Here is a 113,580-nt window from a genome sequence, read left to right on the forward strand (position 1 = left end):
CCGGTGAGGCCGACGACCGCCGCCGAGGACACCGCCAGCGCGCGTCGCGCGGTCCACCGCATAGCCACCCCCGGGTCGGGACCGTCGGCCGGACGGCCGTTCAGGTCTTGGGAAAAATACCCAGTTCACTCATTGGCGGACCACCGGCACCACTGACCTGTTCCGGTCGTCTTGCGTATCAGGGGAGTTAGGCGTGTATCGCGCCCGTGAAGACGGCGGTCCGGTGCTTGGCGTCGAACGCGACCTTGAGCGTCACGGACTTGTAGCCGCTGGCCGGGAGGTCGAACGCGTAGGACGCGCTCTTCTTCGCGCCGGGGGCGACGGTCCCGTAGAAGTCGTTGAGGTTGGCGTAGGACGTCGGGCTCGCCTGCGCGCCCTTCGGCCCGTACCGCGCGAGGACGCGGACCTTGTTGAGGTCGAGGGTGCTCGACGAGCCGTTGGTGAACCGCAGCGTGAAGATGGTGAGCGTCCTGCCGGTCACCTCGCCGGGCCCGGTGGCGCGGTTGCGGACGTGCCGGACGTCCACGACCGCGACCGAGACCTTGTCGTCGTAGGTCACCGGCCGCCGCAGCCCGGTCGACTTCAGCGCCTCCGACCCGGGCGCCGCCGTGACCTCGGACTCCGGCTGCTCGCTGGGCGCCGGGGGAGGCTTGGGCTTGGCCTCCTTCTTGTCGCTGCCGCAGCCGGACAGCGCGAGCGCGAGCGCGAGCGTCGCCGCCGCCGCGGCGCGGAGCGCGGTCGGGCGGGAACCGGAGTGCGGCATGCGTGTCTCTTCTCGGTCGGGGGTGGTGCGCCCGGAACGTCCGGTGACCGGACGGTGCGTCGGGGATCGTCCGTCAGTCTAGACATCGGCGGGTCGGCGTGACGGCCGGAAACACCGGTTCGTCGCCGTCGTGTCGCGGGATCGGGTGAATTGGCCGGTTCAGGCATCCGCTGGGTCGCTGACCTCGCCTCGGTTACCCTTTTTTTACTTCCGTGACCGGTGGGGTCCGGAAGTCTGGATTGTCTAGGGGTACACCACTCGTGAGAGCACATCCGACGCGTGCCCGCCGTGCATCCGCGCGCAGCGTCGTACCTCCCTCCGCCCTCTTCTCGCTCCGGCGCCGCGGCGCCGCCCTGCTCACCGCGATCGTCACCGCGCTGGCCTGCGTGTCCGCCCTCCCGACGGCCCCGGCCGCCGCGGACACCGATCCCCCCGCCGGCACCCCCGCCACGGTGACCGCCGATCCGCTGCCGACGTGGCAGGTCAACGGCGTGGTGTGGAGCATGGTCACCGTCGGCACCACGGTCTACGCGACCGGGAACTTCACCAAGGCGCGCCCGCCGGGCGTCGCCGAGGGCGGTGCGGGCGAGGTCGACCGGCAGAACATCCTCGCGTTCGACCTGACGACGGGCGACCTCGTCCAGTCGTTCGACCACTCGCTGAACGGCCAGGGGTTGCGCATCGTCGCCTCGCCGGACGGCTCGCGCGTGTACGTCGGCGGTGAGTTCACGGCCGTGGACGGGCAGCCGCGCAGCCGGGTCGCCGCGTTCGACACCGCGACCGGCGCGCTGGTGCCGTCGTTCGCGCCGGTCGTGTCTAACAAGGTCCGGGCCATCGCCGCGACGAACTCGACCGTCTACCTCGGCGGCAACTTCTTCAACGTCAACGGCAACTCGCGGACCCGCCTCGCCGCGGTGAACGCCTCGGACGGCTCCAACGTCAACACCTGGCGGCCCACCGCCGACGACGACGAGGTCTTCGCGCTCGCCGTCGCGCCCGGCGGCACGCGGGTCATCGTCGGCGGCCGGTTCCAGTCCCTGAACAGCGAGACCCATGTCGGCGTCGCCGCCGTGGACGCGACCAACGGCGGCACGGCGACCTGGACGAGCACGCCGATCCCCGCGAAGCAGGGTTCGAACTTCTCCTACGTCACCGACCTCCAGGTCGTCGGCGACACCGTCTACGGCGCGGCCGACGGCGAGGGCGGGCACTGGTTCGACGGCCGGTTCGCGGCCAAGGCCGCCGACGGCGCGCTCGTGTGGATCGACAACTGCTACGGCGCGACCTACAGCCTGTTCGTGCAGGATCAGGCGCTCTACAGCGTCAGCCACGCGCACGACTGCTCGTCGCTCGGGGCCTACCCCGACCGGTCCCCGCAGCGCGCGCTCGCCGAGACGATCTACCCGACCGGGACCGACCACGCGCCGCCCGCGTCCAACAGCAGCTACAGCGGCCAGCCGATCCCGACGCTGCTCCACTGGTTCCCGACGCTCGCGATGGGCACGGTCACCGGGCAGTACCAGGCGGCGTGGGCCGTCACCGGCAACGACTCCTACGTCGCGATGGGCGGGGAGTTCCCGCGCGTCAACGGCAAGAACCAGCAGGGCCTCGTCCGCTTCGCGGTCAAGGCGCTCGCGCCGAACAAGTCCGGGCCGCAGGCCGCCGACCTCGCGACGCCGTCCGCGCAGAGCCTGCCGGGCGGGCGCGTCCGCGTCACGTGGCCGGCGACGTGGGACATGGACAACAACACGCTGCGCTACGACGTCCTGCGCGACGACGGCACGTCCCCGGTCGGGACGGTCACGCGCGGCTCGACGTTCTGGAGCCAGCCGAAGCTCGCGTTCGTCGACACGACCGCGCCGAGCGGCACCCACACCTACCGGGTGCGGGCGGTGGACCCGGCGGGCAACGCCGTGACGAGCGACCCGTCCAACGCGGTCGCGCCCGGCTCGGGCACGACGGTCACCGGGCCTTACCCGCCGGAGGTCCTCGCGAGCGGCGCCGAGTCCTACTGGCGGCTCGGCGAGTCCAGCGGGACGATCTACGACACGGCGGGCGGCAACGACGTCCAGCTCGCGTTCGGGACGACGCGCGGCCAGTCGGGCGCGCTCGCCGCCGGCGACGACGGAGCCGTGAAGTTCAACGGGACGGTCCTCGGCACCGGCATCAGCGGCAACGCTCCGACGCCCGGGAACTTCTCGGTGGAGGCGTGGGTGAAGACGACCTCGACCTCCGGCGGCAAGATCATCGGATACGGGAACTCGGGATCGGGCAACAGCTCGAACTACGACCGGCACCTCTACCTGACCAACAACGGCCGGGTCGTGTTCGGCGTCTACCCGAACACCGTCAAGACGATCACCAGTTCCACGGCCGTCAACAACGGGACGTGGCACCACATCGTCGGCACGCTCGACGGCACGGACGGCATGAAGCTGTTCGTCGACGGGCAGCAGGCCGCTGCGGACCCGTCCGTCACGAGCGCGCAGAGCTACAGCGGGCTGTGGCGGATCGGCGGCGACAACCTCAGCGGGTGGACCGACCGGCCGTCCAGCGACTACCTCAACGGCACGCTCGACGAGGTGGCCGTCTACCCGCGCGCGCTGACCGCCGCCGAGGTCGCCCGGCACTACGGGATCGGCAACGGGTCCATCGCGCCGAACCAGAGTCCGACGGCCGCGTTCACGTCGTCCTGCACGCAGCTCGCGTGCTCGTTCGACGGCACGGGATCGGCGGACCCGGACGGCACGCTCGCGTCCTACGCCTGGGACTTCGGCGACGGCGCGACCGGCACCGGCGCCCAGCCGGACCACACGTACGCGGCGGCCGGGACCTACACCGTCAAGCTGAAGGTCACCGACGACCAGAACGCCACCGACGAGGTCACGCACACGGTGACGGTCACGACGCCCTACCTGGCGAACGACGCGTTCGGCCGCACCGCCGCCGGCGGATTCGGCACGGCCGACGTCGGTGGGGCCTACACCGGGGTCGGCGACCTGGCCGGGTTGACGGTGTCGGACGGGGCCGGGCACATCGCGATGAGCGCGCCCACGGGCTCGTCCGGGGTCTACCTCAACGGGATCTCCGCCACGGCCGTCGACGCGCGGGTCGCGGTGTCGGTCGACAAGGAGGGCACCGGCAACGGGATCTACTACTGGCTCGCCGGCCGCCGCATCGCCGGGCAGGGCGACTACCGGGCGCGCGTGCGGTTCCGGCCGTCCGGCGTGGTGTCGCTCCAGCTCAGCCGCACCAACGCGTCGAACTCCGAGACGGTGATCGGCACGGAGCAGACGATCGCGGGGCTGACCTACACCCCCGGGACGCCGCTGCGCCTGCGCCTCAGCGTCAGCGGCACCTCGCCCACGACGCTGCGGGCCAAGGTGTGGGCGGACGGCTCCGCCGAGCCGGCCGGCTGGCAGCTCACCGAGACCGACGCCACCGACGGCCTCCAGGCCGCCGGGTCGGTCGGCATGCGCGCGTACCTGGCGGGCAGCGCCACGAACGCGCCCTGCACGGTCACGGTCGACGACCTGACGGTGACGGGCTGATCGCCTGACGGCGCGCGGGACCGCGCCCCGGAGTCCTCGCGACTCCGGGGCGCGGCCCGCCGCGCAACGCCCGTGCGGGAAAATTCCGCGCGGATTCAACGAAGATCCGGATGAATCGGATCGAGAGCACTAATATTCCCGCCGTGATGGCCGCGAGGGCCATGCCGGTTCAATGCAGGAGTGACCGATACGTGAACGCTCTCATCAACCGCAGGCGGTGGACCCTCCCCCTTGCCGCCGCGGCACTCGTCGCCGCGTCGCTGGCCCCGGCGATCCCCGCGGGCGCCGACACCGCCCCGCCGTCGGGCGTCCCCGCGACCGTCAGCGCCGATCCGCTGCCGACGTGGCAGGTCAACGGCGTGGTGTGGAGCATGGTCACCGTCGGGGACACGGTCTACGCGACCGGGAACTTCACCAAGGCCCGTCCGCCGGGCGTCGCCGAGGGCGGTGCGGGCGAGGTCGACCGGCAGAACATCCTCGCGTTCAGCCTGACCACCGGGAACCTCGTCACCTCCTTCCACCACGTGCTGAACGGCCAGGGGCTGCGCATCGTCGCCTCGCCGGACGGCAAGCGCGTGTACGTCGGCGGTGAGTTCACGGCCGTGGACGGGCAGCCGCGCAGCCGCGTGGCGGCGTTCGACACCGCGACGGGCGCGCTGGTGTCGTCGTTCGCGCCGGTCGTGTCCAACAAGGTCCGGGCCATCGCCGCGACGAACTCGACCGTCTACCTCGGCGGCAACTTCTTCAACGTCAACGGCAAGTCCCGGACCCGCCTCGCCGCGGTGAAGGCGGCCGACGGCTCCAACGTCGACACCTGGCGGCCCACCGCCGACGACGACGAGGTCTTCGCGCTGGCCGCCGTGCCCGGCAGCGACCGCGTCCTGGTCGGCGGCCGGTTCCAGAAGCTGAACGGCGCGACGCACGTCGGGATCGGCGCGGTGGACGCGACCAACGGCGGCAGCCTGACGTGGAAGAGCACGCCGATCCCGGCGAAGAAGAGCAGCAAGGAGTTCTCCTACGTCACCGACCTGCAGATCGTCGGCGACACGGTGTTCGCCGCCGCGGACGGAGAGGGCGGCCACTGGTTCGACGGCCGGTTCACCGCCAAGACCTCCGACGGCTCCCTGATCTGGCTCGACAACTGCTACGGCGCGACGTACAGCATCTTCCCGCAGGGCGACGCGGTCTACAGCGTCAACCACGCGCACGACTGCACCTCGCTCGGCGCGTTCGGGCAGCAGGACCCGGTGTTCTACCAGCGCGCCATCGCCGAGACCGTCAAGGCCACCGGCACCGACAAGGGCGCGCCCGGCACCAACAGCACCTACTCCAAGCAGCCGATCCCGTCGCTGCTCCACTGGTTCCCGTCGCTGGCGATGGGCACGTTCACCAAGCAGTACCAGGCGGCGTGGGCCATCACGGGCAACGACGGCTACCTGGCGCTCGGCGGCGAGTTCCCGCGCGTGAACGGCAAGAACCAGCAGGGCCTCGTCCGGTTCGCGCTGAAGAACAGGGCGCCGAACAAGACCGGCCCGGCGGCCCCGGCCGCGCCGAAGGCGGCCAAGCAGTTCCTGTCCACCAAGATCAAGGTCACCTGGACCGCGACCTGGGACATGGACAACAACGCGCTGACCTACGAGATCCTGCGCGACGGGACGGTCATCGGCACGACCACGGCGAAGTCCGCGTTCTGGACCAAGCCGTCGCTGAGCTACACCGACAGCTCGGCCCCGAAGGGCAAGCACACCTACAAGATCCGGGTGAAGGACGCCTTCGGGAACACCGCGACCAGCGCCGCCTCCAACCAGGTGACCCGCTGACGCACCGCCCGCGGGCGACGCCCGCCGCGACGCGAACGCGCCCCCGGTCCGCGGACCGGGGGCGCGTTCGCGCGTCGGAGGCGGCTCAGCCCTTCCGGCGGACGGTCCGCCGGGTCAGCCGCCGCGCCGCCAGGTCCTCGCACAGCCGCTCGTAGGCCGCCGCGACGTCGTCCCACACGTATCGCTCCGCCGCGCGGTCGCGCGCCGCGACGCCGCGTTTGGCCGCGCCGTCCGGGTCCGCCTCGGCGGCCTCGATCTCGCGCGCCAGGGACTCGGCGTCGCCGAAGAACCGGCCCGCCTCCTCGCCCAGCACCTCCCGGTTGAAGTTCACGTCGTAGGCGACGACGGGCGCGCCCGCGCCCATCGCACGCAGCAGCGACGGGTTCGTGCCGCCCACCGAGTGGCCGTGCAGGTAGGTGAGCGCGCCCGCGTAGAAGGCGTCGAGAAGGTCCTGGTCCCAGACGCTGCCGAGGAACGTGATGCGCGGATCGTCGCCCGCGAGCGCCTTCACCCTGTCGGTGTACTCGTCGGCGTAGGGGGCCGCGCCGACGACGACGAGCGGCAGCTCCGCCCCGCTGCGCCGGTACCCCTCCACCTTGAGGTGCAGATGGTTCTCCGGCTCGAAGCGCGCGACGACCAGGTGGAAGCCGCGCGGCCGGTAACCGGCTTCGGCCAGTTTCGCCGTGTCGGGCTCGCGCAGGATCGGGGCGCCGTACGGGATGAACACCGAGTTCGCGTCGAACCGCTCGCGGTAGTAGTCCTGGATGCCGGTGGCGTCGGCGATGAGGGCGTCCGACCAGCGCACGGCGAGCGACTCGGCCGTCTGGTAGTACCGCTGGCCCGCGCCGCTCCACTTCGTGCGCTTCCACTCCAGGCCGTCCACGTGCGTCGCGACGGGAATCCGCAGCGTGCGCAGCACCGGCAGCAGCGGCGCGTTCGCGGCGTTGAAGACGATCGCGGCGTCCGGTCGGCGGAACGCCGCGTGCAGCACCGACAGGCCCGTGTGGCTCAGCGTCTCGGCGACCTTCCGGCGCACGGCGGGCAGGTGGACGAGCCGCATCCCCAGGTACTCGCGCTCCGGGTGGCGCTCGCCCCGGCAGTAGACCGTCACCCGGTGACCGCCTGCGGCCAGCCGCCGCCCGATCTCCTCGACCGCGGTCTCGAATCCGCCGTAACGTGCCGGAACCCCGCGAGTCCCTATCATGGCGATGCGCACCGAGGCCCCCTGTTGCGTTGTTCGTCTGCTGTCGGACTCAGCACAGGCTAGGGGCTCCCGAAGCACTGCGTCTCGGCCGCAATCGGGAGTTAATCTAAGGACCGCGCGAAACTGGTATCCAAGAGACGGATCGCCAGGAGAACAGGGGGCGCCGTGGAGGACCGAGATCCGAGACCGTGCGTGGTGCTGGCCCACCCGTCACCCGACCTCTACGGCTCCGACCGGATGCTGATCGAGTCGGTCCGGGCGCTGGCGCCGCACTGGCGGGTCCTCGTCACGCTGCCCGCCGACGGACCGCTCGCCCCGGTCCTGCGCGACGCGGGGGCCGAGGTCGTCCTCCTCGACGTCCCGGTGCTGCGCAAGGCGTACCTGACGCCGGTCGGCCTCCTGCGGCTGGCCGCCGCCGCGGTGCGGGCGCTGCCCGCCGCCCGGCGGCTCCTGCGCGCCAACCGGGCCGCGGCCGTGTACGTCAACACCGTCACGATCCCGCTGTGGTTCGTCGCGGCGCGGCTCGCGCGCGTCCCGGCGCTGTGCCACGTCCACGAGGCCGAGGACGGCGTGCCGGGGGTCGTCCGCGCCGCGCTCGGGCTCCCGCTGCGGCTCGCCCGGTCCGTCGTGGTGAACAGCCGGGCCAGCGCGGCGGCGCTCGGCGGCGCGGGACGCCGGGCGACGATCGTCTACAACGGCGTCGCCGGGCCGGACGAGGACGTCCCCGACGCCCCCGCCGAACCGCACCGGCCCGCGCGGCTCGTGCTCGTCGGGCGGCTCTCGCCGCGCAAGGGGTCCGACACCGCGGTCGCCGCCGTCCGGCTGCTGCGCGAACGCGGGTACGATGCGTCCTTGACCCTGGTCGGTAGCGTTTTCCCGGGCTACGAGTGGTTCGAGGAGCGGCTGCGGTCCGAGGCCGGCGACGAGGTCGCGTTCGCCGGGTTCCGCTCGTCGGTGTGGGACTCGTTCGCCGCGGCCGACATCGCGCTCGTCCCCTCCCGGGTCGAGCCCTTCGGGAACGTGGCCGTCGAGGCCATGCTCGCGGGGCGGCCCGTGGTCGCGAGCGCGACGCAGGGACTCACCGAGATCGTGCGCGACGGCGACAACGGCGTCCTCGTCCGCCCCGACGACCCGGCCGCCCTCGCCGACGGCGTGGCGCGGCTGCTGGACGACTGGGACGGCGCGCTGGCGATGGCCAAGCGCGCCCGCGCGGACGCCCGCGACAGGTTCGGCCTGCCGCGCTACCACCGGGAACTGCGCGACGCCGTCGGCGGAATCGCCGGCGCCCCCCACACGAGGATGCGGAGCACCTGATGACAGCACCGACCTCCGCTCCGGCGACGCCGGAGATCAGTCTGGTCGAGGCCGTGCTGCGGTACCGCCTGATGTCGGTCGGCATCGTGGTGGCGACCGTGCTGGCCGCCGTCGCCGCCACCCAGATCCTCTTCGGGGGCGCGACCGCGACCGCGCGCTTCGCCGTCACCGACCCGACGAACAACAACAACGTCCTGCGGATGGGCGTCGTGTCCGGGCCCGGGTTCGCGACGTTCACCGCGCAGCGCGCCGCGTTCGCGGGCTCCGCGCCGGTCCTGGCCCGCGCGGCGGCGATCCTGAAGGCCAAGCACGGGGTGGACCTGACGCCGAGCCAGCTCCGCGGCCGGGTGCAGACCTCCACCAAGACCGACGGCGGCGTCGTCGTCGTGACCGCCAAGGGCGCGAACATGGTCGAGGCCGCCGCCATCGCGAACGCGGCCGTCCAGGCGTACCGCGAGGTCACGGTCTCGACGAACATCGCCCGACTCGACGACCAGATCAAGAACCTCCAGGCGCTGGAGCGCAAGGCCACGCAGGACATGGAGACCGCGACACCCGGCAGCCGCGCCTACCGGCTCCTGACGGCGAACCTCGCCAAGCTGCAGAGCGAGGAGAGCGGGCTGCTCACCGCCAAGGGCAAGACCAACGACGGCCTGCAGTTCGTCGACAGCGCCGACCCGACGGCCCCCGCGCCGAGCAAGCTCCCGCAGAACGGCGTGATCGGCGTCGCGGTCGGCGTGATCCTCGCGTGCGTGGTCGCGTTCCTGCGCGCCTCCGCGCCGGGGCGGAACAGCCGCAGGGCCACGCCGCGACCTGTCGGCGGTTCGGACCCGGCGACCCCGGCCGACCCGCCGCTCGCGGACCCGCTGCTCGTCGACCCGCCGTCCGTCGAGCCCCCGCGGCCCGCGCCCCGCCCCGCCCGGCCGGACCGCCGGGGCCGCCGGGCCGCGCCGATGCCCGACCTCGACCCGGACGTGGAGCGGGTGATCCAGCGCGCCGCGCACTCGTTCTCCCAGCGCCGCGACGCCGCGGAGTCCGGCACGCGCGAGAGCGGCCCGCAGCGCGTCGAGCCGCGCGTCGAGGCGGTCGGGGAGGCCGTCGGCGACCTCCCGCGCGCGTCGGGGGAGTCGGCGGTCAACGGTTGGGGTGGCTCGCCCGCCGTGCCCGCCGCCCCCGCCGACGACGAGACCGCGCGCGACGACGACGCGAAGACCCCGCCGCGGCTCGGCGGCGACCCGACCAAGACCGCCGAGGACGACTTCTTCCCGCAGCTCCCCGAAGACCAGCCGCACCACGCGCACGCGGGCCGCCGGTCCCGCGGCAAGCGCGGCGCGCGGACGTCCGGGGCGCACGAGACGCCGAGCCTGATCAAGTTCAACCTGGACTCGTGAGCCGCCGCGACCCCCGCGAGCTCGCCGCGAAGGCCGGGCGGCTGCTCGCCTCGGCCGGGGGCGCGGTCGCCGTCCAGTTCGTGACGGCGGGCGGCAGCCTCGTCGTGCAGGCCCTCGCCGCGCGCACGCTCGGCGCGGACGGCTACGGCGCGTACGCGCTGTATTTCGCCGTCCTGGTGATGATCACGGCGGTGCAGACGAGCTTCGTCGGCGACACGCTCACCGTCTTCGACCGGTTCGACCCGAAGGTGCGCGGCGCGCTGGTGCTCGCGGTCGGCGGCACGATGCTCGTCGGCGCGGCGGTCGGCTCGGCGGTCGTGGCCGCGATGGGGCGGGCGGACCCCGCCGAGGCGGCGGTCTTCGCGCTGCTGGTGGCACTGTGGCTGCTGAACGAGACCGGGCGGCGGGTCTTCACGGCGCGCATGGAGTTCTGGCGGCTGACGCTCAACGACGCCTGCTACCTGCTGGTGACGTTGTCCGCGCTCGGCGCGCTGCTGGGCTTCGGCGCGGACGCGTCGGTGCTGCTCGTCCTCGCGGCGATGTGCGTGGGCTGCGCGGCGTCGATCGTCCTCGCCCGGCTGCGGCTGCCCGCCGAGGAGTACGCGCTCGCCCCGGTGCGCGGCGCGGCGATCCGCGAGATCGCCGGGTTCGCCTGGTGGCGGTCGGTGCAGGCGGGCATCCGGCCGGGCGCGCTGCTGGTGGCGCGGCTGATGGTCGCGGGGCTGGCCTCCACGGCGGCGCTCGCCGCCGTGGAGGCGTCCCGGCTGCTGCTCGCGCCCGCGATGACGTTCGTCAACGGCGCGGGCTGGTTCCTGCTGGGCGACTTCGCCAAGGCCGAGCGCGCCGGGCGGCCGATGCGGGCCGTCCAGGCGGTGCGGGGCTGCGCGCTGATGGCGGGCGTCGCGCTGGTGATGAGCGCGGCGGGGATCGCGCTCGGCGGGTTGCTCGGCCCGGTGGTGACGGGCGGGTCGTTCGACATCGACCGGACGGCCCTGTTCGGCTGGGGCGTCTACGCGGTGTGCTTCGCCTGCACGCTGCCGTTGGCGAGCCTGGCGACGGCGCGCAAGCGGTCGCGGTCGGTGTTCGCGATCCGGGGCGTGGAGAGCGCCGTGGGGCTGCTGGTGCTGCTGGGCCTGCTCGTGGCGGACGGCGGCAACGCCTCGCTCGTCCCGTACTGCCTGGGCAGTGGCGGGCTGGTGTCGGCCGCGCTGCTGTGGCGGATGCTGCGCCGCGGCGATCCGGTGGCGGACGCTGCCCCGACCGAGGCGCGTCCGGCGGCGGAGCCCGCCGCCGACGACGTGCCCGCCGTGGGCTGACCGGACCCGGTCAGCCCGTGCGGACCGGGTCCTCGGTGCGGTCCGGGGTCGGGGCGGGGGTGCGGCGGCGGCCCGCCAGCCAGACGCCCGTCGCGCCCGCGGCGAGGGCGACCAGGGTCCAGGCGAGGGGTGTGACGGCCAGGCCGAACATCTTCAGGGCCGACGCGACCAGCACGAACGCCAGCACGCGGCGGATCAGCCCGCCCGGCGCGCGCGAGGAGATCTTGGAGCCGAGGTAGACGCCCGGGACCGACCCGACGAGCAGCGCCGCGGTCACGTCCATCTGGAAGTCGCCGAACAGCAGGTGGCCGAGGGCGGCCGAGAACACCAGCGGGACGGCCTGCAGCAGGTCGGTCCCGACGAGCTGGTTGGCGCGCAGCGTCGGGTACAGCGCGAGCAGCGCGACGATGATCAGCGACCCGGACCCGACCGAGGTCAGGCCGACGACGAGCCCCCCGACGACGCCGACGAGCAGCGTCGGAACGGGCCGGATCGCGACCGGCCCGGCGGGCTCGGCGGACTCGGCGGACGAGGACAGCGCGGCGTCCCGGCGCCGCGCCTGAATCCCGCGCACGACGAGCCCGGCGGCCGCCAGCAGCAGCGCGACGCCCATCGCGACCGAGATGACGTCCTCGACGCCCGACCCGTGCCCGAGCGCGCGGGCGAGCAGCACCCCGCAGAACGCGGCGGGCACCGACCCGCCGCACAGCCAGCCGACGAGCCGCAGGTCGATGGTCCCCTGCCGGTAGTGGACGAAGCTGCCCACGGGCTTCATGACGGCCGCGGCGACCAGGTCGCTGGAGACGGCCGCGAGCGGGCTGACGCCGAAGAACGTCACGAGCATCGGCGTCATCAGCGCGCCGCCGCCCATTCCGGTGAGGCCGACGACGACGGCGACGAGGAACGAGCCCAGCGCCATCGTCCAATCGAAGTCCATCCGTATGACCTACCAGCTAGCTAGGGAACACCCGCCGACCAGGGTAGGCGACGCCCCCGCCGACAATCCAGGCGGGCCGGTAGGAAAACCCCGGAAGGGTTAGGAAGGTCGCACCCAGCCGCCCTCGACCAGCAGCGACAGCACCCGGTCCACGGCCTCGTCTGCGGTCAGGTCGGTGGTGTCGAGGGTCAGCGCGGCGTCGTCCGGGACCTCGTACGGGTCGGACACACCGGTGAACTCCGGGATGATCCCGGCACGCGCCTTGGCGTACAGGCCCTTGCGGTCCCGCCGCTCGCACTCCGCCAGCGGCGTCGCGACGTGGACGAGCAGGAAGTCGCCCACCGCCTCGACCATCGAGCGGACCTCCGCGCGCGTCGCCGCGTACGGCGCGATCGGCGCGCAGATCGCCACGCCGCCGTGCCGGGTGACCTCGGCGGCGACGTACCCGATCCGGCGGATGTTGAGGTCCCGGTCCGCGCGCGAGAACGTCAGACCCGCCGACAGCAGGCGGCGCACGACGTCGCCGTCCAGCAGCGTCACGTTGCGGCCGTCGCGTTCCACCAGCGCGTCGGCCAGGCCGCGCGCCACCGTCGACTTGCCCGACCCCGACAGCCCGGTGAAGAACACGGTGAGGCCGCGCAGGTGCTTGGGCGGCCGGGCGACGGCCAGCTCGGCGGCGACGGCGGGCGGCGTGAACCAGTCGGGGATCGGCTCGCCCCGGTCCAGCAGCTCGCCGAGGCGCTCGGGCGTCAGCTCGGCCTGGACGTGGTCGGGGTCGATGCGGGCGACGGGCCGCCAGACCTCCACGTCCGCGTCGTAGCCCCACGGCTCGGGGACGACGACGGGGATCGCCGTGCCCTCCACGCCCTGCTCCGCGAGCAGGTGCGTCGCGCCGTACGCGGCGGCGACGTGCGAGCGCAGCAGGACGTCGCGGTCCCCGCCCGGCTCGGTCCCCGGCCGGGGCGGCAGCGGCAGCGGGACGATCCGCGCGCCCTCCGGCAGCTCCCGGCGGACGGCCAGCAGCGCCCGCACCAGCGCCTCGTCGTGCTCGCCGCCGAGCAGCGGCAGCACCAGCACGGCCGCGCCGAGCTGCTCGGCGACCTGCCGGAGCTGGCCGAGCTGCTTGCGGTGCAGCGGCTCGCGCGTCGCGACGGCCAGCAGCGGGCCCGCGACGGGCTCCAGCTCGTCGGGCCGCCGCCGCAGCCGGTGGAACGGTCCGTGCGCGGGCGCGCGCAGCGCCTCGACGGGCCCCGCGAGCCGCGTCGCGCCGGACGTCGGGTCCTGCCACGACTCGGTGACGGTCAGCACCGCCAGCGGCACCCCCTCGGGGTCCTGCAGGACGAGCCGCTCGTGCCCGACGAGGTCGGCGGGGACGCCGAGGGTGACCGGCACCGGCCACGGCGTCCCGTCCGCGAGCCGCCCGCCCGCGATGACCATCGCCGCGTCGAACGCGCCGAGGAACCCGCCGAGCGGCGCGTACGCGCCGGACAGCAGCAGGTCCAGATCGGCCAGCTCCACCGGGTCGGGCGTCCAGGTGGGCAGGTCGCGCAGCATGTCGGGCAGGCCGGCTTCGGCGGTCACCGCGTTCTCCGATCCCGTCCGGGCGTGCCGGGCGGTTCCAGGTCGGTATGGGGTTTCGGCAGAAAAATACCGAGCCGCAGCGGCGGAGCGCACGTCGGGCCGAGCCGCGGCGGGGTCGCGCCGGTCGGCGCCGGGCCGCCGGGTGCCTGGCCGGACACGGTCCCTCAGGGTAATCGCCCGGATGCGCACCGTCTGCTCTTTTCCCGGTTCTTGGGAGAAGTCGTCCTCTCCCGAGAGGGTCCGGGGCCGTGGAACGTATCGGGTCGTCCGTTACATGACGTGCGTAAAGAGCTGCTAGCGTACGGTCGATCCACCACCCGGTACAAAGGCGCGCGCGTTGCGGCAAGGGGAGCGCATGCAAGGTGTGATCGGCTTTTCGTTCGGTTCGTTCGACCTCTTCCACGTGGGTCACCTCGATCTGCTCCGCCGGGCCGCCGCCCGGTGCGACCGGCTGGTCGTCGGCGTCCTGGACGACCGGCTCGCCGCCGGTCGGCGGGGCTCCGCGCCGATCGTCCCGCTGATCGAGCGGCTGGAGATCGTCGCCGAGGTCGCCTGCGTCGCCGAGGCGGTCGCGCTGGCCGACGCCGACCTGCTCGCCGCGCACGCGGCCGTGGGATTCCACGCGGTGTTCGCGGGCGGTCCCGACGCGCCCGTGTCGGCGGCCGCCGAGCGCGCGCTGTCGGCCGCGGGCGTCCGGGTGGTGCGCTTCGACGATCTCGCCGCGACCGCCAGTCCGGTGCTGCGCTCGGCGCTGGACGGCGGCGTCGGCGCGGGTGAGGGCAGGAGTTCGGTGGCATGAGCGCGCCCGTCCACGAGGAGGACCGCGCCGGCGGCCCCCCGGCCCCGCCGCGGGGCTTCCGCGCGGCGCTCGCCCGGCTCGCGGGCGCGCAGAAGAGCGCCAAGGGCGCCCCGGCGTACTCGCGGTTCGTCAACCGCAGGCTCGGCCGATTCCTGGCCGCCGCGTCCTACACCGCCGGGCTGACGCCCAACCAGGTCACCGGGATCAGCGCGTGCTTCACGTTCGCGGGCGTCGCGCTGATCGCCCTGGCCGCCCCCGCGCCGTGGGTCGGGATCGCGGTGTGCCTAGCGCTCGTCGTCGGCTACGCCTTCGACTCCGCCGACGGGCAGCTCGCCCGGCTCCGCGGCGGCGGCTCGCCCGCCGGCGAGTACCTGGACCACATGGTCGACAGCCTCAAGATCTCGGCGCTGCACGGCGCGGTGCTGATCTCCTTCTACCGCTTCTTCGACCTCGACCACGCGGCCTACCTGCTGATCCCGCTCGGGTTCACCGTCGTCGCGGCCGTGATGTTCTTCGGCATGATCCTCAAGGACCTGCTGGCCCGCGCGCACCGCGCCCGGACCGGCACGGCCGTGCCGCCCGCCGCCGCGCCGTCGACCCTGCGGTCGCTGCTCGTCGTCCCGACCGACTACGGGCTGCTGTGCGCGTCGTTCCTGCTGCTCGGCTGGCCGAAGGTCTTCCTGCCGGTCTACGCGCTGATCTTCGCGGGGAACCTGCTTTTCCTGCTGGCCGCGTCCGTCAAGTGGTTCCGCGAGGTCGGGGCGCTCGGGCGGCCGGAGGGCGGCGCGTGACCGCCCCCGACGGCGTCGTCGGGTACGTGCCCGGCGCGTTCGACATGTTCCACATCGGGCACCTCAACATCCTGCGGCGCGCCCGCACCCAGTGCGACCGCCTGATCGCGGGCGTCGTCACCGACGAGGTCCTGGTCCGGGCGAAGGGCCGCCCGCCGATCGTCCCGCACGCCGAGCGGCTGGCGGTCGTCGGCGGGATGGGCTGCGTGGACGAGGTCGTCACCGACGTGTCCAGCGACAAGGTCGTCATGTGGCGGCGGCTCGGCTTCGACGTCCTGTTCAAGGGCGACGACTGGAAGGGCACCGAGAAGGGTGACCGGCTGGAGCGCGACCTCGGCGCGGTCGGCGTCCGCGTCCTGTACTTCCCCTACACCGTCCACACGTCGAGCAGCGCGCTGCGCCAGCTCATCACCGGCCGCTCCTGACCGCTTCCGACCGACGGCCGGAAGCGGCCATCCGGCGTCAGATGAGCCGGGCGAAGCGGTTCTCGGGTTTGCGGATGACGAGGGCGACGTCGGTGTGGGCGGCGGTGAGGCGGCCCCGGGAGCAGGCCGCGACGGCGCGGCACAGGCCGGAGACCGCGCCGGCGCCCGCGCCGAGCGTGGCGAGGGTGTCGCGGGACGTGCGCTCCTCGGCGATCACCAGGCCGCGCATGACGCAGTACCACTGCATGCCCTGCCGGGACGCGACGCGCTCGTAGTGGCCCGCGGGCGGCGGGACGGGCCGGTCGTCCGGCCAGCTCGGCAGCCGCGCCGCCAGGCCGAGCGGGAGCCGCCGGTCCAGGAACCCGAACGCGCTGTCGCGGTCGCGCAGCCGCAGCAGCAGCAGCCCGCCGGGCCGCAGCGCCGCCACGAAGCGGTCCAGGACGAGTTCGGCGTGCGGCACCCGTTCGATGAGGTAGGGCGCGTGGACGATGTCGAACGCGCGCGGCGGCAGCGGCGCGGTCCGCAGGTCGCCCAGATGCCACGCCGACAGGTCGGTGCGGGACCGGACGTGCGCGCGCGCCGCCGGGGTGTCGAGGTCGATGCCGGTGACCTGGTGTCCCGCCCCGCCCTCCGGCGGCCCGAGGCACAGCCCGCCGCCCCAGCCGCACCCGGCCTCCAGGATGTGCAGCCGGTCGTTCGGCCGGTCGGCCGCGTACTGGCGGGCGCGTTCGGTGAACAGGTCGCCGTCGCTGTCCGATCGGAGTTCGGTCACAACCTCGCAGCGTAACCAATCGACTGCGGAGTGTCCGCTATTTACCGCTTCTCGTGTCGGTCCGTGTCGGTCGGCGCGCGCCGGTCGGGCTGGGCCGCGGGGCACCTCGCGCGGGCGCGTAGGCTGGAGTCCTACCAGCCGGGCCGCGTCAGGTTTCCGGTTTCTCGTGCTGCGTTCCGGCGGCGCGTTCTTCTCCGCGATGGTTGGGGCTGCGGGAGCGGATGACTCTTTCTGGACTTGTTGACGTCGCGTGTTCCGATCCCGGGCTGAGCCGTGCCCTGACCGATCTGCGCGCCGAGACCGAGATCGTCGCGCCGCCGTCGCTGTGGCCGGTGCTGGCCGCGGCGCTGGCGCGGGCGGCGGGCGACGGCGTCGTGCTGGCGGTCACCGCGACGGGCCGGGAGGCCGAGGACCTGGCCGCCGCGCTGACGAGCCTGCTGGAGCCGGGCCGCGTCGCGCACTTCCCGTCGTGGGAGACGCTGCCGCACGAGAAGCTGTCGCCGCGCTCGGACACCGTCGGGCAGCGGCTGGCGGTGCTGCGCCGCCTCGCGCACCCCGACGCGCCCGACCTGGCCGACGCGGGCGAGGGCCGGGGCGGGTCGCTGGACGTCGTCGTCACGCCGGTCCGCGCGGTGCTGCAACCGCTGGTGGCGGGGCTGGCCGACCTGGAGCCGGTCCGGCTGCGGCAGGGCGGCGCCGCCGACCTCGACGACACCGTCCGCCGCCTGGTGGACGCCGGGTACCACCGGGTGGACCTGGTCGAGAAGCGCGGCGAGATCGCCGTGCGCGGCGGCATCCTGGACGTGTTCCCGCCCACCGAGGAACACCCGCTGCGCGTGGAGTTCTGGGGCGACGACGTCGAGGAGATCCGCTACTTCAAGGCCGCCGACCAGCGGTCCCTGGAGGTCGCCGCCGGCGGGCTGTGGGCGCCGCCGTGCCGGGAGCTGCCGCTGACGCCGACCGTCCGCGAGCGCGCCCGGCTGCTCGCCGAGGAGCACCCGGCGCTCGCGGAGATCCTCGGCCGCATCGCGGACGGCGACACCGTCGAGGGCATGGAGGCGTTCTCGCCCGTCCTCGCCGAGCGCATGGAGCTGCTGACCGACCTGCTGCCGAAGGGGTCGGCGCTGCTGGTGTGCGAGCCGGAGCGCATCCGGTCCCGCGCCGTCGAGCTCGTCCGCACCAGCCAGGAGTTCCTGGAGGCGAGCTGGGTGACGGCCGCGGCGGGCGGCGAGGCCCCGATCGACCTCGGCGCTGCGGCGTTCCGCTCGCTGGAGGAAGTCCAGGAGCACACCGCCGAACTGGGGCTGCCGCGCTGGACGGCCACCACGCTGAACCCCGGCGAGGACGCGCTGCGCCTGGACGTGCGCACCGCCGACGCCTACCGGGGCGACACCGGCCGCGTCATGCCCGACCTCAAGGGCTGGATCGACGGCGGCTGGCGCATCGTGCTCGTCACGCCCGGCGCGGGACCGGCGGGACGGCTCGTCCAGCTCGTCTCCGAGGCGGGGATCGGCGCGACGCTCGCGGACGTCGACGGGGAGCCGCGCCCGTCCGTCGTGAACGTCACCACGGGCCTGCTGGAGAACGGGTTCGTCTGGGACTCGCTGAAACTCGCCGTCCTCACCGAGGCGGACCTGTCCGGTCAGCGGTCGTCCACCAAGGACGCGCGGCGGATGCCGTCGCGGCGGCGCGGCGGCATCGACCCGCTGCGGCTCACGCCGGGCGACTACGTCGTCCACGAGCAGCACGGCGTCGGCCGGTACGTGGAGATGGTCAGCCGCACCGTGCAGGGCGCGACGCGCGAGTACCTGATCCTGGAGTACGCGCGCGGCGACCGGCTGTTCGTCCCCACCGACCAGCTCGAGGAGCTGACCCGGTACGTCGGCGGGGAGGCCCCGAGCCTGCACCGGCTCGGCGGCGCGGACTGGCAGAAGGCCAAGTCCAAGGCCCGCCGCGCCGTCCGGCAGATCGCCGGGGAGCTGATCCGGCTGTACTCGGCGCGGATGGCCAGCCCCGGGCACGCGTTCGCGCCGGACACACCGTGGCAGCGGGAGCTGGAGGACGCGTTCCCGTACGTGGAGACGCCCGACCAGCTCGCCGCGATCGACGAGGTCAAGGCCGACATGGAGAAGCCCGTCCCGATGGACCGGCTGATCTGCGGCGACGTCGGCTACGGCAAGACCGAGATCGCGGTGCGGGCGGCGTTCAAAGCCGTGCAGGACGGCTCGCAGGTCGCCGTGCTCGTCCCGACGACGCTGCTCGTCCAGCAGCACCTGTCGACGTTCGCGGAGCGGTTCGGCGCGTTCCCGGTGGCGGTGAAGCCGATCAGCCGGTTCCAGACGGACGCCGAGATCAACGAGACGCTGCGCGGCCTGGCCGACGGCACGGTGGACGTCGTGGTCGGCACGCACCGCATCCTGTCGGCGCAGACGCGGTTCAAGAACCTCGGCCTGGTGATCATCGACGAGGAGCAGCGGTTCGGCGTCGAGCACAAGGAGGAGCTGAAGCGGCTGCGCACGCAGGTGGACGTGCTGGCGATGTCGGCGACGCCGATCCCGCGCACGCTGGAGATGGGCCTGACGGGCATCCGCGAGATGTCGACGATCCTCACGCCGCCGGAGGAACGGCACCCGGTGCTGACGTTCGTCGGCCCGTACGAGGACAAGCAGATCGCCGCCGCGATCCGGCGGGAGCTGCTGCGTGAGGGGCAGGTCTTCTTCGTCCACAACCGCGTCCGCTCGATTGACAAGGTCGCCGCGAACCTGGCCCGGCTCGTCCCCGAGGCGCGGATCGGCATCGCGCACGGGCAGATGAACGAGCACGAGCTGGAGAAGGTGATGGTCGACTTCTGGGAGAAGAACTACGACGTGCTCGTCGCCACGACGATCGTCGAGTCCGGCCTGGACGTCCCCAACGCCAACACCCTCATCGTGGACCGCGCCGACATGTACGGGCTGTCGCAGCTCCACCAGCTCCGGGGCCGCGTCGGGCGCGGCCGCGAGCGCGCGTACGCCTACTTCCTGTACCCGCCCGAGGCGCCGCTGACGGAGACCGCGCACGAGCGGCTGTCCACGCTCGCGCAGCACACCGAGGTCGGCGCGGGCATGTACGTCGCGATGAAGGACCTGGAGATCCGGGGCGCGGGCAACATCCTCGGCGCGGAGCAGTCCGGGCACGTCGCGGGCGTCGGGTTCGACCTGTACGTCCGGATGGTCGGCGAGGCGGTGCGGGAGCTCAAGGAGGGCGGCGGCCCCGCCGAGACCCCCGACACCAAGGTCGAGCTGCCCGTGGACGCGCACCTGCCGCACGAGTACGTGCCCGGCGAGCGGCTGCGCCTGGACGCCTACCGGCGGATCGCCGCGATCACCTCCGACGAGGAGATCACCGAGGTCCACGACGAGCTGAAGGACCGCTTCGGGCCGCTCCCGGTGCCCGTCCTGAACCTGCTGGAGGTCGCCCGGTTCCGGGCCCTCGCCCGCCGCGCCGGGCTCACCGAGGTCGCCCTCCAGGGGACGTTCGTGAAGTTCGCGCCGGTGGACCTGCCCGAGTCCCGGCAGGTGCGGCTCCAGCGGCTCTACCCCAAGAGCATCCTCAAGCCCGCCGCCGGGACGCTGCTGGTCCCCGCCCCGAAGACCGCGCCGCTCGGCGGGCGTCCGCTGCGCGACCAGGAGTTGCTGAAATGGGCGACGGACCTCGTCCAAGCCCTGTTCCTGGAACCCGCACGGGCTTAGGCTGGCGCCCGCTGATCACCACCTGCCGAGCAAGGAGTCACCCGTGCCCCGGACGCCCGTCAAGGCCGCCGCCGTCGCCGCGCTCGCCATCGGCGCGCTCGCCGGATGCGGCTCGTCCCCGGTGAAGGCGGGGAGCGCCGCCATCGTCGGGAACGACCGGATCACCACCGCGTCGCTCGACCGGGACGTCCGCGACTGGCGGGCCCAGTTCCTCGACAACCAGCCCGCGAACGCGGCGATGGCGCAGAGCGGCGCGTCGTCCGACAGCGTCCGCAAGGCGCTGAACGTCCGCGTGCTGCTGCGGCTGGCCGACCGCACCGCCGACCGGGCCGGGATCGACGTCACCGGCGGGCAGCTCGCGATGATCCGCGCCCAGTTCGCGCAACGGCCCGGCGGGGTCGACGCCGTGACGCTCTCCAACGGGCTGCCGACGCGCTACACCGGCGACATCGTCCGCTACTTCGCCATCACCAACGCGCTCGCGACGCGGCTGCTGCCCGGCGGCACGACCGGGAACCCGCAGCAGGCGCAGGCGGCGTTGCGGGCCGCGCAGAAGCAGATCGCCGACACCGCCGCGTCCACCCGCGTCGAGATCAACCCGCGCTACGGCACGTTCGACCGGGCCACCGCGTCGATCGGACCGGTCACCTCGCAGTTGTCGGGCACCGAGCAGGGGATCGGATGAGCCTGGTCCTGCTGGCCACCAGCCACCGGGTCGCGCCCGGCCTGCTGAGCTGGCGCGCGTGGGACGCGCTGCGCTCGGCGGACCGCGTCCTCGCGCGCCCCGGCCACCCGCTGCTGCCGTACCTCGCGGACGCGGACGTCGCCGCCGAGACCGTCGCCGAACCCGACCCGGCCGCGCTCGTCGCCGCCGCGCGGGCCGGGTCGGCGCTGTGGATCGCCGCGCCGGACGGCGACGAGCCGCTGCTGCGCGCCGTCGGGAACCTCGTGCTCGCCGACCCGGTGGACGTCGAGGTCGTCCACGGGTCCTACGACCTGCCGGGCGCGCGGCTGCTCGACCTCGTCTCGGTCATGGACACGCTGCGCCGCGAGTGCCCGTGGGACCGCGAGCAGACGCACGCGACGCTCGTCCCGTACCTGCTGGAGGAGTCCTACGAGGTCGCGGACGCCGTCGCGGACGGGGACCTCGGCGCGCTCCGCGAAGAACTGGGCGACGTGCTGATGCAGGTCGCGTTCCACTCCGTCGTCGCCGCCGAGCGCGCCGACGACACGCGGTTCACGATCGACGACGTCGCGGGCGGGATCGTGGACAAGCTCGTCCGGCGGCACCCGCACGTGTTCGCCGACGTCGCCGTGTCCGGCGCGGCCGAGGTCAACGCCAACTGGGAGCAGATCAAGAAGGCCGAGCGGGAGGCGCGGCGCGGGGCGGCGGCGTCCGTGCTGGACGGCGTCCCGATGGGGCAGCCCGCCCTGACGCTCGCCGCGCAGCTCCAGCGCCGCGCGGGCCGCGTCGAGCTGCCCGCCGACGAGTTCGCGTTCGCCGGGCCGGAGTTCGGGGCGCGGCTGTTCGCGCTGGTCGGGGAGGCGCGCGCCGCGGGCCGCGACCCGGAGGCGGAGCTGCGCGAGGTCGCGCGGGCGTTCGCCGACCGGGTCCGCGCGCACGAGCGCGGCACCGGCTGACCCGCGCCGGTTGGGGGATCGGCGCGCCGGGTAGGGCGGGAACGAGTAGATCTTTCGCTTTGTGGATCGGGGGACCACCATGCGAGCCATCGCCGTGTCCGAGTACGGCGCGACGCCGTCCGCGGTCGAGCTGCCGCGGCCCGAGCCCGGGCCCGGCGAGATCCTGGTCAAGCTGGTCGCGGCGGGGCTGAACCCGGTGGACTGGAAGATCGTCGACGGGCTGCTCAAGGACACCGTCGAGGCGTCGTTCCCGCTCGTCGTCGGGACGGACGGCGCGGGCGTCGTCGCCGGGACGGGCCCGGACGTCGACCGGTTCGCGGTCGGGGAGCAGATCTTCGGGCAGTTCCGCGACGTCGCGCGCGGCGTCGGCAGCTACGCCGAGTACGCCGTCGTCGCGCAGGACGCGCCGCTCGCGCCGATGCCCGAGGGGATGATCTACTCGCAGGCCGCGGCCGTCCCGACCGCCGCGATGACCGGGTACACGATGGTCCGCGAGGCGCAGGTGGACGCCGGGCGCACGGTCCTGGTCGTCGGCGCGACGGGCGGCGTCGGGCAGATGGCGGTGCAGTTCGCCGCCGACCTCGGCGCGCGCGTCATCGCCACCGCCCACCCCGACATGGCCGACGAGCTGCGGCGGCTCGGCGCGGACGAGACCGTGGACTACGGGCCCGGCGCGGACGTCTCCGAACAGGTCCTCGCCGGGCACTCCGGCGTGGACGCGGTGATCGACGTCGTCGGCGGCCCGCAGGACGTCGAGCACCGCGCCGGCCTGCTGCGGCCCGGCGGCGCGTACGTCAGTTCGATCGGCGCGGTGAACCCCGACAAGATGGCCGCGCAGCAGCTCAGCGGCGTGAACGTCCACGCGGGCGGCTCCGGCGACCTGCTCCGCGTGATCGCCGAGATGATAGACGCCTCCCGGATTCGGGTAGCCGTGCATCGGGAGGTCTCCCTGGAGGAGGCCCCCGCCGCGCTCGCGGCCGGCAGGCTCGGCGGCGCGCGCGGCAAGACCGTGATCCGCATCTGACGGGGAGGCACCGGTGGAGGACATCGAGAAGCGCAAACGCGAGATCCAGGACCGCATCAAGGAGATCGACGAGACCCTGGAGACGCTGCAGGGCGAGCTGGGGACCAACGCCAGCGTCCCCGATCCGGGCGACTTCGCCGACGCCGGGCAGAACCTGCAGTCCCGCGCCGAGCGCGACAGCCAGGTCCAGACGCTGACGGAGGAGCGCGGTCGGCTGGACCGGGCGCTGGAAGGCTTCTGACCCCGGAACAAAGCGCGCGCCCGCCCGGTTGACGTCCGCGTCGAACCGGGAGGGAGCCCCATGAACACCTACGAGGAGTTCGCCCGCGCGACGGAGTTCTTCGACGCTGAGTTTCCAAGTCCCGGCCCACGGCCCTCGCCTGGCGGCTCGGGCCTCACCGGGCCTTGGCGAGCGCGGCATCGCTCCGCGATCTGGCCGGCGAAGCTCGCCTCCGGCATCGCTTCACCGGCCAGTTAACGCACTCGCGCTGTGGCTGAGGCACTTTGAGGCAGACCCTGGGTCATGCTGAGGCGGCGTGCCGTGGACCGGCGCGCACGAGCTGCTGGAGCGGCGGGGCCGGGCCGCCGATGCGGCCGTGTTCCGGCGGCTGGCCCGCGCGCTCGGCGCGGCCCCGGCGGAGCCGGTGGCGATGTCGGTGACGGCGGCCGACCTGGCGTGAGCGTGTTTCCCCGGGCCGTCCCGCGCGGCCCGGGGCCGCCATTCTTTAATCGCCGAATTGCGGCTCGAATTTCTCGGCGCGTCACATGTTCACAAGTCGGTGCCCGTTTCGGGCGTCCGTATTAACGGCGCGTTCAGGCAGGGGTGGCACCGGCGTCCCGCCCGGTGCCGAACGGTCATCTTCCCTAGTAAACAAATGGTGTAACGCGGGGGCGCACCGCCTCTTGGCCGGAAGCGGACAGGGGTGGCGTTGTCAAATGCGTGAGTGGATTAACGTTCACGTTAATCACATCGCAGGCAACGGAGCGGGTGCGCGTGATGGAACTTCGTCTTCTCGGCGAGCGGCTGGACGTCCGGGTGAACGGGACGGCCGCCCGGGTGGACGATCCCCGCGTCCGGCGGCTGCTGTGCGCCCTCGCGCTGTGCGACGGGAGCGCGCTGAGCGGCGCGGAGCTGGGCCGGCTCTTCGGCGCGGACGCGCCCGCCGTCGTCGCGGCCGCGCGCGCCGTGCTGGAACCCGCCGTCCTCTCCGGGGCGGACGGCGGCTGCCGCCTGGACGCGGACGGCGCGTACGTGGACGTCCGCGAGTTCCGCGCGCGGGCCCGGTGGGCGCGGGCGCTCGCGCACCGGCCCGTCGAGGGCTCCCCCGCCGGGCCGGGCGGCGCGGCGGCCGTGGTGTCGGCGTACCGGCGCGCGCTCGCGCTGTGGACGGGCCGTCCGCCCGGCGACGTCCCCGCCCCGGCGGGGGACCTGCTGCTGGCCGAGCTGCGCCGCGTCCGCGAGGAGATCGCCGGGGTGCTGCTGGCCGCCGGACGGCCCTGCGCCGTCATCGACGACGCGCGGCACTGGCTCGACCGCGACCCCGGCCACGAACGGATGCGGACGCTGCTGGAGACCGCCCTGGACCGGGCCGCCGGGTCGGCCCGCTCGCGGCCCGGCGGCGGTCCGGCGCTCGACGCGCGGCGGCCGTCGCCCGCGCGGATCTACGACCACTTCCTGGGCGGCAAGGACAACTACGCCGTGGACCGGGCCGCCGCCGCGGAGATCCGGGCGGCGGTCCCGGCCGCGCCGGGCGCCGCGCTGGCGAACCGGGCGTTCGTCGGGCGCGCCGTCCGGTACGCGGCGGGGGCGGGGGTCCGGCAGTTCCTCGACGTCGGCGCGGGGCTGCCGACGCGCGCGAACGTCCACGAGATCGCGCGCGCCGCGCTGCCCGGCGCGCGCGTCGTGTACGTCGACCGCGACCCCGTCGTGCTGAGCCACGGCCGGGCGCTGCTGGAGGACAGCGCGCACGTCGCCGTCGTCGAGGGCGACCTGCGCGACCCGGCCGGGCTGCTGCGGACGCCCCGGCTGCGCGAGCTGATCGACGTGCGGGAGCCCGTCGGGGTGCTGCTGTGCGCGGTGCTGCACTTCCTGCCCGACGAGGACGACCCGTACGGGCTCGTCGAGAAGCTGACGGCGGAGTTCCCCTCGGGCAGCCACCTCATCGTCACGCACGGCGCGGACGACGCCGACGGCGCCGCCGCCGCGCTGGCCGTCTACCGGCGGGCCGGGGTTCCGCTGCGGCCGCGCGCGTGCGCCGAGGTGGCCCGGTTCTTCGCCGGGTTCGACGTGCTGGACCCCGGCGTCGTGCGCGCCGCCGCGTGGCGGCCCGACCCGGGCGACCCCGCCGACGCGCCGGGGCTGCTGTGGGGCGCGGTCGGCCGCCGTCCGTGATTCCGGACACGCGAGATCCCTGAACCCGGCGCTCTGTGCTGTCATCACATCCCGTGGAATTTCGTGATCTTACTTTCGGAGATGTGGTCGGCTGATGGGCGAGTGGCGAGTCGAGGGGTTCACCGAGGTGCGCGAGCTGGGGCGCGGCGCGCAGGGGCGCGTCGTCCTCGCCCGGCACGACGACGCCGGGACGCCCGTCGCGATCAAGTACCTGACCGGTGCGTCCGCCGACCTCGACCGGCTGCGGGACGAGGCCGTGCTGCTCGGCCGCGTCGAGGACCCGCACGTCGCGCGGCTGTACCGGTTCGTCACCGGGCCGGACGGGGCGGCGATCGTCATGGAGGCGGTGGACGGCGTGCCGCTGCGGCGCGTCCTCGCCGAGCACGGGGCACTCGGGCCGGAGGCCGCGCTGGTCGTGCTGAAGGGGTCGCTGCTCGGGCTCGCGGCGGCGCACGCGGTCGGCGTCGTCCACCGGGACTACAAACCCGCGAACGTCGTCGTGCGCGGGGACGGGCTGAGCAAGCTCATCGACTTCGGGATCGCCGCGCCCGCCGGGGCGGACGGCGCGTCCGGGACGCCCGCGTACATGCCGCCCGAGCAGTGGGCGGGACGGCCCGCCGGGCCCGCCGCCGACGTTTACGCCGCGACGTGCGTGTTCTTCGAGTGCGTGACGGGGCGCAAGCCGTTCGCCGCGCCCGGGGCGGACGGGCTGCGCGCGGCGCACCTGACCGCGCCCATTCCCGTCGCGGACGCGCCGCCGGAGCTGGGGGAACTGCTGCTGGCGGGGATGGCCAAGGACCCGGCGCACCGGCCCGCGGGCGCGCTCGCGCTGCTCGCCGAGCTGGAACGCGTCGCGGGCGCGGGGTACGGGGCGGACTGGGAGGACCGGGGCGTGCGGCTGCTCGCGTCGGCGGCGGCCGCGCTCGCGGCGCTGTTCCCGCTCGCCGTGGCGGGGCTCGGCACCGCGCTCGGCGCGGGCGCGGGCGGCGCGGCGGGCGGTGGTGTCGCGGGGGCTGCGGGCGGTGCGGCGGGTGGGGGCGGTGCGGGGCTTCTCGCGGGGACCGGGGCGAAGGTCGCCGTCGCCGTCGTCGCGGCGGTCGCCGTCGCGGGGGGCGGCGCGGCCGCGTACACGGCGCGCGGGTCGGGCGGGCACGACGCGCCGCCCGCGAAGGGCGCGTCCCCGGCCGTCGCGCTCGCGGCGATGACGACGACCGAGCAGCACCTGGCCGTCAACGCCAAGTACGCGCGGGTGACCGGCCTCGCGGACGCGGGCGCGCAGGAGAAGGTCAACGCGGCGCTGCGCGCGCCGCTGGACTTCCACATCTCCTGGATGCGCCAGGCGAACAAGAGCATGCTCGTGCAGCCGGAGACGCGCGCGGAGTGCGGGACGGCGGCCGTCGACACGAGCGTCAAGCTGGGCCTGAGCGGGCCGCGCCTGGTGTCGGCGCTCTACACGTTCGACGGCCGGACGTGCGCGCCGTCCGACGGGACGCTGCCCGGCTGGGCCGTCAACGCGGACCTGAAGACCGGCCGCCCGCTGACGACGGCCGACATCCTCAAACCGTCCGCGCTGACGGACGCGGGGATCGCGGACCTGTTCCGCCGCCTGACGAGCACCGAGGAGGGCGTGTTCGGCCCGGACGGCTGCGCGGCGACGCGGCTGAAGCGCGCGGACTTCCTGCCCGGCCCGGCGAGCGGCGACGACCCGGCCGGGATTCCGGCGGCCGCGACGGTGTTCCTCGACCGCGACCACTTCGCCGTCAACTGGTCGGTGGAGGGCAGCGCGTGCATCCACGACGTGCTGACGGCCCCGTACGCGAAGGTCCGCGACCTGCTCAACCCGGACATCGCGGCCGCCCTGCCCGCCTGACGCCTCAGGCGACCAGCCACCACACCAGCGCCACGACCACCAGCAGCACGACGACCGCGAAGGCCGTACATCCGAGGACCAGATCCGACGTCGTGTACTCGGGCTCACCGGGCGCCCGCCCACGACCGGACGCGGCGCCGGGCGCCTCACCCTCCGACGACTCGCCACCCGACCGCCCCGCCCCGCCGCCACCCATCCCGGCCCGGCGGGCCGGGGCGTCGCCGCCGTCCGGCCCGGTCCGGCGGGTCGGGAAGTCGTCACCGCCCGGCCCGGTCCGCCGCGGCGGGGCGCTGTCGCGGCCCTGGGCCGACCGGCGGGTCGGGGCATCGGCGCGGCCTTGCGCGGTTCGGCGGGTCGGGGGGTCGCCGCCCGGCTCGGCGCGTTGGGTCGAGGGGTCGGTGCTGCCCGGCCCAGGCCGGTGCGGCGGGGCGTCGTCGCGGCGGTGGGTCGATCGGCGGGTCGGGGCGTCGGTGCCGCCTTGCGCGGTCCGGCGGGTGGGGGAATCGTCGCCGTCCGGCCCGGTCCGGTGGGTCGGCGGGTTGGTGCTGCCCGGCGCGGTCCGGTGCGGCGGGGCGTTGCCGTGGTCCTGGGTCGATCGGCGGGTCGGGGCGTCGGTGCTTTGCGTGGTTCGGCCCGGCGGGGTGTCAGTGCCGCCTCGCGCGGGCCGGTGCGGCGGGGCGGCGGGATTGTCCTGCGCGGATCGGCGGGGCGGGGCGGTGCGGGGGCGGGTCAGGGAGCGGGCGGCGTCGCGCAGCGGCGGGTGGTCGCGGGCGGCGGGGGACGCCAGGACGCCGTCGCGTTCGGCCGGGGTGAGCGCGGGGCGGCCGAACGCGGCCCGCAGCAGCCGCCGCAGCGCGGCCTCCTGCGCGGCCTGGTCGTCGGGGAAGCGCGCGGCGACCGCCGCCGCGAGGTAGCCGTGCGCCGGCAGCGCCGCCGACAGGCCGGGGTCGCCCGCGCGGGCCTCGACGGCGGCCAGCAGCCGGTCGGTGTCGGCCGCGTCGACGGGGTTGTGCGCGATCCAGCCCACGAGGTCGGCGGTGCGGACGCGGGCGAGCAGGCCGCCCCGCGCGTCCGCCGCGCCCGGCAGGTCCCCGAGCAGCAGCGCGAGCGCGGGATCGGGGACGGCGAGGCCGACCAGGACCATGAGCAGCTCGGGGTCCGGGTCGACGGCCCGGTCCACGACGTGCAGGACGTCCGCGCCGAGCAGCGCCGGGCCGTACGACAGGCGCAGCGCCGCGTCGTACAGCATCGTCCGCTGCAGCGCGGGCACGCTCGCCTGCACCCGCAGCAGGCCGCGGCTCTCCACGATCGCGCGGTGCCGCTCCCGCGCGGCCCGCCCGTGCCGCTCGTCCGCGAGCCGCCGCAACTCCGGCAGGACGGGCCCCAGCTCGTGCATCCGATGCCGGTCGAGCGCGTCCGCGCACGCGGCGAGCACTCCGGTGGCATCCCCCGCCTCGCCCGACTGCCCGCGCCCGCTCCCGCCCGCCCGCGCGCCCGCCGCCGCGCCCGCGGAGCCGCCCGACCGCCCGCCCGCCGGGTCGCCCGCCGGGCCGAGCGCGGGATCGCCTGTCGGGTCGCCTGTCTGGTAGCCCGCCGCGCCGGGCGCGGGCTCGTCCGCCCTCCGACCCGCCGCGCCGCGCGCCCGGCCGCGCCCGGCACCGCGAGCCCGGCCGCCTTCCGGGTCGCCCGCAGGCTCGTCCGCCCGGTCTCGCGCCGCGCCCGCCCGAGTACCCAGCGAGTCACCCGCCGCGCCGCCCGCCGACGCGCGCTCCGAACCGCCCACCGCGTCGCCCGCTCGACCGCGTCCACGGCCGCGAGTCCGCCCACCTTCCGGGTCGTCTGCGGGCTCGTCCGCCGGACGACCTGCCGCGTCGCGCGCTCGGTCGTATTCGGCGCTGCGCGTCCGGTCGCCTTCCGGGTCATCTGTGGGCTCGTCCGCCTGGCGACCCGCCGCGCCGCCCGCCCGGCCGCGCCCGGCACCGCGAGTCCACTCGCTTTCCGGGTCGTCTGCGGGCTCGTCCGCCCGGCGACCTGCCGCGTCGCGGGCCCGGCCGCGCCCGGCGCTGTGCGTCCGGTCGCCTTCTGGGCGGTCCGTGGGATCGTCGGCCCGGCCGCGTCCACCGCCCCGAATTCGCCTGCCTTCTGGGCCGTCTGCGGGATCGTCGGCCCGGCGGCCCGCCGCGTCGCGGGCCCGGCCGCGCCCGGCGTCGCGCGTCCGGTCGCTTCCCGGGGTGTCCGCATCGTCGGTCCGGTCGCGCGCTCGGTCGTGTCCGGCGTCGCGCGTGCGGGCGCTTGCCGGGCCGTTCGTCGCGCCGCGCGCGGGGTCGTTCGGACGGCCGCGTGCGGGGCGGTCTTCCGGGTCGTCGGCCGCGTTGGTCGGTGGGTTCTCCGGACGGCGTGCGGGGTCGAGCCGGGGGACGCCCGCCCGGTCGGTCGGGTCGTCGGTCGGATCGTTCGGTGGGGTGCTCGCCCGGTCGTCCGTGTGGTCGCGCGCGGGGGTGTCTGGGGGGCGGTGCGTTCGTTCGGGCCAGGGGTTGCGCGTGCGGTCGCCGGTCTGGTCGTTCGGGGGGTCTTGCTCGGGGTCGTCTGCTTGGCGGGGCGAGGGGAGGCGGAGACCGCGGGTCGTGTTGCTCGCCGTTCCGGGTGGGGTGGCGCCGCCTCGGGCCGCGTCTTCAGTGGGGCGGGGCGGTGTTTCGGGGCGGTGGCCGGGGAACGCGCGGGTCAGGCGGGTCAGGGCGTCGGGGGCGGCGTCCAGGAAGGGGAGCGGGTCGGCGCTGGTCGCGAGGGTGCGGATGACGCGGGGGAGGTTCGGGGCGCGGCGCAGGATCTCCAGGTACGCGTCGACCGCGTCGTCCAGGAAGGGGTCGGGCGGCGGGCCGGTCAGGGCGAGGGTGTGCGCGCCGGGGCGGCCGCCGCGGCTGAAGAACAGCCGGATGCGGTGGTCCGCGGTGGCGCTGGTCCACGTCGAGGCCGACAGCGCGGTGCGCATCCCGTAGGGGAGGAGCGCGACGACCGCGTCGAGGAACCGCAGCCGGGCGTCGAGCGGCAGGCCCGCGTCGGGGACGAGGCAGACGGGCCGGCCGGTGAGCAGCAGCGCGGCGGCCGTCATCGCCGGGGCGGTGATGTCGGCGGCGATCTCGGCGGCCGACAGTTCCGGCACGGACACCCGCAGCAGCGCGCCCCCGGCCGGGACGGAAACGGGCGGACCCGCGCTCAGCCCCGTCCGGCGGCCGGGCGCGGGACGAGGCGAGGGCTCGCGGCGGGACGCGGCGTCGAACCCGGCGTTCAGCGCGTCATGGAGCGCGGCGTACGAGACGGGCCGCGCCGCGAGCGCCGCGTACGGGACGCAGAACAGCCGAGTCCCCGGCTGCGGCCGCCCGTACCGGTCCTCCGCCGCCCACTCCTGCCGCGCGACGGTCAGGTACGCGCCGTCGCCCGACCCGGCGCGGGCGAGCGTGACCTGCGGCAGCGTCTCCAGCGTCCCGGGGTCGTAGCGCCCGGCGATCTCGGCGAAGTCGGCCGCGCCGAGCCGTCCGGCGCTGCACGCCAGGACCTCCTGCCGCTGGGTGGCGGGCGAGTGGCCGAACAGCGCCCACTCCGCGGCGACCGGGACCGCCGCGTCCTCGGGCGTCGGGCCGCCCAACGGGTCCTTCACGAACCGGCCCCCTCACGGGTCGCCACGGGTACTGAGAGCTTGCGGGTCCTGCGACGGCGGGCGCGGTCACCCGGTGACGAGCGCGAGCGCGAGGCCGAGGACCGCCCCGGTCGCCGCCGCCGCGCCGAGGACGAGCACGAGCATCCGGAACGCGGTGCTCTCGTACAGCCGTCCCGGATGTAAAGCGGGGTCCCCGGCGGCGGCCGGCGGCGCGTTCTGCCGGTCCCCGCTCTCCTCCCGGCGGCCGGACCGCCGCAGCCGGGGCAGCCGCAGCCCGCCCTGCTTGTCGCCGGTCGGCGGGTCGGGCGGCGGGGGCGGCGGCCAGGCGCCCATCTGCTGCGTGGGGGCGGGCGCGGGCGGGCGCGGCGGGGGCAGCTTCTTGTCGACGTCCTTGCCGAGCCCGGCACCGCGCAGCAGCCCGAGCAGGTACTCCTCGACGAGGACGTCCCACGCGTCCGGCTCCCCGCACAGCGCGAGCGCCGCGCCGAGCAGCGCGGGCGTCGCCAGGTCCCGCCGCGAGCCGACGACCTCGCGGAACTCGGCGCGGCCGAGCGGCCCCGACCCGTACGCGGCCCGCAGCAGCGCTGTCAGCCGCTTGCGCTGCTCGTCCGGCCGGTCCGGTTTGAGCCGCGCGACGACGGGCGCGAGGTAGCCGTGCGCCTGGAGCGCCTGGACGAGTTCGCCGTTGGGCTCGGACCCGCCGCGCCGGGCGAGCGCGTCGCACGCCGTCTCGGCCGTCACCGGGTCGGCGGTGCGCACGGCGACCTCGGTCAGGACGGCCTCCCCGAGCCCGCCGAGGACGCTGTTCAGCATCTTGTTCCCGAGCTTCCACCCCACGGTGAGCTGCACTTCGGCGGACGCGATGCCGCGCAGGTCGTACAGCGCGTACAGCAGCGGCTGGTGCAGCCCGCCCGCGGCCCGCTCGATCTGCGCGAGTTCGGCCGTGTCGACGTGCCGGAACGCGAGCTGGACCAGCAGCACGTACAGCGCCTGCGCGTCCTGCGCGCGGACGCCCCGCCGGGGCGTGAGCATCCGCCGCCGGTCGATGACCTCCCAGTGCGCGGCCGCGTCGGCGGCGGCCCGCGTCCCGCCGGCCGCGTACGACAGGCGGCGGACGGCGTCCTCCAGGTCGTCGGCGCGCCCGTCGAGCGCGTCCGCGCAGCGCGCCAGCAGGTCCGCGACGCTCTCCCCGCCGCCCGGCAGCGGCGGCGGGAGCTGCAGCGGCTCGCGGGCGCGGTTGAGCAGCAGCAGGACCTCGCGCCGGTCGGCGGGCCCGAACCCGAGCTGCCGCTTCTCCCCGGCCATCAGCTCCAGCAGTTCGAGCCGGGAGCGCCCGGCGACGAGGTCGATGTACCGCAGCGCCGCGTCCGCCTCGCGGGGGATGTCGGGCGGCTCGTTCCACACGACGGTGTGCGCGTTCTCGCGCTCGTGCCGCGCGAACGCGAGCCGGATCTGGTGCTCGGCGGTGCTGCTCGTCCACGTCGCGGCGGAGAACTTCGTGCGCATCCCGTACGGGAGGATCGCGGTGACGGCGTCGACGAACCGCAGCCGGTCCAGCAGCGGCACCGAGTCCGCGCCGACGACCTGCACGGGCCCGCCGGTGAGCAGCAGCGCCGCCGTCCGCACGACGACCCGGTCCATCCGGTCCGCGAGCGGCTGCGGGTCCGGCGGCGGCAGCTCGATCGCGGCGGGCCCGGCCGCCGGGAGCCGCAGCGCGTCGCACGCCCGGTACAGCGCCTCGTACGACACCGCGCGCTCCGCGAGCAGCGCGTAGGGGACGCAGTACAGCCGCGTCACCACGACGTCGCGGCCGACCGCGTCGTGCTCCTCGGACTCCTCCTCGATCGACAGCGTCAGGTGCGCGTTGTCGCCGGACGCGGCGCGCGCGACCGTCACCTGCGGCAGCCGCTCGGGCGTCCCCGGCGAGAACCGCTGGTTCATCGCGGAGAAGTCGTCGCGCTTGAAGACGTCCCCGCCGCACTTCAGCACCTCGTAGGCGCGGCCGCCGGGCCGCTTGCCGATCAGCGCCCACTGGACGGGCGCCGCCGCGCGGCTCACCGGCCCGTCCCGGCGGCGCGGGCGGCCGGGGCGGCGCGGTGCGCGGCGGCCAGGCTGCGGCCGAGCCACAGCAGCGGCTCGACGACGTTGATCGGGTGGATCGTGCCGCGCACCCGGACCGCCTTGGACGACTCGGCCTCCGGCAGCAGGTTCTGGTAGTCGTCGCGGTCGAACCGGCCGACGCGCGGGTCCACGTAGAAGCCCACCGCCGACGTCACGAAGAACCGGACCCGCTCCGGCCGGAAGTACTGGATGAGCGTGTTGTGGACGAGTTCGGCGTTGCCCGTCGCCGACACCCCGCACAGCGCGCGGAACAGGTCGCGCGCGTCTTCCTCCTCGACCTTGGGGAAGCCCAGCGGGTCGTCGGGGTCGACGGTGACGAGCCGGAGCTTCTCGGCGGTCTCCATGACGCGGATCTCGTCGAACTTGGTGATGCACACCGCGACGTGGTGCGGCAGCATGCCGTCCGCGAACTCCGGCGACTCCAGCATGCGGTTGGCGAGCTGCGACAGGACGCCGTGCAGGTAGTCGAACGCGTCCCCGTCCTCGAACTCGCGGACCGGGTCGAACAGGAACACGATCCCGCGGCTGTTCACCAGGTTGTCCACCAGCTCGCCGTGGACGCCCGCGTACCCGGAGTGCTCCTGGTCGAACAGCTCGCCGGACGGGTCGAGCAGGTCCAGCCCGATCCGGACGTCCTGCGGCGGCCGGCGGCGCAGCGCGAACCGCTTCGCCCGCTCCGCCGCCCCGACCAGGTACCACCGGTACCGCTCGATGCCGCGCGTCGCCGCCGGGAAGTGGCCCTGCGTCGCCAGCGACCCGGTCAGCCGGATCAGCGCGTCCGTGGACGGGCCGTTCGCGCCGACGACCTTCCAGCCGTCCTGCCGCCGGTTCAGCGCGATGTGCAGCGCCGCGAGGAACGTGGTCTTGCCGCTGCCCGGCGGCCCCCACATCGCGATGTTGTGCTCGGGCCGCGCCGGGGGCAGGCCGCGTTCCGGTTCCATGTGCGGGTCTCCTTCGATGGGCCGGGACCGCCTCAGGGCGTCCCGATGGGGAACGGAAGGCGCTGCGCGGCGGCGGGCGCCAGGCCCAGCGACGCGGCCAGCCGCCGCGCGTCCACGGCCGCGAGCGGGGCGGGGGCGTCGCGGCCGAGCTGCCGCCAGACGTCGTCGGCCTCCTCGGGCCGGTCGTGGATCGCGCCGAACGCGATCCCGGGGTAGGTCCGCAGCGTCCCGAGCGCGCGCGCCCAGTCGTTGCGGGCGGGGCACGGCAGGATCTCCGACGGGTGGACGCGCGGCGGGAACGGCGGCCGCGCGCCGAGCGCGAGCACCGCCGTGCGGACGTCCCGGCCGGGCGGCCCGAGCCGCCGCGCGACCTCGGTGAGCGCGCACTCCAGCGCGGCCGCGCGCGGGTAGCCGCGCGGCGGCGGGTCGCTGTGCGCGGCGGCGTCCAGCGCCTCCAGCGCCCGCGCCGCGCCGCCCTCCCAGATCCGGACGGCGACGGGCTCGTCGGGCGCGCGCCGCTCGAACGCGTGCGGGCCGTAGGTGAGGACGGACACCCGCAGCCGGTCGCGCAGGTCGTCGGCGGCGCTGGCGACGACCTGCTCGGCGCGGGCGAGGCGGTCGGCGTCGCGCTCGTCGCCGTCGCCCTGCTCGACGGCGACGACGAGGTGCGCGGCGGTGACGCGCGGCGGCATCCGGTCGGGGACGGACGCGACGAGCGCCTCCCACTCCCGCTCGTCGGGGACGACGGCAGCGTCGGCGTCGGGCAGCCGGAACCGGACCCGGCCGGGCCCGCGCAGCTCGGCGTCCAGGGTGTACCGGCCGGGCGCGAGCCGCACCGCGTCCTTCTTGACGAGGGAGTACCGCCGCTCCTTGCCGGACGCGACGACGGCGAGGACGGTGCCGTGCTCGTCGGCGACCTCCACGTCCACCGCGAGCGGGTTGGAGTCGCCGCGCCGCGCGCCGACCGGGAAGAGCTGCCGCGTGCCGAGGCCGAGCCGCCCCTCGGGGGTGGGGTTGAGCGTCACCAGGTCGTACCAGCGGGTCAGCGGCGTGTGGGCGATGACGTCGCGGAGCAGTTCGCCGAGCCGCACGTCGCTGCTGACGGCGACGGCGTGCGGGTGGGCGGCGCGCAGCGCGTCGAGGGCGGCGGCGCCGCGCGCGCCCTCGGGGAAGGTGTTGACGAGCAGCAGCCCGGTGGGCCGGGGCGTCCGGACGGCGCGCAGCAGCGCGTCATCGGTGGCCAGTTCGTCCCACGGGATGACGGGCCGGGACCGGCCGCGCGGGGTGTCGGCGGCGTCGCGGTGCAGGTCCCAGCGGACGAGCCCCTCGGCGGCGAGGTCGGCGACGAGCAGCGGACGCTCCCCGCTCAGGTCCGCGATGGCGGCGGCCGCGGCCTTGCGGACCTCGTCGGGTTCGATCAACGACGGTCGTCCTCCCTTGACGCGGGTGATTTCCGAACGCGCGAAAGCCTGACCGTCCGCACGGTCCACCAGTTACCGAATTATCCTCCGGGGGTCTGTGGCGGATGACACACAATGGCCGGACATGGCCATCCCTATCGTCCCGGTCAGCGCGGCCCCTCGGCGGTGCTCGGGGCGCGTCTAGGGTGGAACCGGCCGCGCGGCCCCTGTTTCCTGGAGGGGAATGGATGAAGGGCTTCCTGATCAACCTTTCCGGGGCCAGACCGGAGATCCTCGACAAGTGCCCGACCGAGCGCGGGAAATTCGAGGGCATCGGCGGCGCCGTGCTCATCACCAGCTCGCTCGCGGCCCTGTCGATGTGGTTCGCGCTGACGACGGCGGTCGGGCTGAACGCCGTGGTCTCGGTGGTGCCCGCGGCGGCGTGGGGTCTGGCGATCATGAGCCTGGACCGCTGGCTGGTGACGTCGATCCCCGCGGACGGGGCGCGGCGGTGGCGGCTCGCGGTCCCGCGCATTCTCCTGGCGCTGCTGCTGGGGTTCGTCGTCTCGACGCCGCTGGTGCTCCAGATCTTCAAGTCCGAGATCGACGCGCAGATCACCGAGATCAAGCAGCACCGCGCGGACGACTTCCAGGCCCGCCAGCGGGACGGGGAGATCGGCAAGCAGGTCGTGTCGCTGCGCGGGCAGGTCGCCGCGCGGCAGAAGGTGGTCGACAGCAACGGGGACGTCCCGGTCGATCCGGCGACCGATCCGAAGGTCAAGGCCCTCACCGCCGAACGGGACAAACAGCAGCAGGAAACCACGAAGCTCTATAAAGAATGGCAGTGCCAGCTCTACGGCGGCGCGAACTGCCCGCGCAAGGGCGACGGCCCGCTCGCGCAGGCCAGTAAGAAGGCGTACGACGAGGCGCAGGGCCGCGTCAACGATCTCAACGCGCAGATCGACGCGCGCAAGAAGCAGCTCTCGTCCGACGACGAGCAGTCCAAGCGGGCGCGCGTCGACCAGGCCAAGCAGGACCTGCCGAAACTCCAGGAGCAACTGGACGCGGCCGTCCGGCGGCAGGCCGACCTGCAGCGCGCGTTCGACGCCGAGAACAAGGCGGACGGCGGCCTGCTCATCCGCCTTCAGGCGCTCGACCAGGCGTCCGGCAAGGACCTCACGCTGAACGGCGCGCGGCTGCTGCTGTTCCTGCTGTTCCTCGTCATCGAGTGCCTGCCGGTGTCGGTGAAGCTGATGCAGAAGCCGGGGAACTACGAGCGCGTCCTCGCGCTGGCGGCGCGGCGCGAGTACCAGGACGCGCGGGACAGCCTCAGCCCCGTCCCGACCGCGCACGGCGGGCACGCCGCGTCGTCGGTGCGCGACATCTGGACGCGCGACCGCGACGCGCCCGATCCCGCCGCGCCCGCCGCCGACGCCGAGAAGGCCGCGGCCGAGCCCGAGCGGCCGACGCGCGTCCAGGAGCCGTGGGACGAGACCGACCCGGCCGGGCCGCGCGGTTTCGACGTGCCGCGGCCCGCGCCGCCCGCCCGGCCCGCGGAGCGGATGAACGGCACCGCGACGCGGTACGACAGCGCGCCGCCCGCCGAGGAGCCGATCTCGCCCGACGACACGGCGCTGCGCGCGATGGACGCGGGCCGCGCCGACCGCGACGACGACCTGTCCGGCGACTCGGGCGGCATCGAGCTGTACCCCGACAACGACCCGTACTGAGCCGCCCGTGGTGGAACGCGTGGGACGCGATCGGCTGCTCAACGGCCGGTACCGGCTGCTGGACCGGCTCGGCACCGGCGGGATGGGCAGCGTGTGGTCGGCCGAGGACACCGTCCTCGGCCGGACCGTCGCGCTCAAGGAGCTGACGCACCACCTGTCGGGGCCGGACCTCGCCGAGCGGCGCGCGCGGGCGCTCCGCGAGGCGCGCGCGCTCGCCCAGGCGGAGGACCCGGCGATCGTCCAGATCTACGACGTGTTCGTCGAGCGGGACGATCCGTGGCTGGTGATGCGTTACCTTTCCGGGCCTTCGCTGGCCGATCTCGTCGCGCAGGAGCCGCAGGACGAGTACAGCGTCGCCCGCATCGGGCTGCGCGTGCTGCGCGCGCTGACCGCCGCGCACGGGGCCGGGGTGCTGCACCGCGACGTCAAGCCCGCGAACATCCTGCTCGACGGGGCCGGGCTCGCGTACCTGGTCGACTTCGGCATCGCGCACATCAGCGGCGCGACGGCGCTGACGGCCGCGAACACCGTCCTCGGCACGTTGGAGTACATGGCGCCCGAACGCATCCGGGGCGAGGCGGTCGGGCCGCCGTCCGACCTGTGGTCGCTCGGGGTCACGCTGTTCTACGCGCTGGAGGGGCGGTCGCCGTTCCGGCCGGGCGGGGAGGACGCCGCCGCGACGATCTGGGCGATCATGAGCGGGCCGGTGCCGCGCCCGGCCCGGCCGGGGCCGCTCGCGGACGCCGTCGCGGGGCTGCTGGAACGCGACCCGGACGCGCGGCTGCGCGCACCGGAACTGGACGCGGCACTCCGCGCGGCCCTCACGGCACGCCCCCGCACCCTCCCCGACCACGGACGGCCGGACCGGCGCGGGCCCGGATACCGGCCGCCTGACCCTTACGCGCCTGATCCCTACGCGCCCGACCCGTACGCGCAGGACGCCTACGCGCCGGACCGGCGCGCGCCCGACCGCGCCTCCGACCGCCCGGCCGACCGCCGCGCGCCCGCGGACCGGACGCCGGACCGCCGCGCGCCGGACCGTGCGTCTGATCGTGCTTCGGGCCACCCGTCCGACCGCGCCTCCGACCGCCCGGCCGATCGCGCCCCCGGCCCGGCGTCCGACCGTCCCTCGGCGCGCGACCGTCGTTCGTCCGACGACCGCGCGGCCGGGCGCGCGCCGCGCCGGGGGCTGTCGGCGCGCGATCCGGGCGGGCGCGACGAACCCACGCGCGCCGCGCCGGCGCCCCGCGTCCCCGGCCCGTCGCCCGACGCGGGCCGGATCGCGCGGGCCGTGCGGGGCCTGCCGCCCGCCGACGCCGCCGCCGAGCTGCGCCGCCGCCCGCCCGCCGTCGTCCGGGACGTCCTCGCGGGGCTCGGCCCGGCCGCCGGTCCCGTCCTGCTCGCGCTGCCCGGCGAGACCGCCGCGCAGGTCCTGGCCGTGTCGGGCCCCCGGACGGCGGCCGTCCTCCTGGACGCGATGGCACCCTGGCCGGACCGCGCCGCCCACGTCGTCCGGATGCTGTCCACGACGCACACCGCCCGCGCGTTCGGCTACCTGAGCGAGGCCGGGGCGGGCGCGCTCGCCGCCGCGATGCCGCCCCGCGACGCCGCCCGCGTCCTCGGCGGGACGGACCTGCGCGCGGCGGCGGCCGTCCTCGGCGCGCTCCCGGTCCCCGCCGCCGCGCGGATCGTGGACGCGATGGCGGTGCGGCAGGCGTGCGCGGTGCTCGGCTACGTCCCGTCCGACACGGTCGCGGCGATCGTGCGGGCGTCGGCGGGCGGGCGCGGCGACCGGCTGCTGGCCGGGCTGAGCGGCCCCGTCCGCACCCAGGTGCTGCGCCACCTCTGACGCGGGGTACGTACCCGGACGAGGACGACACCGAGGGGGCGCGCATGCGGGCGTGGGAGGTCGTGGAGCCGGGGCCGATCGAGGACGGGCCGCTGCGGCTCGTCGAGCGGCCGGCGCCCGAGCCGGGGCCGGGCGAGCTGCTGGTGCGCGTGCGGGCGTGCGGCGTGTGCCGCACGGACCTGCACGTCGCGGAGGGCGACCTGCCCGTTCGCAAACCGCGCGTGACGCCGGGCCACGAGGTCGTGGGCGAGGTCGCGGGGCTCGGCCCGGGCGCGGCCGGGTTCGCGGAAGGCGACCGCGTGGGCGTCGCGTGGCTCCGGCACACCGACGGGACCTGCCGGTACTGCCGCCGGGGCGCGGAGAACCTGTGCCCGGCGTCGCGGTACACCGGCTGGGACGCGGACGGCGGGTACGCCGAGTACACGACCGTCCCGGCGGCGTTCGCCTACCGGCTGCCCGCGGAGATCGGCGACGTCGCGCTCGCGCCGCTGCTGTGCGCGGGCATCATCGGGCACCACGCGCTGCGCCGCGCGTCACTGCCGCCGGGCGGGCGGCTCGGCCTGTACGGCTTCGGCGGCAGCGCCCACCTGTGCGCGCAGGTCGCGCTGGCCGAGGGCGCGACGGTCCACGTCCTCACGCGCGGCGACGCGGCGCGGGAACTCGCCCTCTCGCTCGGCGCCGCGTCGGCCCGCGACGCCTACGACGCCCCGCCGGAGCCGCTGGACGCGGCGATCCTCTTCGCGCCCGCCGGCGAACTCGTCCCGGTCGCCCTCCAGGCCCTCGACCGCGGCGGCGTCCTGGCCGTCGCGGGTATCCACCTGAGCGACGTCCCGCCGCTGAACTACGAACGCGACCTCTTCTACGAGCGCGAACTGCGCACGGTCACGTCGAACACCCGCGAGGACGGCCGCGAGTTCCTGGCCCTCGCCGCCCGCCACGACGTCCGCGCCACGACCCGCACGTACCCCCTCGAATCCGCCCAAGAAGCCCTTCAGGACCTCAAGGCGGGCCGCTTCCCCGGCGCCGCCGTCCTCACCACGGACTGACGACGGCCGCGTCCTGCGGGGTCAGGGGTCCTCGGTGACGCCGTTGAGCTTGTCGGGGTTGAGGACCGTGTAGACGCCCGCGACCGTCGAGCCGTCCTCGCTCAGGTCCAGCACCATGACCGCGAACGGCGCGTCGTGGTCGAACAGCACCGCCGAGGGGTCGCCGTTGACGGTGCGGTACCGGACGTCCACGTCCTCGGCGACGCGCCGCGCGGCGACGCCCGCGATGACCCGCGCGACGTTCCCGCGCCCCCGCACCGGCCGCAGCGCCGACCGCGCCTTGCCGCCGCCGTCCGACCACAGCACGACGTCCGGCGCGAGCAGTTCCAGCAGCGCCGCCAGGTCCCCGCCGAGCGCCGCCGCGATGAACCGCTCGGTCACCCGCCGCTGGAGCCGCCGGTCCGTCGAGTACCGGGGCCGCCGCGCCCGGACGTGCTCGCGCGCCCGGTGCGCGAGCTGCCGCACCGCCGACGGGGACCGCTCCAGGATCTCCGCGATCTCCGCGTGCGCGTAGCCGAACACCTCGTTGAGGACGAACACAGCCCGCTCCAGCGGCGTCAGCGTCTCCAGCACCACCAGCAGCGCCATCGACACCGCCTCGACGCGCTCGGCGGTGTCGTCCCCGGTGACGACCGGCTCCGGCAGCCACGGCCCGACATAGGTCTCCCGCCGCCGGTGGACGCTCGACTGCCGCGCCAGCGCCGTGTTCACCGCGACCCGCACCAGGTACGCGCGCGGGTTCCCGATCTCCGCCGCGCCGGGCGCGGAGCACCGCGCCGCCCACGCCAGCCACGCGTCCTGCAGCACGTCCTCGGTGTCGGCGACGCTGCCGAGCAGGTTGTAGACGACCGAGAACAGCAGCTCGCGGTGCGCGGCGAACGCCTCGACGGCGGTGTCGTCGACGGTCATGGGCGCCTCCCTGGGGTCGTGCCTCGCTGACAAGAGGGGCGGCGCGCCCCGGAATGTGACATCGGAAGCCGCGAATGTGACGTGTCCCTCAACGTGTCACGTTCCCGGCCGCGCGTCCCCTCTCCATTGGCGTCACGGGTCCACCGGCCCGTGCTCCGCGAACCGATGAGGACAACCCGCATGATCGACACCTCGATGATGTACGCCGTCCACGACGCCTTCCAGCGGGACGCCGACCGCCTCGCCGCCCTGGCCCGGCGCGAGCCGCGCTCGGCCCGCGCGGTCTGGCCGCGCCTCACCCGCTTCCTGCACATCCACCACACCGCCGAGGACACGCATCTGTGGCCGATCCTGCGCGACCGTGTCGCGGGCGGCCCCGGCGCAACCGTCCTGGACCGGATGGAGGCCGAGCACGCCGGGCTCACCGTCCTGCTCGGCGCGGCGGCCGGCGCGCTCGCCGCCGCCGAACCCCCGCCCGACCTGGCCGAGCACGCCGACCGGCTCGCCGCCGCCCTCACCGACCACTGCGACCACGAGGAGGAGCAGGCGCTCCCGCTCGTCCAGGAGCATCTGACGCCCGGCGAGTGGCGCGCGTTCGGCGATGAGCAGCGGCGGCGGCTCGGCGCGGGCATCGCGACGTTCCTGCCGTGGGTCCTCGACGGCGCGGACGCCCCGACGCGCCGGGCCGTCCTCGGCACGCTCCCGCCGCCCGCCCGCGTCCTGTACCGCGCGGTGCTGCGGCCGTCCTACGCCGCCCGGGAGGCCGTCCGATGAACCCGTCGTTCCTCGCCACCGGACGCGGGAAGCTCACCCTCGCCCTGCTGTGCGTCATCGCGTTCCTCGACTTCATCGACGCCTCGATCGTCAACGTCGCGCTGCCCGCCATGCGCGCCGACCTGCACTTCTCCGTCCAGAGCCTGCAATGGGTGCCGAGCGGCTACCTGCTCGCCTACGGCGGGTTCATGCTGCTCGGCGGGCGGCTGGCCGACCTGCTCGGCCGCCGCCGCGTCCTGGTCGCCGGGACGGTCCTGTTCGCCGCGTCGTCGCTGGCCGGGGGCCTCGCCGGCAGCGCGGGCGTCCTCGTCGGCGCGCGGCTCGCGCAGGGCGTCGGCGCGGCGCTGATGCTGCCCGCCGCGCTGTCCATCCTCACCACCGCGTTCCGCGAGGGCTCCGACCGGGACCGCGCGCTCGGCGTGTGGGGCGGCGTCGCCGGGCTCGCGTCCGCCGCCGGGGTGCTGCTCGGCGGGCTGCTCACCGACGGGCCCGGCTGGCGGTGGGTGATGCTGGTGAATCCGCCGGTCAGCGTCCTGGCGCTGGTCGGCGTGTTCGCGCTCGTCGAGCGGGACGGCCCGGCGCGGCGGCCGCAGGGCTTCGACGCGCTCGGCTCCGCGCTCGTGACGGGCGGGATGCTGCTGCTCGTCTACACGCTGGTCAAGGCCCCGGACGTCGGCTGGTCCGCGACCCGCACCATTGCCGGGCTCGGCGGCTCGCTGGCGCTGCTCGCCCTGTTCGCCGTGAACGAGTCGCTGGTCCGCGCGCCGCTGCTGCCGCTGTCGCTGTTCCGGATCAGGGGGCTCGCGGCGGCGGACGTCACCCAGCTCGTCACGCTCGCCGGATTCGGGTCGATGTTCTTCTTCCTCAGCCTCTACATGGAGAACGTCCTCGGCTACACGCCCATGCAGACCGGGTCGGCGTACCTGCCGCTGTGCGTGGGCGGCGGGATCTCCGCCGGGATCTCCTCGCGGCTCATCTCCCGCGTCGGGACGCGGCCGCTGATCATCGGCGGGCTCGTCGTCGCGGCGGCCGGGCTGTTCTGGCTCTCCCGGATTCCGGCGGACGGGACGTACGTCCGCGACCTGCTCCCCGGCACCGTCGTCGCGTCGCTCGGGCTCGGCGCGGTGTTCGTCGCCGTGACGTCCGCCGCGAACGCGGGCGTGCCCGCCGAGCGGGCCGGGCTCGCGGCGGCGCTGCTCAACGCGTCCCAGCAGCTCGGCGGCGCGCTCGGGCTGGCGATCTTCTCGGCGCTCGCGACGGCTCGCACCGGCGACCTGTTCGCCCGGCACGCGCCCGCGCCCGAGGCGCTGACCGGCGGATTCCAGCGCGCCCTGCTGGCCTGCTGCCTGGCGCTCGTCGCGGCGGCCGTCGTCGCCCTGTGGACGAGCAACACCCGCAGCTCCGCCGAGGCCCCCGCCCCCGAGGCGGCCCCGGAACCCGTCGCCTGACCGCCCGCGCGGGCGGCCCCGCGCCGGGGCCGCCCGCGCGCATCATTGAAGCCCGCCCCCGGCGGGAAGGGCCTCTGACATGCGCATCAACGATCTGAGCCCGCAGCAGCAGAAGCTCTACACCGCCGTCGTCGAACTGGAGGCCGAGGGCCGCCCCGGCTTCGTCCAGGACGTCGCCGCGCGCGCCGGAATGGACGCCGACGCGGCCCGCCCGATCCTGCGCACCCTCCTGGACGGCGCGGAACTCGTCCACGAGGTCCCCTCCGACCCCGACATGGGCCCCGAATACCGAACCCAACAACGCGGCTGACCACGCCCGCGCAGGTCAGGTGCCGAGCAGTGTCGCTATCGCCTCGGCCGACGCGGGGTGCGTCGTCAGGAGGGGGAGCGCCGTGGACGCGGGCGGGGTCGTCGCCACGCCCAGGAGCGCCGCCACCGCGTCCGCCGTCGCGGGATGCTCCGACAACAGGCCCGCCGCAGGTCCCGAGACGGCGACCGGCGCGGCCGCCGGGCGGCGTTCCCAGGGCGGCGTCCACGCGTCCAGCGCCGGAAGGCCCGCCGGGAACGTCCGGCCCGCCTCGCGCACCAGCACCGGCACCAGGTCCGCCGCCTGGTCCCGCAGCGTCGTGATCAGCACGGGCAGCCACGGCAGCAGCACGTCGTCGGGCAGCCGCCCGAACGCCTTGGAGATCACCTCCACCACGACCGGCGCGAGCGCGGGCGCGGCCTCCAGCGCCTGCACGAACCCGCTCAGGTACTGCGGGAACACCGGCACGGTCAGCGGGTTGTCCAGCAGCGCGTCGCACCGCGCCCGCAGCTCGTCCCGCGACAGCAGCCCCACCTGGTACCGCGCGACCCACTGCAGCGCGACCTTGGCGGGCGCCTCGGGATGCGACTGCCGGACGGCCAGTTCGAGCTGCGCCCGGTCGCAGCCGAGCGACAGCGCCAGCCCCTCCATCCCGAACAGGAACCCGAGCATCGCCGCGACCTGCCGGACCCCGGTGTCCTCGTCGGCGAACGCGGTCGGCAGCAGCGTGCAGTACTGCGCGTACCCGGTCGTGACGAACCGCTCGCACCACGGCGGCAGCGCGGGCTCGGTCGCGCGGAAGTGCGCGAGCAGCCGCCGGGCGCGGCGCAGGACGTCCGGCGCGTCGTCCACGGTGCGCTCGGCGGCGAGCAGGTCCGTCCCGCGCGCGCCCAGCTCGTCGGCGAACCGGCGGCCCTTGAGGTACAGCAGCGCGTCCTCGACGGCCGCCAGCGCCGTCGCGGCCGTCGCCCCGGGCGCGTGGACGGACCGCCGCAGCCGCCCCTCCAGCACCTGCTCGACCGTCACGCCCTCGTACCCCAGCTCCACGAGCGCCCGCTGGTTGCGGCCGATCGCCAGGTCCCAGCTCTCCTGCACCGGCTCCTCGCCGAGCCGCCGCGCGCCCATGATCGGCCGCACCGCGTCGCCCGGCAGCAGCCGCCGCAGCATCCACAGCAGGTCCGAGCACGGCCGCAGATCAGGGTCGGCGTTGAGGTCGAGCAGGGCGCGCTGGATCGTCCGGGCCTTCAGATCGAGGCCGAGCGGTTCCAGCCGGTCCAGGACGTCCCGGGCCAGCGGCGGCAGCGCGGCGTATCCGACCTGCCCGATCCGGTCGCCGCCGAGCAGGATCTCGCAGAGCCGCCGCACGTCGCGGCGGCCCGGCACGACGTCCTTCTCGATGCAGGTGACGGCCGCGTCCTGGAAGTCGTACGGCGTCGGCCGCGCCCGGTCCCGCATCCCGGCGAGCAGGATCGACGTCTCGAACACCGCGATGGCGTCGGCGGTGCTCGCCGGGTACCCGTTGCGGCGGGCCAGCCGGACGATGTCGACGCTCCAGCCGAGCAGTTCCGCCTCGTCCAGCCCGTCCAGCGCGGGAGGCCGCTCCAGGAACGCGGTCAGCCGGTCCGCGACGGGCGCGGCCGGCGCGGGTTTCGCGCGCGCGGTGTCCGGCGACCCGTCCAGCCGGAACGGCTTGACGCGCGCCCGCCGCAGCGCCTTCTGCCACGTCGCGGCGGCGATCGACACCGAGCCCGGCGCGAGCCCGAACTGCGCCTCGATCGCCGAGTGGCTCGACGGGATCAGCCCGTACAGCCACCGCGTCCCCGTGCGCGGCGACACCTCGAACGCGGCCGTCGAACCGCTCCCGAACTGCTCGACGCGGCTCGCCGCGTGGTACGCCCCGCACACGTACAGGCAGTCGCCCGGGTCGGTGCCGGACGCGGCCAGGTGCTCGCGCATCCGCGTCCACATGTACCGCTCGCGGTCCTCGTTGCGGCGGCCGTCGTCGCCGTCCGGCCGCAGCCGCCGGAACAGGCTGCCGATCATGACCATGACCTGCCGGTACGTCGTGTAGTCCGCGCCCGACAGCGGCTGCTCGACGTACTGGTCCCACCACTCGGACCAGTGCCGCACCCGCCCGTGCCGCAGCAGGTGCTCCTCCAGTTCGGCGAACCCGGGCCGCAGGTCGCCGATCTCGACGCCGACCGCGTCGCCGTGCAGCCCGGCCTCGTCCGCCGACGATTCGGCGGGCTCGCGCGGCGTCCACTGGAACACGTGGTCCGCCGACCGGTCCACCGGGACCAGCTCCACGCCCGGCGTCTCCAGCGCGTACGCGATGGCCTGGTACTCCGCCGAAGCCTCGGTGATCGGCGCGACGACGCTCAGCGGCCCCCAGTCCGCCGGATGCCCGTCCAGCTCGGACGCGAAAGCCTGCAACGCCACCGGCAGCTTGCAGTGCCGCAGTTCCTCCAGCAGCGGCGCGAGGTCCTCGCACAGCTCCAGGTAGACGACCTTCGGCCGCTTCTCCCGCAGCCGCCGCGCCATCGCCAGCGCGGACGCGGGGGAGTGGTGGCAGACCGGGAAGACCTCCAGTTCCTCCGCGAGCGCCCGGTCGACGTCGTCCACCATGCCCGCGAGGATCTCCGGCACCGCCCCGCCCGCGACGGCCCCGGCGGCGTCGAGCAGCCGTTCCCGGAGCGCGGCGAACGGGCTCACGACAGCGTCCCGAGCGCGTCCCGGCCGCCCTCCAGGAACTCCTGCCACGGCGCGTCGTCCTTCCCGCGCGGCTCCACGACGCCGTGCCAGAACTTGTTCATGATCGCCAGGTCCTCGGGCGCGCGCCGCACCAGCGACCCGACCAGCGACCCGCCGAGCGTCCGCGCCGTCAGCGCGCCGTCGCCGAAGAACCGGCTGTGCAGGATCGCGTCCTCCAGCACGCCGATCTGCTCGGCCGTGGACAGCGCCGACTCCAGCTTGTCGTCGTCGCCCGTCGCGGCGGCGGACGCGGCCCGCAGGTCGGCGAAGCTCTCCAGCAGGATGTCCAGCAGGCTCGGCGGCAGCTCCACCTCGATGCGGTGCCGCCGCAGCAGCTCCGCCGTCCGGAACCGGACGATCTCCGCCTCGCTCTTCTTGCTCGTCACCACCGGGATGCGCACGAAGTTGAACCGCCGCTTCAGCGCCGACGACAGGTCGTTGACGCCCCGGTCGCGGCTGTTGGCCGTCGCGATGATCGAGAAGCCCGGCTTGGCGAAGACGATGTTGTCGTCGTCCAGTTCGGGGATGGACACGTACTTCTCTGACAGGATCGAGATCAGCGCGTCCTGGACGTCGCTGGTGGAGCGCGTCAGCTCCTCGAACCGGCCGATCACGCCGCGCTCCATCGCCGTCATGATCGGGGACGGGATCATCGACTCCCGCGACTGCCCTTTGGCGATCACCATCGAGACGTTCCACGAGTACTTGACGTGGTCCTCGGTGGTCCCGGCCGTCCCCTGGACGACCAGCGTCGAGTTCCCCGAGATCGCCGCCGACAGCAGCTCGGCCAGCCAGCTCTTCCCGGTGCCGGGGTCGCCGATGAGCAGCAGGCCCCGGTCGGACGCGAGCGTGACGATGCTCCGCTCCACGAAACTGCGGTCGCCGAACCACTTCTGCGGGATCTCCCGGTCCAGCCCGTCGGCCCGCTCGGACCCGAGCACGAAGATCCGCACCATGCGCGGGCTGAGCCGCCACGAGAACGGGCGGGGCGCGTCGTCGACCGACTCCAGGTACGCCAGTTCCTCGGCGTACTTGACCTCGGCGGGGGCGCGCAGCATCTCGTCGGTCATCGCAGTGTCTCCTTAGCCGAGGAAGTTCTTGAGTTCGGTCACGAGTTTGTTGATGTGCCCCGAGATCAGGGGCGTGCCGAGCGCCTTGAAGCGCTGGCGGAACCAGGGGTTGACCTCCTGGCGGCCCGAGCTGTTCACCGACCCGACCGGGATGAACCGGACGCCGGAGCGGTGGACGGCCTCGATGCCCTCGAACAGCGGCTGGGACCTGTCGAACTCGTAGAAGTCCGAGATCCACACCAGGACGGTGTTCTTCGGGTCCGCGATCTTCGGCCGGGCCATCGCCATCGCGACCGGTCCGTCGTTGCCGCCGCCGAGCTTCGTCCGCAGCAGCACCTCGAACGGGTCGTGGACCCACGGCGTCAGGTCCAGCGCGCGCGTGTCGTAGGCGATGAGGTGGACGTCCACCTTCGGCAGGCCCGCGAAGATGGACGCCAGGATCGTGCAGTTCACCATCGAGTCGACCATCGAGCCGGACTGGTCCACCACGACGATGAGCCGGGCGGGCGTCGTGCGCTTGGCCGTGTGCTTGTAGAAGAGGCGGTCGACGTACAGCCGCTCGGCCTCCGGGTCCCAGTTGGTGAGGTTCTTCCAGATCGTCCGGTCCAGGTCGAGGTTGCGGAAGACGCGCTTGGGCGGGACGGACCGGTCGACCGCGCCCGCGCTCGTCTGCTGCACCTGCGTGCGGAGCACCTGCGCGACGTCGTCCACGTAGCGGCGGATCAGCGCCTTCGCGTTGGCGAGCGCGACGCCCGAAAGGTTCGACTTGTCGCGCAGCAGCTGCTCGACCAGCGACATGCTCGGCGTCAGCCGCGACGCCAGCGCCGGGTCCGCCAGGACCTCGCGCAGCCGCATCCGCGACACCAGCTCGCCCTCGACCCGCGCGAGCGTGCCCGACAGGCCGCCGCCCCCGCCGAACGCCGAGGTCAGCCAGCGCGCGTCCTGCTGCCAGCCCGCGAGCTGCGTCGCGCTGACGCTGCCGGAGCCCGTCGCGAACGCGTTGAGCAGCAGCTTCGACGCCAGCGCCGCGCGCCGGACGCGCAGGTCCGCGTCGTCCTCGCCGCTCAGCGCCGCGAACTCCGCCGCCAGCTCCGGATGCCGCTGGACGACGTTGTCCACCGAGACGCCCGGATCGAGCAGCGCGGCGGGCAGCCCGAGATCGTCCAGGACCGCGACGCTCGATGCCTCCAGCGACGGCTGCTCCTCCGCGTCGAACAGGCGCGCCAGCAGCCGCCAGTACAGCACCTGCCTCCGGTTATCGTCGCTCATGCCCGCAGCAGCCTTCCCGCGCGCTCCCGCAGGACCGCGACCGAGTCCCCGGCCTTCGCCTCGGCCTTCTGGACCTTCGGGTCCGTGGGGCCGAGCGCCCAGTCGCCGTTGTGCGCCTCGACGGGGGCCTTGCGGACGGTCGCCCGCACGGCGAGGGGCCGCACCGACCAGCCGCCCGCATCCGAGCGCAGCAGCCCGATGCACACCGACGACGCCTTGACCAGCGCTTCCGTCAGCGGGCCCGCCGCCGGGAGCCGGTCGGTCTCCACCGCGAGCGACTGCCCGTCCAGCTCGAACCGGCCGTCCTTCACGCGGTAGCCCTCCAGCAGCACCGGCTCGGAGATCCGCACCGGATGCCGGTCCAGCGGCGGGACGGGCGGGGCCAGCGCCGCCGCCAGCCCGACGCGCGCCGTGACGAACGGGTCCGCCGGATCGCCCGCCGCCGCGCGCTCGTCGTCCCAGATCAGATCGCCGCCGGGCGTCAGCGGCAGGTCCGTCACGACGAGCCCGCGCCGCTCCGCGAGCGCGCCGAGCAGTACCGGGAACCCGGCGAGCAGCCGCCACACGGCCGGGCCGACGATCGTGTCGGTCTTGGGCGCGAGCAGGGACGTCCGCACGAGCCGCGACGACCCGCCCGATTCCTCCAGGATCGCGTGGACCTCGACGCCCACCGCCGTCGGATGCTCGTGGACGTCCACGCCCAGCGGCAGCAGCCGCCCCGACACCGCCCGTGCCGCCGCCGCCGACCACGGGCCGCGCGCCGCGAGCAGCACCGCCCGCGTCCACAGGTCGGCCCACCGGCGGACGGGCAGCCGCTCCAGCGTCCCCACCGGGCACGACGCCCGCAGCTCCCCGGCCAGCCCGTCGAGCAGGACGCCGAGCCGCCGCAGCGCCGGTTCCGCCAGCACCGCCTCGACGGTCCGGTCCGCGCCGGACACCAGGTCGTGGTCGACGCCGCGCCAGCCGGTGACGGCCAACTCCGTCAGCCACGCGCGGCAGCCGCCGAGCAGGTTGGCGTGCGCGTCGCCGGTCGCCGCGTCGGCGTCCCAGGCGGCGCGCTCCCGGCCCAGCGCCTCGTCCGCGCTCGCCAGCAGCGCGTCGTGGACCGCGCCGAGCACCGCCGCGCGGCCGCCCGCCAGCGCGGCCAGCGCGTCCTCGGCGACGGAACCGGCGGTGACCTTCGCGGCCGCGTCCGCCGCCGCGCCGCCGAGCGGCGTCGCGCCGACCGCCCCGGCCAGCGCCGCGAGCGCCGCCTCGCGCTCCTCGTCCAGCCGGGCGAGGCCGTGGACGAGCGCGTCGTCGAAGCCGTCCACCGCGGCCAGCGCCTCGGCGACGCCGTCCGGCGCGTCCGCCAGCGCCGCGATCTGCGCGCCCCGCATCAGCTCGCCCCCGCCGGGAACCAGTGCGCCTCCGGGACGGGCCCCGCCGTCACGGGCAGTTCCAGATAGCCGAGGTGCCGCAGGAACCGGCTGAACACCGCCGCGGCGGGCGCCTGCTCCTTGACCCCGTCGAGCCGGTCCACCAGGTCGTCGCCCTCGCCGACGTCGGCCTTCAGGTACCGGGCGACGCGCTCCAGCCCGTACTGCAGCACGGCCTCCTTGACGAGCGCCTGGAGGTGCTTGCACAGATAGCCCGCGCCGAGCCCGCCGCAGGGCCGGTTGTTGTTGGTGCTGCAACTGAACGCGTGCGTCGCCGCCGCGACGGACGACACGTACACCCGCGCGACGTCCGACCCGCTCGACACGACCCCCTGGAGCCGGCCGTCCGCCAGCTCCACGAACGGGACCTTCGCGAGCTTGCGCGCCCGCGCGGGCGGCACGACCCGCACCGCGCTGCGCCGCTCCCACGACCGATCGACCATGACGGGCAGACCACCCCACCTCGAACCAGCGGATTCAACGCGGCGAACGCTAGCGGGGCGGTCTGACAGCGGGCACTAGCCCAGGGCGATCGCGATGAGAACGAGACCCGTCGCGAACAGCCCGATCCGTTTCGCCTTGCACGCCGCGTCGGACGGCTCGTTGGCCTCCGGAATCCGGTACCGCCACGCGGAGGTCTTCCAGTAGAGCTTCCGCTGGTCCAATCCGCCGACGATGAAACAGCAGATCGCCAGGAACAGCAGGAGGAACCTCAGTTTCCCCACGTCAGCACGGCCCTTCGTCCACGGACGTGCTGACGGAATGGCTCCACGGCTCGTCGTCGGTGAGCGACAGCTTGTCGTCCACTTCCACGGTGAGGCACACCGGGTTCTTGCCGGAACGGTTCGTCAGCTCGTATTTGCTCAGGCCCATCGGGCGGACCTTGACGTTCCCGTCGCCCTCTTCGGTGACGACGCGGTAGACGCGGGACGTCGCCCCGTACGACGAGCCGAGCCCCGACGACGTCGCGTCCTGGCCCAGCCGCAGCGCCGCCGAATGCGCGACCATGCTGACCTTGGACGCCGAGTAGTCCCGCGAGCCCTCGTAACCCGTCATCGTGATGGCGAGGACCAGCAGTATCGCGCCGCTCACGAAATACCCGACGCGGCTCAGGCCGAGCGCGGTGTCGGACGGCTCGTTCGCCTCCGGATTCCGGTACTGCCAGGCGGCCGTCTTCCAGTAGATCTTCCGCTGGTCCATGAAACCGAGCACGAAGCACAGGACCGACAGGCCGACGACAAGGACGATGAGAGCGACCATTGGCTCGTCCTTCCGATGGGGTCGTCTCCGGTCAGACGCGGCGCGTCATCGAACGGTTCGCTACGGTCGTGATATCGCCGTACGACGAGCTGGGGGACGGATGAGCGACGAGACGGAACGCCTCACGGGCTTCCTGTACGAGATGGGCGTGCTCAAGCGCTACAAGCGCACGGGCTGGCTCGTCGCCGGAGTCAACGATCCCGAGAGCATCGCGGACCACTCGTTCCGCGCCGCGCTCATCGCGAGCGTCCTGGCCGTCATGGAGGGCGCGAACCCGGAACGCGCCGCCATTCTGAGCCTTTTCCACGACACGCAGGAGACCCGCCTCACCGATCTGCCGCACTCGGCCCGTCCGTACGTGACGAAAGTCCCGAACGAGCAGGTCACGGCCCATCAGATGCGCGGCGTGCCGGAGCCGGTGGCCGCGATGGTCAGCGGCGTCGTGACGGAGTACGAGGCCGAGTCGAGCCCGGAGGCCCGCTGCGCCCGCGACGCGGACAAACTCGAATGCCTGATTCAGGCCGTCGAATACCGCGAGCACGGGAACAACAATACCCAGGGTTGGATCGACACGGCCCTCGCCCAACTCCAGACGGAATCCGCCAAGCAGATCGCGGCGAAAGCCCTTACGACCCCGTCCCTCGAATGGGTGGCGGACACTCGGTGAGGGGACCGCGCAACGCGCTGTCCGGGGCGAGCAGGCCCATGCCGAACAGGTCGATGACCTGGTCGATCAGCGCGTCCGCCCGCGCGGCGTCGAGATAGCCGTCCACGAACATCTGCGAAAGGCCGTAGACCAGCGCCTGCGCGGCGACCAGGACGAGCGCCGGGTCCGCCGCGCGCAGCTCGCCGCGCCGCTGCGCGTCGGCGATCATCGCCGTGATGTCGTCGGTGAACGCGCGGTGCCCCTCGTCGAGGACGGGCGCGCGGTCGGCGTTGAACACCGCGCCGCGCAGCAGCGCGAACCGGTGCGGGTGGTCGAGCGCGTAGTGGACGAACGCGCGGCCCAGCGCGCGGAACGGCAGGGGGTCGTCCGAGTCCACCGCGGCGGTGTAGATCCGGGTGAAGTCCACGGCGACGGCCTCGGTGACGGCGGCCAGCAGCGCCGCCCGGTCGGGGAAGTGCCGGAACGGCGCGGAGGGGGAGACGCCCGCGCGGCGCGCGACCTCGCGGACGGTGACGGCGTCGGCCCCCGACTCGTCCAGCAGCCGGACGGCGTGCTCGATCAGCGTCTCCGGCAGGGAGCCGTGGTGGTAGGGCCGTCCGGCGGTCCGCGCGCTCATACGGCCAGTCGTACCACACCTTGACACCCGCTCCGCGGCCGGATGTAATCAATGCTCACATCAAATGTGTTCGCTGATCACATTGGAGCGCGCATGGACCTGCGGCACGGGGGCTGGGCCCGCGAAGTCGACGCCGAACTCCGCCCGACCCAGGGGAGCGTCCCGGACGGACTCGCCGGAACGCTCTACCGCAACGGCGCGGGCAACCACCTCTCGGACTACATGATCGACGGGGACGGCCTGGTCAGCGCCGTGACGTTCGCGCCCGGCGGCCCGGTGCGCGCCCGCTCCCGCTATGTGCGCACGCCGTCCTACCGGGCCGCCCTCGACACCCGCGAGGGCGACGGGCCGCCGCTGCGCCTCGGCGGCGCCAACGCCGCGGGCGGCCGGCTCCGCAACATGCTCAGCCCGCCGATCTCGCAGGCCAACACGTCCGTCGCGGTGATCGACGGGCGGCTGCTCGCGCTCTGGGAGGCCGACGAGCCGTGGGAACTGGTGCCCGGCTCGCTCGAAACCCTCGGCCGGTGCGACCTCGGCGGCGCGCTGGAACCGACCGGCCGCGCCGCCCGCCGCACCGGCCGCCCCTACTCGGCGCACCCGTGCTGGGACGCGGCCACCGGTGAGGTGTGGAACTTCGGCTGCCTGTACGGGCCGACGCCGAACCTGCACATCTACCGCACTCCGCGCGTCGGGAGGACAGAACACGTCCGCACGATCCGCCTGCCGCGCCGCTTCATGGTCCACGACTTCGCGATGACGGCGACGCACCTCGTCTTCTGCCTCGGCCCCGTCATCCTCGACATGCGCGCGCTGCTCTCCGGCCGCGAACCGGCGTTCCACGCGATGCGCTGGCACGCGGACGAGCCGACGCGCATCCTGCTCGTCCCACGCGACGGCGGCCGCTTCCGCGTCATCGAAACGGACCCGTGGTTCCAGTGGCATTTCGCCGGGGCCTACGACGACGGCACCGACATCGTCTTCGACCTGGTGCGGTTCCGTTCCTGGTCGGTGATGCACGAGGCGCTCAGCAGCATGAGCCACCTGACGGACCCGTCCGGCTTCCCGATCGGCCGCCTGTGGCGCTACCGCGTGGGCCCGTCCGGGAAAGTCGAGTCGCATCAGCTCCACCGCCTGCCGCTGGAATTCCCGACCATCGACCCCCGCCGCGCGGCCGGGACGCACCGCGACGTCTACGGAGCCGCCGCCTGCGACCTGTCGTTCGGCGTGGCCTTCTCCGCGGTGGCCCGCTACGACACCGAAATCGGCGAGGCCGACGTCTTCGACTACGGCGAGGGCTACATGGCGAGCGAGCCCCTGTTCGTCCCCCGCGACAAGGACGAATTGAACGACGAGGGCTGGCTGATCTCCTACGTCAACCACATCACCACGGGTTCGACGGACATCGCGGTCTTCAACGCAAAGGCGGTAGCCGACGGCCCCGTCTGCACGCTGCCGGTACCGGAAAGCCTCGGCTACACCTTCCACGGCCAGTGGGTAGAACACCCCACGGCACGCCTCTGACGCCATCCGCCACCGTCACCGCCGCCGCACGATCTCAACGAACCGGGAGCCCCACGCGATGGCCGCCACCCAACGAATCACGTCATTCCAACGAGCCGGCCTGACCTTCGACGTCACCGACCAAGGCCCACTGGACGGGGAGGTGATCATCCTCCTCCACGGCTTCCCGCAGTCGTCCTCGTCCTGGAACGAACTGGCCCCCCTTCTCCACGCCGAGGGCTACCGCACCCTGGCCCCCAACCAGCGCGGCTACTCCCCAAGAGCAAGACCGAAAGGCAGACTCGCCTACCGCTTGAAAGCCACCACCGAAGACGCCCTAGCGTTGATCAATGTGGTGGGCCAAGGCCACCCGGTCCACGTAATAGGCCACGACTGGGGCGCAGCCGTGGCCTGGTCCCTAGCCTCAACTCACCCAGAGGCCGTAAAAACCCTGACGGCCCTCTCAGTCCCACACCCGGCAGCGTTCATGCGCTCCCTCTTCACCAGCACCCAGTTCTTGCGGTCCTGGTACATGTTCGCCTTCCAGATCCCCTGGCTCCCGGAGCAAGTGGCCCTCTGGCTGGCCAGAACATCAAGACCCCGCATGATCACCGGCATGGCGGCCACCGGCCAGACAGCGGTGAACGCGGCCCGCGACATCGACTACATGACAACCCCAGGCACCCTGACGGCCGCCATGAACTGGTACCGAGCCATGCCCTTCGGCTCCCCCTCCCAACTAAGGAGGATCAAGGTCCCCACCCTCTACATCTACAGCGACAAAGACACAGCCCTAGGCCCCAAAGCAGCCAAACTAACGGCCAACTACATAACGGCCCCCTACACCTTCCACACCCTCAAGGGCATAGGCCACTGGATCCCAGAACAGGCCCCCAAGGAGGTAGCCGCCCTACTCCACCCCCACCTATCCCGCCACCACACCTGACCCCAACACGCACCCGGCCACCTCCAAAGACCAGGCACCAAAGCCGCGCCAGAAGTCCCCTCGCCCCGGCAGGCCGCCACCACTGACGCCGAACCGTCTCCCAGCCAAACGGGGGCCTGGGAGACGACCACGCGCGCCAACACCACCGACCGAACGCCAGCCACCGAGGCCCGCCCTCGCGAGGCCGTGGCCGCGGCTACTCTCCAGTCGCCCCGTCGATCCGTTCGCGTAGCAGATCCGCATGCCCGTTGTGCCGCGCATACTCCTCGATCATGTGCGTAAGAACCCACCGCAGCGAGTACGCGGACCCGTTCCGCCGATGCACCCCGGCGACGTCCAGCGATTCAGCCGAAGCCACGACCTCCCGAGACCGCGCACATGCCTCGCGCCACAACCGAAACGCCTCGTCGGGATCAGCATCGTCGACCGCGAAGTCAACGTCCTGCCGACGATCGTCAGCCCAATAGAACGGCCGAACGTCCTCGCCGCCCACGACGCCCAGAAACCAACCCCGCTCGACGTCGGTCATATGCCGAACGAGCCCGAGCAGCGACAGCTCCGAAGGCGGCACAGCCCGCACCCGAAGCTGCGCCGCGCTCAACCCAGAGCACTTCCAAGCCAACGTCTCCCGCTGATACTCCAGGAACCCGCACAAGACCGCCCGCTCATCCCCCTCATGCGGCGGATCAACCCGCAAGTCCTCACCCACGCACCCATCATCCCAGCCCACACGCGCCCAAGCGACCGCTCAAAGACCCAGCCCGCAACCGCCCACCCACCCACCCACCCAGCGCCAGGCACCAACACCGCAATACGTCAACTGCGATGCCCACCGATCAGGTGTAAATACTCTCTTATTACTCGCATGAGTCTTGCTGAAGTCGCCGGGCCACGCTCGACGCAACTCGTCACACAGTGCGTGGTCTTCGGGCGAGAAGGTTTCGCAGCTGGCCTTCCGCCGTACGGCCAGCTCTGCTGAAGACTTCCATCTGCGGTTCCGAGAGGGTCTTCGAGCCAAGCCCTGACAAGGCAAGGACTGCGGCGAGTGTCTGTTCTTGGCCAGCGCGCAGTTGTGCGCGCACGACGGAGTGCGCTAGGACGTCTCGGGCCGCGTAGGAATCGGTGGAGGCGACCTGGACGGTCGCGTCCCGCAGTTCGGCGGTGCCGCAATGGGGCCTGTTGGTCGTCAGGTCGAGGGTGGCCAGGGCGAGGCGGGTCCGGAATGCCGCGGTTGTTGGTTCATACCGGCCGATCAGGGTGAGCGTTTGGGACACGACATGATCCAACGCCGACGGGGCCTTCGGGTGACAGGAGATGAGCAGGATTTCCGCGACCGCCGTCTCCCAAGGTTCGGTGGGAGAGCTGGATTCGACCGTCTCGATGGCCTGTTGGGTGCGACCTTGTTCGAGTAGCGACATGATCTTGATCTGGCGGCCGTCGAGGAGGCGGTTGCCGATGCCGCGGTGTGTGGCCAGGGCGTCGGCGGCTTCGATCCAGCGGCCTTGACGGGCCAGTGCTCGGGCTCCGTCGGTGAGGACGGTGATCCAGAGTTCGGTGCAGATCTTGCGGTGGTCGTCGTCGGTCTGGATCAGTGGGCCGAAGTCGATGTCGTGGTCAGCAATGACGGTCGTGCCGCGTTGCTGGGCTGCCTGGTAGAGCCGTTGAAGGATGTCGAAGGCGCTGCCTCCGTCGCCTTCCCGGATGAGCAGCCGGGCGATGTTGACCAGTGGCATCAGCGCCATCACGGCGGTGTCCTGGTCGAGGTGGCCGGCTTCGGCGAAGATCCGGTGTTGTCGCCAGCACAGGGCGGCAGCGAGGTCGGGGAGTCCGACGTCGCTGGCGATGAGGGCGGCGTAGTTGAGGACGCCGCTGGCGCGGGCCACCAGCTGGTGGTGGCCCGCGTCGGGCGGTTGGACAGTCAGCGCAGTGAGTTTGGTGATGCGGTCAGTCAGGGGAAGGCCGGGTGGTTTGGGACGGCACACCAGCGGGATCATGCTGGCGATCACGGGATTCATCGCGCTGCTCCCCTGCTACGTCCAGTCGACAACGAGACGGCTGTAGGTCTTGTCGATGATGAAGCGCGGGTCGGTGCTCTTGAGCAGGTCGCGTCGGTCGGCGGTGGCCATGCGGAAGCCGGGCTCGGGCGCGCTGTTGCCGTAGTCGCGGTCCCACTCGGTGATCGCGGAGACGACCTGCTCGGCGAGTTCCTGGCCTCCGGTGCCGTGGCCGATGACGCCGATCTCCCAGTACCGTCCATCGCCGTCTTCTCCTTCGCGGACGGTGAGGTAGGCGAGGGCCCCGCCGTCGAGAGCGGCCATGGACCCCCAGCCGAAGTGCGGGGTGAAGCCGGGCCGCTGGCCGGGCATGCGGGACAGGCCGTTGGGCAGGGCGCACGCCAGCCACAGGTAGACCCACTGCCAGGGTGAGCCCTGCCGGAACTTCACGCCGGTGTAGATCTTGTGGGCGGGCGTGTCGAGAATGGTGCGCATCGCCTCCCGGTCCACCTGCTGCTCGCTGAAGGTTTCCAGGCGGACGTTCCCTTCTCCCTCGTGCGGTACGAGGGTGTAGATGTCGTCGCAAACGCCCCTGCGCAGAGGGACGAAGGTCGCCATCTCGCACGACACGGTCTTCCAGGTGTCGCCGTCGGCCTCGAACGCGAACGAGCGGGAGATGCTGCCGCGAATCCGCATGGGGATGACGAGCCGTCCACCGGGGACGAGCTGGTCCAGGACTCTGGACGGGACGTCGCCGGCGCCGACGGTGAACTGGATGCGGTCGTAGGGACCGTGTTCGGGGAGTCCGGCCGCGCCGTCGGCCAGCAGCGCGGTGACGTTGTGGGCCCCGGCGTCGGTCAGGTTGGCGGCGGCGTTGGCGACGAGGTCGGCGTCGACGTCCACGGTCCAGACCTTGCCGCCGGGTGCGACCAGGCGGCCGAGGAGAGCGGCGTTGTAGCCGGTCGCGGCTCCGGCCTCCAGGACGTTGTGGCCGGGCCGGGCGTCGAGCTGCTCCAGCTGGGTGGCGACGATGGACGGCGCGGAAATGCAGGAGATCATCTCGCCGTCGGTGTCGTGCTTGATCGCGATGGCGTCATTGACGTACGCGGCTTCGGGGTCGGCGTCCGGCACGAAGGCGTGGCGTTCGGTGCGGCAGAACGCCTCGATGATCGCGGGAGCGCGGAGGTGGCCGGACTCGGTGAGCCTGGTGACCATGGCGTCGCGCAGGTCAGCGGTGGTGGTGATGGTGGTCTCCATGGTCGTGAGGTTAGGGGCGGTGGTGCTGGTCGAGCCGGTGAACGCGGCGGACGGTTCGTCATCGGTGAAGGCGACCTGCCGCGCGAGCCACGCCGCGGCTGCCTGTTCGGCGACCGGCACCGCGGCCCGGTTGAACGCGAAGACGATGTGGTGGGCGAGGACGGCCCGCAGGCCGCGCGTCAGCCGGCCGTGGCGGGCGAGCCGCGCAAGACGGCTGCCCGCGTCGGCGAAAGCGGCGACGCGTTCGCGCCAGCCCGGCTCGGCGGTATCTCGCTGGGCGGCGTCGGCGTTCATGAGGCGGCGCATCGCGGTGATCGCCGTCCCGCTGGTCAGGGTGTCGGGCGGGTCGATCGTCGGTCGGTGACGCGCGAACCTCGCCCACACGTCGCCGATCTCGAAAGGGTCGAGACCGGCGGCGCGGTGCATGGACGACAGCAGCAAAACGCAGCGTTCCCGGGCGTAAGGGCTGCCGGTCTCCGCCAGGGCCGCGGGGCTGTCGGCACAGAACAGATCGTGAGCGACGGTCATGCCGTGCGGGCCGCCGAACGCGTCGGTCTCGGGCTCGTAGACACCCCCGACCCAGTCGGCCGCCACCTCGTCGGCGACAAGGTGGTTGAGCAAGTCCCTGGCGGATCGGTCGGTGCGCAGTCGGAGCATGCCCTCCTTGCGCAAGAAGTGGAACCGGTGTTCGGACAGGGCGGCGGCGAGCGCGGTGGCGTCCTGCGGACTCGGCCCGTTGCCGCCTGGGAAGGAGACGGTGGCGTGCCACCAATCCTGTTCCGCGAGGAGAGGCAGGTTCTCGTCGTTCCAGTTCATGCGTCGTGTTCGCTCCAGCTCAGTGAGTAGGCGGGCGGTCAGGCGATCAACAGAGCACGGGTCCAGCCGGTGGCGTCCGTGCCGTCCAGTGCCAGCCGGGCGCCCGCGCGGCCTTCGAGGAAGCCCGGCTTGGTCAGCGCGCCGATCTCGCTGTCCACGCGTCGGCGGAGGTATTCGATGTGCGCGGCGAAACGGTGTGGGGTGCGACTGTCGGCTGCGATCGACCTGGTCACGGTAAGGACACCCGCCCAGCCGTGGCACAGTGACACGTCGGTGATCAGGTTGAGATGGCCCGTGTCGGTGAGCGCGGCGAGCGCACGGTCTTCGGCTGCTTGCCTGCGCGCTGAATCATCCAGGGCGATCGCAGCCAGTTGGAGAGCACGAACGACGCCGAGAGCCCCGTAGCACCACGACGGTCGCAAGGGGATGGACGGCGCCGGCTCGCCGTCTGTGATCTGGTCGCGCGTGGTCCAGTAGGAGGCGCCGTACCGATCCAGCCATCCCGCGAACCTGTCGATTGCCGCGAGCTGCCCTTCTACTTCGACGCCCTGGCCGGTGGCCAGCGACAGCAACGCCAACGGGCCGGCGATGCCGTGCGCCATGCCGTTGTTGCTGTGGCCTCCGACGATCGGCTCGTGCCCGGGGCCGTCGGCCGACCACCAGCCCGGCAGCAGCCGGCCGTCGCTTTCGACCGGACGCGCTAGCGACACCAGCGCGGTCAGCACTTCCTCGATCAGCCCCGACCGGCTTGGCCGGGACAAGAGCAGCGCTCCCAGGCCGGTCAGACCACGGATGAGATCGAACTCGGCCAGATGCGGAAGGCGGCCCGCTTCACGTCTCCGGAGAGCGGCGGCCAAGCGCGCGGCCACTACACGGTCAACCGCGTTCTGAAGAGTGAGGTCCGTTCGCTGAGCACAACGAAGCACGAACTCCAGTGCCGGAGCACCATGGAACAGCGACGCGTTCGCGCCGACGCTCACGCCGTCCGTCACCGCCATGGCCAGGAGCCGCTTCGCGGCGGTGTGGTCGCCGCGCTCGATGTGCAGCAGCGCCACGCCCAGCGCACCCTCGGACAATGCTTGCGCCTTCGGCGGGTCGACCGAGGTCATCGGTTCGCCCGCATGGCGACGACGATGCTGTGGGCCCGGCCACCTATCCAGCCGTCCGCGTCCGCAGGCGGCGGCTCGTGGAATATCGCGACCGGGAAGGCCGACAGGTGGGCGCGCAGCAGGTCCAGGTCCATGTCGCGCGTGAGGTCGAGCCGGAGGTGCTGATCGTCCATGGCCAAGAGCACGCAGGACGGTACGCCGGCCCGGGTCCGCCAAGAATGGAGATGTTCGCCCCATTGATCAAACGATGCGTGGCGGTCTGGCAGGGCGCGGGCGCGCAGCTGCCAGCGGGCGGTGGTCAGGACGCTGCGCCGGTGGTGCAGGGCCGGGGTGTACGGCAGGGTCCACGCCGCTCCCCAGTCGAACCACGTCACCTGCGGGGTGGCGGCCCGGCTGATCTCGGCCAGGAACCGGACCAGCGGCGGCGTGAAGTTGTTCCAGACGAAGTTGATCGCGGTCGGCGTCAGCAACTCCACGTGCTCCCCGGTGGCCGCGATGGCGAGGTACAGCCGTCCGTCCTGGAGGCCGACCGCGAGGTCGCCGGGGCCGAGGGCTTGATCCTCGTCGTGCCGGAACTCGCCGACGCTGACCAGTCGCGGCAGCACCTGCGGGGCACGCGTGAGCAGGTCCGCCTCGATACGCGCGGGAGGGAAGGACAGCTGGGCCTGCACCGCTCCCGGGTCGACGGTGGGGAGATCGACGTGGTCGGCGGCGGCTTGCGGAAGCAGGTACCAGAACCGTCCGGTCATCGTGCCCGCCGCCCGGGAGACGGTTTGGACCCCGAGCCGGAAGTCGCCCGCGTCCAGCGCCGTCAGCGACCGGGCATGGACCTGCGCGCATACCTCGAAGTGGGGCGCGAGAACGGTCGGCCGCTCACCCGCCGACGCCTCCAGCTCCTCGATCATCGCCTCAGTGAGGATGACCGAACGGCGGCCTTCGACGGCTGCGGTTCCGGCGAGCTCCAACAGCAGGCGGTCGCGCCGAGACATCGGACGTGGCGGCTCGGACACCGACCCGAACCCTTCCGGCAGACCCAGCCCACGATCCGGGTCGATCAGCTGCTCCAGACCGACCTCCGCGCCCTCGCCGAAGCGGTCGGCGAACCGCTCGGCATAGTGCGTCCAGGCCCGCGTTCCGGTGGGACAGGTCGTCAACCTGGCCAGCACGGTCGCCGCCGTCTCCAGTTCCACCGCGACCGTCTCCGGCAGTCGCACCTCGGCGTCCAGGCGCACGTCCACCGCCGCGTTCAGCTCGCCGGCTGCCAAAATGCCGGTCGGCAGGTTATCGGCCGGATCGGCGAGCGTGGCCGGGGCCCGGAGCTGCGACACCAGCAGGCGGGTGCGCAGCAGCTCCGCTACGAAGGCGGCCGTTCGATCGTCACCGACGTCGGGGAATTCGGCGGCGAGCTTGCCGACCAGGTCCGCGTGCCGGATCGGGGACCGGGCGGCGTCCAGCACCAGCGAGACCGCCGCCGTAAGCGCCATCGAGAACTCCGACGCTCCCTGAGATGGGACGTACACCCGGCCGCCTCGCACACGCGCCAGGGTGTTGACGCGCACTTCGACGTCGGCCATCAGCGCGGCGTCCGCCTCCCGCATGCGGATCGCCGCGTCCACCGCGACCGGATCGGCCCGCCGGACGACAACGTGCCGGTCCCCGACGCGCACTGCCGCACTACCGCCGAAGCCGACCAGGCTGACGCCCGCGAACAACCCGAACGGAGTGGAACGGTGCGCGTACCGGATCGCGTACCTGGCGACCGCGAGCGCCGCCCGCCGCGCCCGGCGCGCCTTCACCGGCCGTCCGCCCAGGATCGACCCGACCTGCCGGGCCAGGTCCGGGCTGGCGCCGGTGACCGTCTCCCGGAACGTCGCGTCCGCCCAGACGGGAGCGAGCCAGTCCCGCCACTGCTTAGTGGAGGCATCCGGTCTCGGCCACGCGGGCAGATCCGGGGCCTGGAGATTCACTGCGGCCCGCAGCATTCCCGTGCCGGTGCGCCGGTACAGCCGACGCCGTGACCTCGTCATCACCCACACTCCAATCCTGGGCATCCACTCGTTGGGACAGGCGACGCTCTTCCCGGTCCGGTTGGCTACGAGGTCGTGCAAGCGCTCGGGCACGAGCTTCCGCACGTGTCGCCTGTGCTGCACATCAAGACGGTCTCGGCCGCCGGAGTGCCCTCGATGAAGGTGATGTCGAGCTCGAACGGCGCGAACGCCGGTCCGCCGCTGCCGGAATCGTTCTGCTGCTGACCGGCCTGCTGGGAGGTCGAGGTGCTCATGTCGTGTGCTCCGTTCGCTCGGGAACCGGCGCGTGGGAAATCCACACCCGGTGGTCTGGTGCGCCGACCAGGTTGCGGCTCCAGTGAACGACGCTCGCCCCGCGGCCGACTATCGTCTGGGGGGTCGCCGAGCGTTTAACCGGTTTAACCGAGCGGGGTTCCGATGCCGAGGGCGCCAGTTCAGCGCTCCCCCAACCACCGTCTGCGCGAGATGATCGCCGCGAGCGGCCTGAGCTACGACGCCGTGGCCCGTGCGGTCGTCCGCATCGCCGCCGAGAACGGCGAGGTGTTGCGAACGAACAAGTCCGCAGTGGCGCACTGGGTCGCGGGCACCGAACCCGGCGAGCGAACGGTCGCCTACCTGGCCGAAGTCCTATCGAGGCGGGCCGGGCGACCGGTGACGCCCGCGCAGCTCGGGTTCACCGCCACCGGCCCTGAGCTGGCCGGCGCGCAGCCGATCGAAACCGCCGCCCTGCTCGGCCGCGCCGACATCGACCACCGCAACTTCCTGGCGGCGGCCGTCTTCACCGCCGCCGACGTGACGATGCCCCTGGACTACGACCACGAGCCGGTCGCCCGCCTCTTACGGGCACGCACCGGCCGAGCCCGCGTCGGTGCCGAAGAGGTCATGGTGGTCCGGCAGATCACCAAAGCGTTCACGGCCGCCGACGAGGTTCTCGGCGGAGGGCACGGCCTGTCCACGGTCGCCGCCTACCTCGCCGACACCGCCGCTCCCATGCTGTCCGGCCGCTTCACCAGCGACACAATCCGAAGAGACGCGTTCGGAGCCGCCGCGGAACTGGCGTGGCTACTCGGCTGGAAACACCATGACCTCGGGCATGAAGGCGCGGCTCAGCGGTACTACCTGCTCGGCTTCCAACTCGCCGTCGAAGCCGACCCTCACGCCCACACCGCGTGGATGATGCGCGCCGTCGCCCACCAGGCCCTCAGCCTCAAGCAACCGAACAACAGCCGCGACCTCATCCAGGCAGCCCTTGAGCGCGCCAACGGCCACGCCGACGGTGCCACGCAGGCGCTCCTGCACATCACGCACGCCCGCGCCCACGCCGCCCTCGGCGACAAGACGGACGCCGCCCGCGCGCTGCTCGCCGCCGAAGACGCCCTCGCCCGCGACGACGAGCCGCAGCCGTCCTACTCCCTGCTCATGGGCCCGGCAGCCGGAACGGTCGACTCCCACACCGCCCGAACCCTGACCGAGATCGGCGACCACATCGGCACCGAGGCCCGACACCGTGCCGCTTTCACTTCCTGGGACCCAGTCGCCTTCCCGCGCGTTCATCTGCTCACCCACATGGACCTGGGCGACTGCCTCGCAGCCCAGGCCCGGGCCGACGAGGCGGTCGCGGCGTGGAGCCGCGCACTGGACCTCGCCGAGGGAATGGACTCGGCGCGCAGCCGGTCGGCGTTCGCCTCGATCCGGCATACCCTCGCCGTCTACCGGCGTCGTGGCGTACCGGGCGCCGGCCTGCTGGAGCAGCGAATCCGGCACGCACCCGTCTGAAAGGATCGCCGACGTGACCGATTCCGCCCTGCCCCCTGCCCTCGACTCCCACACACTTCTCGTCGCGGCTGTCATCGTTCACGACCGGGCCGCCGACCAAGTGCTGCTGCTCCAACGCGGACCCGACGCCAAGTTCGCCCCACGCCACTGGGACCTCCCCGTCGGCAAGGCCGACAAGGGCGAGGTCGTGACGGCCACAGCAGCCCGCGAACTGAGAGAAGAGACGGGCCTCGTCGTTAATCCGGTCGAGTTGAAGGTGGCGGGCATCATCCACGGCGCGTGGGGAGTGGAAGCACCCAACGGCTTCCTCACGGTCGTGTTCGTCACCCACAACTGGGACGGCGACCCGGTGAACGCCGAACCGCAAAAGCACTCACAGGTGGCCTGGCATCCGGTGGACAAAGTACCGACGGAGTTCGTGTCGACAACCCGAGCGGCGCTGGTGAACTACCTGAGCGGCGGACCGATGGTGTCCGCAGAAGGCTTCTGAGAACGACCCGATCCCGGGTTTCTCGCGTCGAAACGCGAAACGGCCGGGCGCCCCCGCGGCGTCCGGCCGTTCCCACGCGGGCTCAGTGCAGCGGGCCCGACAGCCGTACCGTGATCAGCGTCGTCTGCGCGCCGCTGTCGATCAGGCGGCCGTTCGCGTCGAAGGCGCCCGGACCGTCCGTCATCCCGAAGTCGTTGTCGTTGATGACGGCGACCGTCCACGGGTTGAGGACCGCGATGCCCTCGACCTTCTTCGGTGCGCCCGGGACCTTGTTGAAGTCGATCGCGAGCCGCTTGGACAGGACCGGAACACCGGCGGCGGCAGGGTCGGGCAGCGCTTCCAGAGAAGGCGTCGTGGCGGTCGCGTCCCAGCGCGTCCCGAGGATGTTGCTGCGGCGGTTCAACACGACCCGGTTCAGGCGGAACGCGTTGTCCGTCCGCTCCTGGACGAGCAGCGTCTCCGGCCCGATCGCCGCCAGCGCCGAGATCTTGAGGTCACTGGTGTCCGTCGCGGACGGGTCCACGACCGACACCGCGTCGAACCGGTACGCGTACTCGGCCGTCACCTTGTGGAGGCGCGGCGAGAAGCGCAGCAGCCGCGTCGTGCGCGACGCGTTCCCCACGGCCTTCGACGGGTTCGACAGCGGACTCTGCAGCGCGATCACCAGGTCCCCGCCCGGCAGCACCGTCAGCCCCTCGAATCCGCGGTTCCCCTTGCGCGCGAGGAAGATCGACGGCAGCGCCTCGACCACCGGGTAGTCCGCCCCGGTCAGCGCCAGCCCCTTCGGGACGTACCGGGCGAGCACCCGCCCCTTCGCCGACACGTGGACCAGCGACGGGCTGTACTCGTCCACCAGCCAGAACGTTCCATCGTGCGCGGGAACGATCCCTTCGGTGTCCAGCCCGTTCGGGTTCAGCTCCAGTTTCGTGGACGCGTTGTAGTCGTAGGGCACCTCGTCGCGCCCCGGCTGGTTGGACAGCCCGGTCACCGGCTTGCCGTGCGCCGTCAGGATCGGGATCGCCTTGACGACGTCGAGCCGCTTGCCGTGGACCCGCACCTTGACGATCGCCGGATCGAAGCCCGGGACGGGGAACGTCCGCCGGTCCGCCCCGTCCACCTTGATCTGCCCGTTGGGCCCGCGGTCGGTGACGGTCCAGAACTCGCCGGGCCGCCCGGCCGGGTACAGGTCGCTGCCGATGCCGCCCAGGTCCACGCCGCGGTCGTCCGCGACGGACCCGGGCAGCAGCGCGTTGGAGAACTCGCCGAGGGGGATGTCGGGCAGCGTCGCCGTGCCCGTGACGGTGCCGCGCAGGCCGGCGGACGGCGCGGCGTGGGCGGCGGTCGGCGTCAGCAGCGCGGCGGCGAGCGCCGCGGCGGTCAGCCCGCGAAGGATCGGTCGTGCCATGAAAGTCGTGCTCCTCGGCGAGACGTGAAGATACGTCCGAGACGGTCCACGAAACGCGTGAACCGGCACTGGCCGCGCCGTGAACGCGTCTGGAACCTCGCAGGTCATCAGTACTGGTCGAGCACGAGCTGCGTCTTCAGGACGTCCCCGTGGTACAGCCAGCCGTGGGCGTCCGCGACGGCGATGGCGTCGCTGTGCAACGTGGCCGCGTCGTCGTAGTCGTCCGTTTTGAGCGACAGTTCGACGACGTACTCGGAGCCGATCGGCACGACCTCGATGCCCGACCGCGCGGCCGCCGAACCGGTGATCCCGAACGCCGACTTCACCGCCGACGTCGGATCGTGGGACGCGTCCAGCGCTGCCGAGGTCAGGTTGATCTTCACTTCGTACGTCGGCGTCGCGTTGGACGCGGCGTGCGCGGGCGAGGCGAGCGCCGAGACGGCGAACAGCGACCCGGCGGCCAGGCGCACCAGCGACATGATGGTCATGCCGGAACTTTCACCCGCCCGGATGATCGCCGCGTGTACGGGATGTGAACCGCTCGCACGCCCCGCGAACACGTAGGCTCCGGTGAGCCGTAGGAAGGGGAACCGGTGTTCATCGGCATGCTGACGGCCGTCGCGGCGTCGCTCTGCTACGGCACCGGCTCGGTGCTCCAGGCCGTCGGCTCGCGCCGCTCGGCGCGGCAGGGCGCGGACGGGACCACCGGCTACGGCGGCCCCAGCCTGGCGTCCACCGCAAAAGCGGTCGTGACCTGGGAGTTCATCGTCGGAACCGTGCTGGACGCGGTCGGGTTCGGGCTCGGCGCGCTGGCCGCGCGGCTGCTGCCGCTGTTCCTGTCCCAGACGGTGATCAGCGCGAACCTGGTCGTCACCGCGCTCCTCAGCGTCCGCATGCTGGGACTGCGGCTCACCCGCGCCGAGTGGACGTCGATCGGTGTCGTGTGCGGCGCGCTGGTCCTGCTCGCCGGGGCGGCCGGGGACGAGGGCCATCCGCACACGGCGATCAGCACGCACTGGTGGCTGCTCGCGCTGTCGGTGCTGCTCGTCGCGGTCGGGACGGCGCTCGTCCGGTGGCTCGGCGCGCGCGCCGCGATCATCGCGGGCCTGCTGTCCGGGCTGGGGTTCGGCGCGGTCGGCGTCGGCGTCCGGGTGCTGAACGGCGCGGACCCGCTGGACGTGCGGCAACTCCTCGGCGACCCCGCCCTCTACGCCATCGCCGTCGCCGGGATCGGCGGCATGTACCTGCACACGGTCGCGCTGCAGATCGGGTCGGTGAACGCGGCGACGGCCGCGCTGGTCGTCGGCGAAACGGTCGTTCCGGGCGCGCTCGGGGTGCTGTGGCTGGGCGACGAGTCGCGTCCCGGCTTCGCCTGGCTCGCGGCGGTCGGCTTCGCCGTGGCCGTCGCGGGCGCGGTCGCGGTGGCGTGGTTCGGGTCGGCCGAGTCCGAGGAGCGCGTGGCCGAATTCGGCTAGCCCGGACGCGCGTCCGCCGTGTCACACTGCGGACGGGAGCGCGGCCCGACGCGCTCGGCCCGGGAGGCGCGCGTGGACCGAGAGGCATTACTCGTCATGGGCGGCGACCGCCACGCCGAGGACGCGGAGCTGCGCGCCCGCGGCCCGGCCGTCCGGGTGGACGTCCTCGGGGTCGAAGCCTGGGCCGTCAGCGACCCCGCCCTGCTCAAACGCCTGCTGACCGACCCGCGCGTGTCCAAGAGCGCGCACCGGCACTGGCCGAAGTTCCCCGACGAGATCGTCGGCGTCTGGCCGCTGGACCTGTGGGTCGCCGTCCAGAGCATGTTCACCGCGTACGGCGACGACCACCGCCGCCTCCGCCGCCTGGTCAGCCCCGCGTTCACCGCCCGCCGGACGGCCGCGCTCGTCCCGCGCATCGAGCGGATCACCGCGGACCTGCTGGACGGCCTCGCCGGCCGCGACCAGCCCGTCGACCTGCGCGAACACTTCGCCTACCCGCTGCCGATCACCGTGATCAGCGAGCTGATGGGGCTGCCCGCCGAGGCCGGGCCCGGCTTCCGCCGCATGGTCGACAAGGTCTTCGACACCACTCTCACCCGCGACGAGCAGGCCGCGAACACCCGCGAGCTGTACGCGCTGCTCGGCGGGCTCGTCGCCGAGAAACGCGCGCAACCCGCCGACGACATGACGTCCGTGCTGATCGACGCGCGGGACGAGGACGGCTCCGTCCTCACCGAGCGGGAACTCCTGGACACGCTCCTGCTCGTGATCTCGGCGGGCCACGAGACCACCGTCAACCTGCTCGACCAGGCCGTCGCCGCCCTGCTCGCCGACCCTGAACAGCTCGCCCACGTCCGGGAGGGCCGGGCCGCCTGGAGCGACGCCGTCGAGGAGGCCCTGCGGTACGAGGCGCCCGTCGCGAACCTGCCGCTGCGCTACGCCGTCGAGGACATCGCCCTGCCCGGCGGCCGGACGATCCGGCGGGGCGAGGCGATCATCGCCGCCTACGCCGCTGCCGGCCGCCACCCGGACCTGAACGGCGGCGACCCGGACCGGTTCGACGTCACCCGGCCCACCAAGGAGCACCTGGCCTTCGGCCACGGCGTCCACTTCTGCCTGGGCGCGCCGCTCGCCCGCGCGGAGGCGGCCGTCGCGCTGCCCGCGCTGTTCGGACGTTTCCCGGGCCTCCGGCTGGCCGTCCCCGCGGCCGAGCTGCGGCCGAACGCGGGGTTCATCTCCAACGGGCACGAGGCGCTGCCCGTCTACCTGGAGTGAGTCAGGCGCGGCGGACGTGCTCGATCTCCGCCAGCATCTCGCTGTTCCCGAGGTCGCGGGCGATCGGTTCGGCCTCGGCGCACAGCTCGGCGGCGCCGGACGGGTCGTGCAGCGCCTTGCGGCAGCGCGCCAGGTTGATCAGCGCCCAGCCCTCGACGGTGCGGTTGCCGGTGTTGCGGGCGATCTCCAGGCTCTCCCGGTAGGCCGGTTCGGCCGCCGCCGGGTCGTCCTTCCGCAGGGCGCAGTTTCCGAGGTTGTCCCAGCTCCACGCGACGAGTTCGAGGTAGCCGATCTCCAGCGCGAGGTCGCGGGTCTCGGTGAAGACCTCGGCGGCGCGGTCGAGCTGGCCGTCCCGCAGCAGCGCGCCGCCGAGCCCGTCCCCGGCCCAGCCCTGGACGTCCCGCAGCCCGTGCTCGGCGGCGAAGTCCCGGGCCCGCCCGTACAGCTCGATCGCGCGCTGCAGCCTGCCGGTGCTGCGCGCCCAGTGCCCGAGGTGCGTCAGACTCCACGCCTGCATGGCGAGTTCGCCGAGTTGGACGCCGACGCCCAGCGCCTCGGCCGAGTAGCGCCCGGCCAGCTCGTGGTCGTCGCGCCGCCGGGCGCAGTGGGCCAGGCCGTCCAGCGCCCAGCCCTCCAGGTCGCGCGCGCCGTGCTCGGCGGCCAGCTCCCGCCCGCGCGCGTACCAGCGCTCGGTCTGCTCCAGGGCGCCGCGGTCGCGGGCGTCGCGCGCGGCGTCGAGCAGCAGCCGGATGCCGTCCGCCGCGTCGGGGAACTCGGGCGCGAGCGCGTCGATCTGCCGCGCCAGCGCCTCGGCGCGGCCGTGCTCACCGCGATCCAGCGCGGCCCGGTACGACTCGCGGACGGCGTCCGGACCGAGCGCGCTCTCGATCCTCTCGACCAGCTCGTGCGCCTGCGGCCGCGCCGCCGGGTCACGCGCCAGCGCCGCCTCGATCACGCCCGCGAACTCCTGGGGGAGCGGCACATCGTCCCCGCCGGTGGCCGCGAACTTCATGACCACGCCCCACCCGTAGACGTCCGTGGCCCGCTCAGCCGTCCGCCCCTCCTGAACCTCCGGCGCGATGAACGCGGGCGACCCGACGACGCCGTACGTCATCCGAGTCATCCCGGCGACCAACGCGATCCCGAGGTCGATCACCACGGGCTCGCCGTCGACCAGCATGACGTTGCTCGGCTTGATGTCCCGATGGATCACGTCGACCTGTTGAAGACTCTGCAGCGCGAGGGCCAACCCGACCCCCAACCGCCGCAGCTCGCCCCACCCCAACGCCCCCCGCCGCGCGACGACGTCCTCGACCGTCAGCCCCTCGACGTACCGCGTGGCGACGAACGCCGGTGCGCCGTCGAGCGCGTAGTCGAGAATCCGCGCGACATGCGGACTCTGAATCCGCCGCAGCGCCTCGATCTCCCGCCGCAACCGCGGCAGGCCCTGCGGATGCCGGGCGATGTGCTCCCGCATGACCTTCACGGCGGCCATCCGCCCGTCCTCACCGCGAGCGAGGAACACTTCCCCCATCCCGCCCGCCCCCAGCGGACGCAACACCTCGTACCGACCAATGACCGAAGGCAGCGGATGACCCATCGAACGAGCGTAATGCGCCCGCCCATCCGCCGGCGCCGACGCCCGAGTCCGCATGTGGCCTGCGCCGACGCCCGATTCCGATCGCCCTAGGATGTCCCCACCGCGAGGACATCGGTGAGAGGGGCTCGATGGCCCGGACGCACATGCAGATCGGCGAGGTCGCCGAACGGACCGGCCTGAGCCTGCGCACCATCCGCTACTACGGGGAGGTCGGCCTCGCCCCGCCGACGGCCCGCTCGCAGGGCGGGTTCCGCCTCTACACCGAGGACGACGTCGCCCGGCTGCACGTGATCATGCGGATGAAGCCGCTCGGGTTCAGCCTGGAGGAGATGCGCGAGCTGCTGGAGGTCCTGGACGGGCTGGCGGCCGAGGAGACCGCCGCGCCCGACCGCGGGGCGCGGCTCGGGAAGCTGGCCGCCTACCACGGCCTGGTCGAGGAACGCACCGCCGAGCTCCGGGCCCGCCTGGCGGACGCCGAGGGGTTCGCCGGCGCGCTCGCGGACGCACTCGGACGCCACCGCGCGTGAAGCGGGGCGCCCGGATCACCCGCCTGCGGGACCCCGGCGACGTCCGTCCCGTGAACCGCCCGGCGCGTCGGGCGACGCCGGGAGGGCGAGGGAGAGCGCGGCGGCGCCGACCATCACGACCGCCATCATCCCGAAGGCGGTGCCGGGCGTCGCCGCCGCCGGGACGGCGGTGAGGACGGCCAGCCCGAGCGCGCCGCCGACCTGCTTGGCGGTGTTCAGCAGCCCGGACGCGGCCCCGGCGTCGCGCTCCTCGACGCCGGCGGCGGCGATGGCGGTGAGCGGCGTGGTGAGCAGCCCGCCGCCGAGGGACATCGGGACGGCGGGGCCGAGCACGCCCGAGAGGTAACCGCCGCCGCTCCGCGCCTGCCACGCGAAGCCCGCCGCGGCGAGGAGCGCTCCGGCGATGACGAGCGTCCGCCCGTCGACGCGCTCCATGAGCCGGGGCGTCGCCCGCAGCCCGACGAGCACGGTCAGCAGCGTGTGGGGGAGGAAGCCGAATCCGGTCCGCAGCGCCGAGTAGTGCAGGACGTCCTGCATGTAAAGGGTGAGGAAGTACCACATCGGCACCTGGAAGCACGCGCCGGTGAGCAGCATCACCGCGTTGCCGACCGCGACGGAGCGGACGCGCAGCAACCTCGGCGGGAGCAGCGGTTCGCGCGCCGCCCGCGCTTCGATGAGCGCGAACGCCGTGATCAGGACGGCGGCGGCGGTCAGGGCGCGGGCCGCCGCCGGGCCGCCCCTGACGCCGTAGGCCAGCAGCGCCAGCCCGGCGGTGGCGGTGACCGCGCCGGGAAGATCGAGCCCGCCGGGCCGCCCGCCGCCCCGCCGCGCGGGCAGTCGGACGGCCAGCACGGCGGCGACCGCGCCGAGCGGGACGTTGACCAGCAGAATCCAGCGCCAGGACAGCGCGACGGTGAGGACGCCGCCGAGCAGGTTCCCCGCGGCCCCGCCGACGAGCCCGACCGCCGTCCAGACCGCGAGGGCGCGGGTGCGCGCCGGACCGGCGGCGAAGGTCGTGGTGAGGACGGTCAGCGTGGCCGGGGCGAGGACGGCCGCGCCGAGGCCCTGCGCCGCGCGGGCGGCGATGAGCCACGCCGGGCCGCCCGCCAGCCCGCCGACCAGGCTGGGCAGCGTGAACAGGGCGAGGCCCGCGACGAAGACGCGCCGGACGCCGTACAGGTCGGCGAGGCGTCCGCCCGGCAGCAGGAACCCGGCGAACGCGAGCGTGTACGCGCCGGCGACCCACGGCAGGCGGTCGGCCGGGACGTCCAGCGATGTGCGGATCGCGGGCAGTGCGACGTTCACCACCGAGACGTCGAGCACCACCATGAACTGGGCGGCGCAGGCCAGGACGAGCCAGGACGTCGCGTGTCTGCCCATGCGCGGCTCCTTGGCAGATCAATGTGAGCACATTCGTTTGCCGACACGCTACGGACGCTAGACTCGGCGGTCAATCCAATGTGTACGCATCGAACAAAGGGGGCGGCCGATGGACCGGCGGACCCGGGGACCGGGCGCGCAGCACGCGGCGCGGCGGCGGGAGATCGCCGACGCCGTGCTGGCGATCGTCGCCGAACGCGGGCTCCAGGCGGTCTCGCTCACCGAGGTCGCCGCGCGGGCGGGCGTCTCACCCGGCCGCGTGCAGCACTACTTCCCCGCCAAGCAGGGACTCGTGGAGGCGGCCTTCGAGCGGTCCAACGAGGTGAGCGCCGCCCGGATCAGGTCTTTGGTCGGCGACGATCTCGACCGGGCCGCGCCCCGGTCGGTGCTGACGACCGTGCTGACCGAGCTCCTCGCCCGCGACGACGAGACGCGGGCGCACATGCGCGTCCGCCAGTCGTTCACCGCCCTGGCCCTCAGCGACGAGGCCATCGCCGACCGGATGCGCGCCGAGTACGACCGCCTCCACCGCCGGCTCGCCGGCCTGCTGGGCCGGGACGCGGACGCCGGGCTGCTCGTCCCCGGCACCGATCCCGTTGACGCGGCGGTCGCGCTGGTCGCGCTCGCCGAAGGGCTGGCCTATTACGTCCTCGTCGGCATCACCGGGCCGGAGGCCGCGCGAGAACAGGTTCTGGCCGCCGTCGCCGCCCGCTACCGGTGAGCCTCGGTCAGTGGCTCCCGGCCAGCTCCCCGGACAGGGTGCCGTGCATGCGGGCGCTGTCCTCGTTGAGTCCGACGATCTCGACGGTCTTGCCGCGCTGGGCGTACTTGGCGGTGACGGCGTCGAGCGCGGCGACGCTGGAGGCGTCCCAGACATGGGCGTCGGTCAGGTCGACGACGACGCGGTCGGGGTCGCCCGCGTAGTCGAACCGGTGGACCAGGTCGTTGCTGGACGCGAAGAACAGCTCTCCGGTGACGGCGTACACGACCTGCCCGCCCTCGGGGTCGGTGACGGCCGAGACCTCGACCAGGTGCGCGACGCGGCGCGCGAACACCACCATCGCGGTGACCGACCCGACGACCACGCCGATCGCCAGGTTGTGCGTCGCGACGACCACGGCGACGGTGATCAGCATGACGGCGGTCTCCCCGACCGGCATCCGCCGGAGGGTGGCGGGCCTGACCGAGTGCCAGTCGAACGTGCCGACCGACACCAGGACCATGACGGCGACGAGCGCGGCCATCGGGATCGTGGAGACGACGGAGCCGAGGGCGATGCACAGCGTCATCAGGAACGCCCCGGCCAGGAACGTCGAGAGCCGGGTGCGCGCCCCGTTGCGGACGTTGATCATCGTCTGCCCGATCATCGCGCAGCCGCCCATGCCGCCGAGGAACCCGGTGACGATGTTGGCGACGCCCTGCCCGATGGACTCGCGGGTCTTGTTGGACGGGGTGTCGGTGATGTCGTCGACGAGCTTGGCCGTCATCAGCGACTCCATCAGCCCGACCAGCGCGAACGCCAGCGCGTACGGCGCGATCGTCGTCAGGGTGCCGAAGGTGAACGGCACGTCGGGGACGCCGGGCGTCGGCAGCGAGGACGGCAGTGCGCCCTTGTCGCCCACGGTCGGCACGGCGATCCCGGCGGCGACGGTGATGGCGGTCAGGATGACGATCGACACCAGCGGCGCGGGAACGGCCCTGGTGACGCGCGGGAACAGCACCATCAGCGCCAGCCCGCCGACCACCAGCGGGTAAACGGCCCACGGCACGTTCTTCAACTCGGGCACCTGGGCCATGAAGATCAAGATGGCGAGCGCGTTGACGAACCCGACCATCACGCTGCGCGGCACGAACCGCATCAGCCGGGCCACGCCCAGCGCGCCGAGCGCGATCTGGAAGACCCCGGCCAGCACGACGGTCGCGAACAGGTAGCCCAGCCCGTGCTCGCGGACGACGGGCGCCACGACCAGCGCGACCGCCCCGGTCGCCGCCGAGATCATCGCGGGCCGCCCGCCGACGACCGAGATCGTGACGGCCATCGTGCAGGCCGCGAACAGCCCGATCCGCGGATCGACGCCCGCGATGACCGAGAACGAGATCGCCTCGGGGATCAGCGCCAACGCGACCACCAGCCCGGACAGCACCTCGGTCCGCACGAGCTTCGCGGTGATCGGATACGTCGGCCGCGGACGGCGCGCCAGCACGGCGGAAAGACTCACGACACTCCAGATTCATGCGCCGACAGCGGCGAAAAGCCCGCGCGACGTGCGGGGGAGGACTCCAACGCCCGGCGATCACCCGGACCGCCGAAACGACAGGCCGGCATCCGGCGAACCATCGCGGACTCGCCCCTACCCTAACGTCACAGGAGAGTCTGCGGATTCCACCACCTCACCGACCGGCCGCCAGCCGCCGCCCCGAGACCCAGCATGCCCACCGCCGCCCGGGGAACGCCGCACATGAGTTCGTCGACGACGCGCTGAACGACCGGAACACAAATGGAACACGGAATGCGGCACACGGCATGGCCGCTGATGCCACACCGCCGATAAACGACCAACGGCCCGCCCCCAGCTCACACTGGAGTTCGGGCCGTTCGCTACGGGGTGCCCCCTGCAGGATTCGAACCTGCGCACACGGCTCCGGAGGCCGTTGCTCTATCCCCTGAGCTAAGGGGGCGGTGCCGCTGGTGAGCGGCGTGGGAAAAGGCTACCAGGACTGGCGGGTGGTCGCGCACCTCGTTTGTTCGGCGTGCGGGGGCGCGGGGGGTGGGCTACCTTCGAGGCCGTGAGCGAGCCACTGGGACGCGTGCTGGTCGTCGACGACGACGAGGTCATCCGGCAGCTCATCGCGGTCAACCTCCAGTTGGAGGGCTTCGAGGTCGAGACCGCCGTGGACGGGCAGGACTGCCTGGACCGCGTGCTGGACGTCCGCCCCGACGTGATCACGCTGGACGTGATGATGCCGCGCCTGGACGGCTGGGTCACCGCGAGCCGGCTGCGGGAGAACGCCGAGACCAGCGGCATCCGCGTCGTCATGATCACCGCGCGGGCGCAGGAGCACGACGTGCGGCGCGGGCACGAGATCGGCGTGGACGCCTACGTGACGAAGCCGTTCGACCCGAATCAGCTCATCCAGACCGTCCGTAAACTCGCTGCCGTGTCCAGATAATGGTCAGATAGTCTCACCAGGGTGACCCCTGCCGAGCTGGGCGCCGCGCTCGCGGCGGTCGCCGGCGGCGCGCTCGCGCCCCGCGACGTGCCGTTGAGCGTCCGCGGCCCCGGCGTCTACGCCACCTCGCTCGCGCTGCGGCTGCGCCTGGACCCCCAGGTCACGGCCGAGCGCGTCCGCGCGCTGCCCGGCGTGGAGCGCGTCGAGGGCGACGGAATGCTCGTCATCGCCGTCGATCCGGCGCGGGTCGTCAGCGGCGTCCTCGCCGAGGGCGACGCCTACGCCGCCGCGGAGGTTCCGCAGGCGCCGTGGAAGGACGGCCCCCGCGTCTTCGGCGACCCCGGCTTCGAGGTCCGGTACGCGTACGCCCGCGCCGCATGGGTCGGCCGCTGGGCCGAAGACCTTCACGTCGAGGAAGGACCACCGGCCCCGGAGACCGCGCAGGAACGCAGGTTCACCGAGGTCGTGGCCGATCTTCCCTGCCGCGCGCGGCAGGCCGAACGGGAACAGGACCCCCGCCCGTTCGCCTTGTGTCTGGAGCGGCTCGCCGCCGCCTACCACGACGTCCACGAGCGGTGTCCCGCGCTGCCGAAGGGCGACGAGAAACCCGGGGCGGTGCACGCGGCCCGCGTCACGCTGGCGCGGGCGGCGCGCATCGCCTTGGGCAACGGACTGAAAACGATCGGCGAGACTCCGCGGGAGCGGATATGACGAGCGGGGGAATGAGCGGATGAGCAGGGTCCATCCTGCGGGCGGACGGCACGCGGACGTGCTGCCCGAAGACCACCCGGTGCCGCCGCCGGCGGACCTGAACGCGCTGGCCGACGAGGTCTGGCCGCGCGGCGCGCGCCGGACGGACGGCGCGCTGACGGTCGGCGGCGTGGACGTCCGGGACCTGGCGCGCGAGTACGGCACGCCGCTGTACGTGTACGACGAGGACGACGTCCGGGCCCGCGCCCGCGAGTACGCGCAGGCGTTCCACGACGGCAGCGTCCACTACGCGGGCAAGGCGTTCCTCTGCACGGCGGTGGCCCGCTGGGTCCACGAGGAGGGCCTGGGCCTGGACGTGTGCAGCGGCGGCGAGCTGGCCGTCGCGCTGCGCGCCGGGTTCCCGCCGGAGAAGATCACGCTGCACGGCAACAACAAGTCGGTGGCGGAGCTGGCGCAGGCGGTGGACGCGGGCGTCGGCCACATCGTCGTCGACTCCTTCGAGGAGATCGCCAGGCTCGGCCATCTCGCGCGCGAGCGGGGTGTGCGGCCGAAGGTCATGGTGCGCGTGACGACGGGCGTGGAGGCTCACACCCATGAGTTCATCGCGACCGCCCACGACGACCAGAAGTTCGGGTTCTCGCGGAGTTCCGGCGCGGCGCTGGAGGCGGTCCGCCGCGTCCTGGCGCTGCCGGAGCTGGAGCTGGTCGGCCTGCACTCGCACATCGGGTCGCAGATCTTCGACCCGGACGGTTTCGAGGTCGCCGCGCACCGCCTGGCGGAGCTGCTGGTCGCGATCCGCGACGAGCACGGCCTGGAGCTGCCGGAGCTGGACCTCGGCGGCGGCTACGGCATCGCGTACACGCCGGGCGACGAGCCGATCGACCCCAAGACGATGGCCGACAGCCTCCGCGACATCGTGGCGCGCGAGTGCCGCGCGTACGGGCTGGCGATGCCGCGGCTGACGGTCGAGCCGGGCCGGGCGATCATCGGCCCGGGCGGCGTGACGGTGTACGAGGTCGGGACGGTCAAGGACGTCGAGGGCATCCGCACGTACGTCTCGGTGGACGGCGGGATGAGCGACAACCTGCGGACGGCGTTGTACGGCGCGGAGTACTCGTGCGTGCTGGCCAGCCGGGAATCGGATGCCGCGCCCATGTTGGGCAGGCTTGTCGGAAAGCACTGCGAGAGCGGCGATATCGTCGTCCGTGACCTGTGGTTGCCCGAAGATCTTACGGCGGGCGACCTGGTGGCCGTCGCCGCGACCGGTGCGTACTGTCGCTCGATGGCGAGCAACTACAACCATGTCCCCAAGCCCGCCGTCGTGGCGGTGCGAAGCGGCAGGTCGAGGGTCATCGTCCGCCGGGAGACCGCGGACGACCTGCTGCGGCTCGATGCGGAGGTCGAAGGGTGAAACCGTTGCGGGTGGCGCTGCTGGGGTGCGGTGTCGTCGGCACCCAGGTCGTGCGGCTGCTGGAGGAGCAGCGCGCGGACCTGGCTGCCCGGGTGGGCGCCCCGCTGGAGCTGGCCGGGGTCGCGGTGCGCCGCCCCGACCGGGTCCGCGCGGGGGTCGATCCGAAGCTGCTGACGACGGACGCCGAGGGGCTCGTCACCCGCGACGACGTGGACATCGTGATCGAGGTGATCGGCGGCATCGAGCCCGCCCGGTCGCTGCTGCTCGCCGCGATGAAGACCGGCAAGTCGGTCATCTCCGCGAACAAGGCGCTGCTGGCGGAGGACGGCGCGACGCTGTTCGCCGCCGCCCGCGAGTCCGGCGCGGACCTGTACTACGAGGCGTCGGTGGCGGGCGCGATCCCGCTGCTGCGCCCGCTGCGGGAATCCCTCGTCGGGGACCGGGTGCAGCGCGTGCTCGGCATCGTCAACGGCACGACGAACTACATCCTCGACCAGATGGACACGCACGGCGCGGGCTTCGAGGAGGCCCTGGAGGAGGCGCAGGAGCTGGGCTACGCCGAGGCCGACCCGACGGCCGACGTGGAGGGCTTCGACGCCGCCGCCAAGGCCGCGATCCTCGCGCAGCTCGCGTTCCACACGCCGGTGACGGCCGCGGACGTCCACCGCGAGGGCATCACCGAGGTGTCCGCCGCCGACGTCGCGGGCGCGAAGGAGATGGACAGCGTCGTCAAGCTGCTGGCCATCTGCGAGCGCGTCCCCGGCGGCGACGGCGTGGACCGGGGCGTCTCGGTGCGCGTCTACCCGGCGATGATCCCGCGCAGCCATCCGCTCGCCAGCGTCCGCGAGGCGTACAACGCGGTGTTCGTCGAGGCGCAGTCGGCGGGGTCGCTGATGTTCTACGGCGCGGGCGCGGGCGGGGCCCCGACCGCGTCGGCGATCCTCGGGGACCTCGTCGCCGTCGCCCGCAACAAGGTGGCGGGCACGCCGGGGCCGGTCGAGGTGACGTACGCGTCGCTGCCCGTCCTGCCGATGGGGGAGACCGTCACCCGCTACTACGTGCAGCTCGACGTGGCCGACCGGTCCGGCGTGCTGGCGACCGTCGCGGAGGAGTTCGCGCGCAACGGCGTGTCGATCCAGGCCGTCCGCCAGGAGGGCTCGGGGGACGACGCGCAGCTCGTCATCGTCACCCACCGGGCGTCCGACGCGGCCCTGTCGGCGACGGTCGAGACGCTGCGCGAGTTCGACAGCGTCCGCCGGGTCGCCAGCGTCATGCGCGTCGAGGGCGACGAGTAGCCGCGCGGCCTTGCCCCTGCCTTTACACTTGCCCGCAAGACCGCAGGTCATCCGAGGAGATCGAGTGAACGCGACCGCCCGCGCCTGGCGCGGCCTCATCGAGGAGTACCGCGACCGGCTGCCGGTGACGGCGGAGACGCCGGTCATCACCCTGCTGGAGGGCGGCACGCCGCTCGTCCCGGCGCAGCGGGTGTCGCAGCTCACCGGCTGCGAGGTGTACCTCAAGGTGGAGGGCGCCAACCCCACCGGTTCGTTCAAGGACCGCGGGATGACGATGGCCATCAGCAAGGCGGCCGAGGACGGCGCGAAGGCGGTGATCTGCGCCTCCACCGGCAACACGTCGGCGTCGGCCGCCGCGTACGCGGTGCGCGCGGGCATGACGTGCGCGGTGCTCGTCCCGCAGGGCAAGATCGCGATGGGCAAGCTGGCGCAGGCGCTCGTCCACGGCGCGCGGCTGCTCCAGGTGGACGGGAACTTCGACGACTGCCTGGAACTGGCCCGCAAGCTGTCGGTGGACTACCCGGTCGCGCTGGTCAACTCGGTCAACAAGTACCGGCTGCAGGGGCAGAAGACCGCCGCGTTCGAGATCGTGGACGCGCTCGGCGACGCCCCGGACGTCCACTGCCTGCCCGTCGGGAACGCGGGGAACATCTCCGCCTACTGGATGGGTTACAAGGAGTACGCGGCGGGCTCCGTCGCGTCCCGCACGCCCCGGATGCTGGGTTTCCAGGCGTCCGGCGCGGCCCCGTTCGTCAAGGGCGAGCCGGTGCTGAACCCGCGGACCATCGCGACCGCGATCCGCATCGGCAACCCCGCCTCGTGGGACCTGGCCATCGCCGCGCGCGACGAGTCCGGCGGCGCGATCGACTCGGTCACCGACCGGCAGATCCTCGCCGCGTACCGGCTGCTGGCCGCCGAGGAGGGCGTGTTCGTCGAGCCCGCGTCGGCGGCGAGCGTGGCCGGGCTGCTCCAGGCCGTCCAGAACGGCGTGGTGGAGCGCGGCTCCAAGATCGTCTGCACGGTGACCGGAAACGGCCTCAAGGACCCCGACTGGGCGATCTCCGGCGCTCCTGCGCCGACGACCGTCAAGGTCGACGCGCACTCGGCGGCGTCGGCGCTGGGCCTGACGTGACCGCGCGGCCGGAGCCGGTCACCGTCGAGGCCCCGGCGACGAGCGCGAACCTCGGGCCCGGCTTCGACTCCCTCGGCCTCGCGCTGGAACTGCGCGACGAGGTCACCGTCGAGATCGACCCGGCGGGGACGGACTTCTCCGGCGTCGCGATCGAGGTGTCCGGCGAGGGCGCGGAGGTCGCGGACCGGGGCGAGCACCACCTGATCGTCAAGGTGCTGCGGCGCGCGCTCGCCGAGATCGACGCGCTCGCGCCGAAGGCGCTGGGCGACGTCGCGGGCGTGCGCTTGACGTGCGTGAACCGCGTCCCGCACAGCCGGGGCCTCGGCTCGTCGTCGGCGGCGATCGTCGCGGGGATCGCGGCGGCGCGCACCCTGCACCCGCACGGCGCGCTGTTCGGCGACGACGCCGCGCTGCGCCTCGCCACCGACATCGAAGGGCATCCCGACAACGTCGCGCCGTGCGTGGCGGGCGGCCTGACGGTCGCGTGGACGACGCCGGACGGGCCGCGCCTGGTCCGGCTCGACCCGGCGGTCGACGGCGTCACGGTCTTCGTCCCCGAGCACCGGGTGCCGACCGAGCGGGCGCGCGGGCTGCTGCCCGACACCGTCCCGCACGGCGACGCCGCCGCCAACGCGGGCCGGGCCGCGCTGCTCGTCGCCGCGCTCACCGGCGGACTGGACGCCTCGGTGCTCCTGGACGCCACCGAGGACCGGCTGCACCAGGATTACCGCGCGCCCGCGATGCCGGAATCGGCGGCGCTCGTCGCGCGGCTGCGGGAAGCGGGCGTCCCGGCGGTCATTTCCGGGGCAGGACCTACTGTCCTGGCCTTCACAACCGCATCACGACTTGATTCGATAGATGGGGAAGCGGGTAATGGCTGGCACGTGTACCGGTTGGACGTCGCCCCCCGCGGCGTGCGCGTCCGACCGGGCGTGACCGGCGCCTGGACCTGAGCCGGCTCGGGCCGGGCGCGGGTCGGCGGGACACCGCGATCCGCCAGGTAAAATGCGAACACAACGACCTCTGGGGAATAGCAGTGCGCCCTGGTGATGTTAGGCTGAATGCCGCACCAGATGCCCCGTTCGGGGCTGTGTGCTCGTCAGCCGTGCGTCACTCCGCGTGGGTCACGCGTACCCGGCTTCCCAAGACCGTGACAACCCGTTGTCCGGCATTCCACCGAAACTGCGGACGTGGCGGTACTGGGAGAATCTGCGAGCAACCCGTCCCGTCCACCATCTGGCCATGCCACCAAATCGCCGGCAACGGTCCCACCGCGACCGGCGTAGCCCGACTCGGCGCCCCCGCCGGGCCGCACCACCGGGTTGACTGGCCGATCGCCGGCCAACGCCCGCTCCCTGGGAAGGACCCTTAGTGAGCGAATCCAGCGAAGTCCTGACGGACGCCACCGCACCGGCTCCGGACGCCGAGCCCGCCGCCCCCCGGCGCCGCCGGACGGGCACCGGCCTGACGGCGATGGTGCTGCCCGAGCTGCGCAAGCTCGCGTCCGACCTCGGCATCACCGGCACGACCGGGATGCGCAAGAGCCAGCTCATCGCCGCCATCCAGGACCGGCAGGGCGGCGCGCAGGGCTCGGCGGGCGAGCAGGGCGCTGGGAACGCTCCGGCCGAGCGTCCGCGGCGCACCCGCGCCGCGGCCAAGCGGGACACCGCGACCGCGGCCCCGGAGAAGGCGGCGACCGCGGAGAAGGCGACCACCGGAGAGGCCAGCGCCGTGCAGACGAGCATCGACGCCGAGCAGCCCGCCAAGCCCGAGAAGGCGACCCGTGGTGAGGCCCGTGGTGAGACGCGCGCCGACAAGGCGCAGGGCGACCGCGAGCAGCGCGAGCCCCGCGAGCAGCAGCAGGGCCGCCGCAACCGCGCCGAGGGCGAGGACGGCGAGTCCGGCCAGCAGGAGCGGCAGGACCGGCAGCAGGGCCAGCAGAACCAGCGCGGCGAGGGCGGCGGGCGGCAGCGCACGCGCGGCGGTCGCGACCGCGACCGCGGCGAGCGCGGCGGCGACCGGGGCGGCGACCAGCAGGGCCGCCAGCGCGGCGGCCAGAACACCGGCGGCGGCCAGCCCGGCGGTCCGGGGGACGACGACGACGCGGGGAACCGCGGGCGGCGCGGCCGCCGGTTCCGCGAGCGCAACCGGGGCCGGGGCGGCCGCGAGCGCTTCGAGGAGCCCGTGGTCACCGAGGACGACGTCCTGATCCCCGTCGCGGGCATCCTCGACATCCTCGACAACTACGCGTTCGTCCGCACGACCGGCTACCTGCCCGGCCCGAACGACGTGTACGTCTCGCTCGCGCAGGTCCGCAAGAACGGGCTGCGCAAGGGCGACGTCATCACCGGCGCGGTCCGGCAGGCCCGCGAGGGCGAGCGGCGCGAGAAGTTCAACGCGCTCGTCCGGCTCGACACCGTCAACGGGATGGAGCCCGACCAGGCCAAGGGCCGCGTCGACTTCTCCAAGCTGACGCCGCTGTACCCGCAGGAGCGGCTGCGCCTGGAGTCGGACTCCACCGTCCTGACGACGCGGATCATCGACCTGGTGTCGCCGATCGGCAAGGGCCAGCGCGGGCTGATCGTCTCGCCGCCGAAGGCGGGCAAGACGATGGTGCTGCAGGCCATCGCCAACGCGATCACCAAGAACAACCCCGAGTGCCACCTGATGGTGGTGCTGGTGGACGAGCGGCCCGAAGAGGTCACCGACATGCAGCGGTCGGTGAAGGGCGAGGTCATCCACTCGACGTTCGACCGCCCCGCCGAGGACCACACCACGGTCGCGGAACTGGCGATCGAGCGGGCCAAGCGGCTGGTGGAGCTGGGCCACGACGTCGTCGTCCTGCTCGACTCGATCACCCGCCTGGGCCGGGCGTACAACCTGGCGGCGCCCGCGTCGGGCCGCATCCTGTCCGGCGGTGTGGACTCCACGGCGCTGTACCCGCCCAAGCGGTTCTTCGGCGCGGCGCGCAACATCGAGAACGGCGGCTCGCTGACGATCCTCGCGACGGCGCTGGTGGAGACCGGCTCCCGGATGGACGAGGTCATCTTCGAGGAGTTCAAGGGCACCGGCAACATGGAGCTGAAGCTCAACCGGTCCCTGGCGGACAAGCGGATCTTCCCGGCGGTGGACGTGGACGCGTCCGGCACCCGCAAGGAGGAGATCCTCATGGCGCCGGAGGAGCTGCGCATCGTGTGGCAGCTCCGCCGGGTGCTCCACGCGCTGGACACCCAGCAGGCGCTGGAACTCCTCATCGAGAAGATGAAGGAGACCAAGTCCAACGCGGAGTTCATGCTCCAGGTGCAGAAGACGACGATCAGCGACGACCGCTGACCGACCGCTGAACGCCCCGTCCGGGTTTCCGGGCGGGGCGTTCAGCGTTTCCGCGCGGGTTCAGGGCGCGAGGACGCGGTAGTCGTCCAAGCGCATGTGGAGCTGCGCGGCCCGGAGCCAGGGCAGCAGCGGGTCGTCGAAGGTGAGGGTGGCGCGCCGCATCGGGGCGGGGCCGAGGATCGTCGGGTGGTACAGGATGCCCGAGACGGCGGCGGGCCGGGGACGGTCGGCGGTGAGCGCGACGTGGCCGTCGCGCAGGTGCGGGCAGAGCCGGACGGAGCGGTCCACGCAGTCCGGGCACACGGGCGGGTGCGAGGTGAGGACGGGAGAGGGCCACGGGTCCTCGCGGTACTCGGCGGCCGACAGCAGCCAGCGGGCGTCCGTCCCGCACGGCGTGCCGCAGACCTGGCAGAGGAGCCGGCGCATGGCGCGGCGCTGCCGCAGGTGGTGGACGTTCTTGAACAGCGGGCGGCCGACGCCGGGACTGGAGGTGTTGCGCGCCCACAGGACGCCGTGGCGGTCGCGGTCGAGGACGGTCTCGTCGGCGTAGGCGATCCCGCGTTCGCCAGAAATGATCGTGGCCGGGGGAGCCTCTTCCGACGACCACGCGGTGATGAAGGGGACGACGCCCCAACGCGCGCTCGCGGCGGGAGTGGACTGCTGTGGGGAAGGCATGGGGGGGGGAGTCCCTGTCTGGCTGAGGAGATTTCCGCGCGCGGACGCGCGGCTGGCTGGAATCGCGGCGGGAACTGATGCGGAGCGGCCCCGGAGGCCAATGGACGGAACTCCTCCGGGGCCGCCCCGCCGGTCGGGGCCGGTCCGCGCGTAGGGGCCGACCCGCGCGGCCACACCGGTCCCCGCCGGGTCTCGGACACCACCACGCACCGCCACACGGCCACCGCCCACGCACCGCTGTGCAGCCGCCGCCCACGCACCGCCGCGCGGCCACGCACCGCCGCGCGGCGACCGCACGCGCACCGCTGCGCAGACGCGGTTCGCGCCCGGCCGCGCGGGTGCGGTCCGCGTGCCATCGTGCGGATGCGGGTCGCGCACCGTCGTGCGGATGCGGGTCGCGTGCCATCGCGCGGACGCGGGTCGCGCACCGTCGCGCGGACGCGGGTCGCGCGCCCCCGTGCGGACGCAGCTCGCGCACCGCCGTGTGGACGCAGCTCGCGCGCCGCCGCTCGGCCGCGGGTCGCGCACCGCCGTGCAAACGCGGTTCGCGCACCTCGGATGCGGGTCGCGCGCCATCGTGCGGACGCGGCTCGCGCATCTTCGTGCGGACGCGGACCGCGCGCCATTGCGCGGATGCGGGTCGCGCACCTCCGTGGACGCGGTTCACGTCCCTCCGCGCGGACGCGGGTCGTGCCGTTGTGTGGACGTGGGGTCATGCCGTCGTGTGGACGCGGATCGTGCGTCGTGCGGACGCTCTCCGCGCCGCCGGTCGGATGCGCGTCGCGGTCGGCGTCGCGCGGTTCGGCCGTGCTTTCGCCGGTCGGCGCGGGTCGGTCGCGCCGTCGCCGGTCGGCTGCGCCGCCGTGGGGCGGGCGCGAGTCGGGCGTGCCGCTGTCGGGTGGACATGGTCGGGCGTGCGGCTGTCGTGCGGACATGAGTCGGGTGCGTCGTTGTCGGGCGGACGTGTCGTTGTCGGACGGACGGGCGGGCCGTCGTCAGGCGGGCGCGGGCGTGGGCGCGGGCGCGGGCGCGGCGGGACCGTGGGGCGCGGGGACGGGGTCGGCCGACCCGCGACGGGCGGGCGCGGGTCCGGCCGTGTCGCGGTGGTCGCGGCGCGGTCCCGCCGGGTCCGCCGCCCCGTGGTGGGCGCCGGTGCGGGCGTCGGTGCGGGCGCGGGCGCGGGGATCGGCGTGGGCGAGTTCGATGGCCTCCTGCGCGTCGAGCTGGGCGCGCAGGTCGGCGGGGTCGTCGGCGATGAGCGTGCGCGCGAGGCCGCGCCGGGTCTCCCGGTCGCTGAGCGCCCGCCGCCGCGTCGCGCACAGCAGGACGCCGTGGCGACTCGTCCAGAAACTCCACCCGGGCCAAATGGCGCGAAGGTCCGATTCTTCCGTATTCACGATGACTCTCCTCGAAATCAATTAACGAACTTCTCGGATACGTCTGGTGCCTGCTCGTGGGATCTGTCTACCCTGACGCTCAGCGCGGAGGAACACGTTTCGTCCGCCACTCGTGACCGTGTGTCTCCCCCGGTCCGCCTGTGAGAAAGGTGTGAGGAAGCATGAGCGCCAACCCCAACAACCGCCCGACCTGGCTGCAGTACCTTGCCAACGAGCTGATCGCCTGGCGCGAACACCGCAACCTCACCCAGGAGGAACTCGCCGCAAAGATCAATTACTCGCCGTCGATGGTCAGCATGGTCGAGACCGCTCAGCGCCAGCCCAAGCCCGAGTTCATCCAGGCGTGCGACAACGTGATGGATACCAGTGGGGCGCTTCTGCGGCTCTACAAGGAACTCGTGATCCGAGAGTCGGTGCCGGACTTCGTGAACCGCTGGCGTGGGATCGAGGAGAGCGCGTCCGGACTCAACACCTTCCAGCTTTCGTTCATGCCCGGGATGTTGCAGACCCAGGAGTACGCCCGTGCCGTGCTTCGGCTTGGGTTGCCTACTGCTTCAGATGAGGAGATCGATACTCGAACGCTGGCCCGCATTGAACGCAAGAAGATCTTGACCGGCAACAAGCCGCCGATGTATGTCGCAATTCTGGACGAAGGCGTAATCCGTCGAGTGATGAAGAGCGTTGCCATTATGCGTGAGCAGGTGGAACACCTGATCGAGATGTGCGAACTTTCGCACGTCAGGGTCCAGATCGTCCCGGACGAAGTCGGCGGGTACGCTGGATTCGGTGGGCCGTTTACTCTCGCCACGCTCGATGGCGAGGAGATTGCCTTCCTTGACACGACACTCAGTGGCCATGTAGTCGAAGATCCGGGACACGTGGCCATGATCAGGAACCGCTGGGAATCACTGCGAGCCGAAGCGCTGTCGCGCTCGGCATCGCTCAAGCTCATGAAGGACGTGGCAACGCAATGGACACTCTGACCTGGCGCAAGAGCACCCGCAGCGGGTTCAACAACAATGATTGCGTGGAGGTTGCTCGCGCTGCGGGGACCTTCTACACCCGCGACAGCAAGGACCCGGACGGCCCCCGGCACAGCCTTCCGATCGCTGAGGCCGCCTCGTTCATCGAGGCGGTGAAGCGGGGTACATACGACCTGTGACCCCGTTGGCTGGGTGGGCCGCCCCGTCCCGCCCAGCCTCTCCGAACAGGAAGGCCAGCGCGGCAATGGACACTCTGACCTGGCGTAAAGCGAAGCGCAGCAACATCAACGGCGGCAACTGCGTGGAGTTGGCCCGCGCTGCGAACGTTTTTTATGCCCGCGACAGCAAGGCCACGGACGACCCTCAGCACGCCCTGTCACTTCCCGGGGCCGCCGCGTTCATCGAGGCGGTGAAGCGGGGTATGTACGACCTGTGACTCCCCCCGGTCGGGCGGGTCGCCCTGTCCCGCCCAGCTCTCACGGGAAGACCGGTGAAGCGATGCCCGACCTGGTCTGGCGCAAGAGTCTTCGCAGCAGTTTCGTGAAGAATGCAGAATGTGTGGAGGTCGCTCGCGCTGCGGGATCGTTCTACACCCGAGACAGCAAGGACCCGGACGGCCCTCGACACTGTCTCCCGCTGCCCGAGGCCGCCGCGTTCATCGCGGCGGTGAAGCGGGGTAGGTACGACCTGTGACCCCCGGCTGGGCGGGTCGCCCCGTCCCGCCCAGCCCCCACAGGAAGGCCGGAGACACGATGTCCTCTTTAAGCTGGCGTAAGTCCACCCGCAGCAACATCAACGGCGGCGAGTGCGTGGAGCTGGCCCGCGAGGCGAACACCCTCCACGCCCGTGACAGCAAGGACCCCGAAGCTCCCCATCACCGCATCCCACTACCCGAAGCCGCCGCGTTCATCGCGGGGGTGAAGCGGGGTATGTACGACCTGTGACTCCCCCCGGTCGGGCGGATCGCCCCGTCCCGTCCGGCCCTCACAGGAAGACCGGTGAAGCGATGTTCGACCTGACCTGGCGCAAGAGCACCCGCAGCGGGTTCAGCAACAACGAGTGTGTGGAGGTTGCTCGCGCTGCGGGGACGTTCTACGCCCGAGACAGCAAGGACCCGGAAGGCCCCAGGCACCGTCTCCTGATCGCGGAGGCCGCTGCGTTCATTGCGGCGGTGAAGCGGGGTACGTACGACCTGTGACCCCGTTGGCTGGGCGGGTCACCCCGTCCGCCCGGCCTCCCGCGCAGGAAGACTGGTAAAGCGATGCCCTCTCTCACCTGGCGTAAGTCCACCCGCAGCAACATCAACGGCGGCGAATGCGTGGAGCTGGCCCGTGAGGCGAACACCCTCCACGCCCGCGACAGCAAGGACCCCGAAGCCCCTCACCACCGAATCCCGCTCCCCGAAGCCGCCGCGTTCATCGCAGCCGTGAAACACGGCGACTACGATCTCTGACCCGCCGGATGACTCTGATGCCTTCTGCACCGACACGCGATGCGGTCGACCTGCGGTCCCAGCCTGTGGAAGAAGTGCTGGCCCGGGTGGAGCGGTCCCTTGGTGTGCGTCTTGTTCGAGACGGGCTGGTGCCCAAGCGCCGCACGCTCGGTGCGCGCACGGATCGTGAGACGTGGGTGCGGGTCGAGAGACGTCCGATGGCGCGCATCCGCGCCGAAGGGCAGGGGTGGAACGGCGTCGAGTGCGCGGCGCTCCTGCGCGGCGTGGCGAAGCCGGACTGGTGGGGCGGCGTCGCGTGGACGGACCCGGCGGGCCGTGCGATGTGGCGCGCGGACGAGACGAGCCTGCTCCCGGCCGCCCCGGTGAAACCGGCCGGGATCGTGACCGCTGATCCGAGGCTGCCGGACGAGTGGTGGTCGGCGCTGAACTCCTCACTGGACGCGCTGGGCGCCCAGGGAACGGCTCGGGTCGCCACACCCGACACGGTCCTGATCACTCAGGAGCACGTGACCGAGGTCGTCCACGCGGTCTTCGGCACGTCGGTCGACGCGGTGATCGGTGAATGGGCGAGTGCGCACGCGGATCTGCACTGGTCGAACGTCACGGCTCCGCGGTTCTGCCTGTTCGACTGGGAGGATTGGGGCCGGGCGCCGCGCGGCCTGGACGCCGCGAGCCTGTGGAGCGGGTCGCTGGCAGTCCCGTCGCTCGCGGATCGCGTGCGGCACGAACGCCGCCGCGATCTCGACAGCCGGGACGGCAAGATCATGATGCTGTTCTGCTGCGCGAAGATCGTCGGCCCGCACGCCCATCCGGCCGATCCCCGACTGCGGGGCGCGCAGGCCGAGGCGACGCGCCTCGTCAAGGAACTCCAGCGCGACTGACCGGAACCCGGTGGCTGCGGAGTAACTCGACATAACGCCTGATCCTGCGGTCGTCGACGGCGAAGCGCAGGCTGTCGAGGAGCGCGCCGAGATGCCGAGGATCGTCCGCTCCGACGGCGAGGGAACTGACCGACGGGAGGCGGCAGGCAACGCGGAAGGCGGCCGCCGCGCGGGAACAGTCCGCTGCGGCCCCGCGCAGGAACAGGCGCGGGTCGAGGCCCTCTCGCGCTGCGTTGCTGGCGTCGCCCGCGAAGGGGCTCATGCCCCAGCACGCCGTACCCGGCGCGTCCCAGCGCGCCGCGAGCGCCGCCGACGCGTCGAGGGTCTCGATGCCGACGAAGAGACCGGACCGGACCATCAGCGCGTGGGGCCGGGGCATCGAACCGTCGATGAGCGCTGGCAGACCTTCGGGATTCCACGATGCGATCCCCCACGCCCCGCACAGCCCGTCAGCCGCCGCCTCGTCCAGGGCGGCGCACGCCTGGCCGAGCACCTCCCGTGCCTGCTGGATATGGCGAGGCCGCAGGGAGCGTTCCGGGTTGTGCAGGAAGACCAAGTCGGGAGTCCTGCCGAGGTCGCGGTTCGTCTGCTCCAGGGCGGTGCGGAGGCGCATCGGATCGAGGGAGTGCTCGGCTCCGTGCCGGGCTGGGAAGAAACCGATCTTCGTGGAGACCGTGAACTCACGTAGCAGGTCTCCGGCCTTGCGCGCCAGCGTGCGGTGCGAGGCGAAGTCGTGGTAGCTGAAGCTGGTGTCGATCGCATCGACGCCGAGGTTCAAAGCATTGATCAGGAGAGGGCGTTGGTGACGAGACCGGTGTAGCCCGAGGACAATTCTGGTGTCAGGCCCGCGCACAGTTCCTCCCTGACCACGATTTCGGCGACGCGTTCGATCTCGTGCCCTACGGCGGTGACGGCGGCCGGCAGTGAGACGGGATTTCCGCTGAGCAGCAAGCGGAGCGAGGGGAGTGCCTTGCGCGTGAAGGTAAGCTTTTTGCCGTTGGACGAGACCTCCACGACATCGCCGTGCTCCTCGATCCGCGGCCTGAAATCGGCGATGCACACTACCGTTTCGGCCTTTCCGAGAACTGGTAGATACGGAATATGTCGTGGCGGAACGCTTTCGAGTTCTCGCGCGGCCAGGTAATCCGCTGGACTGCTGGCCTCCATCAGCGCTGTAGCGGCGGCGACGAGCCGTAGATGCTCGGCGGCCTGTTGCTCCGCTCCGGCCCATCGGCTCAGATCCCGGCGGAACAGTTCGCTTCCGCGAGACCAGTCGGCGAGCCATGCCAGCCAGTTCGCCCCGGTGCGCTGGACGAACCCGAAGGTCGCGTGCAGGCTGAGCCCGGCACCGAGACCCTGGCGGGTGGCCTTGTGCCAGTATCCGCGCGGAATGTGGATCACCTCGCCCGCGCGCAGGGTGCCGGCCCAGACGATGTCCTGGCTCGGGGCGGTGTTGCGTTCGGCGTCGCGAAACATCGGTGCCAAGCGGGACGGCGAGCGCACCTCCCAGTTCTTCTCCCCCGCCAACTGCAGGATCAGCACGTCGTGGTCGTCCCAGTGCAGGTCGAATCCGGCGGCGTCATTCGTCGTCAGGTAGACATTGGCCTGCACATGTTCGCGTGACCACCACTGCCAAGCTCGGCATGCGACCTCCATCACCGGATCGAAGACATTGGTCTGGTCCAGGACCAACGTCGCGCCGTCGCCGAGTAAGGTCCCCAGACGGCGCATGTCCACCATCCGGATGCTCTGTCGGCGTCGCGTCAGCGTCTGCTCGCAGTAGGCGTTCGGATGCAGTTCGCCGCCGTTCTGGAAGCACCGGACCTGCGGGTCCGACAGGCTGCGTCGCATCACCAAGTCCAAGAGGCGCTGCGGCGTAAGGACACGTTCCAGCAGAGACGGGTCTCCGGCGCGTCCCCGCGCGAACTGGTCACCGAGCAGTTGTGGCCCGCTCCAGCCCAGCGACTTTTCCACGTATTCGATCAGTCGGTGGTCCATGACGTCGTTCACCTTCCTGCCGGTTGATCGAGGAGGACGGGCCGCGCGGCGGCGACGCCGCGCGGCCGGGCGAACCGTGGTTTCACTCCGGAACGTTCAGTGCGTCGCCGTCCGGCCAGGGGTCGTCGCCGCCGCCGTCGGGCGGAGGGTCGGACTGGCCGACGTCGGTCCGGTCGTGGATCCTCGCCAGGATCTCCACCGCCACGAGCAGATCATCGTCCACAGGAGAATCACCTTTCGGAACAACTGACCGATGGGTCGGTCGGCGGCGGACGTCATGCTGTGGAGCTTCCGTCCGACGCGATCGGCGGGTCGGGCTCGGTGCTGTCCTACCGTGACGTGTGATCGATCGAGGAGTCCACGGGCTTGCGGATACTTGCGGATATTGGACTAGCCGTCGATTCTCCGCAGTGCCTCATTGATCATCCCGGTCGCCGTGTCGCCGAACGAGGCGAGGTCCGACAGACCTGCGAACGTGTCCGCGTACATGCCGATCTCCGGCGGGGCCGTGACGTTCAGGAACCCTGAGACGAGTTCGACGGAGACTTGGAAATGGTCGAACAAGAAGAACATCTCCACTCCCCACTGGAGTTCGCTGCGGTCGATGCCTGCGGGGATGATGCCGAGGGAAACCGCGGGCAGGTGCTGGACCTCCAGAAGGCGCCGCAACTGTCCTGCTTGAACGCGCGGCCCGCCGATCTGCATCGCCAATGCGGCTTCCTCCAAGAGAATGAGGAAGCGATGGGAACCTCGCAACAGCGACTCCTGGCGATCGACGCGCTCAGCGACCGCCGCGTCGACATCGTCCACGGCTACCCGCCGCCGCAGCCGGACCGACGTGAGGATCGCGCGAATCGTGTCCTCCGTCTGGACGGGGCCGGGTATGAACGTCGGCGAGTATACCCGCAGCACTTTGGTCCGCTCATAAAGCTCGCGGACCTGCACGTTCAGATGCTTGAGGCCCGTCCGTTCGGCCCGTCTCCAATCGAGCCAGGCCGAATTCACCGCACGCACCGCCGCGATGAGTTCCTCGGCGAGATCGGACTGACCGCAGGTGTCGCACCATACGCGGACATCACGTGCGGACGGCACCTTCTTGGCATGCTCGATCCGCGACGTCTTCGCCTCATGCCAACCTGCCGATGCCGACAACTGGCGCACGCTCAACTCGGCGTCGACGCGGATTTCGCGGAGACGGTCGGCGAGAGCCTGCCGCGCCGCATTCGCGCTGGAAGAAGACGATGCAGTCACGAGAAGGGAAAAAGGGCCGGTCGTCAGATTGTGAACTCGTGGTGCGGCACAGCGCGTTTCCACGCGGCGGTGAACGCCTCGAAGATCGGTGCGGCCACCCCCTCGCCGGTCGCGGTACGCGAACCGACGAAGTCGCCATCGCCGGAGAAGAACAGGAACAGGACGGTTCGGCCGTCCACCACCCAGACGTCCGTCGCCGGCACCAGCAGGCCCTCCGTGTGCGACCGGGGGAGCCAGCGGATGTCCTCACCGCCCGCCAGATTGACGGCCGGGGTCACCGCATGCTCGAACTTCACATAGTCCGAAACCGGCTCGGCAACGATGCGCACCCGGCGTATCGCGACGCCACGCGCCGCCGTCGCGCGTGCCAACGCCGTCCAGTCGGAGTATCCGGTACTGACCTTCTCCGCCGACTCACCGGCCAGCCAGCCCTGATACGCCGGGTCCGACGTCATGTACTCGTCGCGCAGCTCGAACTTGACCGCGTCGATCCGGGCAGAACCCAGCAGATCCTCAAACGACACCTCGGGCATCGCACGCCTCCATGATCTCGGCGGTCGCGTCCTCGGGCAGCCACACGACCAGCTCATCATCCAGGATCGGGCTCTCGGCCGCGATCTTCGCCAGCAGAGCTGGATCGGACACGACTGAGCCCCGGACGTAGAAGCCGTCCCACGGATCGAATGCGCGGACGATCGCGCCCCGCTCGGTCCCGCCATCCGCCGGGACCGGGTGAACCCGACACGCGTCACGGATGATCGTCGTCATGGACACCGGCAGCCACACGAGTGCCTCATGCTCCAGGCCGCCCCCGCTCTCCACCGTCTTGCCCTGGAAGTAATATCCGCCGCCCGGCTCCTCCGCACGGAAGACCGCAGGACACGCACCCCCTGGATTGTCGGGCACTATGCCGATCAAGATCACGGACATGGCTTCCTCCATCGGGCCGGGCCCTTGCCGGAGCACCTCGTCACCTCGGAACAAGGGTCCAGGATGAGCGTACGCTCGACACCGGATGACGTCCTTCAGTCAGGACGGATGGTAAATCGTTCGGTCTGCTCGACTCCGGGATCACGTCGGTGTTGGGACTTCCAAGCGAGGGGGAGACGGCCGGGGGTCGGCGACCCGGTCGGAACCCCGCGCCGCATTGAGTCGCGATGCAGCCTGTGCGTCCGCGCCGAGTCACAGGTCTCACCGCTCACCTCCGTGACCCGGTCCCGCACGCGGAAGGCCGTAGAGGAGCTCGCCTGGTCAGAACCCGCTTGGCGGCGGTTCACGTCCGCCCGATGCCGTTCAGGCCGACCGATCCACCGTGAGCGCCCCCGCCCAGACGGAGTTCCGGGCGGGGGCGCTCACGGGTCGAGGTGGGGGTAGCCCTACCTGGGGGTTGGTGGGGTGCTGGATGGTGGGCGGCTGGCTGGTCGGGGAGGCTGGGGACTGTGCGGCGGCGTGGGTCGTCGGGCGGTGGAGCGGGGTTGGAGGCGACCGTGGGTGAAGTGAGCAGGGCCGGGGCGGTGGGTGTCGCGGACGGGGCGTGGACGCCCGGGGCGATGGTCCGGGCGGCCGTGAACTGGCGGGCCGCGATCTATCTCGGCGTCCACTTCTTCTTCGGGCTGGCGTACTTCATCGGGTTGCTCGTCGGGATCACGGTCTCGGGGGCGTTGACGGTCATCTGGGTCGGGATTCCGCTGCTCGCCGGAGTGATGGTGCTGTGGCGGGCCGTGGCGATGGTGGAGCGGCGGCTCGCGCGGCTCGCGTTCGGCGTCCGCATCCCCGACCCGTACCGGCCGATGCCGCGCGGCCGGAACCCGTTCCCCAAGCTGAAGGCGCTCGTCCTCGACCCGGCGACGTGGAAGGACCTCGTCTACCTCGCCTCGACGTTCCCGATCGGCCTCGCGGAGTTCGTCGTGTCGGCGGTCGCGTGGTCGGCGACGGCGATGCTGCTGTTCTCCCCGGCCATCGTGCTCGGCAGCGGCGGCATGGAGGTCAACTTCGGGCCGGTGTCGTACTGGGCGGGCAACCCGCTGGAGGCGCTGCCGATGGCCGCGCTCGGCGTCGTCGCGCTGCTCGTCGCGCTGTACGTGACGCGGACGATCGCCATCGCGCACGCCCTGTGGGCGCGGCTCCTGCTCGGCCCGAACCGCGCGCAGGCCGAGAACCGCGAACTGCGCGCGACGACCGAACGCCTCCAGGCGAGCCGGGCGCGCGGCGTGGACGCCGTCGAGTTCGAGCGCCGCCGCATCGAGCGGGACCTGCACGACGGCGCGCAGCAGCGCCTGCTGGCCGTCGCGATGGACATCGGCCGCGCCCGCGCCAAGCTCGACAGCGACCCCGAGGGCGCGCGCGACCTCATCGAGCAGGCGCACGCGGGCACCCGCGAGGCGATCCAGGAACTGCGCGACCTGGCGCGCGGCATCTACCCGGCGATCCTCACCGACCGGGGCCTGGACCCGGCGCTGTCCGGGCTCGCCGGACGCGCCCCGGTGCCCGTCGAGGTGGACGTGGACCTGCCCGAGCGGCCCCCGGCGGCGGTCGAGAGCATCGCGTACTTCATCGTCGCGGAGGCGCTGGCGAACGTCGCCAAGTACGCGCGGGCGACGCGGGCGTCGGTGCGGGTCGCCCGCGAGGACGCGTGGGTCGTCGTGGAGATCGCCGACAACGGCGTCGGCGGCGCGGTCGTCCGGCCGTCCGGCGGCCTGGCCGGGCTCGCCGACCGGGCCGCGACCATCGACGGCATGGTCCTGGTGGACAGCCCGCCCGGCGGGCCCACGATCGTCCGCGCGGACCTGCCCTGCACCTGGTGAGCGACGGCCCCGGCATGATGGGGGGCATGCGCGTGGTGATCGCCGAGGACTCGGTGCTGTTGCGGGAAGGGCTCGTCCGGCTCCTGGCGGACGCGGGCATCGAGACCGTCGCGACGGTCGGCGACGGGCCCGGCCTCCCGCCCGCCGTGCAGGAGTACCGCCCGGACCTGGCGATCGTGGACGTGCGGATGCCCCCGTCCTTCACCGACGAGGGGCTGCGCGCCGCGCTGGAGGCCCGCGCCCGCGTCCCCGGCACGCCGATCCTCGTCCTGTCGCAGTACGTGGAGGAGCGGTACGCCACCGACCTCATCGGCGGCGGCGCGGAGGGCGTCGGCTACCTGCTGAAGGAGCGGGTGTCGGAGGTCGCGGAGTTCATCGACGCGGTCCGGCGCATCGCGGCGGGCGGGACGGTCATCGACCCCGAGGTCATCGGCCAGCTCCTCGGCCGCCGCCGCACCGGCGATCCGCTGGAGGCGCTGACGCCCCGCGAGCGCGAGGTGCTGGCGCTGATGGCCGAGGGCGGGTCCAACGCCTCGATCGCCGCGCGCCTCGTCGTCACCGAGGGCGCGGTCGAGAAGCACATCTCCAACATCTTCGCCAAACTCGGCCTCCAGCCCGCCCAGGGCGGCCACCGCCGCGTCATGGCGGTTTTGACGTATCTCGGCCGCGCCGGGGGTTGACCGGGGGCCGCCGGGGGGAATGGGCGGTGACCTCGGCACGTTCGGGTATCTGGCACACTTGGAGTGCAACCGCTGCGGTACCGGTTCACGCTTCCCGTCGCCTCGCCGGCCTTCGCCGTGCGAGCGGGACGCCCGGCGACCGCTCTAGGCGAGGAGAACCCATGAAGCCCGACATCCACCCGAACTATGTCGTCACGACGGTGACCTGCACCTGCGGGAACACCTTCGAGACCCGCAGCACCGCCGAGAACGGCCAGATCCGCGCCGACGTGTGCTCGGCGTGCCACCCGTTCTACACGGGCAAGCAGAAGATCCTCGACACCGGCGGCCGGGTGGCCCGCTTCGAGCAGCGGTTCGGCAAGCGGAGCAAGTAGCGCACCGCCCGGCGCGCCGCCGAGCCCGGCGGCGCGCCGCGCAGTGACCAGGAGCCGCCGGGACGCCCCCGTCGCGGCTCGAAACCGGCCGTCAGGCCAGGCCCAGGACGCACACCGTGAATCTCGACGATCTGATCAGCGAATACGCCGACATCGAGGTCCGTCTCGCCGACCCCGCCGTCCACGCCGACCAGAGCGAGGCGCGGCGGCTGGGCAAGCGGTACGCGCGGCTGCGGCCGATCGTCGAGACGTACCGGGAGCGGAAGGCCGCCGAGGACGACCTGGCCGCCGCCCGGGAGCTGTCCGCCGAGGACGAGGCGTTCGCCGCCGAGGCCGCCGAGCTGGAGCGCCGCTGCGGCGAGCTGGAGGAGCGGCTGCGGCACCTGCTGATCCCCCGCGACCCCAGCGACGACAAGGACACGATCCTGGAGATCAAGGCGGGCGAGGGCGGCGAGGAGTCCGCGCTGTTCGCCGGGGACCTGCTGCGGATGTACCTGCGGTACGCCGAGCGGGTCGGCTGGAAGACCGAGATCATCGACGCGCACCCGTCCGACCTCGGCGGCTACAAGGACGTCACGGTCGGCGTGAAGGCGACCGGCTCCCACGAGGAGGGCGTCTGGACGCGGCTGAAGTTCGAGGGCGGCGTCCACCGGGTGCAGCGCGTCCCGGCGACCGAGTCGCAGGGCCGCATCCACACCAGCGCGGTCGGCGTGCTGGTGACGCCCGAGGCCGAGGACGTGGACGTCCAGATCGACCCGAACGACCTGCGCGTCGACGTGTACCGCTCGTCGGGCCCCGGCGGGCAGAGCGTCAACACCACCGACTCGGCGGTCCGGATCACCCACCTGCCGACCGGCACGGTCGTGTCCTGCCAGAACGAGAAGAGCCAGCTCCAGAACAAGGAGCAGGCGCTGCGCATCCTGCGGTCCCGCCTGCTGGCGATGGCGCAGGAGGAGGCGGACGCGGCGGCGTCGGCGGAGCGCCGCAGCCAGGTCCGCACGGTGGACCGGTCCGAGCGCGTCCGCACCTACAACTATCCGGAGAACCGCATCTCCGACCACCGCGTGGGCTACAAGGCGTACAACCTCGACCAGGTGCTGGACGGCGACCTCCACAACGTGACGCAGGCGCTCGTGGACGCCGACCTCCAGCGCCGGCTGGACGAAGCCCAAGGATCATGAACCTGCTGCTGGACGAGATCGCCCGGGCCACGGCGCGGCTGGCCGACGCCGGGGCCGCGTCGCCGCGCGCCGACGCCGAGGAGCTGGCGGCCGCCGTCCACGGCGTGAGCCGCGGCGAGCTGCACAACGTGCCCGACAGCGCCTTCGACGCGCTGTTCTGGGAGTACGTGGCGCGGCGCGAGGCGGGCGAGCCGCTGCAGCACATCACCGGGCGGGCGTTCTTCCGGTACCTGGAGCTGAAGGTCGGGCCGGGGGTGTTCGTGCCGCGCCCGGAGACCGAGGTCATGGTCGGGTGGGCGCTGGAGACGCTGCGGGACATGGACGTCCGCGACCCGCTGGTGGTGGACCTCGGCACCGGGTCGGGGGCCATCGCGCTGTCGATCGCGCTGGAGGCCCCGCGGGCGCGCGTCCACGCCGTCGAGAAGGACCCGGCGGCGTTCGTCCACGCGAACCGCAACATCGAGGAGCTGGACGAGCGCGGGCGCGTCCGGCTGCACCTGGACGACTTCGCGACCGCGCTCGGCGAGCTGGACGGCACCGTCGACCTGGTGGTCAGCAACCCCCCGTACATCCCGATGAGCGAGTGGGAGTACGTGCCGCGCGACGTCCGCGACCACGACCCGGCGGACGCGCTGTGGGGCGGCGGCGACGACGGCCTGGACGCGGTCCGCGTGGTGGAGCGCACCGCGCGGCGGCTGCTGCGCCCCGGCGGCTACGTCGCGGTCGAGCACAGCGATCTGCAGGGCAACGACGTCTACTGGACGTTCGCCGAGGAGAACGGCTGGCGGGACGTGCGCAACCGGCGCGACCTGACCAACCGGGACCGTTTCGTCACCGCGCGCCTCGGCGTCGACTGAGCCGCGCGGGACAGGAGGGAACCCCCATCGTGAGCCGACGTTACGACTGCTCCGACCCGGTGGAGCGCAGCCGGGGGATCGGCGAGGCCGCCTCGGCGGTCCGGCGCGGCGACCTGGTCGTCCTGCCGACCGACACCGTGTACGGGGTCGGCGCGGACGCGTTCACGCCGTCGGCGGTGCAGGCGCTGCTGGACGCCAAGGGCCGGGGCCGGGACATGCCGCCGCCGGTGCTGGTGGGTTCGGTGCGCGCCGCGACGGCGCTGGTGGAGGACCTCGGCACCTACGGCCAGGACCTGATCGACGAGTTCTGGCCGGGCGCGCTGACGATCGTGTGCCGCGCGAACCAGAACCTGCTGTGGGACCTCGGGGAGACCAAGGGCACGGTCGCGGTGCGGATGCCGATGCACGAGCTGGCCGTGGAGCTGCTGAAGGAGACGGGGCCGCTCGCGGTGAGCAGCGCGAACCTGTCGGGGCGTCCGGCGGCGCGGACGGCGGCGGAGGCCGAGGAGATGCTCGGGGACTCCGTCGCGGCGTATCTGGACGGCGGCCCGTCCGGCGCGGGGGAGGCGTCCACGATCGTGGACCTCACCGGGCCGGTGCCGCGGCTGCTGCGCGCGGGCGCGATCCCGGACTACAAGATCCGCGCGGTCGTCGGCGTCCTGCTGACCGACGAGGACGAGAAGGACGACGAGCCCGACGCCGTTTCGCCGGTCGATCTGCGGAAAACGGCCGAGCCCGCCGCGGACGGAAAGGCCGAGGAAAAGGCCGCCGCCGCGCCGGACGACGCCAATGTCCGGCTGCGCAAGGACGTGACCGACGACACAGCCGACTGAGTTCGTTCCCCGGCCGGATGCGGCCACGGAAAAGGCCCCGCCGCGTGTACTCGGCGGGGCCTTCTTCGAGGGGAGCGGAAGATCAGTAGAGCTTCTTCCACGGGCCGGCCGCGAGCTTGCGGTCGGACACGCGAACGCCGACCTCGCGCACGTAGGCGTGCGCCGGGTAACCGGCGGTGTAGGCGCCCCGGTAGCCGCTGAACTTGGTGTCGGCGGGCTTGCCGGTGCGGCTGTCCACGAAGTAGAAGACCGAGGAGTACTTCGACTTCTTGTAGCCGGCCGTCCAGGTGCGGAACTGCACGCCCGGGGACCAGCCGTTCTTCTTGCTGTCGGCGAGCCAGACCTTGAGCGTGGCCTTCTTGGACGTGTGGCTCCAGGTGCCGTACGCCTTGAGGGTGCTCCAGCCGTTCTTGCTCGTCCAGCTGTGGGTCGCCGCGTCGGCGGGGGCGGCGACGGCCACCGTGCCGGCGAGGACGGTGCCGGCGGCGAGGGCCGCGGCAACGAGACGCCGCATTCGTACCTCCATGCTCAGCTATCTCGGAATTAGCCCCGTAAACCTAGCAGGGGCCGCCGACGTTTCACTCGTCAATTGTCGAGGGCGTCGAGCAGCGCGCGCATGTCCGCGAGCGCGGCGCGCGCGTGCCCGGCGACGCGCTCCAGCGCGGCGGGCGCTTCGGCCGCGGGGGCGGCGGCCCCGGCCTCGGCGGTGCGGACGAGCCGCGTCGCGTGGTCCAGGACGCTGCCGCGCAGCCCGATCGCGATCCGGTGCCGCTCGGCGCGGACGGCCTCGGCGGCGCGCGCCTCGACGGTCTCCAGCGCGCCCGCCTCCCACCGCCCGGCGCGCAGCGCGACGGCGCGGCCCCACGCCCAGAACGGCGTCAGGACCAGCAGCGCGCCCCCGCCGCCGACGAGCACGCCGAACGCGAGGTCGCCGGGCCGTCCGCCGTCCGGGTCGACGGCGATGACGGCGGTGAGCCCGGCCGCCCACGGGACGGCCGCGACGAGCGGCGCGGGCCACGTCCGCGCGCCGCGCGGCCCCGCGTGGCGCGCGACGGCGTACACGGCGATCATCGACGCGGGCGAGCCGACGACCAGCACCGCCCACGCGACGGGCGCGAACGCCGCTGCCGCCGCCGACCACGCCAGGTCGAGGGCGACGAGCGCGGCGAGCGTCCGCCACGGCGCGCGCCGCCGCCACCACAGCGGCGCCGCCCGGACCGCGACGCCGACCGAGACCAGCGCGGCCAGCGTCGGCGACGGGTCGCGGACGATCGGATCGGGCGGCAGGAACGCCAGCAGCCCGGGCAGCAGCGCGCAGAACGCCGCCACCGCGCCGTCCAGGAACTCCGGCCAGCCCGGACCCCGACGCGGCGCGCCCGGCGGCAGGTCCGCGCGCACCGCCCAGCCGCCGCCCGGCTCGGGACCGGCCGCGAGCGTGCCGCCGACGCCCGCCGCGCGCTCGCGCATCCCGTCGATGCCGCGCCCGCCGCCGAGCCCGCCGCCGCCCGCGCGCGCCGGGTCGGGCGCGGTGTTGACGACCTCGATCCGCACCCGCCCCGGCGCGTACCGCACGGCGACCGTCACGGCCGCGCCCGGCGCGTAGCGGACCGCGTTCGTCAGCGCTTCCTGCGCGATGCGGTACGCGGCCGTCACCGTCTCCGGCCGCGCCCGCCGCGCCCGGCCCTCGAACTCCAGCCCGACCGGGACGCCGAGCCGGGCGAGCCCGTCGCACAGCGGCGGCAGCAGCCGGTCCAGCCGCCCGCCCGCGTCGGCGTCTACGGCGTCCACGACGTCCACCAGGTGCGCGAGCGCGGCCAGGACCTCGCGGCCCGTCGCGGCGGCGGCGGCCAGCGCGCCGCGGGCCACCGCCGGGTCGCGGACGCGCGCCGCCGCCGTGCTGTGGACCGCGACCGCGCTGAGATGGTGCCCCGCGACGTCGTGCAGGTCGCGGGCGAGCCGCCGCCGTTCGGCCGCCGCCGCGTCCCGCCGCTCGGCGTCGCCCGCCGCGAGCCGCCCGGCCAGCGCGCGGCGCCGCGCCCGCTGCTGCCGCCGCGTCTGCCCGAGCGCGAGGATGACCAGGTACGCGCCGCCGTCGATCAGCTCGGCGACGAGCACGTCCGCGACGCCGTGCCGGACGGGCAGGAACGCCAGGAACGTCACGGCCCACACCGCGAGCGCCGCGGCGACGGCCGTCCGGCGGTCCCGGCGGACCGCCACCGAGAACAGCGCGACGCACTCGGCGACGCCGCCGACCAGCACGTCCGCGTCGTGGACCGCGAGCGCCGCCGCCGCGCCGACCGCCGACGTCGCGGCGAGGACGGCCAGCGGCGCGCGCCGCCGCCACACCAGCGCGCCCGCGCCGCCGAGGACGCCCGCCCACACCAGCGCCCACGCGGTCCGGTCCAGCGCGCCCGCGAGCAGCCACGTCCCGCCGAGCTGCGCGAGCGCGAGCAGCGCGGGCACGGCGACATCGGCGGGGACGGGCCACCGCGCCGCGTCGCCGCCGTCCCCGTTCCGGTCCCCGGGCCGCACGCGACCGACCCTAGACGCGATCCGGACGCGGACGTTCCGGGCAACCCTCGGTACGACCGGCCCGGTCGGTGGAACCATGCATGACGTGGGGACGGGCGGGGGAGCACCGGCGATGGCGGCGCGCGCCGTGCTGTTCGCCGTGCTGCTGCCCGCCGTCGTGGCCGTGCTCGCGCTTCCCGCGGCCGCCGAAGAAGAGATCCCCGCGTACGACGTCGTGCTGACCGTGCGGCCGGACGGCGTCGTCCACGTCCACGAGACGGTCACCTACGACTTCAGCGGCGGCGACGACCACGGCATCGTCCGCCGCGTCCCGTACCGGGAGGGCCGCCGGGTCTACGGCGTCCACCGGATCAGCACGAGTTCGTCCACGGGCGCGCCCGCCCGCGCGCGTGTGCGGACGCTGCCGCGCGACGTCCGGATCACCGTCGGCGGCGGAACCCCCGTGGGCGGCCGTCAGGCGTACGTGATCGAGTACGACGTGACGGGCCTTCTCACGCCCTTCCCCAAGCACGACGAACTCGTCTGGGACGCGCTGGGCACCGCCTGGGACGTACCGGTGGCCGAGGCCGCCGTCCGAGTCGAGGGCCCGGTCCGGTTCCGGGCGGGCTGCCGCGCGGGCGACCCGCCGCTCACCCCGTGCCTCCGGCACCGCGACGGCCCGCGCGCGATCGTCTTCAGCCAGCGCGGCCTGGCCCCGCACGAGGGGATGCTGGTCAAGGCGCGGCTGCCCAAGGGCGCGGTCGCGGTGCCGCCGCCCCGGTTCGCGCCGCCGCGCTGGCGGGGCGGCGGCGTCGGCGGCGTGCTCCTGCTCCTCGGCGTGGTCGCGGCCGTGTGGACGGTCCGGGGCCCGCCCGTCCCGCGCGCGGCCCCGCCCGTCCTCGCCGCGCTCGGCACCGCGCTGGTCGCCGGGGACCTCGCCGCGAGCGCCGCCCGCGACGGCCTGTGGCTCGCGTCGGCCGGGAGCCCGGCCGCCGCCGGGGCCGCGCTGCTCGCCGGGGCGGCCGCCGGGGCCCGGACCCGCCGGGCCGCCCGGCGGCCCGCCCGAACCGCCCCGGTGGTCGGGCGGGAGGAATAGAGTTGTCCGGTGCGCCCGTTCAGGGCGTTCCCATTTCACCGCTTCGACGGGCACCGCGGGAAGGAGGCGGGAGTTGCGCGAGTACCTGCTCACCATCCTGGTGGCGGCTCTCGTCGCATACCTGCTCACGCCCGCCGTGCGCCGGTTCGCGGTCTGGTTCGGGGCGCAGGCCGCCCCGCGCGACCGGGACGTCCACGTCATCCCGACGCCGCGGCTGGGCGGCCTGGCGATGTTCGGCGGGATGGCGGCGGCGCTGGTCGTCGCGACCGGCCTGCCGGAGATGCGCAAGGTCCTCGCCGAGGGGGACATCAGCATCGGCAAGGCCCTGCTGCTGTCGGGCGGGCTGATCGTGCTGGTCGGCATCGCCGACGACCGCTGGGGCGTGGACCCGCTGACCAAGTTCGCCGGGCAGGTCGCCGCCGCCGGGATCTTCATCATGCAGGGCATCCAGCTCTACGTGATCCCGCTGCCCAACGGCGAGGCGCTGTCGCTGCCGCCCACCTACGGCGTGCCGCTGACCGTCCTCATCGTCGTCGCGACGATCAACGCGGTGAACTTCATCGACGGCCTGGACGGCCTCGCGGCGGGCGTCGTCGGCATCGCCGCGACGGCCCTGTTCTTCTACGCCTACCTGCTGACGAAGACCAACGGGCTGACCACGCTGACCGGCGCGACGCTCACCGCCGCCGTCCTGGTCGGGATGTGCGCGGGGTTCCTGCCGCACAACTTCAACCCGGCGCGGATCTTCATGGGCGACACCGGGTCGATGCTGATCGGGCTGCTGCTCAGCGCCTCGACGATCCTGCTGACGGGCCAGTTCGACCCGTCGATCCTCGGCACCTACGGGCTGTTCCCGTTCTGGGTGCCGCTGCTGCTGGTCCCGGCGGTCGCCGCCGTCCCGTTCATCGACATGCTGCTCGCCGTGTGGCGGCGCACCAGCGACGGCCGCTCGCCGTTCTCGCCGGACAAGCGCCACCTGCACCACCGGCTGCTCGAACTCGGCCACTCGCACCGCCGCGCGGTGCTGATCATGTACTTCTGGGTCGGTCTGGTCGCCGCCGGGCTGATCGCCCTCTCGGTGACGAACCAGCAGGTCATCGTGATATCGGCCACCGCCGTGGCGGCGGTCGCGGGCGTCGGGCTGATGATCGCGCTGCCGCGCCGGGCCGCGCGCCGCGCCGCGCAGGGCGATCCGGCGGTCCCGGGCCGCACCCGCGAATCCGTCTGAGCCAGGTGCTCGCCGGGGGCGCCGTCCGGCCCTCCGCTACCAGTGGGTAACATCGAGCCGAGGAATCACCGCGCGCCGCGCGGCCGGACGGCCGCCGGTTCCCGGCGTCCGCCGCCCGGCCTGGGTTACAGTCCCTTGTGCGTCCTTGTGCATAGGTGAACGTACGGGGACGTTAGCGGGTCGTTAACCCGTTACATCTAGGGTAATTGTGGACGTTCCGGACGCTTGTGATACCTTTCACGAACAAGAGACGACCACTGACCGTGACCAGCCGGAGCCCTCATGCAGTCTTCCGACGCCCGGATTCTCCGCGGCGCCGCGATCCCCTCCGGTCTCGCCGGCATCGCCGCCCTCCTGGTCGGCCTGCTCCTCGGCGGGACGAAGGGAGCGCTGGGTGCCGGCGTCGCCGCGATCACGGTGATCGTCTTCTTCTCGATCAGCGTCGTGGCCGTGAGCTACGCGTCCAAGATCTCCCCGCAGATGATGTTCGCCGCCGCGGTCTTCAGCTACCTGGCCAAGGTGCTGGTGATGTTCGCGGTCGTCGCGGCCTTCCAGGACGTCACCGTCTGGGACACCGAGGCGTTCGGCTGGTCGGTGATCGGCCTGACGCTCGTGTGGATCGCCGCGGAGATCCGGGTGACGCTCCGGACCAAGACCCTCTACGTCGAGCCGACCGGGTCGGACACCGCGACCCCCGCCGACTCCGGCGACGCCGTCCGCACCCCCGCTGACAACGCCGCCTCGGTCGGCGACCGGAGCCCGTGATGGGGCTCGCGGGAGACCGCGCCGTCGGCGGCGCGCGGGGCGAGGTCAAAGCGCCTCCGGCCGTGGACTACTCCGATATGACCACCAGGGAGTTGGGCTGCTATGGTCCGTCCTGCGATGAGCGAGGAGGAGCACCGGCCCGGTCCGGAGTCCGATCCGTCGGACGACCACCAGAGCTTCGCCAACGCCGCCTGGTCCATCCCCAGCTACGTGCTGAGCGGAATGGCCGTCTACGGCGGGATCGGCTGGCTCCTGGACCACTGGCTGGGCACCTCGGCGCTGTTCCCCATCGGAATCCTGGTGGGCCTCGCTCTTGCGCTCTACCTGGTCTACCACCGCTACGGACGCTGACGGCGCCTGCGCGGCGGCGGGCCGCCACGGGCTCCCACACAAGCTCCAACACGGGCCACCGGCCAAAGTCGCGCCCGGGTGGCGCGCAGACGAAGTACCGACTGACCTGCAGTGTCACTGACGAAGGGACTGCCGCGTGAGCGCGCCGCACCTCCTCGCCGCCGGCGGAGATGAGTTCGAGGCTCCCGGCCTCCACATCTTCGATTGGGGGCCGCTCTTCTCCGGCGGGCCGTCCTGGCTCGACTGGCTGACCAAGCCGGTCCTGATCGTCATCCTCGCGGCGCTGGCGCTCATCGTGTTCGCCTGGCGCGCGTTCGGCAACGCGCAGCTCGTCCCGCGCGGCGTGCAGAACGTCGGCGAGGTCGCCTACCTGTTCGTCCGCGACCAGGTCGCCCGGCCGATGATCGGCAAGGACGGCGACAAGTGGATGGGCTTCCTGTTCACGACGTTCTTCTTCATCCTGTTCCTGAACCTGTCGGGCGTCGTCCCGGTGCTCCAGCTCCCGGCGACCTCGCACATCGCGTTCCCGATCGTGTTCGCCGCGTTCGTGTACGTGACGATGCTGTTCCTGAGCATCAAGCACCAGGGTTTCATCGGCTACTTCAAGAACATGATGTTCCCGCCCGGCCTGCCGAAGCCGCTGTACGTCATCCTCGCGCCGATCGAGCTGCTGTCGAACATCATCCTGCGGCCGTTCACGCACTCCGTCCGACTCTTCGCGAACATGTTCGCGGGGCACCTTCTCCTGGCGTTCTTCTCCACGGTCGCGTGGTGGTTCCTGGTCGAGAAGCTCACCCCGGCGGGCGCGGGGGTCGGTGTCGTCGGGTTCCTGATGACGATCATCATGACCGGCTTCGAGATCTTCGTGCAGAGCCTGCAGGCGTTCATCTTCACCCTGCTGGCCGCGTCCTACATCGGCGGCGCGCTGCACCCCGAGCACTGACCCAGGACCTCACCCGTAAATCCCGAAAACCTCCGGTGGATTCCCAACCCCCACCGGTCGAATGAGAAGGAAAGCAGAAGACATGAGTGCTGTTCTCGCCGCGGCCGACAGTGTCAACGGCAACCTCGGCTCCATCGCGTACGGTCTCGCGGCCATCGGCCCCGGCATCGGCGTCGGCATCATCTTCGGCCAGGGCGTGCAGGCGATGGCCCGCCAGCCCGAGATGGTGAACGTCATCCGCCAGAACATGCTGCTGGGCTTCGCCCTCACCGAGGCGCTCGCGCTCATCGGTTTCGTCGTGCCGTTCGTCCACAAGTGATCGACGGCCCTCACTTCTGACAGGAAGGCGGAACCCTCATGAGCAACCTGCTGGCCGCCGCGGTGCTCGCTGAGGACGGGGAATCCAACCCGGTCCTCCCCGAGACCGCGGAACTGGTCGTCGGCAGCATCGCCTTCGTGATCCTGCTGCTGATCGTCGCCAAGCTGTTCGTGCCGAAGATCCAGGCCACGCTCGCCGAGCGCACCAAGGCGATCGAGGGCGGGCTGGCGCAGGCCGAGGAGGCGCAGAAGGAAGCGCAGCAGACCCTCGACCAGTACCAGGCCAAGCTCAAGGAGGCCCAGCGCGACGCCACCCGGCAGGCCGAGGAGGCGCGCGAGCAGGGCAACCAGATCATCGCGCAGATGAAGGAGCAGGCGCAGGCCGAGGCGCGGCGCATCATCGAGGCCGCGCACGCCCAGATCGAGGCCGACAAGCAGCAGGCGCTCGCCTCGCTGCGCGCCGAGATCGGCGCGCTGTCGGTCGAGCTGGCCGGCCGCGTCGTGGGCGAGTCCCTGGAGGACAGCGCCCGCCAGAGCCGCGTGGTCGACCGGTTCCTGGAGGAACTCGAAGGCCGCGCGGGACGCCAGGAGCAGATCACATCATGACCATCACGGGAGCGGTGGGCAGGGCCTCGCTGGCGGACGCCCGGGCTCGGCTGGAGGCGGTCATCCCCTCCGCCGACCTCGGCACGCTGGGCGGCGACCTGTTCGCGGTGCTGAACCTGATCGACCGTGAGCACGGCGTGCGCCGGGCCGTCTCGGACCCGTCGGCGTCCGCCGGCGCCAAGGACGCGCTCGTGCGGGGCCTGCTGGAGGGCCAGGTCTCCCCGGCCGCTCTCGGTCTGGTCGCCGACGTGGTCCGGCTGCGCTGGTCCAGGCCGTCGGAGCTGTCGGACGCGCTGGAGGTCCTCGCGGTCACCGCCGAGGCCGCCCGCGCCGAGGCCGCGGACCGCATCGACGACCTGGAGGACGAGCTGTTCCGGTTCTCCCGCGTCATCGAGCGGGAGCCGGGGCTGCGCGACGCCCTCGTCTCGCGGAACCTGCCGGGCGACCGCAAGGCCGCCCTGCTGGACGACCTGCTGGCCGGGAAGGTCACCGCGTCGGCGCTCACGCTGGTCACCGAGCTGGTCCTGCGCCCGCGGGGACGTAGCCTGGAGGGCGGGCTCGCCGAGTACGGCAGGCTCGTCGCCCAGCGGCGGGAGCGGCTGGTGGCGCTGGTGCGCACCCCCGTGGACCTGTCCGCCGAGCAGCGCACCCGGCTCGCCGGGGTGCTCGCCGCGGCGTACGGCCACGAAGTACACCTGAACATCGAACTCGACCCGAGCACGCTGGGCGGCCTGTCCGTCCAGATCGGGGACGAGATCATCGACGGCACGATCGCCGGACGGCTGGATGACGTCCGCCGGCGGCTCGCGGGCTGACAAGCGCCGAGCTGACCCCTGAGGGAGCAAGAGAGGAATCATGGCGGAGCTGACGATCCGTCCGGACGAGATCCGGAACGCGCTGGAGCGCTTCGTCCAGTCGTACGAGCCCGAGGCCGCCGCGCGCGATGAGGTCGGCACCGTCGTCGATTCCGGCGACGGTATCGCCCACGTCGAGGGACTCCCCTCCGCGATGGCGAACGAACTCCTGGAGTTCGAGGACGGGACGCGCGGACTGGCGCTCAACCTGGACGTCCGTGAGATCGGTGCCGTCGTCCTGGGAGACTTCAGCAACATCGAGGAGGGCCAGAAGGTCCGCCGGACCGGCGAGGTGCTGTCGGCGCCCGTCGGCGACGGCTTCCTCGGCCGCGTCGTGGACGCGCTGGGCAACCCGCTGGACGGCAAGGGCGCGATCGAGTCCACCGAGCGCCGCGCGCTGGAGCTGCAGGCCCCGACCGTCGTGCAGCGGCAGTCGGTCGGCGAGCCGCTGCAGACCGGCATCAAGGCCATCGACGCGATGACGCCGATCGGCCGCGGTCAGCGGCAGCTCATCATCGGCGACCGGCAGACCGGCAAGACGACGGTCGCGGTCGACACGATCATCAACCAGAAGTCCAACTGGGAGACCGGCGACCCGAAGCTGCAGGTCCGCTGCATCTACGTGGCGATCGGCCAGAAGGGCTCGACGATCGCGAACGTGCGGCGGCAGCTCGAGGAGTCGGGCGCGCTGGAGTACACGACGATCGTCGCGGCCCCCGCGTCGGACCCGGCCGGGTACAAGTACATCGCCCCCTACACCGGTTCGGCCATCGGCCAGCACTGGATGTACCAGGGCAAGCACGTCCTCATCGTCTTCGACGACCTGTCCAAGCAGGCCGACGCGTACCGCGCGGTGTCGCTGCTGCTGCGCCGCCCGCCGGGCCGCGAGGCGTACCCCGGTGACGTCTTCTACCTGCACTCGCGTCTGCTGGAGCGCTGCGCGAAGCTGTCGGACGACATGGGCGGCGGCTCGATGACCGGCCTGCCGATCATCGAGACCAAGGGCAACGACGTGTCGGCGTTCATCCCGACGAACGTCATCTCCATCACCGACGGGCAGTGCTTCCTGGAGACGGACCTGTTCAACCAGGGCGTCCGCCCGGCGATCAACGTCGGTGTGTCGGTCTCCCGAGTCGGCGGCTCCGCGCAGATCAAGGCGATGCGCAAGGTCGCCGGTTCGCTGAAGCTGGCGCTGTCGCAGTTCCGCGACCTGGAGGCGTTCGCGGCGTTCGCGTCGGACCTGGACGCCGCCTCGCGCGCCCAGCTCGACCGCGGCGCCCGCCTGGTCGAGCTGCTCAAGCAGCCGCAGGGCTCGCCGTTCCCGGTCGAGCAGGAGGTCGTCTCGGTCTGGTCGGGCACGTCCGGCGAGCTGGACGACGTCCCGGTGGAGGACATCCGCCGCTTCGAGCGCGGCTTCCTGGACCACCTGGAGCGCACGCACCCCGGGCTGCTGTCGGGCATCCGCGAGACGGGGCAGCTCACCGACGACAACCTGACCACCCTCAAGGACGCCATCACCGGGTTCAAGCGGGGCTTCGAGACCAGCGAGGGCAACCTGCTGGGCGACGAGACGGTCGAGGCGATCGACGAGGACTCGGTGGAGCAGGAGACGATCACCCGCGTCAAGAAGGGCTGACGCGATGCCTGCACAGGTACGTGAACTCCGGCAGCGGATCAGGTCGGTCAAGTCGACCGCCAAGATCACGCGCGCGCAGGAGATGATCGCGACCTCGCGGATCGTCAAGGCCCAGCACGCGGTCGCGGCGTCCAAGCCGTACGCGGACCAGATCGTCGCGGCGCTGTCCGCGCTGGTCAGCCACAACGTCGGCATCGACCACCCGCTGCTGCGCGAGCAGCCCGAGGACCTGCGGTCCGCGATCGTGGTGGTCAGCAGCGACCGCGGGTTCTGCGGCGGCTACAACGCCAACGTGATCCGCGAGGCGGAGGCGCTGGCGCAGCGCATCCGCGAGCAGGGCCGCGAGCCGGTGCTGTACCTGGTGGGCAACAAGGCGCTCACCTGGTACAAGTTCCGCGACCGGGAGTACGCGGAGTCGTGGACCGGGTTCAGCGACCGGCCCGACTTCGCCAGCGCCGAGCGGATCGGCCGCCGGGTCGCGGCGGACTTCCTGAAGTCCGACGCCGAGGGCGGCGTCGGCGAGATCCACGTGGTCTACACCGAGTTCGTCTCGATGCTGACCCAGGAGGTCCAGGTCCGCCGGCTGATCCCGCTGGAGATCACCGAGCGCGAGGACGACGGGTCCGGTCCCGTCCCCCCGGCGTACGAGTTCGAGCCGTCCGCCAAGGACGCCCTCGACCTCATGCTGCCGAACTACATCGAGAGCCGCATCTTCCACATGCTGCTCCAGTCGGCCGCGTCCGAGCACGCCGCGCGCCGCCGGGCGATGAAGTCGGCGACCGACAATGCCAACGATTTGATCGGGGTCTACACGCGCCTGATGAACCAGGCGCGGCAGGCCGCGATCACCCAGGAAATCAGCGAGATCGTCGGTGGCGCTGACGCGCTCGCCGATTCTGGCGGGGAGTGAGAATGACTGCTCAGGTAGAGACGGCGGCGGCCACCGGGCGCGTCGCCCGGGTCATCGGCCCGGTCGTCGACGTGGAGTTCCCCGCCGACGCCATTCCGGAGATCTACAACGCCCTGCACGTCGAGGTCGAGCTGGGCGGTGAGACGAAGACGCTGACCCTGGAGGTCGCCCAGCACCTGGGCGACAACATGGTCCGCGCGATCTCGATGCAGCCGACCGACGGCATGGTGCGCGGCGCGGCGGTGTCCGACACCGGCGAGCCGATCTCGGTGCCCGTCGGCGACATCACCAAGGGCCACGTGTGGAACGCCCTCGGCGACTCCCTCGACGTCCCCACGGCGTCGCTGGAGATCAACGAGCGCTGGGGCATCCACCGCACGGCCCCGCCGTTCGACCAGCTCGAGTCGAAGACCGAGATGCTGGAGACCGGCATCAAGGTCATCGACCTGCTGTCCCCGTACGTCAAGGGCGGCAAGATCGGCCTGTTCGGCGGCGCGGGCGTGGGCAAGACCGTCCTCATCCAGGAGATGATCCGGCGCGTCGCCCGCAACTTCGGCGGCACCTCGGTGTTCGCCGGCGTCGGCGAGCGGACCCGTGAGGGCAACGACCTGTGGGTCGAGATGGAGGAGTCCGGCGTCCTCGCCGACACCGCGCTGGTGTTCGGCCAGATGGACGAGCCCCCGGGCACCCGGCTGCGCGTGGCGCTGTCCGGCCTGACGATGGCGGAGTACTTCCGCGACGTCCAGGGCCAGGACGTGATGCTGTTCATCGACAACATCTTCCGGTTCACGCAGGCCGGTTCGGAGGTGTCCACGCTGCTCGGGCGCATGCCGTCCGCGGTGGGCTACCAGCCGACGCTGGCCGACGAGATGGGCGTGCTCCAGGAGCGGATCACCTCGACCCGCGGCCACTCGATCACCTCGATGCAGGCGATCTACGTGCCCGCGGACGACATCACCGACCCGGCGCCGCACACCACGTTCGCGCACCTGGACGCCACGACGGAGCTGTCGCGCGACATCTCCTCCAAGGGCATCTTCCCGGCCGTGGACCCGCTGACGTCCACGTCCCGGATCATGGACCCGCAGGTCCTCGGCCAGGAGCACTACGACGTCGCCCAGGAGGTGATCCGAATCCTGCAGAAGTACAAGGAGCTGCAGGACATCATCGCCATCCTCGGCATCGACGAGCTCTCGGAGGAGGACAAGGTCACGGTCGAGCGGGCGCGGCGCATCGAGCGCTTCCTGTCCCACCCGATGTACGTGGCCGAGCAGTTCACCGGCCAGCCCGGTGTGACGGTCCCCAAGGACGAGACGGTCGCCTCGTTCAAGGCCATCGCCGAGGGCAAGTACGACCACATTCCCGAGCAGGCGTTCTTCATGTGCGGCGGGATCGAGGACGTCGAGAAGAAGGCCAAGGAGCTGGAGAAGTAAGGGGTGCGGGCGGGCCGCCCCGGCGGCCCGCCCGGCCCGCTCCTGCTGAGCGGAGGATGACAGGTGGCAACCCTGAAGGTCGGGCTGGTCTCACCGGAGCGTGAGGTCTGGTCCGGCGAGGCCAAGCTGGTGGTCGCGCAGACCATCGAGGGCCAGCTCGGCATCCTGCCGGGCCACGCCCCGGTGCTGGGCGTGCTGCTGGACGGCAGCGTGGTGACGATCGAGCCGGCCGACGGCTCGGAGAAGGTCCACGCGATGGTCGGCAGCGGATTCTTCTCCATCGCCGGCGACGAGGTGTCGGTGCTGGCCGAGCAGGCGGAACTCGGGGCCGAGGTCGACGTCGACGAGGCGCGGCAGGCCCTGGCGGACGCGCTGGCGGCGGGCGGTCCGGACACGACGGCCGAGCGGCGGGCGCGGGCGCGGCTGACCGCGGCGGGCGTCGCGGCCTGACCGGCGGAACGTGATGGGCGGGCACCTGGCACTGGACGTGGGCGGGGTGCTCGCCGCCGTCGTCGGGGCGCTGGCCGCCCTCGGCGTCGCGCTGTTCGCGGTGATGGCGGTGCGGCGGCGGTGGTTCGTCCGCAAGGGCGGCACGGTCGAGTGCAGCCTGCGGGTGGTCCCCGAGGGGGGCGCGCCCGGCCCGTGGCGGCTCGGCATCGGCCGCTATCAGGGCGACATGCTGCACTGGCACCGCGTGTTCGGTTTTCGCTCCAGGCCCCGGCAGGTGATCCACCGCCGGGGCCTCGTCGTGTCCGGGCGGCGGTCGCCGGGGGAGCGGGAGGCGGACGGGCTGCTGCCCGACGTCGAGGTGATCGCCGTGCGGGACGGCGCGGTGCGCCTGGAGCTGGCGATGGGCGCGGCGGCGCTGACCGGGTTCCTGTCGTGGCTGGAGGCCGCGCCGCCCGGGTTCCCGGTGGACCTTCCCCAGGCGGAATAGGTTTCTGACGCCCGGGTGGGCGTCGCGTGGCCCGCGCCGGGGCAGTTGGGTGATCATGAAGATCTCCGTGGGCGCGGCCGTGCTCGTTCTTCCGTTCCTGGTGGTGCCGGACGCTTCGGCGTCGTCGGCCTCGTCCCCGTCCGCGTTCGGTGAGGTGCGCCGCCATCTGCGCGCGTTCGCGACGATCGCGCGGGAGCACGGCGGGAACCGGGCGGCGGGGCGGCCGGGGTACGACGCGTCGGTCGCGTACGTGGTGGACGAGCTGCGCCGGGCCGGGTACCGGCCGGTGGTGCGGCGGTTCACGTACCCGCACTGGGCGGACCGGATCACGCCGGAGCTGGCGGTGGTCGCGCCGAAGCCGCGTCCGTACGTCCACGCGACGGACTTCGTGTCGATGGAGTACGCGGGGACGGGCGACGTCACGGCGCGGGCCGTCGCGGTGGACGTGCCGAAGGCGAACGAGGCGGGCACGGCGGGCTGCGAGGACGCCGACTTCGCCTCGTTCCCGCGCGGCGCGGTGGCGCTGCTGCAGCGGGGCGCGTGCGACTTCGGGGCCAAGGCCGCGCGGGCGCGGGCGGCGGGCGCCGCGGCGGTGCTGATCTACAACCGGCCGGACCAGCGGGACCTCGTGCGCGGGACGCTCGGGAAGCAGCAGCCGCTGCCGGTGGTGTCCACGTCGTACACGGTCGGGGCGGCGCTGGTGAAGGAGGCGGCGGGCGGGAAGCTCGTCCTGCACGTCCGGACGGACGCGGGCACGTCGTCGAAGGCGGGCGCGAACGTTCTGGCGGACACGCGGACGGGCCGGGCGTCCCGCACGGTCGTCGTCGGCGCGCACCTGGACAGCGTGCCGGAGGGGCCGGGGATCAACGACAACGGGACCGGGTCGGCGACGGTGCTGGCCGTCGCGTCCCGGCTCGCGCACACGCGCGTCCGCAACCGGGTGCGGTTCGCGTTCTGGGGGTCGGAGGAGGACGGGCTCCAGGGCTCCGAAGCGTACGTGAAGTCGCTGACCAAGGCGGAGAAGAAGCGCATCGCGCTCGCGCTGAACTTCGACATGCTCGGCTCGGTGAACGGCATTCGCGGCATCTACGACGGCGACGGCTCCCAAGGAACCGCGACCGCCCCGCCCGCCGGGTCGGCCGCGATCGAGAGGACGTTCCGCGCCTACTACGCCGCCCGGGGACTGCCGACGTCCGAAAGCCCCTTCAACGGCCGCTCCGACTACGGGCCGTTCGTGAAGGCGGGCATCCCGGCGGGCGGCATGGAGTCCGGCGCGGAGGGCGTGAAGACGCTCGCCGAGGCCAAGCGCTACGGCGGCAAGGCGGGCGACCCGTACGACCCGTGCTACCACGTCGTCTGCGACACGGAGAAGAACGTGGACTACAAGCTGCTGAAGACGATGGTGGCAGGCGTCGAACACGCGGTCCGCCACTTCGCGGTCA

At 73.0% G+C, this 113,580-nt stretch carries 107 protein-coding genes and 1 tRNA gene (3 of these 108 running past the window's edge); 66 read left to right on the plus strand and 42 right to left on the minus strand.

The genetic code is table 11. The features are described 5' to 3' along the window. Together G339_RS32165 and G339_RS0101315 are read right to left on the minus strand one after the other, a co-directional pair. Window positions 1–62 carry the start of a right-handed parallel beta-helix repeat-containing protein gene (locus G339_RS32165; RefSeq protein ID WP_019629272.1) on the minus strand. Its footprint begins 1,738 nt before the window's first position, so only the first 62 of its 1,800 coding nucleotides appear in the window; it begins with the start codon at window positions 60–62; the stop codon falls past the left edge of the window. 125 nt (window positions 63–187) lie between these two features. Further along, window positions 188–763, minus strand: a complete 576-nt coding sequence (locus G339_RS0101315) for a hypothetical protein (protein WP_019629273.1) — start codon at window positions 761–763, stop codon at window positions 188–190. Window positions 764–1,215: 452 nt separating this feature from the next. Here G339_RS0101315 and G339_RS40160 point away from each other — a divergent pair, with 452 nt between their 5' ends. Both G339_RS40160 and G339_RS32175 read left to right on the plus strand, forming a co-directional pair. Beyond that, window positions 1,216–4,314 carry a LamG-like jellyroll fold domain-containing protein gene (locus G339_RS40160; RefSeq protein WP_157407232.1) on the plus strand — a complete coding sequence of 1,033 codons (3,099 nt, stop codon included), beginning with the start codon at window positions 1,216–1,218 and terminating at the stop codon, window positions 4,312–4,314. Between the two features lie 191 nt (window positions 4,315–4,505). Then, a complete protein-coding gene (locus tag G339_RS32175; protein WP_019629275.1) occupies window positions 4,506–6,134 on the plus strand; it encodes a PQQ-binding-like beta-propeller repeat protein in 1,629 nt (542 codons plus the stop codon). Window positions 6,135–6,219: 85 nt separating this feature from the next. On the opposite strand, the gene G339_RS0101330 is transcribed toward G339_RS32175, so the two are convergent. Next, the gene (locus tag G339_RS0101330) at window positions 6,220–7,338 is read right to left on the minus strand and encodes a DUF1972 domain-containing protein (protein ID WP_033322155.1); all 1,119 of its coding nucleotides are present in this window, start codon (window positions 7,336–7,338) and stop codon (window positions 6,220–6,222) included. Window positions 7,339–7,503: 165 nt separating this feature from the next. Between G339_RS0101330 and G339_RS32180 the strand changes: the two genes are divergently transcribed. The 3 genes from G339_RS32180 to G339_RS32185 are packed head-to-tail and all read left to right on the plus strand — an operon-like array spanning window position 7,504 to window position 11,359. Continuing rightward, on the plus strand, window positions 7,504–8,652 hold the full coding sequence (locus G339_RS32180) for a glycosyltransferase family 4 protein (protein ID WP_205625465.1): 1,149 nt from the start codon (window positions 7,504–7,506) through the stop codon (window positions 8,650–8,652). Then, a complete protein-coding gene (locus tag G339_RS0101340; protein ID WP_026341043.1) occupies window positions 8,652–10,043 on the plus strand; it encodes a hypothetical protein in 1,392 nt (463 codons plus the stop codon). Before G339_RS32180 ends, G339_RS0101340 begins: the two co-directional genes overlap by 1 nt. Continuing rightward, a complete protein-coding gene (locus G339_RS32185) occupies window positions 10,040–11,359 on the plus strand; it encodes a lipopolysaccharide biosynthesis protein (protein ID WP_019629278.1) in 1,320 nt (439 codons plus the stop codon). Before G339_RS0101340 ends, G339_RS32185 begins: the two co-directional genes overlap by 4 nt. Window positions 11,360–11,369: 10 nt before the next feature. Here the strand turns inward: G339_RS32185 and G339_RS0101350 are convergent, their stop codons facing one another. Together G339_RS0101350 and cysC are read right to left on the minus strand one after the other, a co-directional pair. Continuing rightward, window positions 11,370–12,296 carry a sulfite exporter TauE/SafE family protein gene (locus tag G339_RS0101350; protein ID WP_033322026.1) on the minus strand — a complete coding sequence of 309 codons (927 nt, stop codon included), beginning with the start codon at window positions 12,294–12,296 and terminating at the stop codon, window positions 11,370–11,372. Between the two features lie 99 nt (window positions 12,297–12,395). Next, window positions 12,396–13,877, minus strand: coding sequence for an adenylyl-sulfate kinase (gene cysC / locus G339_RS0101355; protein ID WP_019629280.1), 1,482 nt, complete (start codon window positions 13,875–13,877; stop codon window positions 12,396–12,398). A 355-nt stretch (window positions 13,878–14,232) separates the two neighbouring features. Between cysC and G339_RS32190 the strand changes: the two genes are divergently transcribed. From G339_RS32190 to G339_RS0101370, 3 genes are read left to right on the plus strand one after another with little or no spacing between them, the layout of a single operon-like run. After that, window positions 14,233–14,676 (plus strand): adenylyltransferase/cytidyltransferase family protein, encoded by a 444-nt coding sequence (locus G339_RS32190; protein ID WP_051107749.1) that lies wholly within the window; start codon window positions 14,233–14,235, stop codon window positions 14,674–14,676. Further along, window positions 14,673–15,467, plus strand: coding sequence for a CDP-alcohol phosphatidyltransferase family protein (locus G339_RS0101365; protein ID WP_019629282.1), 795 nt, complete (start codon window positions 14,673–14,675; stop codon window positions 15,465–15,467). The genes G339_RS32190 and G339_RS0101365 overlap by 4 nt, the downstream gene beginning before the upstream one ends. After that, window positions 15,464–15,892 carry an FAD synthase family protein gene (locus tag G339_RS0101370; RefSeq protein WP_019629283.1) on the plus strand — a complete coding sequence of 143 codons (429 nt, stop codon included), beginning with the start codon at window positions 15,464–15,466 and terminating at the stop codon, window positions 15,890–15,892. Before G339_RS0101365 ends, G339_RS0101370 begins: the two co-directional genes overlap by 4 nt. Window positions 15,893–15,929: 37 nt before the next feature. Here G339_RS0101370 and G339_RS40765 read toward each other — a convergent pair whose 3' ends face one another. After that, window positions 15,930–16,664, minus strand: coding sequence for a methyltransferase domain-containing protein (locus tag G339_RS40765; protein ID WP_019629284.1), 735 nt, complete (start codon window positions 16,662–16,664; stop codon window positions 15,930–15,932). A 221-nt stretch (window positions 16,665–16,885) separates the two neighbouring features. Between G339_RS40765 and mfd the strand changes: the two genes are divergently transcribed. The 8 genes from mfd (at window position 16,886) to G339_RS38400 (ending at window position 27,322) form a co-directional block, all read left to right on the plus strand. Continuing rightward, a complete protein-coding gene (gene mfd, locus G339_RS0101380; RefSeq protein WP_026341044.1) occupies window positions 16,886–20,395 on the plus strand; it encodes a transcription-repair coupling factor in 3,510 nt (1,169 codons plus the stop codon). Between the two features lie 43 nt (window positions 20,396–20,438). After that, the gene (locus G339_RS0101385; RefSeq protein WP_019629286.1) at window positions 20,439–21,080 is read left to right on the plus strand and encodes a hypothetical protein; all 642 of its coding nucleotides are present in this window, start codon (window positions 20,439–20,441) and stop codon (window positions 21,078–21,080) included. After that, entirely contained in the window at window positions 21,077–22,036 is a 960-nt protein-coding gene (locus tag G339_RS0101390; RefSeq protein ID WP_019629287.1) for a nucleoside triphosphate pyrophosphohydrolase, read from the plus strand. Before G339_RS0101385 ends, G339_RS0101390 begins: the two co-directional genes overlap by 4 nt. 79 nt (window positions 22,037–22,115) lie before the next feature. Continuing rightward, a complete protein-coding gene (locus tag G339_RS0101395) occupies window positions 22,116–23,060 on the plus strand; it encodes an NADP-dependent oxidoreductase (RefSeq protein ID WP_019629288.1) in 945 nt (314 codons plus the stop codon). Between the two features lie 13 nt (window positions 23,061–23,073). After that, a complete protein-coding gene (locus tag G339_RS0101400) occupies window positions 23,074–23,301 on the plus strand; it encodes a hypothetical protein (protein ID WP_019629289.1) in 228 nt (75 codons plus the stop codon). Window positions 23,302–23,596: 295 nt separating this feature from the next. After that, the gene (locus tag G339_RS38390) at window positions 23,597–23,740 is read left to right on the plus strand and encodes a hypothetical protein (protein WP_019629290.1); all 144 of its coding nucleotides are present in this window, start codon (window positions 23,597–23,599) and stop codon (window positions 23,738–23,740) included. 317 nt (window positions 23,741–24,057) lie between these two features. Then, window positions 24,058–25,452, plus strand: a complete 1,395-nt coding sequence (locus tag G339_RS38395; RefSeq protein ID WP_157407233.1) for an SAM-dependent methyltransferase — start codon at window positions 24,058–24,060, stop codon at window positions 25,450–25,452. Between the two features lie 94 nt (window positions 25,453–25,546). Beyond that, window positions 25,547–27,322, plus strand: a complete 1,776-nt coding sequence (locus tag G339_RS38400) for a protein kinase domain-containing protein (RefSeq protein WP_051107750.1) — start codon at window positions 25,547–25,549, stop codon at window positions 27,320–27,322. Between the two features lie 4 nt (window positions 27,323–27,326). Here the strand turns inward: G339_RS38400 and G339_RS0101420 are convergent, their stop codons facing one another. The 4 genes from G339_RS0101420 to G339_RS0101435 form a co-directional block, all read right to left on the minus strand. Continuing rightward, window positions 27,327–30,977 (minus strand): hypothetical protein, encoded by a 3,651-nt coding sequence (locus G339_RS0101420; protein WP_157407234.1) that lies wholly within the window; start codon window positions 30,975–30,977, stop codon window positions 27,327–27,329. A 66-nt stretch (window positions 30,978–31,043) separates the two neighbouring features. After that, window positions 31,044–33,035: a hypothetical protein gene (locus tag G339_RS0101425; protein WP_157407235.1), complete on the minus strand. Its 1,992-nt coding sequence runs from the start codon at window positions 33,033–33,035 to the stop codon at window positions 31,044–31,046. Then, a complete protein-coding gene (locus tag G339_RS0101430; protein ID WP_019629293.1) occupies window positions 33,032–34,039 on the minus strand; it encodes an ATP-binding protein in 1,008 nt (335 codons plus the stop codon). Before G339_RS0101430 ends, G339_RS0101425 begins: the two co-directional genes overlap by 4 nt. A 32-nt stretch (window positions 34,040–34,071) precedes the next feature. Further along, window positions 34,072–35,460 (minus strand): hypothetical protein, encoded by a 1,389-nt coding sequence (locus G339_RS0101435; RefSeq protein ID WP_019629294.1) that lies wholly within the window; start codon window positions 35,458–35,460, stop codon window positions 34,072–34,074. Between the two features lie 227 nt (window positions 35,461–35,687). On the opposite strand from G339_RS0101435, the gene G339_RS0101445 reads away from it, so the two are divergent. From G339_RS0101445 to G339_RS0101455, 3 genes are read left to right on the plus strand one after another with little or no spacing between them, the layout of a single operon-like run. Further along, complete coding sequence (locus G339_RS0101445) at window positions 35,688–37,169, plus strand: DUF4407 domain-containing protein (RefSeq protein WP_019629295.1); 1,482 nt, start codon at window positions 35,688–35,690, stop codon at window positions 37,167–37,169. A gap of 19 nt (window positions 37,170–37,188) precedes the next feature. Beyond that, complete coding sequence (locus G339_RS36295; RefSeq protein ID WP_157407236.1) at window positions 37,189–39,018, plus strand: serine/threonine-protein kinase; 1,830 nt, start codon at window positions 37,189–37,191, stop codon at window positions 39,016–39,018. A gap of 44 nt (window positions 39,019–39,062) precedes the next feature. Continuing rightward, window positions 39,063–40,064, plus strand: coding sequence for a zinc-binding alcohol dehydrogenase family protein (locus G339_RS0101455; protein ID WP_019629296.1), 1,002 nt, complete (start codon window positions 39,063–39,065; stop codon window positions 40,062–40,064). Window positions 40,065–40,085: 21 nt separating this feature from the next. On the opposite strand, the gene sigJ is transcribed toward G339_RS0101455, so the two are convergent. Further along, complete coding sequence (gene sigJ, locus G339_RS0101460; protein ID WP_019629297.1) at window positions 40,086–40,973, minus strand: RNA polymerase sigma factor SigJ; 888 nt, start codon at window positions 40,971–40,973, stop codon at window positions 40,086–40,088. 180 nt (window positions 40,974–41,153) lie between these two features. On the opposite strand from sigJ, the gene G339_RS0101465 reads away from it, so the two are divergent. The 3 genes from G339_RS0101465 (at window position 41,154) to G339_RS0101475 (ending at window position 43,505) form a co-directional block, all read left to right on the plus strand. Beyond that, window positions 41,154–41,747, plus strand: coding sequence for a hemerythrin domain-containing protein (locus tag G339_RS0101465; RefSeq protein ID WP_019629298.1), 594 nt, complete (start codon window positions 41,154–41,156; stop codon window positions 41,745–41,747). Further along, window positions 41,744–43,195 carry an MFS transporter gene (locus tag G339_RS0101470; RefSeq protein ID WP_019629299.1) on the plus strand — a complete coding sequence of 484 codons (1,452 nt, stop codon included), beginning with the start codon at window positions 41,744–41,746 and terminating at the stop codon, window positions 43,193–43,195. Before G339_RS0101465 ends, G339_RS0101470 begins: the two co-directional genes overlap by 4 nt. Window positions 43,196–43,274: 79 nt before the next feature. Further along, window positions 43,275–43,505 (plus strand): hypothetical protein, encoded by a 231-nt coding sequence (locus tag G339_RS0101475; RefSeq protein ID WP_019629300.1) that lies wholly within the window; start codon window positions 43,275–43,277, stop codon window positions 43,503–43,505. A gap of 15 nt (window positions 43,506–43,520) precedes the next feature. Here the strand turns inward: G339_RS0101475 and G339_RS0101480 are convergent, their stop codons facing one another. From G339_RS0101480 to G339_RS0101510, 7 genes are all read right to left on the minus strand, one after another. Beyond that, window positions 43,521–46,214: a DUF5682 family protein gene (locus G339_RS0101480; protein ID WP_019629301.1), complete on the minus strand. Its 2,694-nt coding sequence runs from the start codon at window positions 46,212–46,214 to the stop codon at window positions 43,521–43,523. Further along, on the minus strand, window positions 46,211–47,323 hold the full coding sequence (locus tag G339_RS0101485) for an ATP-binding protein (RefSeq protein ID WP_019629302.1): 1,113 nt from the start codon (window positions 47,321–47,323) through the stop codon (window positions 46,211–46,213). The genes G339_RS0101480 and G339_RS0101485 overlap by 4 nt, the downstream gene beginning before the upstream one ends. A gap of 12 nt (window positions 47,324–47,335) precedes the next feature. Next, complete coding sequence (locus G339_RS0101490) at window positions 47,336–48,592, minus strand: vWA domain-containing protein (protein ID WP_026341048.1); 1,257 nt, start codon at window positions 48,590–48,592, stop codon at window positions 47,336–47,338. Continuing rightward, window positions 48,589–49,971 (minus strand): hypothetical protein, encoded by a 1,383-nt coding sequence (locus G339_RS0101495; RefSeq protein WP_019629304.1) that lies wholly within the window; start codon window positions 49,969–49,971, stop codon window positions 48,589–48,591. Before G339_RS0101495 ends, G339_RS0101490 begins: the two co-directional genes overlap by 4 nt. Further along, window positions 49,971–50,453 (minus strand): hypothetical protein, encoded by a 483-nt coding sequence (locus G339_RS0101500; RefSeq protein ID WP_019629305.1) that lies wholly within the window; start codon window positions 50,451–50,453, stop codon window positions 49,971–49,973. The genes G339_RS0101495 and G339_RS0101500 overlap by 1 nt, the downstream gene beginning before the upstream one ends. 75 nt (window positions 50,454–50,528) lie before the next feature. Beyond that, window positions 50,529–50,735: a DUF6199 family natural product biosynthesis protein gene (locus G339_RS32215; protein ID WP_019629306.1), complete on the minus strand. Its 207-nt coding sequence runs from the start codon at window positions 50,733–50,735 to the stop codon at window positions 50,529–50,531. A 1-nt stretch (window position 50,736) separates the two neighbouring features. Then, on the minus strand, window positions 50,737–51,270 hold the full coding sequence (locus G339_RS0101510) for a DUF6199 family natural product biosynthesis protein (protein WP_019629307.1): 534 nt from the start codon (window positions 51,268–51,270) through the stop codon (window positions 50,737–50,739). A gap of 100 nt (window positions 51,271–51,370) precedes the next feature. Between G339_RS0101510 and G339_RS0101515 the strand changes: the two genes are divergently transcribed. Further along, window positions 51,371–51,937: an HD domain-containing protein gene (locus G339_RS0101515; protein ID WP_019629308.1), complete on the plus strand. Its 567-nt coding sequence runs from the start codon at window positions 51,371–51,373 to the stop codon at window positions 51,935–51,937. On the opposite strand, the gene G339_RS0101520 is transcribed toward G339_RS0101515, so the two are convergent. Continuing rightward, a complete protein-coding gene (locus tag G339_RS0101520; RefSeq protein WP_019629309.1) occupies window positions 51,897–52,553 on the minus strand; it encodes a TetR/AcrR family transcriptional regulator in 657 nt (218 codons plus the stop codon). The two genes, G339_RS0101515 and G339_RS0101520, sit on opposite strands and share 41 nt — an antisense overlap. A gap of 93 nt (window positions 52,554–52,646) precedes the next feature. Here G339_RS0101520 and G339_RS32220 point away from each other — a divergent pair, with 93 nt between their 5' ends. Both G339_RS32220 and G339_RS0101530 read left to right on the plus strand, forming a co-directional pair. Then, window positions 52,647–54,074 (plus strand): carotenoid oxygenase family protein, encoded by a 1,428-nt coding sequence (locus G339_RS32220; RefSeq protein ID WP_019629310.1) that lies wholly within the window; start codon window positions 52,647–52,649, stop codon window positions 54,072–54,074. Between the two features lie 58 nt (window positions 54,075–54,132). Next, window positions 54,133–54,999, plus strand: coding sequence for an alpha/beta fold hydrolase (locus G339_RS0101530; protein WP_019629311.1), 867 nt, complete (start codon window positions 54,133–54,135; stop codon window positions 54,997–54,999). Between the two features lie 196 nt (window positions 55,000–55,195). Here the strand turns inward: G339_RS0101530 and G339_RS0101535 are convergent, their stop codons facing one another. The 6 genes from G339_RS0101535 to G339_RS0101560 all read right to left on the minus strand — a co-directional run bounded on the left by G339_RS0101535 (window position 55,196) and on the right by G339_RS0101560 (window position 62,456). Then, the gene (locus G339_RS0101535; RefSeq protein ID WP_019629312.1) at window positions 55,196–55,708 is read right to left on the minus strand and encodes a DinB family protein; all 513 of its coding nucleotides are present in this window, start codon (window positions 55,706–55,708) and stop codon (window positions 55,196–55,198) included. A gap of 199 nt (window positions 55,709–55,907) precedes the next feature. After that, window positions 55,908–57,014 carry a hypothetical protein gene (locus G339_RS0101540; RefSeq protein ID WP_033322033.1) on the minus strand — a complete coding sequence of 369 codons (1,107 nt, stop codon included), beginning with the start codon at window positions 57,012–57,014 and terminating at the stop codon, window positions 55,908–55,910. Between the two features lie 15 nt (window positions 57,015–57,029). Further along, window positions 57,030–59,066 carry a methyltransferase, FxLD system gene (fxlM, locus tag G339_RS0101545; RefSeq protein WP_019629314.1) on the minus strand — a complete coding sequence of 679 codons (2,037 nt, stop codon included), beginning with the start codon at window positions 59,064–59,066 and terminating at the stop codon, window positions 57,030–57,032. Between the two features lie 38 nt (window positions 59,067–59,104). Beyond that, on the minus strand, window positions 59,105–60,175 hold the full coding sequence (locus tag G339_RS0101550; protein ID WP_019629315.1) for a lanthionine synthetase C family protein: 1,071 nt from the start codon (window positions 60,173–60,175) through the stop codon (window positions 59,105–59,107). Then, complete coding sequence (locus G339_RS0101555) at window positions 60,172–62,202, minus strand: lantibiotic dehydratase family protein (RefSeq protein WP_205625466.1); 2,031 nt, start codon at window positions 62,200–62,202, stop codon at window positions 60,172–60,174. Before G339_RS0101555 ends, G339_RS0101550 begins: the two co-directional genes overlap by 4 nt. Before the next feature lie 65 nt (window positions 62,203–62,267). Continuing rightward, window positions 62,268–62,456, minus strand: coding sequence for an FxLD family lanthipeptide (locus G339_RS0101560; protein WP_019629317.1), 189 nt, complete (start codon window positions 62,454–62,456; stop codon window positions 62,268–62,270). Window positions 62,457–62,667: 211 nt separating this feature from the next. On the opposite strand from G339_RS0101560, the gene G339_RS0101565 reads away from it, so the two are divergent. Further along, window positions 62,668–63,978, plus strand: a complete 1,311-nt coding sequence (locus tag G339_RS0101565) for an NsdA family TPR-like regulatory protein (RefSeq protein WP_019629318.1) — start codon at window positions 62,668–62,670, stop codon at window positions 63,976–63,978. 13 nt (window positions 63,979–63,991) lie between these two features. Further along, entirely contained in the window at window positions 63,992–64,468 is a 477-nt protein-coding gene (locus tag G339_RS0101570) for an NUDIX domain-containing protein (RefSeq protein WP_019629319.1), read from the plus strand. 82 nt (window positions 64,469–64,550) lie between these two features. Here the strand turns inward: G339_RS0101570 and G339_RS0101575 are convergent, their stop codons facing one another. Both G339_RS0101575 and G339_RS0101580 read right to left on the minus strand, forming a co-directional pair. After that, window positions 64,551–65,873 (minus strand): esterase-like activity of phytase family protein, encoded by a 1,323-nt coding sequence (locus tag G339_RS0101575; RefSeq protein WP_019629320.1) that lies wholly within the window; start codon window positions 65,871–65,873, stop codon window positions 64,551–64,553. A 107-nt stretch (window positions 65,874–65,980) separates the two neighbouring features. Next, window positions 65,981–66,361, minus strand: a complete 381-nt coding sequence (locus G339_RS0101580; protein WP_019629321.1) for a hypothetical protein — start codon at window positions 66,359–66,361, stop codon at window positions 65,981–65,983. Window positions 66,362–66,466: 105 nt separating this feature from the next. Here G339_RS0101580 and G339_RS32225 point away from each other — a divergent pair, with 105 nt between their 5' ends. Together G339_RS32225 and G339_RS0101590 are read left to right on the plus strand one after the other, a co-directional pair. Beyond that, the gene (locus tag G339_RS32225; RefSeq protein WP_019629322.1) at window positions 66,467–67,348 is read left to right on the plus strand and encodes a DMT family protein; all 882 of its coding nucleotides are present in this window, start codon (window positions 66,467–66,469) and stop codon (window positions 67,346–67,348) included. A 72-nt stretch (window positions 67,349–67,420) separates the two neighbouring features. Continuing rightward, a complete protein-coding gene (locus G339_RS0101590) occupies window positions 67,421–68,623 on the plus strand; it encodes a cytochrome P450 family protein (protein ID WP_026341051.1) in 1,203 nt (400 codons plus the stop codon). 1 nt (window position 68,624) lies between these two features. Here G339_RS0101590 and G339_RS36300 read toward each other — a convergent pair whose 3' ends face one another. Then, the gene (locus tag G339_RS36300; protein WP_084693066.1) at window positions 68,625–70,277 is read right to left on the minus strand and encodes a protein kinase domain-containing protein; all 1,653 of its coding nucleotides are present in this window, start codon (window positions 70,275–70,277) and stop codon (window positions 68,625–68,627) included. Between the two features lie 74 nt (window positions 70,278–70,351). Here G339_RS36300 and G339_RS0101600 point away from each other — a divergent pair, with 74 nt between their 5' ends. Next, the gene (locus G339_RS0101600; protein ID WP_019629324.1) at window positions 70,352–70,750 is read left to right on the plus strand and encodes a MerR family transcriptional regulator; all 399 of its coding nucleotides are present in this window, start codon (window positions 70,352–70,354) and stop codon (window positions 70,748–70,750) included. 15 nt (window positions 70,751–70,765) lie between these two features. Here the strand turns inward: G339_RS0101600 and G339_RS0101605 are convergent, their stop codons facing one another. Further along, the gene (locus G339_RS0101605; RefSeq protein ID WP_019629325.1) at window positions 70,766–72,130 is read right to left on the minus strand and encodes an MFS transporter; all 1,365 of its coding nucleotides are present in this window, start codon (window positions 72,128–72,130) and stop codon (window positions 70,766–70,768) included. A 109-nt stretch (window positions 72,131–72,239) separates the two neighbouring features. Between G339_RS0101605 and G339_RS0101610 the strand changes: the two genes are divergently transcribed. After that, window positions 72,240–72,851, plus strand: a complete 612-nt coding sequence (locus G339_RS0101610; protein WP_019629326.1) for a TetR/AcrR family transcriptional regulator — start codon at window positions 72,240–72,242, stop codon at window positions 72,849–72,851. Window positions 72,852–72,858: 7 nt separating this feature from the next. Here the strand turns inward: G339_RS0101610 and G339_RS0101615 are convergent, their stop codons facing one another. Together G339_RS0101615 and G339_RS0101620 are read right to left on the minus strand one after the other, a co-directional pair. Continuing rightward, complete coding sequence (locus tag G339_RS0101615) at window positions 72,859–74,349, minus strand: SulP family inorganic anion transporter (protein ID WP_051107753.1); 1,491 nt, start codon at window positions 74,347–74,349, stop codon at window positions 72,859–72,861. A 388-nt stretch (window positions 74,350–74,737) separates the two neighbouring features. Continuing rightward, a tRNA-Arg gene (locus tag G339_RS0101620) sits at window positions 74,738–74,809 on the minus strand. Window positions 74,810–74,938: 129 nt separating this feature from the next. On the opposite strand from G339_RS0101620, the gene G339_RS0101625 reads away from it, so the two are divergent. The 7 genes from G339_RS0101625 to rho all read left to right on the plus strand — a co-directional run bounded on the left by G339_RS0101625 (window position 74,939) and on the right by rho (window position 83,183). After that, window positions 74,939–75,301 carry a response regulator transcription factor gene (locus tag G339_RS0101625; RefSeq protein WP_019629328.1) on the plus strand — a complete coding sequence of 121 codons (363 nt, stop codon included), beginning with the start codon at window positions 74,939–74,941 and terminating at the stop codon, window positions 75,299–75,301. 21 nt (window positions 75,302–75,322) lie between these two features. Then, window positions 75,323–76,012, plus strand: coding sequence for a DALR anticodon-binding domain-containing protein (locus G339_RS32235; RefSeq protein WP_019629329.1), 690 nt, complete (start codon window positions 75,323–75,325; stop codon window positions 76,010–76,012). Between the two features lie 19 nt (window positions 76,013–76,031). Further along, window positions 76,032–77,423 carry a diaminopimelate decarboxylase gene (lysA, locus tag G339_RS0101635; RefSeq protein WP_026341053.1) on the plus strand — a complete coding sequence of 464 codons (1,392 nt, stop codon included), beginning with the start codon at window positions 76,032–76,034 and terminating at the stop codon, window positions 77,421–77,423. Next, complete coding sequence (locus G339_RS0101640; RefSeq protein ID WP_084693067.1) at window positions 77,420–78,718, plus strand: homoserine dehydrogenase; 1,299 nt, start codon at window positions 77,420–77,422, stop codon at window positions 78,716–78,718. The genes lysA and G339_RS0101640 overlap by 4 nt, the downstream gene beginning before the upstream one ends. Window positions 78,719–78,782: 64 nt before the next feature. Further along, window positions 78,783–79,850, plus strand: a complete 1,068-nt coding sequence (thrC, locus tag G339_RS0101645) for a threonine synthase (RefSeq protein ID WP_019629332.1) — start codon at window positions 78,783–78,785, stop codon at window positions 79,848–79,850. After that, window positions 79,847–80,803, plus strand: coding sequence for a homoserine kinase (thrB, locus tag G339_RS0101650; RefSeq protein WP_019629333.1), 957 nt, complete (start codon window positions 79,847–79,849; stop codon window positions 80,801–80,803). The genes thrC and thrB overlap by 4 nt, the downstream gene beginning before the upstream one ends. Before the next feature lie 418 nt (window positions 80,804–81,221). Next, complete coding sequence (gene rho, locus G339_RS0101655; protein WP_019629334.1) at window positions 81,222–83,183, plus strand: transcription termination factor Rho; 1,962 nt, start codon at window positions 81,222–81,224, stop codon at window positions 83,181–83,183. Window positions 83,184–83,243: 60 nt separating this feature from the next. Here rho and G339_RS0101660 read toward each other — a convergent pair whose 3' ends face one another. Then, window positions 83,244–83,858 (minus strand): hypothetical protein, encoded by a 615-nt coding sequence (locus G339_RS0101660; RefSeq protein ID WP_019629335.1) that lies wholly within the window; start codon window positions 83,856–83,858, stop codon window positions 83,244–83,246. A gap of 995 nt (window positions 83,859–84,853) precedes the next feature. Then, complete coding sequence (locus tag G339_RS38405) at window positions 84,854–85,255, minus strand: hypothetical protein (RefSeq protein ID WP_019629336.1); 402 nt, start codon at window positions 85,253–85,255, stop codon at window positions 84,854–84,856. 161 nt (window positions 85,256–85,416) lie between these two features. Between G339_RS38405 and G339_RS0101670 the strand changes: the two genes are divergently transcribed. The 8 genes from G339_RS0101670 to G339_RS0101700 all read left to right on the plus strand — a co-directional run bounded on the left by G339_RS0101670 (window position 85,417) and on the right by G339_RS0101700 (window position 88,572). Further along, complete coding sequence (locus G339_RS0101670) at window positions 85,417–86,238, plus strand: helix-turn-helix domain-containing protein (protein ID WP_019629337.1); 822 nt, start codon at window positions 85,417–85,419, stop codon at window positions 86,236–86,238. Continuing rightward, on the plus strand, window positions 86,226–86,417 hold the full coding sequence (locus G339_RS0101675; protein ID WP_019629338.1) for a DUF397 domain-containing protein: 192 nt from the start codon (window positions 86,226–86,228) through the stop codon (window positions 86,415–86,417). The genes G339_RS0101670 and G339_RS0101675 overlap by 13 nt, the downstream gene beginning before the upstream one ends. A gap of 65 nt (window positions 86,418–86,482) precedes the next feature. Continuing rightward, window positions 86,483–86,674 (plus strand): DUF397 domain-containing protein, encoded by a 192-nt coding sequence (locus tag G339_RS32240; RefSeq protein ID WP_019629339.1) that lies wholly within the window; start codon window positions 86,483–86,485, stop codon window positions 86,672–86,674. 62 nt (window positions 86,675–86,736) lie between these two features. Beyond that, window positions 86,737–86,931 carry a DUF397 domain-containing protein gene (locus G339_RS37345; RefSeq protein WP_084693069.1) on the plus strand — a complete coding sequence of 65 codons (195 nt, stop codon included), beginning with the start codon at window positions 86,737–86,739 and terminating at the stop codon, window positions 86,929–86,931. Window positions 86,932–86,990: 59 nt separating this feature from the next. After that, window positions 86,991–87,182, plus strand: a complete 192-nt coding sequence (locus G339_RS0101685) for a DUF397 domain-containing protein (RefSeq protein ID WP_019629340.1) — start codon at window positions 86,991–86,993, stop codon at window positions 87,180–87,182. A 62-nt stretch (window positions 87,183–87,244) separates the two neighbouring features. Further along, complete coding sequence (locus G339_RS0101690; protein WP_019629341.1) at window positions 87,245–87,436, plus strand: DUF397 domain-containing protein; 192 nt, start codon at window positions 87,245–87,247, stop codon at window positions 87,434–87,436. Between the two features lie 63 nt (window positions 87,437–87,499). Beyond that, window positions 87,500–87,691, plus strand: coding sequence for a DUF397 domain-containing protein (locus G339_RS0101695; RefSeq protein ID WP_019629342.1), 192 nt, complete (start codon window positions 87,500–87,502; stop codon window positions 87,689–87,691). A 197-nt stretch (window positions 87,692–87,888) separates the two neighbouring features. Then, window positions 87,889–88,572 (plus strand): hypothetical protein, encoded by a 684-nt coding sequence (locus G339_RS0101700; RefSeq protein ID WP_019629343.1) that lies wholly within the window; start codon window positions 87,889–87,891, stop codon window positions 88,570–88,572. Here G339_RS0101700 and G339_RS0101705 read toward each other — a convergent pair. The 6 genes from G339_RS0101705 to G339_RS0101730 all read right to left on the minus strand — a co-directional run bounded on the left by G339_RS0101705 (window position 88,550) and on the right by G339_RS0101730 (window position 92,751). Beyond that, window positions 88,550–89,350, minus strand: a complete 801-nt coding sequence (locus tag G339_RS0101705; protein WP_019629344.1) for an aldo/keto reductase — start codon at window positions 89,348–89,350, stop codon at window positions 88,550–88,552. The two genes, G339_RS0101700 and G339_RS0101705, sit on opposite strands and share 23 nt — an antisense overlap. Window positions 89,351–89,358: 8 nt before the next feature. Further along, a complete protein-coding gene (locus G339_RS0101710; RefSeq protein ID WP_019629345.1) occupies window positions 89,359–90,570 on the minus strand; it encodes a JmjC domain-containing protein in 1,212 nt (403 codons plus the stop codon). An 82-nt stretch (window positions 90,571–90,652) separates the two neighbouring features. Beyond that, on the minus strand, window positions 90,653–90,793 hold the full coding sequence (locus G339_RS39280) for a hypothetical protein (protein ID WP_019629346.1): 141 nt from the start codon (window positions 90,791–90,793) through the stop codon (window positions 90,653–90,655). A 167-nt stretch (window positions 90,794–90,960) separates the two neighbouring features. Further along, window positions 90,961–91,821 (minus strand): Scr1 family TA system antitoxin-like transcriptional regulator, encoded by an 861-nt coding sequence (locus G339_RS0101720; protein ID WP_019629347.1) that lies wholly within the window; start codon window positions 91,819–91,821, stop codon window positions 90,961–90,963. A 23-nt stretch (window positions 91,822–91,844) separates the two neighbouring features. Beyond that, window positions 91,845–92,354 (minus strand): DUF6879 family protein, encoded by a 510-nt coding sequence (locus G339_RS0101725; RefSeq protein ID WP_019629348.1) that lies wholly within the window; start codon window positions 92,352–92,354, stop codon window positions 91,845–91,847. Beyond that, entirely contained in the window at window positions 92,335–92,751 is a 417-nt protein-coding gene (locus tag G339_RS0101730; RefSeq protein WP_019629349.1) for a hypothetical protein, read from the minus strand. The genes G339_RS0101725 and G339_RS0101730 overlap by 20 nt, the downstream gene beginning before the upstream one ends. A 566-nt stretch (window positions 92,752–93,317) precedes the next feature. Here G339_RS0101730 and G339_RS0101735 point away from each other — a divergent pair. From G339_RS0101735 to G339_RS32245, 6 genes are all read left to right on the plus strand, one after another. Continuing rightward, window positions 93,318–94,625, plus strand: a complete 1,308-nt coding sequence (locus G339_RS0101735) for a sensor histidine kinase (protein ID WP_240489725.1) — start codon at window positions 93,318–93,320, stop codon at window positions 94,623–94,625. Between the two features lie 26 nt (window positions 94,626–94,651). Next, on the plus strand, window positions 94,652–95,305 hold the full coding sequence (locus G339_RS0101740) for a response regulator transcription factor (RefSeq protein ID WP_026341056.1): 654 nt from the start codon (window positions 94,652–94,654) through the stop codon (window positions 95,303–95,305). A gap of 161 nt (window positions 95,306–95,466) precedes the next feature. Next, window positions 95,467–95,679 carry a 50S ribosomal protein L31 gene (rpmE, locus tag G339_RS0101745; RefSeq protein ID WP_019629352.1) on the plus strand — a complete coding sequence of 71 codons (213 nt, stop codon included), beginning with the start codon at window positions 95,467–95,469 and terminating at the stop codon, window positions 95,677–95,679. Window positions 95,680–95,795: 116 nt separating this feature from the next. Continuing rightward, entirely contained in the window at window positions 95,796–96,860 is a 1,065-nt protein-coding gene (prfA, locus tag G339_RS0101750; RefSeq protein WP_019629353.1) for a peptide chain release factor 1, read from the plus strand. Beyond that, window positions 96,857–97,717 (plus strand): peptide chain release factor N(5)-glutamine methyltransferase, encoded by an 861-nt coding sequence (gene prmC, locus G339_RS0101755; RefSeq protein WP_019629354.1) that lies wholly within the window; start codon window positions 96,857–96,859, stop codon window positions 97,715–97,717. Before prfA ends, prmC begins: the two co-directional genes overlap by 4 nt. A gap of 29 nt (window positions 97,718–97,746) precedes the next feature. Then, window positions 97,747–98,550, plus strand: a complete 804-nt coding sequence (locus G339_RS32245; protein WP_051107754.1) for an L-threonylcarbamoyladenylate synthase — start codon at window positions 97,747–97,749, stop codon at window positions 98,548–98,550. Between the two features lie 82 nt (window positions 98,551–98,632). On the opposite strand, the gene G339_RS0101765 is transcribed toward G339_RS32245, so the two are convergent. Together G339_RS0101765 and G339_RS32250 are read right to left on the minus strand one after the other, a co-directional pair. After that, complete coding sequence (locus G339_RS0101765; RefSeq protein ID WP_019629356.1) at window positions 98,633–99,064, minus strand: hypothetical protein; 432 nt, start codon at window positions 99,062–99,064, stop codon at window positions 98,633–98,635. Window positions 99,065–99,135: 71 nt separating this feature from the next. Beyond that, window positions 99,136–101,082: a sensor histidine kinase gene (locus tag G339_RS32250; protein WP_019629357.1), complete on the minus strand. Its 1,947-nt coding sequence runs from the start codon at window positions 101,080–101,082 to the stop codon at window positions 99,136–99,138. A 76-nt stretch (window positions 101,083–101,158) separates the two neighbouring features. Here G339_RS32250 and G339_RS37350 point away from each other — a divergent pair, with 76 nt between their 5' ends. The 14 genes from G339_RS37350 to G339_RS0101845 form a co-directional block, all read left to right on the plus strand. Then, complete coding sequence (locus tag G339_RS37350) at window positions 101,159–102,157, plus strand: DUF2207 domain-containing protein (protein WP_169514699.1); 999 nt, start codon at window positions 101,159–101,161, stop codon at window positions 102,155–102,157. Window positions 102,158–102,230: 73 nt separating this feature from the next. Beyond that, on the plus strand, window positions 102,231–103,385 hold the full coding sequence (locus tag G339_RS0101785) for a glycosyltransferase family 4 protein (RefSeq protein WP_019629359.1): 1,155 nt from the start codon (window positions 102,231–102,233) through the stop codon (window positions 103,383–103,385). A 282-nt stretch (window positions 103,386–103,667) separates the two neighbouring features. After that, entirely contained in the window at window positions 103,668–104,150 is a 483-nt protein-coding gene (locus tag G339_RS0101790) for a Cg1360 family ATP-synthase-associated protein (protein ID WP_019629360.1), read from the plus strand. Between the two features lie 117 nt (window positions 104,151–104,267). Next, window positions 104,268–104,501, plus strand: a complete 234-nt coding sequence (locus G339_RS0101795; RefSeq protein ID WP_019629361.1) for an AtpZ/AtpI family protein — start codon at window positions 104,268–104,270, stop codon at window positions 104,499–104,501. Between the two features lie 136 nt (window positions 104,502–104,637). Continuing rightward, window positions 104,638–105,444, plus strand: coding sequence for a F0F1 ATP synthase subunit A (gene atpB / locus G339_RS0101800; protein ID WP_019629362.1), 807 nt, complete (start codon window positions 104,638–104,640; stop codon window positions 105,442–105,444). A gap of 82 nt (window positions 105,445–105,526) precedes the next feature. Beyond that, window positions 105,527–105,763, plus strand: a complete 237-nt coding sequence (atpE, locus tag G339_RS0101805) for an ATP synthase F0 subunit C (protein ID WP_019629363.1) — start codon at window positions 105,527–105,529, stop codon at window positions 105,761–105,763. A gap of 38 nt (window positions 105,764–105,801) precedes the next feature. Beyond that, window positions 105,802–106,368, plus strand: coding sequence for a F0F1 ATP synthase subunit B (locus tag G339_RS0101810; RefSeq protein ID WP_019629364.1), 567 nt, complete (start codon window positions 105,802–105,804; stop codon window positions 106,366–106,368). Then, window positions 106,365–107,183, plus strand: coding sequence for a F0F1 ATP synthase subunit delta (locus G339_RS0101815; protein WP_019629365.1), 819 nt, complete (start codon window positions 106,365–106,367; stop codon window positions 107,181–107,183). Before G339_RS0101810 ends, G339_RS0101815 begins: the two co-directional genes overlap by 4 nt. A gap of 40 nt (window positions 107,184–107,223) precedes the next feature. Further along, window positions 107,224–108,858 (plus strand): F0F1 ATP synthase subunit alpha, encoded by a 1,635-nt coding sequence (atpA, locus tag G339_RS0101820; protein ID WP_019629366.1) that lies wholly within the window; start codon window positions 107,224–107,226, stop codon window positions 108,856–108,858. A gap of 4 nt (window positions 108,859–108,862) precedes the next feature. Continuing rightward, window positions 108,863–109,768, plus strand: a complete 906-nt coding sequence (locus G339_RS0101825; RefSeq protein WP_019629367.1) for a F0F1 ATP synthase subunit gamma — start codon at window positions 108,863–108,865, stop codon at window positions 109,766–109,768. 2 nt (window positions 109,769–109,770) lie between these two features. Next, window positions 109,771–111,201 (plus strand): F0F1 ATP synthase subunit beta, encoded by a 1,431-nt coding sequence (gene atpD, locus G339_RS0101830; RefSeq protein WP_019629368.1) that lies wholly within the window; start codon window positions 109,771–109,773, stop codon window positions 111,199–111,201. A 63-nt stretch (window positions 111,202–111,264) separates the two neighbouring features. Next, window positions 111,265–111,651: a F0F1 ATP synthase subunit epsilon gene (locus G339_RS0101835; RefSeq protein WP_019629369.1), complete on the plus strand. Its 387-nt coding sequence runs from the start codon at window positions 111,265–111,267 to the stop codon at window positions 111,649–111,651. 13 nt (window positions 111,652–111,664) lie between these two features. Continuing rightward, entirely contained in the window at window positions 111,665–112,138 is a 474-nt protein-coding gene (locus G339_RS0101840; RefSeq protein WP_019629370.1) for a DUF2550 domain-containing protein, read from the plus strand. Window positions 112,139–112,193: 55 nt separating this feature from the next. Next, window positions 112,194–113,580: the 5' portion of a M20/M25/M40 family metallo-hydrolase gene (locus tag G339_RS0101845; RefSeq protein WP_033322178.1), read on the plus strand. 17 nt of this gene lie beyond the right edge of the window; the window shows 1,387 of its 1,404 coding nt (coding positions 1–1,387); its start codon is at window positions 112,194–112,196; the stop codon falls past the right edge of the window. Next, window positions 113,578–113,580, minus strand: the final stretch of a protein-coding gene (locus G339_RS0101850) for a DUF4097 family beta strand repeat-containing protein (RefSeq protein ID WP_019629372.1). It continues 924 nt past the right edge of the window; the window shows 3 of its 927 coding nt (coding positions 925–927); its start codon lies off the right edge, out of view; it ends in the stop codon at window positions 113,578–113,580. The two genes, G339_RS0101845 and G339_RS0101850, sit on opposite strands and share 20 nt — an antisense overlap.

The organism is Actinomadura atramentaria DSM 43919, assembly GCF_000381885.1.
Taxonomy (GTDB): domain Bacteria; phylum Actinomycetota; class Actinomycetes; order Streptosporangiales; family Streptosporangiaceae; genus Spirillospora; species Spirillospora atramentaria.

Bases quoted from the DNA above. Each gene is read 5' to 3' on its own strand.
- G339_RS0101315 (WP_019629273.1), bottom strand. From the start codon at position 763: ATGCCGCACTCCGGTTCCCGCCCGACCGCGCTCCGCGCCGCGGCGGCG.
- G339_RS0101330 (WP_033322155.1), bottom strand. From the start codon at position 7,338: ATGATAGGGACTCGCGGGGTTCCGGCACGTTACGGCGGATTCGAGACC.
- G339_RS0101340 (WP_026341043.1), top strand. From the start codon at position 8,652: ATGACAGCACCGACCTCCGCTCCGGCGACGCCGGAGATCAGTCTGGTC.
- G339_RS0101350 (WP_033322026.1), bottom strand. From the start codon at position 12,296: ATGGACTTCGATTGGACGATGGCGCTGGGCTCGTTCCTCGTCGCCGTC.
- G339_RS32190 (WP_051107749.1), top strand. From the start codon at position 14,233: ATGCAAGGTGTGATCGGCTTTTCGTTCGGTTCGTTCGACCTCTTCCAC.
- G339_RS0101365 (WP_019629282.1), top strand. From the start codon at position 14,673: ATGAGCGCGCCCGTCCACGAGGAGGACCGCGCCGGCGGCCCCCCGGCC.
- mfd (WP_026341044.1), top strand. From the start codon at position 16,886: ATGACTCTTTCTGGACTTGTTGACGTCGCGTGTTCCGATCCCGGGCTG.
- G339_RS0101390 (WP_019629287.1), top strand. From the start codon at position 21,077: ATGAGCCTGGTCCTGCTGGCCACCAGCCACCGGGTCGCGCCCGGCCTG.
- G339_RS0101395 (WP_019629288.1), top strand. From the start codon at position 22,116: ATGCGAGCCATCGCCGTGTCCGAGTACGGCGCGACGCCGTCCGCGGTC.
- G339_RS38395 (WP_157407233.1), top strand. From the start codon at position 24,058: ATGGAACTTCGTCTTCTCGGCGAGCGGCTGGACGTCCGGGTGAACGGG.
- G339_RS38400 (WP_051107750.1), top strand. From the start codon at position 25,547: ATGGGCGAGTGGCGAGTCGAGGGGTTCACCGAGGTGCGCGAGCTGGGG.
- G339_RS0101430 (WP_019629293.1), bottom strand. From the start codon at position 34,039: ATGGAACCGGAACGCGGCCTGCCCCCGGCGCGGCCCGAGCACAACATC.
- G339_RS0101445 (WP_019629295.1), top strand. From the start codon at position 35,688: ATGAAGGGCTTCCTGATCAACCTTTCCGGGGCCAGACCGGAGATCCTC.
- G339_RS0101455 (WP_019629296.1), top strand. From the start codon at position 39,063: ATGCGGGCGTGGGAGGTCGTGGAGCCGGGGCCGATCGAGGACGGGCCG.
- sigJ (WP_019629297.1), bottom strand. From the start codon at position 40,973: ATGACCGTCGACGACACCGCCGTCGAGGCGTTCGCCGCGCACCGCGAG.
- G339_RS0101465 (WP_019629298.1), top strand. From the start codon at position 41,154: ATGATCGACACCTCGATGATGTACGCCGTCCACGACGCCTTCCAGCGG.
- G339_RS0101470 (WP_019629299.1), top strand. From the start codon at position 41,744: ATGAACCCGTCGTTCCTCGCCACCGGACGCGGGAAGCTCACCCTCGCC.
- G339_RS0101475 (WP_019629300.1), top strand. From the start codon at position 43,275: ATGCGCATCAACGATCTGAGCCCGCAGCAGCAGAAGCTCTACACCGCC.
- G339_RS0101485 (WP_019629302.1), bottom strand. From the start codon at position 47,323: ATGACCGACGAGATGCTGCGCGCCCCCGCCGAGGTCAAGTACGCCGAG.
- G339_RS0101490 (WP_026341048.1), bottom strand. From the start codon at position 48,592: ATGAGCGACGATAACCGGAGGCAGGTGCTGTACTGGCGGCTGCTGGCG.
- G339_RS0101495 (WP_019629304.1), bottom strand. From the start codon at position 49,971: ATGCGGGGCGCGCAGATCGCGGCGCTGGCGGACGCGCCGGACGGCGTC.
- G339_RS0101500 (WP_019629305.1), bottom strand. From the start codon at position 50,453: ATGGTCGATCGGTCGTGGGAGCGGCGCAGCGCGGTGCGGGTCGTGCCG.
- G339_RS0101510 (WP_019629307.1), bottom strand. From the start codon at position 51,270: ATGGTCGCTCTCATCGTCCTTGTCGTCGGCCTGTCGGTCCTGTGCTTC.
- G339_RS0101515 (WP_019629308.1), top strand. From the start codon at position 51,371: ATGAGCGACGAGACGGAACGCCTCACGGGCTTCCTGTACGAGATGGGC.
- G339_RS0101520 (WP_019629309.1), bottom strand. From the start codon at position 52,553: ATGAGCGCGCGGACCGCCGGACGGCCCTACCACCACGGCTCCCTGCCG.
- G339_RS32220 (WP_019629310.1), top strand. From the start codon at position 52,647: ATGGACCTGCGGCACGGGGGCTGGGCCCGCGAAGTCGACGCCGAACTC.
- G339_RS0101530 (WP_019629311.1), top strand. From the start codon at position 54,133: ATGGCCGCCACCCAACGAATCACGTCATTCCAACGAGCCGGCCTGACC.
- G339_RS0101540 (WP_033322033.1), bottom strand. From the start codon at position 57,014: ATGAATCCCGTGATCGCCAGCATGATCCCGCTGGTGTGCCGTCCCAAA.
- fxlM (WP_019629314.1), bottom strand. From the start codon at position 59,066: ATGAACTGGAACGACGAGAACCTGCCTCTCCTCGCGGAACAGGATTGG.
- G339_RS0101550 (WP_019629315.1), bottom strand. From the start codon at position 60,175: ATGACCTCGGTCGACCCGCCGAAGGCGCAAGCATTGTCCGAGGGTGCG.
- G339_RS0101555 (WP_205625466.1), bottom strand. From the start codon at position 62,202: ATGACGAGGTCACGGCGTCGGCTGTACCGGCGCACCGGCACGGGAATG.
- G339_RS0101560 (WP_019629317.1), bottom strand. From the start codon at position 62,456: ATGAGCACCTCGACCTCCCAGCAGGCCGGTCAGCAGCAGAACGATTCC.
- G339_RS0101565 (WP_019629318.1), top strand. From the start codon at position 62,668: ATGATCGCCGCGAGCGGCCTGAGCTACGACGCCGTGGCCCGTGCGGTC.
- G339_RS0101575 (WP_019629320.1), bottom strand. From the start codon at position 65,873: ATGGCACGACCGATCCTTCGCGGGCTGACCGCCGCGGCGCTCGCCGCC.
- G339_RS0101580 (WP_019629321.1), bottom strand. From the start codon at position 66,361: ATGACCATCATGTCGCTGGTGCGCCTGGCCGCCGGGTCGCTGTTCGCC.
- G339_RS36300 (WP_084693066.1), bottom strand. From the start codon at position 70,277: ATGCGGACTCGGGCGTCGGCGCCGGCGGATGGGCGGGCGCATTACGCT.
- G339_RS0101600 (WP_019629324.1), top strand. From the start codon at position 70,352: ATGGCCCGGACGCACATGCAGATCGGCGAGGTCGCCGAACGGACCGGC.
- G339_RS0101605 (WP_019629325.1), bottom strand. From the start codon at position 72,130: ATGGGCAGACACGCGACGTCCTGGCTCGTCCTGGCCTGCGCCGCCCAG.
- G339_RS0101610 (WP_019629326.1), top strand. From the start codon at position 72,240: ATGGACCGGCGGACCCGGGGACCGGGCGCGCAGCACGCGGCGCGGCGG.
- lysA (WP_026341053.1), top strand. From the start codon at position 76,032: ATGAGCAGGGTCCATCCTGCGGGCGGACGGCACGCGGACGTGCTGCCC.
- G339_RS0101660 (WP_019629335.1), bottom strand. From the start codon at position 83,858: ATGCCTTCCCCACAGCAGTCCACTCCCGCCGCGAGCGCGCGTTGGGGC.
- G339_RS0101670 (WP_019629337.1), top strand. From the start codon at position 85,417: ATGAGCGCCAACCCCAACAACCGCCCGACCTGGCTGCAGTACCTTGCC.
- G339_RS0101675 (WP_019629338.1), top strand. From the start codon at position 86,226: ATGGACACTCTGACCTGGCGCAAGAGCACCCGCAGCGGGTTCAACAAC.
- G339_RS32240 (WP_019629339.1), top strand. From the start codon at position 86,483: ATGGACACTCTGACCTGGCGTAAAGCGAAGCGCAGCAACATCAACGGC.
- G339_RS37345 (WP_084693069.1), top strand. From the start codon at position 86,737: ATGCCCGACCTGGTCTGGCGCAAGAGTCTTCGCAGCAGTTTCGTGAAG.
- G339_RS0101685 (WP_019629340.1), top strand. From the start codon at position 86,991: ATGTCCTCTTTAAGCTGGCGTAAGTCCACCCGCAGCAACATCAACGGC.
- G339_RS0101690 (WP_019629341.1), top strand. From the start codon at position 87,245: ATGTTCGACCTGACCTGGCGCAAGAGCACCCGCAGCGGGTTCAGCAAC.
- G339_RS0101695 (WP_019629342.1), top strand. From the start codon at position 87,500: ATGCCCTCTCTCACCTGGCGTAAGTCCACCCGCAGCAACATCAACGGC.
- G339_RS0101700 (WP_019629343.1), top strand. From the start codon at position 87,889: ATGGCGCGCATCCGCGCCGAAGGGCAGGGGTGGAACGGCGTCGAGTGC.
- G339_RS0101710 (WP_019629345.1), bottom strand. From the start codon at position 90,570: ATGGACCACCGACTGATCGAATACGTGGAAAAGTCGCTGGGCTGGAGC.
- G339_RS0101725 (WP_019629348.1), bottom strand. From the start codon at position 92,354: ATGCCCGAGGTGTCGTTTGAGGATCTGCTGGGTTCTGCCCGGATCGAC.
- G339_RS0101730 (WP_019629349.1), bottom strand. From the start codon at position 92,751: ATGTCCGTGATCTTGATCGGCATAGTGCCCGACAATCCAGGGGGTGCG.
- G339_RS0101740 (WP_026341056.1), top strand. From the start codon at position 94,652: ATGCGCGTGGTGATCGCCGAGGACTCGGTGCTGTTGCGGGAAGGGCTC.
- rpmE (WP_019629352.1), top strand. From the start codon at position 95,467: ATGAAGCCCGACATCCACCCGAACTATGTCGTCACGACGGTGACCTGC.
- prmC (WP_019629354.1), top strand. From the start codon at position 96,857: ATGAACCTGCTGCTGGACGAGATCGCCCGGGCCACGGCGCGGCTGGCC.
- G339_RS0101765 (WP_019629356.1), bottom strand. From the start codon at position 99,064: ATGCGGCGTCTCGTTGCCGCGGCCCTCGCCGCCGGCACCGTCCTCGCC.
- G339_RS37350 (WP_169514699.1), top strand. From the start codon at position 101,159: ATGCATGACGTGGGGACGGGCGGGGGAGCACCGGCGATGGCGGCGCGC.
- G339_RS0101790 (WP_019629360.1), top strand. From the start codon at position 103,668: ATGCAGTCTTCCGACGCCCGGATTCTCCGCGGCGCCGCGATCCCCTCC.
- G339_RS0101795 (WP_019629361.1), top strand. From the start codon at position 104,268: ATGAGCGAGGAGGAGCACCGGCCCGGTCCGGAGTCCGATCCGTCGGAC.
- atpE (WP_019629363.1), top strand. From the start codon at position 105,527: ATGAGTGCTGTTCTCGCCGCGGCCGACAGTGTCAACGGCAACCTCGGC.
- G339_RS0101810 (WP_019629364.1), top strand. From the start codon at position 105,802: ATGAGCAACCTGCTGGCCGCCGCGGTGCTCGCTGAGGACGGGGAATCC.
- G339_RS0101815 (WP_019629365.1), top strand. From the start codon at position 106,365: ATGACCATCACGGGAGCGGTGGGCAGGGCCTCGCTGGCGGACGCCCGG.
- atpA (WP_019629366.1), top strand. From the start codon at position 107,224: ATGGCGGAGCTGACGATCCGTCCGGACGAGATCCGGAACGCGCTGGAG.
- G339_RS0101825 (WP_019629367.1), top strand. From the start codon at position 108,863: ATGCCTGCACAGGTACGTGAACTCCGGCAGCGGATCAGGTCGGTCAAG.
- atpD (WP_019629368.1), top strand. From the start codon at position 109,771: ATGACTGCTCAGGTAGAGACGGCGGCGGCCACCGGGCGCGTCGCCCGG.
- G339_RS0101840 (WP_019629370.1), top strand. From the start codon at position 111,665: ATGGGCGGGCACCTGGCACTGGACGTGGGCGGGGTGCTCGCCGCCGTC.